107 protein-coding genes (1 of these 107 running past the window's edge) are annotated in these 111,857 nt (G+C 65.5%); 46 read left to right on the forward strand and 61 right to left on the reverse strand.

Annotated elements, in window-relative coordinates; translation table 11 throughout:
- Positions 1-56: 56 nt before the first annotated feature.
- From ACOXXX_RS02430 to ACOXXX_RS02440, 3 genes are all read left to right on the forward strand, one after another.
- Positions 57-1,183 (forward strand): IS3 family transposase gene (locus ACOXXX_RS02430; RefSeq protein ID WP_422824954.1). Its coding sequence is split into 2 segments (ribosomal slippage): positions 57-321 and positions 321-1,183, totalling 1,128 coding nucleotides; the frame shifts between segments, so codons are not numbered across the junction.
- 314 nt (positions 1,184-1,497) lie between these two features.
- On the forward strand, positions 1,498-2,724 hold the full coding sequence (locus ACOXXX_RS02435) for an esterase/lipase family protein (protein ID WP_422824955.1): 1,227 nt from the start codon (positions 1,498-1,500) through the stop codon (positions 2,722-2,724).
- Positions 2,725-2,759: 35 nt separating this feature from the next.
- Entirely contained in the window at positions 2,760-4,241 is a 1,482-nt protein-coding gene (locus tag ACOXXX_RS02440) for a hypothetical protein (protein ID WP_422824956.1), read from the forward strand.
- 145 nt (positions 4,242-4,386) lie between these two features.
- Here the strand turns inward: ACOXXX_RS02440 and ACOXXX_RS02445 are convergent, their stop codons facing one another.
- Both ACOXXX_RS02445 and ACOXXX_RS02450 read right to left on the reverse strand, forming a co-directional pair.
- Positions 4,387-5,580, reverse strand: a complete 1,194-nt coding sequence (locus ACOXXX_RS02445; RefSeq protein ID WP_422824957.1) for a DUF932 domain-containing protein — start codon at positions 5,578-5,580, stop codon at positions 4,387-4,389.
- A gap of 89 nt (positions 5,581-5,669) precedes the next feature.
- Positions 5,670-6,860 carry a site-specific integrase gene (locus tag ACOXXX_RS02450; RefSeq protein ID WP_422824958.1) on the reverse strand — a complete coding sequence of 397 codons (1,191 nt, stop codon included), beginning with the start codon at positions 6,858-6,860 and terminating at the stop codon, positions 5,670-5,672.
- 113 nt (positions 6,861-6,973) lie between these two features.
- Between ACOXXX_RS02450 and dusA the strand changes: the two genes are divergently transcribed.
- From dusA to ACOXXX_RS02470, 4 genes are all read left to right on the forward strand, one after another.
- Complete coding sequence (gene dusA / locus ACOXXX_RS02455; protein ID WP_422824959.1) at positions 6,974-7,978, forward strand: tRNA dihydrouridine(20/20a) synthase DusA; 1,005 nt, start codon at positions 6,974-6,976, stop codon at positions 7,976-7,978.
- Positions 7,979-8,050: 72 nt separating this feature from the next.
- The gene (locus tag ACOXXX_RS02460; RefSeq protein WP_422824960.1) at positions 8,051-8,875 is read left to right on the forward strand and encodes a sulfite exporter TauE/SafE family protein; all 825 of its coding nucleotides are present in this window, start codon (positions 8,051-8,053) and stop codon (positions 8,873-8,875) included.
- Entirely contained in the window at positions 8,869-9,654 is a 786-nt protein-coding gene (locus tag ACOXXX_RS02465) for a hypothetical protein (RefSeq protein ID WP_422824961.1), read from the forward strand. Before ACOXXX_RS02460 ends, ACOXXX_RS02465 begins: the two co-directional genes overlap by 7 nt.
- 165 nt (positions 9,655-9,819) lie before the next feature.
- Positions 9,820-11,409: a calcium-binding protein gene (locus ACOXXX_RS02470; protein WP_422824962.1), complete on the forward strand. Its 1,590-nt coding sequence runs from the start codon at positions 9,820-9,822 to the stop codon at positions 11,407-11,409.
- 50 nt (positions 11,410-11,459) lie between these two features.
- Here the strand turns inward: ACOXXX_RS02470 and ACOXXX_RS02475 are convergent, their stop codons facing one another.
- The 3 genes from ACOXXX_RS02475 to ccmI are packed head-to-tail and all read right to left on the reverse strand — an operon-like array spanning position 11,460 to position 13,436.
- Positions 11,460-11,705 (reverse strand): DUF1289 domain-containing protein, encoded by a 246-nt coding sequence (locus ACOXXX_RS02475; protein WP_422824963.1) that lies wholly within the window; start codon positions 11,703-11,705, stop codon positions 11,460-11,462.
- Positions 11,702-12,193: a Holliday junction resolvase RuvX gene (gene ruvX, locus ACOXXX_RS02480; protein ID WP_422824964.1), complete on the reverse strand. Its 492-nt coding sequence runs from the start codon at positions 12,191-12,193 to the stop codon at positions 11,702-11,704. The genes ACOXXX_RS02475 and ruvX overlap by 4 nt, the downstream gene beginning before the upstream one ends.
- A gap of 7 nt (positions 12,194-12,200) precedes the next feature.
- On the reverse strand, positions 12,201-13,436 hold the full coding sequence (gene ccmI / locus ACOXXX_RS02485) for a c-type cytochrome biogenesis protein CcmI (RefSeq protein WP_422824965.1): 1,236 nt from the start codon (positions 13,434-13,436) through the stop codon (positions 12,201-12,203).
- 310 nt (positions 13,437-13,746) lie between these two features.
- On the opposite strand from ccmI, the gene ACOXXX_RS02490 reads away from it, so the two are divergent.
- From ACOXXX_RS02490 to rarD, 4 genes are all read left to right on the forward strand, one after another.
- A complete protein-coding gene (locus ACOXXX_RS02490) occupies positions 13,747-14,349 on the forward strand; it encodes a superoxide dismutase (protein WP_422824966.1) in 603 nt (200 codons plus the stop codon).
- Between the two features lie 136 nt (positions 14,350-14,485).
- A complete protein-coding gene (locus ACOXXX_RS02495) occupies positions 14,486-15,421 on the forward strand; it encodes a hypothetical protein (protein ID WP_422824967.1) in 936 nt (311 codons plus the stop codon).
- Positions 15,422-15,594: 173 nt separating this feature from the next.
- Entirely contained in the window at positions 15,595-16,041 is a 447-nt protein-coding gene (locus tag ACOXXX_RS02500; RefSeq protein ID WP_422824968.1) for a nuclear transport factor 2 family protein, read from the forward strand.
- A gap of 59 nt (positions 16,042-16,100) precedes the next feature.
- The gene (gene rarD, locus ACOXXX_RS02505; protein WP_422824969.1) at positions 16,101-17,018 is read left to right on the forward strand and encodes an EamA family transporter RarD; all 918 of its coding nucleotides are present in this window, start codon (positions 16,101-16,103) and stop codon (positions 17,016-17,018) included.
- Here the strand turns inward: rarD and ACOXXX_RS02510 are convergent.
- Positions 16,961-17,512, reverse strand: a complete 552-nt coding sequence (locus tag ACOXXX_RS02510) for a TIGR00730 family Rossman fold protein (RefSeq protein WP_422824970.1) — start codon at positions 17,510-17,512, stop codon at positions 16,961-16,963. The genes rarD and ACOXXX_RS02510 overlap by 58 nt on opposite strands.
- A 123-nt stretch (positions 17,513-17,635) precedes the next feature.
- Here ACOXXX_RS02510 and ACOXXX_RS02515 point away from each other — a divergent pair, with 123 nt between their 5' ends.
- Entirely contained in the window at positions 17,636-19,327 is a 1,692-nt protein-coding gene (locus tag ACOXXX_RS02515; RefSeq protein ID WP_422824971.1) for a LysM peptidoglycan-binding domain-containing protein, read from the forward strand.
- A gap of 12 nt (positions 19,328-19,339) precedes the next feature.
- On the opposite strand, the gene ACOXXX_RS02520 is transcribed toward ACOXXX_RS02515, so the two are convergent.
- Genes ACOXXX_RS02520 through ACOXXX_RS02530 form a run of 3 tightly spaced genes read right to left on the reverse strand, consistent with a single transcriptional unit; the run spans position 19,340 to position 21,847 of the window.
- Positions 19,340-20,314, reverse strand: a complete 975-nt coding sequence (locus ACOXXX_RS02520; RefSeq protein WP_422824972.1) for a threonine ammonia-lyase — start codon at positions 20,312-20,314, stop codon at positions 19,340-19,342.
- A 31-nt stretch (positions 20,315-20,345) separates the two neighbouring features.
- On the reverse strand, positions 20,346-21,164 hold the full coding sequence (locus ACOXXX_RS02525; protein ID WP_422824973.1) for an alpha/beta fold hydrolase: 819 nt from the start codon (positions 21,162-21,164) through the stop codon (positions 20,346-20,348).
- Positions 21,164-21,847, reverse strand: a complete 684-nt coding sequence (locus ACOXXX_RS02530) for a haloacid dehalogenase type II (protein WP_422824974.1) — start codon at positions 21,845-21,847, stop codon at positions 21,164-21,166. The genes ACOXXX_RS02525 and ACOXXX_RS02530 overlap by 1 nt, the downstream gene beginning before the upstream one ends.
- A 187-nt stretch (positions 21,848-22,034) precedes the next feature.
- Here ACOXXX_RS02530 and ACOXXX_RS02535 point away from each other — a divergent pair, with 187 nt between their 5' ends.
- On the forward strand, positions 22,035-22,472 hold the full coding sequence (locus tag ACOXXX_RS02535; RefSeq protein WP_422824975.1) for an FKBP-type peptidyl-prolyl cis-trans isomerase: 438 nt from the start codon (positions 22,035-22,037) through the stop codon (positions 22,470-22,472).
- Positions 22,473-22,649: 177 nt separating this feature from the next.
- The gene (locus ACOXXX_RS02540; protein ID WP_422824976.1) at positions 22,650-23,510 is read left to right on the forward strand and encodes a hypothetical protein; all 861 of its coding nucleotides are present in this window, start codon (positions 22,650-22,652) and stop codon (positions 23,508-23,510) included.
- On the opposite strand, the gene metG is transcribed toward ACOXXX_RS02540, so the two are convergent.
- Positions 23,511-25,220, reverse strand: coding sequence for a methionine--tRNA ligase (gene metG / locus ACOXXX_RS02545; protein WP_422824977.1), 1,710 nt, complete (start codon positions 25,218-25,220; stop codon positions 23,511-23,513).
- A 73-nt stretch (positions 25,221-25,293) separates the two neighbouring features.
- Positions 25,294-26,517: an MFS transporter gene (locus ACOXXX_RS02550; protein ID WP_422824978.1), complete on the reverse strand. Its 1,224-nt coding sequence runs from the start codon at positions 26,515-26,517 to the stop codon at positions 25,294-25,296.
- 231 nt (positions 26,518-26,748) lie between these two features.
- Here ACOXXX_RS02550 and modA point away from each other — a divergent pair, with 231 nt between their 5' ends.
- The 4 genes from modA to ACOXXX_RS02570 all read left to right on the forward strand — a co-directional run bounded on the left by modA (position 26,749) and on the right by ACOXXX_RS02570 (position 30,443).
- Positions 26,749-27,516: a molybdate ABC transporter substrate-binding protein gene (gene modA / locus ACOXXX_RS02555; protein WP_422824979.1), complete on the forward strand. Its 768-nt coding sequence runs from the start codon at positions 26,749-26,751 to the stop codon at positions 27,514-27,516.
- Positions 27,517-27,531: 15 nt separating this feature from the next.
- Positions 27,532-28,227 carry a molybdate ABC transporter permease subunit gene (gene modB / locus ACOXXX_RS02560; RefSeq protein ID WP_422824980.1) on the forward strand — a complete coding sequence of 232 codons (696 nt, stop codon included), beginning with the start codon at positions 27,532-27,534 and terminating at the stop codon, positions 28,225-28,227.
- A complete protein-coding gene (gene modC / locus ACOXXX_RS02565; RefSeq protein ID WP_422824981.1) occupies positions 28,224-29,318 on the forward strand; it encodes a molybdenum ABC transporter ATP-binding protein in 1,095 nt (364 codons plus the stop codon). The genes modB and modC overlap by 4 nt, the downstream gene beginning before the upstream one ends.
- A gap of 84 nt (positions 29,319-29,402) precedes the next feature.
- A complete protein-coding gene (locus tag ACOXXX_RS02570) occupies positions 29,403-30,443 on the forward strand; it encodes an aldo/keto reductase (protein ID WP_422824982.1) in 1,041 nt (346 codons plus the stop codon).
- A 21-nt stretch (positions 30,444-30,464) separates the two neighbouring features.
- Here ACOXXX_RS02570 and ACOXXX_RS02575 read toward each other — a convergent pair whose 3' ends face one another.
- Genes ACOXXX_RS02575 through ACOXXX_RS02585 form a run of 3 tightly spaced genes read right to left on the reverse strand, consistent with a single transcriptional unit; the run spans position 30,465 to position 34,001 of the window.
- The gene (locus ACOXXX_RS02575) at positions 30,465-32,243 is read right to left on the reverse strand and encodes an SLC13 family permease (RefSeq protein ID WP_422824983.1); all 1,779 of its coding nucleotides are present in this window, start codon (positions 32,241-32,243) and stop codon (positions 30,465-30,467) included.
- A 22-nt stretch (positions 32,244-32,265) separates the two neighbouring features.
- The gene (locus ACOXXX_RS02580) at positions 32,266-33,192 is read right to left on the reverse strand and encodes a DMT family transporter (RefSeq protein WP_422824984.1); all 927 of its coding nucleotides are present in this window, start codon (positions 33,190-33,192) and stop codon (positions 32,266-32,268) included.
- The gene (locus tag ACOXXX_RS02585; RefSeq protein WP_422824985.1) at positions 33,189-34,001 is read right to left on the reverse strand and encodes a TIGR00282 family metallophosphoesterase; all 813 of its coding nucleotides are present in this window, start codon (positions 33,999-34,001) and stop codon (positions 33,189-33,191) included. The genes ACOXXX_RS02580 and ACOXXX_RS02585 overlap by 4 nt, the downstream gene beginning before the upstream one ends.
- A 166-nt stretch (positions 34,002-34,167) precedes the next feature.
- Here ACOXXX_RS02585 and ACOXXX_RS02590 point away from each other — a divergent pair, with 166 nt between their 5' ends.
- Positions 34,168-35,250, forward strand: coding sequence for a FliM/FliN family flagellar motor C-terminal domain-containing protein (locus ACOXXX_RS02590; protein WP_422824986.1), 1,083 nt, complete (start codon positions 34,168-34,170; stop codon positions 35,248-35,250).
- A gap of 15 nt (positions 35,251-35,265) precedes the next feature.
- On the opposite strand, the gene ACOXXX_RS02595 is transcribed toward ACOXXX_RS02590, so the two are convergent.
- From ACOXXX_RS02595 to ACOXXX_RS02610, 4 genes are read right to left on the reverse strand one after another with little or no spacing between them, the layout of a single operon-like run.
- On the reverse strand, positions 35,266-35,694 hold the full coding sequence (locus ACOXXX_RS02595) for a TIGR01244 family sulfur transferase (RefSeq protein ID WP_422824987.1): 429 nt from the start codon (positions 35,692-35,694) through the stop codon (positions 35,266-35,268).
- Between the two features lie 9 nt (positions 35,695-35,703).
- A complete protein-coding gene (locus tag ACOXXX_RS02600; protein WP_422824988.1) occupies positions 35,704-36,138 on the reverse strand; it encodes a DUF6691 family protein in 435 nt (144 codons plus the stop codon).
- Positions 36,138-36,563, reverse strand: coding sequence for a YeeE/YedE family protein (locus tag ACOXXX_RS02605; RefSeq protein ID WP_422824989.1), 426 nt, complete (start codon positions 36,561-36,563; stop codon positions 36,138-36,140). Before ACOXXX_RS02605 ends, ACOXXX_RS02600 begins: the two co-directional genes overlap by 1 nt.
- 22 nt (positions 36,564-36,585) lie before the next feature.
- The gene (locus ACOXXX_RS02610) at positions 36,586-37,452 is read right to left on the reverse strand and encodes an MBL fold metallo-hydrolase (RefSeq protein WP_422824990.1); all 867 of its coding nucleotides are present in this window, start codon (positions 37,450-37,452) and stop codon (positions 36,586-36,588) included.
- Between the two features lie 383 nt (positions 37,453-37,835).
- Between ACOXXX_RS02610 and ACOXXX_RS02615 the strand changes: the two genes are divergently transcribed.
- The gene (locus ACOXXX_RS02615) at positions 37,836-38,051 is read left to right on the forward strand and encodes a hypothetical protein (protein ID WP_422824991.1); all 216 of its coding nucleotides are present in this window, start codon (positions 37,836-37,838) and stop codon (positions 38,049-38,051) included.
- A 178-nt stretch (positions 38,052-38,229) separates the two neighbouring features.
- Entirely contained in the window at positions 38,230-40,212 is a 1,983-nt protein-coding gene (locus ACOXXX_RS02620) for an enoyl-CoA hydratase-related protein (RefSeq protein WP_422824992.1), read from the forward strand.
- 17 nt (positions 40,213-40,229) lie between these two features.
- Here ACOXXX_RS02620 and ACOXXX_RS02625 read toward each other — a convergent pair whose 3' ends face one another.
- A complete protein-coding gene (locus ACOXXX_RS02625; protein WP_422824993.1) occupies positions 40,230-40,445 on the reverse strand; it encodes a hypothetical protein in 216 nt (71 codons plus the stop codon).
- A 121-nt stretch (positions 40,446-40,566) separates the two neighbouring features.
- On the opposite strand from ACOXXX_RS02625, the gene ACOXXX_RS02630 reads away from it, so the two are divergent.
- Together ACOXXX_RS02630 and ACOXXX_RS02635 are read left to right on the forward strand one after the other, a co-directional pair.
- Positions 40,567-40,827, forward strand: a complete 261-nt coding sequence (locus tag ACOXXX_RS02630; protein WP_422824994.1) for a DUF2312 domain-containing protein — start codon at positions 40,567-40,569, stop codon at positions 40,825-40,827.
- Between the two features lie 168 nt (positions 40,828-40,995).
- Positions 40,996-41,628 (forward strand): hypothetical protein, encoded by a 633-nt coding sequence (locus tag ACOXXX_RS02635; RefSeq protein WP_422824995.1) that lies wholly within the window; start codon positions 40,996-40,998, stop codon positions 41,626-41,628.
- Here the strand turns inward: ACOXXX_RS02635 and ACOXXX_RS02640 are convergent.
- Positions 41,625-43,022 carry an MORN repeat-containing protein gene (locus tag ACOXXX_RS02640; RefSeq protein WP_422824996.1) on the reverse strand — a complete coding sequence of 466 codons (1,398 nt, stop codon included), beginning with the start codon at positions 43,020-43,022 and terminating at the stop codon, positions 41,625-41,627. The genes ACOXXX_RS02635 and ACOXXX_RS02640 overlap by 4 nt on opposite strands.
- Positions 43,023-43,174: 152 nt before the next feature.
- Between ACOXXX_RS02640 and ACOXXX_RS02645 the strand changes: the two genes are divergently transcribed.
- Positions 43,175-44,836 carry an NAD+ synthase gene (locus ACOXXX_RS02645; RefSeq protein WP_422824997.1) on the forward strand — a complete coding sequence of 554 codons (1,662 nt, stop codon included), beginning with the start codon at positions 43,175-43,177 and terminating at the stop codon, positions 44,834-44,836.
- 4 nt (positions 44,837-44,840) lie between these two features.
- A complete protein-coding gene (locus ACOXXX_RS02650; protein WP_422824998.1) occupies positions 44,841-45,884 on the forward strand; it encodes a glycosyltransferase family 4 protein in 1,044 nt (347 codons plus the stop codon).
- A 33-nt stretch (positions 45,885-45,917) separates the two neighbouring features.
- Here ACOXXX_RS02650 and ACOXXX_RS02655 read toward each other — a convergent pair whose 3' ends face one another.
- The 4 genes from ACOXXX_RS02655 to ACOXXX_RS02670 all read right to left on the reverse strand — a co-directional run bounded on the left by ACOXXX_RS02655 (position 45,918) and on the right by ACOXXX_RS02670 (position 52,454).
- Entirely contained in the window at positions 45,918-46,556 is a 639-nt protein-coding gene (locus tag ACOXXX_RS02655; protein WP_422824999.1) for a cell wall hydrolase, read from the reverse strand.
- A 188-nt stretch (positions 46,557-46,744) separates the two neighbouring features.
- Positions 46,745-49,312 (reverse strand): putative PEP-binding protein, encoded by a 2,568-nt coding sequence (locus tag ACOXXX_RS02660; protein WP_422825000.1) that lies wholly within the window; start codon positions 49,310-49,312, stop codon positions 46,745-46,747.
- Between the two features lie 274 nt (positions 49,313-49,586).
- Positions 49,587-51,758 (reverse strand): glycine--tRNA ligase subunit beta, encoded by a 2,172-nt coding sequence (glyS, locus tag ACOXXX_RS02665; protein WP_422825001.1) that lies wholly within the window; start codon positions 51,756-51,758, stop codon positions 49,587-49,589.
- 180 nt (positions 51,759-51,938) lie between these two features.
- Entirely contained in the window at positions 51,939-52,454 is a 516-nt protein-coding gene (locus tag ACOXXX_RS02670; protein WP_422825002.1) for a winged helix DNA-binding protein, read from the reverse strand.
- A gap of 105 nt (positions 52,455-52,559) precedes the next feature.
- Here ACOXXX_RS02670 and ACOXXX_RS02675 point away from each other — a divergent pair, with 105 nt between their 5' ends.
- The 7 genes from ACOXXX_RS02675 to ACOXXX_RS02705 are packed head-to-tail and all read left to right on the forward strand — an operon-like array spanning position 52,560 to position 59,231.
- Complete coding sequence (locus ACOXXX_RS02675; RefSeq protein WP_422825003.1) at positions 52,560-53,822, forward strand: NAD(P)/FAD-dependent oxidoreductase; 1,263 nt, start codon at positions 52,560-52,562, stop codon at positions 53,820-53,822.
- A 4-nt stretch (positions 53,823-53,826) separates the two neighbouring features.
- A complete protein-coding gene (locus ACOXXX_RS02680; RefSeq protein WP_422825004.1) occupies positions 53,827-54,798 on the forward strand; it encodes a TRAP transporter substrate-binding protein in 972 nt (323 codons plus the stop codon).
- A 55-nt stretch (positions 54,799-54,853) separates the two neighbouring features.
- The gene (locus ACOXXX_RS02685; protein ID WP_422825005.1) at positions 54,854-55,381 is read left to right on the forward strand and encodes a TRAP transporter small permease; all 528 of its coding nucleotides are present in this window, start codon (positions 54,854-54,856) and stop codon (positions 55,379-55,381) included.
- Position 55,382: 1 nt separating this feature from the next.
- A complete protein-coding gene (locus ACOXXX_RS02690) occupies positions 55,383-56,690 on the forward strand; it encodes a TRAP transporter large permease (protein WP_422825006.1) in 1,308 nt (435 codons plus the stop codon).
- Complete coding sequence (locus ACOXXX_RS02695) at positions 56,687-57,421, forward strand: 5-oxoprolinase subunit B family protein (RefSeq protein ID WP_422825007.1); 735 nt, start codon at positions 56,687-56,689, stop codon at positions 57,419-57,421. The genes ACOXXX_RS02690 and ACOXXX_RS02695 overlap by 4 nt, the downstream gene beginning before the upstream one ends.
- Positions 57,418-58,446 carry a biotin-dependent carboxyltransferase family protein gene (locus ACOXXX_RS02700; RefSeq protein ID WP_422825008.1) on the forward strand — a complete coding sequence of 343 codons (1,029 nt, stop codon included), beginning with the start codon at positions 57,418-57,420 and terminating at the stop codon, positions 58,444-58,446. Before ACOXXX_RS02695 ends, ACOXXX_RS02700 begins: the two co-directional genes overlap by 4 nt.
- A complete protein-coding gene (locus ACOXXX_RS02705; protein ID WP_422825009.1) occupies positions 58,443-59,231 on the forward strand; it encodes a LamB/YcsF family protein in 789 nt (262 codons plus the stop codon). The genes ACOXXX_RS02700 and ACOXXX_RS02705 overlap by 4 nt, the downstream gene beginning before the upstream one ends.
- Here the strand turns inward: ACOXXX_RS02705 and ACOXXX_RS02710 are convergent.
- The 9 genes from ACOXXX_RS02710 to ACOXXX_RS02750 form a co-directional block, all read right to left on the reverse strand.
- A complete protein-coding gene (locus ACOXXX_RS02710) occupies positions 59,207-60,460 on the reverse strand; it encodes a glycerate kinase type-2 family protein (RefSeq protein ID WP_422825010.1) in 1,254 nt (417 codons plus the stop codon). The two genes, ACOXXX_RS02705 and ACOXXX_RS02710, sit on opposite strands and share 25 nt — an antisense overlap.
- A 73-nt stretch (positions 60,461-60,533) precedes the next feature.
- The gene (locus tag ACOXXX_RS02715; RefSeq protein WP_422825011.1) at positions 60,534-61,466 is read right to left on the reverse strand and encodes a sugar kinase; all 933 of its coding nucleotides are present in this window, start codon (positions 61,464-61,466) and stop codon (positions 60,534-60,536) included.
- A 26-nt stretch (positions 61,467-61,492) separates the two neighbouring features.
- Positions 61,493-62,638: an iron-containing alcohol dehydrogenase gene (locus ACOXXX_RS02720; RefSeq protein ID WP_422825012.1), complete on the reverse strand. Its 1,146-nt coding sequence runs from the start codon at positions 62,636-62,638 to the stop codon at positions 61,493-61,495.
- Between the two features lie 3 nt (positions 62,639-62,641).
- The gene (locus ACOXXX_RS02725) at positions 62,642-64,012 is read right to left on the reverse strand and encodes an aldehyde dehydrogenase family protein (RefSeq protein ID WP_422825415.1); all 1,371 of its coding nucleotides are present in this window, start codon (positions 64,010-64,012) and stop codon (positions 62,642-62,644) included.
- A gap of 10 nt (positions 64,013-64,022) precedes the next feature.
- The gene (locus ACOXXX_RS02730) at positions 64,023-65,387 is read right to left on the reverse strand and encodes a glutamine synthetase family protein (protein ID WP_422825013.1); all 1,365 of its coding nucleotides are present in this window, start codon (positions 65,385-65,387) and stop codon (positions 64,023-64,025) included.
- Between the two features lie 71 nt (positions 65,388-65,458).
- On the reverse strand, positions 65,459-66,496 hold the full coding sequence (locus tag ACOXXX_RS02735; protein WP_422825014.1) for a TRAP transporter substrate-binding protein: 1,038 nt from the start codon (positions 66,494-66,496) through the stop codon (positions 65,459-65,461).
- A gap of 62 nt (positions 66,497-66,558) precedes the next feature.
- A complete protein-coding gene (locus tag ACOXXX_RS02740) occupies positions 66,559-67,884 on the reverse strand; it encodes a TRAP transporter large permease (protein WP_422825015.1) in 1,326 nt (441 codons plus the stop codon).
- Entirely contained in the window at positions 67,884-68,453 is a 570-nt protein-coding gene (locus ACOXXX_RS02745; RefSeq protein ID WP_422825016.1) for a TRAP transporter small permease subunit, read from the reverse strand. Before ACOXXX_RS02745 ends, ACOXXX_RS02740 begins: the two co-directional genes overlap by 1 nt.
- Entirely contained in the window at positions 68,441-69,196 is a 756-nt protein-coding gene (locus tag ACOXXX_RS02750) for an N-formylglutamate amidohydrolase (protein WP_422825017.1), read from the reverse strand. Before ACOXXX_RS02750 ends, ACOXXX_RS02745 begins: the two co-directional genes overlap by 13 nt.
- Positions 69,197-69,337: 141 nt before the next feature.
- On the opposite strand from ACOXXX_RS02750, the gene ACOXXX_RS02755 reads away from it, so the two are divergent.
- Positions 69,338-70,210 carry a MurR/RpiR family transcriptional regulator gene (locus ACOXXX_RS02755; protein WP_422825018.1) on the forward strand — a complete coding sequence of 291 codons (873 nt, stop codon included), beginning with the start codon at positions 69,338-69,340 and terminating at the stop codon, positions 70,208-70,210.
- 17 nt (positions 70,211-70,227) lie between these two features.
- Here ACOXXX_RS02755 and ACOXXX_RS02760 read toward each other — a convergent pair whose 3' ends face one another.
- The 9 genes from ACOXXX_RS02760 to ACOXXX_RS02800 all read right to left on the reverse strand — a co-directional run bounded on the left by ACOXXX_RS02760 (position 70,228) and on the right by ACOXXX_RS02800 (position 78,708).
- On the reverse strand, positions 70,228-71,166 hold the full coding sequence (locus tag ACOXXX_RS02760; protein ID WP_422825019.1) for a 2-hydroxyacid dehydrogenase: 939 nt from the start codon (positions 71,164-71,166) through the stop codon (positions 70,228-70,230).
- 132 nt (positions 71,167-71,298) lie between these two features.
- Positions 71,299-72,063, reverse strand: a complete 765-nt coding sequence (locus tag ACOXXX_RS02765; protein WP_422825020.1) for a hydroxypyruvate isomerase family protein — start codon at positions 72,061-72,063, stop codon at positions 71,299-71,301.
- Entirely contained in the window at positions 72,060-72,707 is a 648-nt protein-coding gene (locus tag ACOXXX_RS02770; RefSeq protein WP_422825021.1) for an aldolase, read from the reverse strand. The genes ACOXXX_RS02765 and ACOXXX_RS02770 overlap by 4 nt, the downstream gene beginning before the upstream one ends.
- The gene (otnK, locus tag ACOXXX_RS02775; RefSeq protein ID WP_422825022.1) at positions 72,704-73,954 is read right to left on the reverse strand and encodes a 3-oxo-tetronate kinase; all 1,251 of its coding nucleotides are present in this window, start codon (positions 73,952-73,954) and stop codon (positions 72,704-72,706) included. The genes ACOXXX_RS02770 and otnK overlap by 4 nt, the downstream gene beginning before the upstream one ends.
- Entirely contained in the window at positions 73,954-74,850 is an 897-nt protein-coding gene (ltnD, locus tag ACOXXX_RS02780; RefSeq protein ID WP_422825023.1) for an L-threonate dehydrogenase, read from the reverse strand. The genes otnK and ltnD overlap by 1 nt, the downstream gene beginning before the upstream one ends.
- A gap of 40 nt (positions 74,851-74,890) precedes the next feature.
- Positions 74,891-75,859, reverse strand: coding sequence for a D-erythronate dehydrogenase (gene denD / locus ACOXXX_RS02785; protein WP_422825024.1), 969 nt, complete (start codon positions 75,857-75,859; stop codon positions 74,891-74,893).
- A gap of 56 nt (positions 75,860-75,915) precedes the next feature.
- On the reverse strand, positions 75,916-77,073 hold the full coding sequence (locus ACOXXX_RS02790) for a fumarylacetoacetate hydrolase family protein (RefSeq protein WP_422825025.1): 1,158 nt from the start codon (positions 77,071-77,073) through the stop codon (positions 75,916-75,918).
- A 1-nt stretch (position 77,074) separates the two neighbouring features.
- Positions 77,075-77,677, reverse strand: a complete 603-nt coding sequence (locus ACOXXX_RS02795; RefSeq protein ID WP_422825416.1) for a LysE family translocator — start codon at positions 77,675-77,677, stop codon at positions 77,075-77,077.
- Complete coding sequence (locus tag ACOXXX_RS02800) at positions 77,671-78,708, reverse strand: L-idonate 5-dehydrogenase (RefSeq protein WP_422825026.1); 1,038 nt, start codon at positions 78,706-78,708, stop codon at positions 77,671-77,673. Before ACOXXX_RS02800 ends, ACOXXX_RS02795 begins: the two co-directional genes overlap by 7 nt.
- A gap of 119 nt (positions 78,709-78,827) precedes the next feature.
- On the opposite strand from ACOXXX_RS02800, the gene ACOXXX_RS02805 reads away from it, so the two are divergent.
- The 5 genes from ACOXXX_RS02805 (at position 78,828) to ACOXXX_RS02825 (ending at position 84,142) form a co-directional block, all read left to right on the forward strand.
- Positions 78,828-79,589: an SDR family oxidoreductase gene (locus ACOXXX_RS02805; protein WP_422825027.1), complete on the forward strand. Its 762-nt coding sequence runs from the start codon at positions 78,828-78,830 to the stop codon at positions 79,587-79,589.
- Positions 79,590-79,602: 13 nt separating this feature from the next.
- On the forward strand, positions 79,603-80,526 hold the full coding sequence (locus ACOXXX_RS02810) for an NAD(P)-dependent oxidoreductase (protein WP_422825028.1): 924 nt from the start codon (positions 79,603-79,605) through the stop codon (positions 80,524-80,526).
- Positions 80,526-81,422 carry a phytanoyl-CoA dioxygenase family protein gene (locus tag ACOXXX_RS02815; protein ID WP_422825029.1) on the forward strand — a complete coding sequence of 299 codons (897 nt, stop codon included), beginning with the start codon at positions 80,526-80,528 and terminating at the stop codon, positions 81,420-81,422. Before ACOXXX_RS02810 ends, ACOXXX_RS02815 begins: the two co-directional genes overlap by 1 nt.
- Positions 81,423-81,600: 178 nt before the next feature.
- A complete protein-coding gene (locus ACOXXX_RS02820; protein WP_422825030.1) occupies positions 81,601-83,382 on the forward strand; it encodes an IlvD/Edd family dehydratase in 1,782 nt (593 codons plus the stop codon).
- Positions 83,383-83,407: 25 nt separating this feature from the next.
- A complete protein-coding gene (locus ACOXXX_RS02825; protein WP_422825031.1) occupies positions 83,408-84,142 on the forward strand; it encodes an SDR family oxidoreductase in 735 nt (244 codons plus the stop codon).
- 225 nt (positions 84,143-84,367) lie between these two features.
- Here ACOXXX_RS02825 and ACOXXX_RS02830 read toward each other — a convergent pair whose 3' ends face one another.
- The 8 genes from ACOXXX_RS02830 to ACOXXX_RS02865 all read right to left on the reverse strand — a co-directional run bounded on the left by ACOXXX_RS02830 (position 84,368) and on the right by ACOXXX_RS02865 (position 93,118).
- A complete protein-coding gene (locus tag ACOXXX_RS02830) occupies positions 84,368-85,456 on the reverse strand; it encodes a mandelate racemase/muconate lactonizing enzyme family protein (RefSeq protein WP_422825032.1) in 1,089 nt (362 codons plus the stop codon).
- A gap of 10 nt (positions 85,457-85,466) precedes the next feature.
- On the reverse strand, positions 85,467-86,375 hold the full coding sequence (locus ACOXXX_RS02835) for a DMT family transporter (RefSeq protein WP_422825033.1): 909 nt from the start codon (positions 86,373-86,375) through the stop codon (positions 85,467-85,469).
- Between the two features lie 6 nt (positions 86,376-86,381).
- A complete protein-coding gene (locus tag ACOXXX_RS02840) occupies positions 86,382-87,104 on the reverse strand; it encodes an SDR family oxidoreductase (RefSeq protein WP_422825034.1) in 723 nt (240 codons plus the stop codon).
- The gene (locus tag ACOXXX_RS02845; protein ID WP_422825035.1) at positions 87,101-87,994 is read right to left on the reverse strand and encodes an NAD(P)-dependent oxidoreductase; all 894 of its coding nucleotides are present in this window, start codon (positions 87,992-87,994) and stop codon (positions 87,101-87,103) included. Before ACOXXX_RS02845 ends, ACOXXX_RS02840 begins: the two co-directional genes overlap by 4 nt.
- Positions 87,995-88,034: 40 nt before the next feature.
- Positions 88,035-89,525 carry a UxaA family hydrolase gene (locus ACOXXX_RS02850; protein ID WP_422825036.1) on the reverse strand — a complete coding sequence of 497 codons (1,491 nt, stop codon included), beginning with the start codon at positions 89,523-89,525 and terminating at the stop codon, positions 88,035-88,037.
- Between the two features lie 63 nt (positions 89,526-89,588).
- Positions 89,589-91,184 (reverse strand): TRAP transporter large permease, encoded by a 1,596-nt coding sequence (locus tag ACOXXX_RS02855; protein ID WP_422825037.1) that lies wholly within the window; start codon positions 91,182-91,184, stop codon positions 89,589-89,591.
- Positions 91,185-91,188: 4 nt separating this feature from the next.
- Positions 91,189-92,001 carry a TRAP transporter small permease subunit gene (locus tag ACOXXX_RS02860; protein ID WP_422825038.1) on the reverse strand — a complete coding sequence of 271 codons (813 nt, stop codon included), beginning with the start codon at positions 91,999-92,001 and terminating at the stop codon, positions 91,189-91,191.
- Positions 92,002-92,104: 103 nt separating this feature from the next.
- The gene (locus ACOXXX_RS02865; protein WP_422825039.1) at positions 92,105-93,118 is read right to left on the reverse strand and encodes a TRAP transporter substrate-binding protein; all 1,014 of its coding nucleotides are present in this window, start codon (positions 93,116-93,118) and stop codon (positions 92,105-92,107) included.
- Between the two features lie 233 nt (positions 93,119-93,351).
- Between ACOXXX_RS02865 and ACOXXX_RS02870 the strand changes: the two genes are divergently transcribed.
- From ACOXXX_RS02870 to ACOXXX_RS02880, 3 genes are read left to right on the forward strand one after another with little or no spacing between them, the layout of a single operon-like run.
- Positions 93,352-94,038, forward strand: coding sequence for a GntR family transcriptional regulator (locus ACOXXX_RS02870; RefSeq protein WP_422825040.1), 687 nt, complete (start codon positions 93,352-93,354; stop codon positions 94,036-94,038).
- 29 nt (positions 94,039-94,067) lie between these two features.
- The gene (locus tag ACOXXX_RS02875) at positions 94,068-94,913 is read left to right on the forward strand and encodes a fumarylacetoacetate hydrolase family protein (protein WP_422825041.1); all 846 of its coding nucleotides are present in this window, start codon (positions 94,068-94,070) and stop codon (positions 94,911-94,913) included.
- 14 nt (positions 94,914-94,927) lie between these two features.
- Positions 94,928-95,908: a LysR substrate-binding domain-containing protein gene (locus ACOXXX_RS02880; RefSeq protein WP_422825042.1), complete on the forward strand. Its 981-nt coding sequence runs from the start codon at positions 94,928-94,930 to the stop codon at positions 95,906-95,908.
- A 107-nt stretch (positions 95,909-96,015) separates the two neighbouring features.
- Here ACOXXX_RS02880 and ACOXXX_RS02885 read toward each other — a convergent pair whose 3' ends face one another.
- From ACOXXX_RS02885 to coxB, 10 genes are all read right to left on the reverse strand, one after another.
- Complete coding sequence (locus tag ACOXXX_RS02885; protein WP_422825043.1) at positions 96,016-96,840, reverse strand: MBL fold metallo-hydrolase; 825 nt, start codon at positions 96,838-96,840, stop codon at positions 96,016-96,018.
- Between the two features lie 99 nt (positions 96,841-96,939).
- Positions 96,940-97,524: a GNAT family N-acetyltransferase gene (locus tag ACOXXX_RS02890; RefSeq protein WP_422825044.1), complete on the reverse strand. Its 585-nt coding sequence runs from the start codon at positions 97,522-97,524 to the stop codon at positions 96,940-96,942.
- Positions 97,524-98,786 carry a M16 family metallopeptidase gene (locus ACOXXX_RS02895; RefSeq protein WP_422825045.1) on the reverse strand — a complete coding sequence of 421 codons (1,263 nt, stop codon included), beginning with the start codon at positions 98,784-98,786 and terminating at the stop codon, positions 97,524-97,526. The genes ACOXXX_RS02890 and ACOXXX_RS02895 overlap by 1 nt, the downstream gene beginning before the upstream one ends.
- Positions 98,783-100,171, reverse strand: coding sequence for a threonine synthase (gene thrC / locus ACOXXX_RS02900; RefSeq protein ID WP_422825046.1), 1,389 nt, complete (start codon positions 100,169-100,171; stop codon positions 98,783-98,785). The genes ACOXXX_RS02895 and thrC overlap by 4 nt, the downstream gene beginning before the upstream one ends.
- Positions 100,168-100,851, reverse strand: coding sequence for an SURF1 family protein (locus ACOXXX_RS02905; RefSeq protein ID WP_422825417.1), 684 nt, complete (start codon positions 100,849-100,851; stop codon positions 100,168-100,170). Before ACOXXX_RS02905 ends, thrC begins: the two co-directional genes overlap by 4 nt.
- 221 nt (positions 100,852-101,072) lie before the next feature.
- Positions 101,073-101,873, reverse strand: coding sequence for a cytochrome c oxidase subunit 3 (locus tag ACOXXX_RS02910; RefSeq protein ID WP_422825047.1), 801 nt, complete (start codon positions 101,871-101,873; stop codon positions 101,073-101,075).
- Between the two features lie 30 nt (positions 101,874-101,903).
- Entirely contained in the window at positions 101,904-102,482 is a 579-nt protein-coding gene (locus tag ACOXXX_RS02915; protein WP_422825048.1) for a cytochrome c oxidase assembly protein, read from the reverse strand.
- Complete coding sequence (locus tag ACOXXX_RS02920) at positions 102,482-102,649, reverse strand: hypothetical protein (RefSeq protein WP_422825049.1); 168 nt, start codon at positions 102,647-102,649, stop codon at positions 102,482-102,484. Before ACOXXX_RS02920 ends, ACOXXX_RS02915 begins: the two co-directional genes overlap by 1 nt.
- On the reverse strand, positions 102,646-103,602 hold the full coding sequence (cyoE, locus tag ACOXXX_RS02925) for a heme o synthase (RefSeq protein ID WP_422825050.1): 957 nt from the start codon (positions 103,600-103,602) through the stop codon (positions 102,646-102,648). Before cyoE ends, ACOXXX_RS02920 begins: the two co-directional genes overlap by 4 nt.
- A gap of 61 nt (positions 103,603-103,663) precedes the next feature.
- Positions 103,664-104,545 carry a cytochrome c oxidase subunit II gene (gene coxB, locus ACOXXX_RS02930; RefSeq protein ID WP_422825051.1) on the reverse strand — a complete coding sequence of 294 codons (882 nt, stop codon included), beginning with the start codon at positions 104,543-104,545 and terminating at the stop codon, positions 103,664-103,666.
- 185 nt (positions 104,546-104,730) lie between these two features.
- On the opposite strand from coxB, the gene tldD reads away from it, so the two are divergent.
- Together tldD and dprA are read left to right on the forward strand one after the other, a co-directional pair.
- Positions 104,731-106,155 (forward strand): metalloprotease TldD, encoded by a 1,425-nt coding sequence (gene tldD / locus ACOXXX_RS02935; RefSeq protein WP_422825052.1) that lies wholly within the window; start codon positions 104,731-104,733, stop codon positions 106,153-106,155.
- Positions 106,156-106,243: 88 nt separating this feature from the next.
- Positions 106,244-107,389, forward strand: coding sequence for a DNA-processing protein DprA (gene dprA, locus ACOXXX_RS02940; protein WP_422825053.1), 1,146 nt, complete (start codon positions 106,244-106,246; stop codon positions 107,387-107,389).
- 6 nt (positions 107,390-107,395) lie between these two features.
- Here the strand turns inward: dprA and ACOXXX_RS02945 are convergent, their stop codons facing one another.
- Complete coding sequence (locus tag ACOXXX_RS02945) at positions 107,396-107,824, reverse strand: hypothetical protein (protein ID WP_422825054.1); 429 nt, start codon at positions 107,822-107,824, stop codon at positions 107,396-107,398.
- A 151-nt stretch (positions 107,825-107,975) separates the two neighbouring features.
- Here ACOXXX_RS02945 and topA point away from each other — a divergent pair, with 151 nt between their 5' ends.
- From topA to ACOXXX_RS02960, 3 genes are all read left to right on the forward strand, one after another.
- Entirely contained in the window at positions 107,976-110,666 is a 2,691-nt protein-coding gene (topA, locus tag ACOXXX_RS02950) for a type I DNA topoisomerase (protein ID WP_422825055.1), read from the forward strand.
- A gap of 112 nt (positions 110,667-110,778) precedes the next feature.
- Complete coding sequence (locus ACOXXX_RS02955; protein WP_422825056.1) at positions 110,779-111,330, forward strand: L,D-transpeptidase; 552 nt, start codon at positions 110,779-110,781, stop codon at positions 111,328-111,330.
- A gap of 82 nt (positions 111,331-111,412) precedes the next feature.
- Positions 111,413-111,857, forward strand: the 5' portion of a protein-coding gene (locus tag ACOXXX_RS02960; protein WP_422825057.1) for a CoA transferase subunit A. It continues 260 nt past the right edge of the window; only the first 445 of its 705 coding nucleotides appear in the window; its start codon is at positions 111,413-111,415; its stop codon lies off the right edge, out of view.

Genomic DNA, 111,857 nt, shown 5'->3' on the forward strand with positions numbered 1-111,857 from the left:
TGGTCCTCCCCCACTGAAGTGGTCCTCCGCTATGTTTAGGAAAACGGAGGAAACACATGGCCAACAAGCGACCAAAGCCCGAGGAGATTGTCACGAAATTACGGCAAGTTGAGGTTCTGACGGGGCAAGGTCTGCCGCGACTGGATGCGATCCGGCAGATTGGCGTGACTGAACAGACCTACTACCGGTGGAAGAAGAAGTACGGTGGAATGGGCACAGACCAGTTGAAGGAATTGAAGCGGCTTCAGAAAGAGAACGAGCGGCTGCGCAAAGCTGTTTCCGATCTGACGTTGGACAAGCTGATCCTTGCAGAGGCCGCAAAGGGAAACTTCTAAGCCCCGCTCGTCGCCGTGCTTGCATTGATCGCGTTCGTGCCGAGCTGAATGTCTCGGAACGCCGCGCCTGCCGGGTACTGCGACAGCACCGATCCACACAGCGCAGGGTGCCAGTTGGCCGCCGGGATGAAGAACGATTGGTGGCCGACATGATCGAACTGACCCGGCAGTATGGCCGATACGGCTATCGTCGGATCGCTGCGCTGCTGAGAGACGCTGGCTGGCATGTGAACGATAAGCGGGTCGAAAGGCTGTGGCGACGAGAGGGGCTGAAAGTGCCAATGAAACAACCGAAGAAAGGGAGGCTCTGGCTCAATGACGGATCGTGTGTCCGGCTTCGGCCGGAACGGCGCGATCATGTCTGGAGCTATGACTTCGTGCATTGCCGCACCGAAGATGGAAAGGCGTTCCGCACGCTCAACATCATCGATGAATACAGCCGAGAATGTTTGGCCATCCGTGTGGATCGCAAGCTGAACTCGGGCAAGGTCATCGACACCTTGAGCGACCTGTTCATCCTGCGCGGCATCCCGTCGTTCATTCGGTCTGACAATGGCCCGGAGTTCGTTGCTCAGGCCGTGCGGGACTGGATCGAGGCTGTCGGAGCAAAGACCGCTTACATCGAACCCGGGTCGCCTTGGGAGAACGGATATTGTGAAGGCTTCAATGCCCGGTTCCGGGATGAGTTCTTGAACGGCGAAATCTTCTACAGCCTACGCGAGGCGCAAATATTGATCGAAGAATGGAGGAAGCACTACAACACGAAACGCCCACATAGTGCTCTGGGCTACCGCCCGCCAGCGCCAGAAGCCATCGTTCAGATGGACCAAAGGCCAGTCATGCACTAACAATCAGATCGGACCACTCAACTGGGGCTGATCACTGAGGGTGAGTTTCTGTTGCTTGGTCATCGGGATATCTCCGCGACAGGCCAGCCGGGAGCCTCTCTCCCGACCTCCAAACCCGTCACGGAACATCCGGCACCCCTCTCACTCTAGATAGACCTGAAAATGCCTTCAGCGCCAAAGCGAGGTAGGGATGAAATCATGACCTCGGACGCGGCGGTTCACCGGTCTAGTTCCGACCTTTATTTATTGACGTTGTGGCGATATTCTATGCTTTGATCAGGTACGATCCGTTCAGTTCTGCTCAAACGGAGATAATGATGGTGGGGCAGTGGTTGAGGCGCAGCAAAGATGGAACAGCGATAGTATTCATCCACGGAATTCTCTCGGATGGAGAATCCTGCTGGCAAAACAAAAACGGCGAATATTGGCCAAAGCTACTTGAAGCGGAAAAGCAGTTCGAAGAATCCGGAATCTACATTTTCACATATAAGACCGGATTATTCTCGGGGACATATAGGCTTGGCGATGTGATAGATAGCCTTAAAGAGTACTTTCGGCTTGACGCACTGTTGGATAATTCTCAAATCGCGTTTGTTTGCCATAGTATGGGGGGCATTGTTGCTCGAAAGTTTATAGTTGAGAGAAAAAGTGATTTCGAGAATCGAAACGTTGAGTTGGGACTGTTTTTGATTGCCTCTCCATCACTTGGCTCGAATTACGCTAATTGGCTGTCGCCGCTTGCGAGGCTTTTTGGTCACACTCAGGAAGATGCGTTGCGCTTCGCTCAAACCAATTCATGGCTATTGGACTTAGACAAGGAATTCATAAATTTCAAGGAGTCTGGTGATATAAGGATTGAGGGTAAGGAATTGATTGAAGACAATTTTATTGTCTTTAAAGGTCTTATACGTCGCCAGGTTGTAGAGCCATTTTCTGGAGCTAGATATTTTGGCGAGCCTTTCAAAGTTCCAAACTCGGACCACTCGTCAATTGCAAAGCCAGAAAGCGCAGAATCTATTCAGCATCGTCTTTTACTTAGTTTTCTGAATGGCTTCTTCAAGCGCGTCGAGGTCATCGAAAATACTATTGGAGGCGAATCGGCTGAAGTTGATGGGTCAAGCGGTAGCGGTTCGAATGCAGCGATTGAAGCTTGTATCGACGATTTTTCTGTTGAAGACTTTCCTGTTGGGCCAATTGTAAAACAATATTCTGCTTTTAATCTCGCGAGGTCTTATGCTGATTGTTTCGATCATTTTGAAGCACGGGCGCTTATTGGTAAGATAAACGAAGCTAGACGTCAGGCGAGCCGCGATAAAGTCGATGTAGGCCAAATCCGCAAGGGAAAGTTACCCGACGCGGGCATTGTCGGCCTGGAGAACTTTTGGCTGGAAGTTTTCGAACAAGCTGCGCTGCATGGACCTCGAATGATGGCATCCATCTTGCTGTCTGTCGATCACCCGCAATTGTCTGACGCAGCCAAGATGGAGCGAAGCGAACTTCTGCGTCGATTGCAACGAATCGCCTCGAATGGTAGCGTATAAGCCCTGTCCTAAGAAATTTTGGAGTGGATGATTTGATGCAAAAACAGATTTCAAAAATTGTCCGAAACGCTCTCATTTTATTGAGCTTTTGTTCCTTTGTCAGTATTGGCGGAGTAGCTGAAGCTCAAGACCGGGAAATCGCCGTAGGCGATTTTCGCGCAATCGAAGCGATGGGCGATGTACTGTTCTCGCAGGAGGATCGGACCACCACTGCGTTACGTGAAGCAGGATACCGGCCTCTTGTCGATTCGGCGATGTGGAAGGATTTCAGTCCAACTAGAAAGATTGAGACGGCTTACTTGGAAGCCGAGGAGGCCAGGCAAGGTGCCGGAGAGACATTCTTGAGAAAATTGGCGCATGTGGCTGCTGGATCTAGCGAAGGACTGCGTGTCGAGCCGGACATTGCAGCGTACTTAAAGGATCCGCCACCATCGGAGAATGTCGAATTCAAGAGGTTGCAGCACACTCCGACTGCATCTGAGATACCCAATGACATAATTCCTCGAATCTTAACCTTGGTAGATGCGATTAGCCATGGCGCTATGGGCGGACCTAGACGTGTCGCGAAATTTCATCTGGGCCTGACCGATCGCCAAATATATGAAGCGTTCAGAACTTCGAATTCGGCTCAGGAAGGATTGTGGAAAGCAATCCATATGCTCGCATGCCCACCCTGCCAGCAACGGCTCGCAGAATTAGCAAGGCAAGTTCAGATTGAATATGAGGGCGCTCGCTCCGAAAAGTCTCTCAATGATTTGGTCGGAAGGTATCTCTATTCTGGCGACACTACAGTTGGGCCTTGGAACGAGATGCGTGCTCGTCTGGAGCAAGTTGTATTGGAGGGGGATATACGCCTTGAGCCTGAAAAGGTAGCGCACATGCAAGATGCGGTTAGAGACTGGCAGAATGAGCGAGCCAAGATCGCGGAACGTTGGATCAAGTCCGGGATGACACCGAGTGCTCAGCTATGGGAGAAAGAGTTCTTCGACTATACTCAGCGTAATCCCCAGATGGCAGCCTTGTGGGGATTTGCGATCATCAGTTTTGAGACAGATTCTCTGGTTTTTGAATCGACTATGCGAGCATACATATCTGAAACCCTAACTAAGAATCGAAGTGAAACACGAGAAGGTGTTGTTGAAGCGCTCAGAAACAATGGCATGACCAGTTCACAGATCCGACGGTCTAGTGACCTTGTAGATGCTGTAGCCAACCTGAGAAGTGCAGAAAACTGGTTCGATAGCTTAATCTCCGAGGGATTCCTAACATCGGCAGATAAGCGAGCAGCTGAGTATTTCGACCCCCGTCTTGAGGGAGTCAACAACAACAGGAACTACTCTTTTCAAATCTTATTGGACCACGCGAGTGAATGGTATACCTCAAAGGTTGGGCCGAAACCCGCAGATGGATATCAACACTATTCGCGACGGATGGGCTTCTTGTCTGAATCAGATAGCTTGAAATATTTTCGATCTGACGCGGTAAATGATTGGGTTGACCGGATGTGCCCAAAGTGAACTTGCGCAAAGATGCACTGCGCTGGGGCTTTTCAATGAAAAGATGAATGCACTTGTCGATGGGAATTGATACTCGTTGTGGCGTTGCAGGGGTATAACGATGGTCTTTCCGAACTCTAGGTAGATAACGGTCCGATAGGACGGGCTAGTTCAAGACCTCCAACAACGCCTTCGCCTTCCCCTCCATCACCAACCGCGCATCCTGCTGCGACTTCGACCGGGCGACCGCCGTAATCCCCTGCACGAAGTCGAAGACGCTCTCTGGCGGGCGGCCTTCCTCGGCGAGCACCGTCTCGACGATCCGCCCCGTCTCTGCCTTCGAGAACCCGCGCTTGCGCAGGAAATCCTGTCGGTCCTCGTCCGACCGCGCGACGATCTTCTCCTGCGCTGCGCGGATGCCGTCGATGAAGGGCGCGGGCGAGGACTCGGCGAAGCGGCTGAGCGCCGGGGCGGCCTCGTGCGCGAAGCGGGAGGCGGCGTATTTCGAATGCCGGATGGTGATCTCCTGGAAATCCTCGACGCCCCAGAGGTTTCGGTTCTGGCAGACGGCGCGCAGGTAGAAGCTGGCGATGCCGAGCGTCTTGGCCCCCACCTCGGAGTTCCAGCAATAGAACCCCCGGAAATAGAGGTCGGGCGAGCCGTCGGACAGCAGCCCCGCCTCGATCGGGTTCAGGTCATCGACGAGGAACAGGAACACGTCGCGGTCCGAGGCGTAGAGCGTCGTCGTCTCCTTCGTCACGTCCACGCGTGGGTTGTAGATGCCGGTCGACCAGTCGAGCACGCCCGGCACTTTCCAGCGCGTGTCGCCCGTACCATTGCCCGCGATACGCTGCACGGCGGAGACCAGTTCGTGGTCGTAGATGCGGCCATAGTCGGGGCCGGTCACCGCGCGCAGCTCGGTCCGGCCATTCGCGACCTCCATGGTTTTGATCTGCTCAGCCCGGTGGTTGGTCAGCCCGTACTGCAGGTTAATGCCCGCCAGCGGCGCGGGAAGTTGCCGAAGATATGCCGCGGGCGCGCCGACGAGGCTGGAGATCTGGCCAAAGCTCCAATGTGTCGGCGCTATGGGTTCATCTGCGCCCGGCAGGACCAGCCCCAACTTCTCCGGGTTCTCGCGATGCGCCTCGACCCGGATTGCCGCACTCTCCACCGTGCGCGTCCGGCTCCGCTCCGCCCGGCCCTTTACCGAGGCGAAGAGATCGTCGAGCGACAGATACCGCTCATCATCCGGCCGCAAGAACCATTCGGACGACACCCGGTCCACATTCGCACCGCGCGACACATCCACCTTGTAGCCGCCGCTGATATCACGCCCGGCATCGATGATTTGGGTATTCATGGGTTTTCTCCCGCGACGGGCGGCCGGGAGCCTCTCTCTCGACCTCCAAACCCGTCACGGGCCGGGACGGCTCCCCTCTGACTCTCGGATCACTCGGCCGCGAGGTTCCCGGACGAGAATGGCGCGCGCGAGGCGGCCATCCTATGCAGTGCTTCAGGCCTGATATGCGTGTAGCGGCGCAGCATCTTCCAATCCTTGTGGCCGGTGACGAGGGCGACCTGTTCTATGGCGAAGCCTGCCTCGAAGAGGCGGCTAGTGCCTTCGTGGCGCAGATCGTGGAAATGCAGGTCCTTCACGCTGACTTCGACGCAGGCGCGCCGAAAAGCGGTTCCGACCGATCTTGAGTTGTAGGGAAAGATGCGGCCCTTTGCGTGCCCCAATTCCTTGGCCTGCGCCGTGACCAGCGCCCAAGCGTCGAAGCCAGTGGCCGCGAAGAGCGGGATGCGCTGGTCATTTCCGGTCTTGTTGCGCGGGTCTTTTCGGTCGCGGATCAGGAGCATCCGGCGGTCGACGTCGAGATCGGCCCATTCGACGCGGCAGATCTCGTCGAGCCGCATGGCGGTGGCCACCGCGAACTTCACGATCCGCGTCATCGGTGTCGTCAGACGTTCGTTGTCATCGAAGCAACGGAAGAGGCGGTTCAACTCGTCCGTGGTGGGGCGACGATCCCTCTCTGTGCCTTTGCCGATCAGGCCGTGACGCTTGAGCGCGACACGCGTCAGATCGACGGGCTCCGGAGAGATGTCGAGGCCGTGCACGGCTGCCGCATGGGTGATGATCATCTTGATCACGCCGATATCGATCCCGAGAGTGACCGGATCTGCGCCCTGATCTGCACGCATTTTCCCGTAGTCGATAAGCTTCTGCCAATCCAGGTGCCCGATCTTCTCCTTGCCCAACGGCGTTTTGGGAAATCCGGGGCCGTTCTTTGCTGCCTCTCGGCTGCGCCTCGAACGCGAAGATCGGCTCTCTTCTTTGCTTGATCCCAAAACGCCGGAGATCGCGCTTGAGCGTCGTGAGCGTGGCGGCCTTGGCTCGCGACGCGGCGGTTTCCCTACCTCGCACATATCGGTTATATGAAGGTCGATGAGGTCGCCAAAGGTCTGGAGGCGGGAAACGGACGACTTGTTCGGAGCCAGCCCCTGATCGACCCGGGTCTCCGCCTGGCGGGCCCAACGATGGGCGTCGTCGCGGCGGAGGAACGTCTCGCTCGCATAGCGGCCCTTTCGTCTGATCTGGACCCGGTAGGCACCGGAGGGGAGCTTGGTGATGGAGGCCATTTTCGTGTGCGCTGTGTGTGCAATGAGTCGTCGTAGAGGGGCAAATTCGGGGATATTGGGGCGTATTCCAGCGTAGCAGCATCCGCCGCCAACAGTTTGAAGATACACAAAAAATGAAAATAAATCAACACGCTAGATTGTCTACGGCCCCTATGATGGATTGGACCGACCGGCACTGCCGGTTCTTTCATCGGCAGATGTCGCGCGAGGTTTTGCTTTATACCGAGATGGTCACCGCGCCCGCGTTGGTGCGGGGGCAGGCTTTGCATCTGCTTGACCATCATCCCGCGGAACATCCCGTGGCGCTGCAGCTTGGCGGGTCCGATTCGGCGGAGTTGGCGGAGGCGGCGCGGATGGGGGCCGCGGCGGGCTATGACGAGATCAACCTCAACGTCGGCTGCCCGTCGGACCGGGTGCAGTCGGGCACCTTCGGCGCGGTGCTGATGCGCGACGCCGGATTGGTGGCGCGCTGCGTTCAAGCGATGCGGGCGGCGGTCGATGTTCCCGTGACCGTCAAATGCCGCATCGGTGTCGATGAGCAGGACCCCGAAACCGTGCTGCCGGAATTTCTGGCGCGGGTCGCGGCGGCGGGGTGCGAGCGCTTTACCATCCATGCGCGCAAGGCCTGGCTGCAGGGGCTTTCGCCGAAGGAGAACCGCGATATCCCGCCGCTGGATTACGACCTGGTACAGCGGATGAAAGGGCTTTTCCCGGCGCTGCACCTGTCGGTCAATGGCGGCGTCACCTCGCTGAGCCAGGCGCGGGCCTTTCTTGAGGCCGGGATGGACGGGGTAATGGTGGGCCGCGCGGCCTATCATCAGCCGTGGGACCTGCTGGCCGCTGCGGATCGCGAGATCTTCGGTGCCGCGACGCCCGTGCCAAGCCCGCAAGAGGTGGCCCGGGCAATGCTGCCCTACATCGAGGCGCATCTGGCTGCGGGCGGACGCCTTCACCAAGTCACGCGGCACATGCTGGGGCTTTTCGCCGGGCGGCCCGGGGCGCGGATCTGGCGGCGGGTGCTGTCCGAGGGTGCGTCGCGCGATGGCGCCGGGTCTGCGCTGATGCTCGAGGCGCTGGAACGCGTCGAGGCGGCACAGGACGCGGTGGCCGTCGGCTGAGCCTGTACATCTTGGTGCTTGCCTTCCGGCGCTGCGGATAGTCTACGACAGGCGCACCCCAAGGACCTGTCGATGCCCGAATTTGCCGACCTGCTGCCGCTTCTGGCGCTTCTGATGATCGCAGGGGCCTTTGCCGGGCTGCTGGCGGGCATGCTGGGGATCGGCGGCGGGATCGTGCATGTGCCTGCCTTCTTCTACAGTTTTCAGACGCTGGGTTATGGCGGCCCGCAGCTCATGCAGATCTGCCTGGCCACGTCGCTGGCGGCGATCATCGTGACCTCGGCCCGGTCTGTCATGGCGCATCACGGACGCGGCGCGGTGGACTGGACGATCCTGAAGACCTGGGCGCCCGGCATTGCGGCGGGGGCGCTTTTGGGCGTGCTGGTGGCGTCGGCGCTGCGCTCGGCCACACTGCAGATCCTGTTCGGGGCGGTGGCGCTGATCGTGGGTCTCTATCTGGCGTTCGGGCGGCCCACCTGGCGGCTGGGGAACGCGATGCCGCGCGGGCTGACGCGGGCGGTGTTGTCGCCGCTGGTGGGGTTCCTGTCGGTGCTGATGGGCATCGGCGGCGGCAGTTTCGGGGTGCCGCTGATGACGCTTTTCGGGGTGCCGATGCACCGCGCCGTCGCCACCGCGGCGGGTTTCGGCGTGCTGATCGCGGTGCCGTCGGTCGCGGCCTTCCTGCTGGTGGAGATCGACCAGCCCGCGCGCCCGCCCTTCATGCTGGGGGCGGTCAATCTTGCCGCCTTTGCGATCGCCGTGTCGATGACGCTGATTACGGCCCCTCTGGGCGCGCGCATCGCCCATGCGCTGGACGCACTATTGCTGCGCCGGGTCTTTGCGGTGTTTGTGCTGATTGTTGCGCTCAACATGCTGCGCAAGGCGGCGGGATGGTAGCGGGCACCGCAAAGACCGGGTGGCGGCGCATCGCCGCGCATCCGCAGACGCTGGCCTGGGCGCAGGCGGCGCATGCAGTGGGCTGCCGCGTGGCGCAGGATCCTGCGATGCAGGCGGAGTGGCTGCAATGCGGCGGTACCTGGTTCGTCGGCGTCGATGCCTTGCCCACGGGCCCGGACGGCGCCATCGGCGACGTGCCGCTGGCCGGTCCAGCCATCGACCTGCTGCGCCCGCTCCCGGATCTGCATCCCGCGCAGCTGTCGATCACCTATCCCGGCTATCCGCGCCCGCGGGCGGGCGAAAGCGAGGCTGCCTTCGGCTACCGCCACAAACGTGATGCGGCGCATATGGACGGGGTGACCGCCGAAGGGGCGGACCGGCGGCGTCATATCACCGAACCGCATGCCTGGATCCTTGGCCTGCCGCTGACCGCCTGCGACGGCCGCGCCAGCCCGCTTGTGGTGTGGGAGGGCAGCCACCGGATCATGCGCCACGCGCTGCGGCAGCGGCTGGCGCAGATCGATCCCGCCGACTGGGGCCGTACGGATGTAACCGACGCCTATGTCGCGGCGCGCAGAGAGGTGTTCGCCACCTGCCGCCGCGTGACCTTGCCCGCCGATCCGGGCGAGGCGCTGCTGCTGCACCGGCTGTGCCTGCACGGCGTCGCCCCGTGGGAAGAGGAGGCAGTCGCGCCGCCAGAGGGACGCATGGTCGCCTACTTCCGCCCGGTGATCGCGGGGGGCGTGGCCGCCTGGCTGGCCGAGGATGCGGATGATTGAACGCGCGGCCGGGCGCTCATCCGAAGGAAGAGTGTCGTCGCGCGACGAGCCTCAATGACGTGCCAAACCCGCAATTGTCGGCGTTAACGAAATATTAACTTTTAGTTCTACCCAAGCCGCAAGCTTCGAGGCTAAGCTTTTCCCCATAACCTGGGGGTTGTTAACATGTACGGATTATTGATTCTTTTGGGCATTGCCCTTTTTGCAGGCGTTCTGGATTTCTCGTCCGACAGCGACGATGACGACAGCACGCCAGAGCCGCAGGGCACCGACGGCGACGACGATCTGACGCTGGGGCCGGCCAACAACATGCTGATGGCGCTGGACGGCAACGACGCCGTGCGCGGCGGCGAGGGCGATGACACGCTGACGGGCGGGCCGGGCGATGACACGCTTGTCGGGCAGTTCGGCAATGACGAACTTTCGGGCCAGCGCGGCGACGATCTGCTCAAGGGCGGGTTCGGCGACGACTTCCTGTCGGGGGGCGCAGAGGATGACGACCTGCGCGGCGGCGCGGGCGACGACACGCTGGAAGGCGGGGCCGGTGATGACCGGCTGACCGACACCGACGGCAACGATGTGCTGAGCGGCGGGCCGGGCGACAATTACCTCGATGGCGGGCCGGGTGACGATGCGCTGTCGGCCAACGACGGTCAGAACACCATTCTGGGCGGGGCTGGTGACGATTTCATCGTGAATGGCTTCTTGACCGCGACGCCCGGCATCGGCGGCGGACTTTACGGCGAAGAGGGCGACGACACGATCCTTGGCGGCGGCGCGGCGGAGTTCATCAGCGGCGGGCCGGGCATCGACGAGCTTTACGGCTACCCAAACGACGACACGTTGACCGGCGGGCCCGGCGACGATTCGCTTTACGGGATGGAGGATGACGACCTTCTGTTCGGCAACGACGGCGACGACTATCTTGAAGGCGGCGACGGCGATGACACGATCAACGGCGGCGCGGGCAACGACTGGGCGTTCGGCGGCGACGGCGACGATCTGGTCGAAGGCCGCAGCGGCGATGACCGGCTGGAAGGCAATGCGGGCGACGACCATGTCGATGGCGAGCTTGGCAATGACACGCTTTTCGGCGGCGACGGCAACGACACGCTGCAGGGCGGTGACGACAACGATTCACTGCGCGGCAGCACCGGCGACGACCGTCTTGAGGGCGGCAAGGGCGACGACACCGTCGATGGCAGCGAAGGCGATGACACGCTCTTTGGCGGCGACGGGAATGACCTGCTTGACGGACGCCTGGGCACCAACCAGTCCAGCGGTGGCGAAGGCAACGATACTCTTTTGGGCACGCTCGGAACCGATGACACGCTCATGGGTGACGCGGGCGACGACGTTCTGATCGATGGCGGCACCCAGGCGGGGGGCGAAGGCGACGACAGCCTGGCCGGTGCGTCCACCCTGATGGACGGCGGCGCTGGGGCGGATGCGCTTCTGCTCAACGACGCGGCGCTGGCCATCGGCGGCGCCGGGGCCGACACTTTCACCTACGATGTCGGCGTGACCACGGGGGCGGCCAGTATCGGCGATTTCAGCACCGCCGAGGATACGCTGGTGATCCAGGTGCCCGACGACGCGGTCATTGGTGCGCTGATGCTGGATTACGATGCGGTCAGCATGACCTCCAGCGTCACGCTTGAAATCGACGGGGCCACGGTCGAAATCGCATCTGTTGTCAATTCGGGCGGCCCGATCACCGCGGATGACGTGACCATCGTGTCGGCAGCGGCCTGACAGGCACCCGGCCCCGGCCTTGGCCGGGGCGGCAAGCCATTGCTTGCGCCTCAGTCCTTTGCCGCCGCCCGGTCCAGCCGGGCGCGGCGTCCGCCCCGGCGTTTGGCCAGCAGCGGCGCGCGGGTCGGCAGCTCGGCCATGATCCGGCGGCGGTCTTCGGGACTCAGCCGCGACCATTGCGCGATTTCGTCGATGGAGCGCAGGCAGCCGGTGCAAATCCGCGCCTCGGGATGCACCACGCAGATCTTCACGCAGGGGCTTTCGACCTCGTCCCGGGTCCAGACGTCTTTGGTCATCGGGCCTGTCCTTCGTTCGTGTGGTCAAGGTGCCTGATCCGGTCCAGCACGCCTTGCAGGATATAGGATGCGGCGACGTGGTCTATCACTTCCGCACGGCGCCTGCGCGAAGTGTCGGCCTCCAGCAACGCGCGTTCGGCGGCCACGGTCGAAAGCCGTTCGTCCCAGAACCCGATCGGCCCGTCCCAGAGCCGCGACAGATTGCGGGCAAAGGCGCGGGTCGACTGGCAGCGCGGCCCTTCGGAGCCGTCCATGTTGCGCGGCAGCCCCAGGATCAGCCCGCCGACGCTGCGCGCCGCGATCAGCTCTTGCAGCCGTGCGGCATCAAGCGTGAATTTGCGCCGCTTGATGGTTTCGATCGGAGTGGCGACCGACCACATCAGGTCCGACACCGCGACGCCGATGGTCTTGTCGCCGAGGTCCAGCCCCATCAGCGCCTGCCGCCGGGGCAGAGCGGCGGCGAACTCCTCTATGGCCTCGACGATCATCGCGCCGTCACTGGGTGATGCCCGCGTTGCGAGCCCCTTCGCGCACGATGTCGAGCGCATCGTCATTCCCGGCAAAGACCTCTTGCGCGTCCTGCCAGATCGCGATGGCCTGGCCCTGGTTGCCCAGGACACCATAGGCGCCGATCAGGCGGGCCCATTCCTCGGGCGTGCCGCCTTCAGTGGCCAGCCGGTCCGACAGGCGCGCGACCATGCCGCGGATCATCTCGGCCCGCTCGTCGGCGCTCATCTGCCCCGCGGCCTGCATGTCGCCCTCGGTCGGGCCGGGCAGGGCATCTGTGCCCATCTCGGGCAGCTGGAAGTTGAACGCCCCGGCGCGGAAGGCCATTTCCTCGATCTGCGCGCGCAGGGGCGGCAGCCAGGGATCGTCGGGGCGGCTTTCGCTCAGAAGCTCGGCCCACAGCCGGAAGGCGGCGTCGGGACGCCCGGTCTGCGCCCACATCAGCCCGCCATAGTACCGCGCCACGCCATTGCTCGGATCGCGCGCCAGCGCCGCCTCGAGCGCACGCTCGGCTTCGGGCGAGACATAGCCCCCGGCGGCGAGAATCATCATGTCCGCAAGATTGGCATAATCCGCGCCCGTCGCGGCATCGCCGCGAATTCGCAGGATTTCCTGTTGCGCCTTGTAGGCCGCGACGTAATTACCAAGCGCCGCCTCGCTGCGGGCCAGCAGGGTATAGCCCTGCAAATCGTCGGGGCGTTCGGCGACGGCGGCGCGCAGCTTGGTCACCAGATCAAGGTATTCCTGCGACACCTCGGCATTGGTTTCGGCCGGAACCTGGGATTCCGCCACACTTTGCGCGGGGCGCCCGGCGCGGGCTTCTGCCGCGGCATCCTTGCGCGCCTGGAGCGCCAGATCGCCATAGCCCGGCGCGCCCAATTGCACATAGAGGCCGTAGCCGCCCCCCACCAGAACCGCGACCATCACCGCCGCCACGATCCAGCCCAGAAGGCGCGGCTGGCGGGAGACATCGCTGGTCTGCGCGGCCTTGCTGTCGGCGGCAAGGATGCGGCGCGACACCTCGGTGCGCAGCCGTTCGGCATCCTCTTCGCTGATCACGCCGCGGGCAAGATCGCGTTCGACCTCTTTCAGCTGGTCGCGGTAGACCTGCAGATCGAACGCCCCGGCATCGGCATTGTCGCGCCGCCCGCGCAGCAGAGCCAGCACCAGCAGCACACATACCGCCAAAGCCAGGGCGGCCGTGATCCCCCAGAATGCAGTCATCGCTGATCATCCATTATATCCATGAGGGTCATGTAACCTCGGGCAGGCTTGGGAAAAAGGGCAAAACCGGCGGCTGCCGCGCCATGTCGCAACAGCGCCGCCGTCGCGCGGTCGAATCCTGCGCCCCCGGGGGATGGCCATGGCGGCCAAAATTTCTGCGCCCCGACCGGATTTTTGCGGAACGCATCCCGGGGCGCCGCGTTTAATCCATGACAATCGCCCGTGAAGGTGGTTGGCCTGCCCTTGACGGGGGCCAGCCAACCCATCAGACAACGGGTAAGACATTTCTTACCACGAAAGGGGTCTAAACATGGCTTTTACACTTCCCGATCTTCCGTACGCCCATGACGCGCTCGCCTCCAAGGGCATGAGCCAGGAAACGCTTGAGTATCACCACGACATTCACCACAAGGCCTACGTCGACAACGGGTCCAAGCTGATTGCCGGAACCGAGTGGGAAGGCAAGTCGGTCGAAGAGATCGTCAAAGGCACCTACAACGCCAATGCCGTCGCTCAGTCGGGTATCTTCAACAACGCCAGCCAGCACTGGAACCACACCCAGTTCTGGGAGATGATGGGGCCTGACGGCAACAAGATGCCTGGCGAGCTTGAAAAGGCGCTGACCGACAGCTTCGGCTCGGTCGACAAGTTCAAGGAAGACTTCGCCGCCGCCGGTGGTGGTCAGTTCGGGTCTGGCTGGGCCTGGCTGGTCAAGGACAGCGATGGCAGCCTGAAGGTGACCAAGACCGAAAACGGTGTGAACCCGCTCTGCTTCGGCCAGACCGCGCTTCTGGGCTGCGACGTGTGGGAGCATTCCTACTACATCGACTTCCGCAACAAGCGCCCCGCGTACCTCACCAACTTCCTCGACAACTTGGTGAACTGGGAAAACGTCGCATCGCGCATGAGCTGACGATGATTTTCGCGGGCCCTGAGGGGTCTGCGCAGCAATCATAAAGCCTCGGGGTTCGCCCCCGGGGCTTTTTCGTCTGCGGTTGACAGCGCCGGACCGCTGCGTTTTTCTTGAAGAAATTTATCAAGAGGAACGTATGTTTAGGGTTATTCTTGCCTCTGCCGCCATGCTCGTCGCCGCGTGCGATTTGGTACGGGACGATCTGAACTCTTCGGGGGGGGTCGTGGGGCGAGGATATTCCCAGCATCTGTTTCCCGCCGTCACACATGCACAGCGCTTTGACCGGTATCTGCTGTCGCTGATGGTACTGGCGCCCGTGGTGCTGGAAACCTCTGCCGATGCGCCACAGGCGGCTGCGGCGATCAACCGGGTCAACGCCGCCTACCGGTCTTTGGCCGAACTGCGACAGGCCGCGGCCAGTTGCACTGTCGGCGCGCCGGCCGGTGGCTGCGCGCTCACGCCGGTGGACGAGGGGACGCCGACGGCCTACGCCTTTGAATCGCTGGCCTACGACGTGCAATCCGACCTTTATTTCCTGTCCAAGGAGTTGATCGTCAATCTTGACCTCGACGCCAGCGCCGAGGATCTGGCGGCGCTCAACCTGACCGGGCTGGTGGGGCTGGTCAGTCGTTTCCGCGAACTTTTCCCCATTGCCCGGCGTGGCGCCGCCACCTATCGCGACGGTGTCGTGCTGCTGGCCGACACGGTGCGGCGGTCCTGCGTGGCGACGCAGGCGGCAGGCACCGACGGCAGCATGACCGAGGCCGGCAAACGCGCCTGCGGTCGGCTGCAAGAGCAGATCACGGCGCGGTATGGCAGGGGGCAGGACATCGGCGGGCCGAACGACATCCAGACGCTGCTTTACTTGGCTCGGGCCGCGGCGGACGGGCACGCCTGGGCGATGACCCAGGCACAGCGGCGCGCGGCGATCTATCATATCGACGCCGCCTGCGCGCGGGCTTTCGATATTCAAAAGATCGACAACGAGGAAAACCTGCTCAATTGCGGCACCGTCGCGCAGAATGACAATACCCCGTCCAGGGCCCGCGTGGCGCTTTGGGCGCGGCTCTGAAAAGGAAGCGGCCAGGGGTGCCTGTCATCGCGCCACGGCAGGCGGGATGCTCCGGCAGAACTCCGCCCCGATGGATTGTCATTCCCCGGACGATCCAATAGGGCGGTGCCTTAAACGACTCCACAACTCTGACGGGACATGGCGTTCCGTTGGATCGCGCATGGCAGGGGCATATGGCCGAGCTGACATCCTTTATCGATGCCTTCCTGACCCGCGTCTGGGTGGGCAACGATGTCTCGGATCTGGACCGCGAGTATCAGGCTAATGCCGCGCTGACCGGGCTTGAGGATATGCCGCTTGACGGCATTGACGACTTCCTGCGGTTTCACCGGATGGTACAGGCGCAGTTCCGGCTGCTGAGCTACCGGACCCTGGCGTCGGTCGAGAATGGCGACTGGGTGTCGACCTTTGGCGAATTCATCGCCGCCGACCGGCAGACCGGTCAGCGCGGCACGGCCCGGGTGCACATGATCCTTCAGGTGAGCCGGGGCCAGATCGTCGGCGGGCACGTTCTTCTGGATTACCTTGGCTTTTTCGAACAGGTCGGGCGGCTTCCGGCCCGCACGCTGGACCGGTGCCTGCTTGATTCGAGCGGGCAGTGGCACACCCGTCGGCACTGACCCGTCTTGCCGCCCCGCGCCGCGCGGTCTAGGACGGGCCCGACAGGGGGGCAGCCAGTTTGAAAGAGATACGCGCCGGGGTGATGGCGATGATCGGGGCCTGCACGATCTGGGGCCTGTCGCCACTCTACTACAAGCTTCTGACCCACGTTCCGCCGTTCGAGGTGCTGGCCCATCGGACGCTCTGGTCGCTGGTGTTCTTTGCCGTGGTGCTGGCGGTGCAGCGCCGTTTGGGGGCGTTGCGCCTTGCCCTGTCGACCGGGCGGTCCGTCGCGCTTCTTGCGCTGGCGGGGCTGCTGATTTCGGCCAACTGGTTTCTGTTCATCCTCTCGGTGCAGATCAACCGCACAACCGAAACCTCTCTGGGCTATTACATGTTTCCGCTGGTCGCGGTGCTGTTCGGCGTGGTCTTTTTCGGCGAACGGCTGGGCCGCGCGCAGCGTTGGGCGGTGGCGCTGGCGGTTCTGGCGGTGCTGGTGCTGTCGGTGGGTCTGGGCGTGCCGCCGTGGATATCGCTGACCCTGGCCAGCACCTTCGGGCTTTACGGGGTGATCAAGAAACGGCTCGCCACAGGGGCGGTCGTTTCGGTCACGGCCGAGGTGCTGATCCTGTCGCCGCTGGCCGTCGGCTGGCTGTGGTATCAGCACGGGCAGGGGACGGCATCGGCCTTCGGCCATGATCTCTGGACCAGCGGGCTGCTGATGCTGTCGGGGCCGCTGACGGCGATCCCGCTGATCCTGTTTTCCTTTGCGTCGCAGCGGGTGGCGCTGACGACCGTGGGACTGCTGCAGTACATCAACCCGACGCTGCAGTTCTTCTGCGCCGTCGTGGTCTTCGGCGAACCCTTCGGACCGGTCAACGCCATTGCCTTCGCGCTCATCTGGGCGGCGCTTGCGATCTATTCGCTGGCGTCGATCCGTCAGGAAAGGGCGCGGCGCAGGGCCTCCATCGCCGCCGCCGCACCGCCGCAGGTCTGAACGTAGTCGAGCAGCGACGCTTCGGCGAAACCCTGGGCGACGATATGTTCCATGAGCGCGCTCAGCGGATCCCAATAGCCAGCGACATTCATCAGCAGGATGGGTTTCTGGTGCAGCCGCAGCTGCCGCCATGTCAGCACTTCGAAGAATTCGTCCAGCGATCCGGCGCCGCCCGGCATGACCACCACCGCATCGGCGTTCATCAGCATGACCTTCTTGCGTTCGTGCATCGTCTCGGTGACGACATATCGGGTGAGGTCGGTCTTGCCGACCTCCCAGTCGACAAGGTGCTGGGGGATCACGCCGAAGGTGTCCGCGCCGTCCGCCTGAGCTGCGCGCGCGACGCTGCCCATAAGGCCCACGTCCCCCGCGCCATAGACCAGCCGCCAGCCTTCCTGCGCGATCAGGCGGCCCAGGGCTTCGGCCTCCTGGGTGTAGGCGGGATCGACCCCGGCGCGCGATCCGCAATAGACACAGATGGATTTCATCGACATGGGGCGGGGTCCTGACGGGATTGGAATTTTGACCCCTGATAGCGCCCTTGCTATACACGCTCAACAGGGCTGATGCGCATCGGGGGATGTCTCAGGCTGCGGCCCGGTGATCGAAGGTATGGGATGAGCAAATTCGCATGGGCTGGTGGTCCGGTCGGTATGGCCCTGGGGGGCGCCGCCGCGGTGGCGGTGATCGTCGTCGGGCTTTACGCGACGAACCGCCTGACGGGAACACCCGAGGCGGAGGCGCCGCCCACAGTTGCCGTGGATGCACCTGCGTCTGATCCGGTCACTCAAGGCGATTCCGCGCCGGACACCACCGCTTCAACCGCTCCCGCCGTTTCCGAGCCTTCCGCGCAAACCGCCGCTGCGCCGGTTGTGCCTTCTCAGCCAGAGCAAGACACCGAGGGTCCCGACAGCGACAGGACCGCGGCCGCGCCTGTCGCCGCCCCGCCGACCGGCGATGATCCCGGCGCGCAGGCAGACGCAGACATCGCTGCCGCGCCGGTCACGCCCCCGCAGGCAGAGAGCGGCAGCACCTCGCGGGACGACACAGAAACCACCGACGCGCCAGAAACGGGCACGGGATCGGTCGTGGCCACGCAAGAAAACGAGACCCCCGCCGTTTCGGCCACCTCTGCCGACAACGCGCCGCCTGCCGAAGAAGAGGTTGCGGCCCTTTCAGTCGCAGAGCGCGCACCGCCCGCGACGGAAGCGAATGAGGCACCGGACCCCGAGGCCGATCTGGACGCGCCTAAATTCGATCTTGTGCGGGTCGAACAGGACGGCACGACGCTGGTCGCCGGGGCGGCTGCCGCTGCCAGCGCGGTGGAAATCCTGCTGGACGGGGAGCCGCAGGACAGCGTCGTGTCCGACGACGACGGCCGTTTCGTGAGCTTTCTGAGCCTGCCGCAAAGCGCTGCCGCCCGAGTTCTGACCCTGCGCATGACCGCGAAGGCGGGGGTCGTTACCTCGGCTGATCAGGTGATCATCGCGCCGATACTCGCCGCACAGCCGCCGATGCCGCAGTCGGGCGCCCTGGCCACGGCCACACCCGATCAGCGGCTGTCGCAGGCCCCGTCGCCCGCACGCGAAGGCCCCCGCGAACCCGACGCGCCCGATCCGGCGTCAGAGCCTGCGCAAACCACGCTTGCGAGTGACGCCCCGTCTGCGGACAGCGCCGCACCCGCCGCCCCGGATACCGTCGCAGCAGGCACGGCCCCCGGGCCTGTGACCGCGCCCTCTGACCCGGCCCCGCAGGCCAGTGCCCCGGCGGTGCTGCTGTCGCGCGCCTCTGGCGTCGAGGTGCTGCAATCGCCCGACGGCGACACCCCCAGGCCCGAGGCCACAAGCCGCGTCGCGCTGGATGCCATCACCTATGAGGATGACGGCGACGTGGTCCTGACCGGGCGGGGCGCGGGGCAGGACAGCGTGCGCATCTACCTGGACAACAAACCGATCACCACCTCGCGCATCCGCGCCGACGGGCGCTGGCGCGTGGCGCTGCCGAATGTGGAGACCGGCACCTATACGCTGCGGGTGGATGAACTCGCCCCCGACGGCAGCGTCACCTCGCGCGTCGAAAGCCCGTTCCTGCGCGAAGCCCGGTCGGTGCTGGCCGCCGCGGCGGCGCTGACCCCCGATGCGCCTGTGCAGGCGGTCACGGTCCAGCCGGGCAACACGCTGTGGGCCATCGCGCGGGATCGCTACGGCGAAGGCATCGCCTATGTCCGGGTGTTCGAGGCCAACCGCGACAGCATCCGCGACCCGGACCTGATCTATCCCGGGCAGGTCTTCAGCATCCCCGAGGACTGATCGCGCTCCGCGTCAGACCGGGAACCGCTGCAAGGCGGTGGCAAAGATATCCGCATCGACATTCCCGCCCGAGATTGTCACGATGACCGCATCGCCGGTGATCTCGTCGCCGTGAAACAGCGCCGCCGCCAGCGCCACCGCGCCGCCCGGTTCGGCCACGACGCGCAGGTGGCGGAAGGCCAGCGCCATGGCGTGCTGCGCCTCATCCTCTGTCACCACCAGCCCCGGACCGCAGAGCCGCGCCATGATCGGAAAGGTCAGATCACCGGGGTGCGGCGTCAGGATGGCATCGCAGAGCCCGGACGGTGGGGCCGTGTTCGACAGGATTTCCCCCGCGGCGAGCGAGCGAGCGACGTCGTCAAAGCCCTTGGGTTCCGCCGGCCGCACCCGCAGCCCCGGTGCGCGCGCTTCGAGCGCCAGCGCGATGCCCGAGGTCAGCCCGCCGCCGCCGCAGCAGACGATTACATCGGCTGTGCTCACCCCCACCTCCGCCGCCTGCGCCGCGATCTCGAGCCCCGTGGTCCCTTGGCCGGCGATGACCTGCGGCTCATCGAATGGCTTGATCAGTGTCAGCTGCCGCTTTGCCGAGAGCTGTGCGCCGATGGCGTCGCGATCCTCGGTCGCGCGGTCGTAAAGCACCACCTCGGCCCCCAGCGCGCGTGTGCCGTCGATCTTGGCGCGCGGCGCATCCTTGGGCATGATGATGACCGCGGGCACGCCGTGGCTGCGCGCCGCCAGCGCCACGCCTTGCGCATGATTGCCCGATGAAAAGGCGATGACCCCGCGGGCGCGCACCTGCGGGTCCAGCGCCGATACCGCCGACCAGCCGCCGCGAAACTTGAAGCTGCCGGTGTGCTGCAGGCATTCGGGTTTGACCAGCACCCGGCGCCCGGCGATGTCGTCCAGAAACGGCGAAGACAGCAGCGGCGTGCGCCGGACATGCCCCTGCAGGCGTTGGGCGGCGGCGTCGATCATGTCGATGTTCATGGGCGGGGTCCTGTTCCTTGCGTCCGCCTGGTCAGCGCATGCTGTCCAGCCAGGCGTTCAGCGCGGCGAGCGCCTCCGGTTCGTCCAGAAACGGGATGTGGCCGCGATCCGGGATCTCGGCGGCGATCATGTCGGGCCGCCGACGCTGCATTTCGGCGAAGGTCGCCGCGCTCAGCAGATCGGAATTGGCCCCGCGCAGGGCGCAAAGCGGCAGGCCCTCCATGGCATCGAAAAGCGGCCAGAGATCGGGCGCGGGCTGCGCGCCGGATTCCAGAACCGCGTCGCGCAGCTTCGGATCATAGGTGATCTGCAGGCCATTTTCGGTTTCCCGGAACAGCCTGCGCGACACCGCCTGCCAGCGCGCTGCCGGAACACCCGGAAAGGCCGGTTGCAGGGCAAAGGCGGCGGCGGCCTCGTCATGGGTTTTCCAGATCGGGTTGTTGCCGATGTAGTTCTTGATGACCTCAAGCCCGGCTTCGGCAATTTCTGGCCCGATGTCGTTGAGCGCGACACCGCGCAGCCGGTTCTTGGCGGTGGCGGCCAGCAGCATCGCGATCAGCCCGCCGCGCGAGGTGCCCAGAACCGCGGCCTTGTCGATCCCCAGATGGTCCAGCAGTTCCAGTGCATCGCGGCCTTCGACGGGGATGGTGTAGGTCTGGTACGGGGCGGTGTCGGACTGGCCGCGCCCGCGGTAATCCAGCCGGATGAGCCGCACATCGGTCAGATGGGGCGCGACATCGTCGAAATCGTGCCCGTCGCGGGTGAGGCCCGCGAGGCAGAGCACCGGCAAGCCGGCGCCGTCGTCGGTATAGTGCAGCGATAGGCCGTCGGACGTGGTGAAATGCGGCATCAGGCGGCAAGCTCCGGTATGGTGGACAGATCTGTCAGGACGTGTTGCGGGTGGTGGGGCAGGCGGTCCACCGGATCGCCTGCGCGGTTGACCCAGGCGGTGGCAAAGCCGTAGCCCGCAGCCCCGGCCGCGTCCCAGCCGTTGGAACTGACGAAGAGCACCTCTGACCGGTCGCAGCCAAAGCGCGCGCCGACCATGTCATAGACCCGCGCGTCCGGTTTGAAGATGCCCACATCCTCGACCGACAGCACCGCGTCGAGGTAGGTGCTGATGCCCGCGCTTTCGACCGCACCGTCAAGCATGTCGGGGCTGCCGTTGGACAGGATCGCGCAGACCTTGCCTTGCGCCTTGAGCGTGGCCAGCATTTTGGGCACCTCGGGATAGGCCGCCAGTTCCCAGTAAAGCGCCAAAAGCCGCTCGCGCAGCTCTGCGTCGCCACTCAGCCCGTGACGCTCCATCGCCCAGTCAAGTCCGTCCATGGTTACGTTCCAGAACGGCGTATGCTCGTGCGTGATGGCGCGCAGCCAGGTGTATTGCAACTGCTTGAGCCGCCAATCCTCGGCCAGCCTGGTCCAGACCGCCTTCAGCGCGTCGCGCCCGGGCTCGCCCGCGGCCACCCGCGCGGCGGCGGCGACGTCGAACAGCGTGCCGTAGGCGTCGAAGATACAGGTGGTGATCGGCATGACGTCCCCCTTGCGACTGGCCGCAGGGTGGCATGCGAAACGCCCGGGCGAAAGGGCAAAGACCACAGCCACGGCGCCCCGGTTTGCATTTTGGGTCTGCCATGCTTAGACTCTGTCCAGAGCGAGAGAACCCGCGCGCCGCGCGGCCTCTGAAAGCAACCCATTCCCAACAGAACTGGATATCCACATGACCGAAGTCAAAACGGGTGACACCGTACGCATTCACTATACCGGAACACTGTCCGACGGCAGCACCTTCGATTCCAGCGCGGGCCGCGACCCGCTTGAGTTCGAAGTGGGCTCGGGCCAGATCATCCCCGGCCTCGACAAGGCGATCCCCGGCATGACCGTGGGCGACAAGAAAACCGTCGAGATCGTCGCGGACGACGCTTACGGCCAGCCCAACCCCGAGGCACGCCAGGCGGTGCCGCGCGCCGAGATTCCCGCCGACATTCCGCTTGATCCCGGCACGCAGCTGCAGGTGCAGACTCCGACCGGGCAGGTGATGCCGGTGACCGTGGTCGAGGTGACCGATGCCGAGGTGACGCTGGATGCCAACCATCCGCTGGCGGGCAAGGACCTGACCTTTGACATCGAACTGGTCGAGATCGCCGGAGCTGCGTGATCCGATTGTGTGGCCACGGGCCACGCTGGTTTGATCCGAAAAACGCCGGGCCCTGCGGGGTCCGGCGTTTTTGCGCGGTGCGGGCGGCGTCGCCGGGGCCCTGAGGCGCGGGTTGACATGGCCTGCCCGCCTTCGGACAAGTGGGCGCTGATGCCCTTGGCGAAGGAACCCGCGCTCATGCCCCCCCAACCCCGCGCCCGTACCGGTGACGGCCTCATCCCCGCGGTTCGTGGCGAGGGGATGCTGTTCGACGACCCGCGCCCCCTGGTGTTCGCAGATTTGCCGGTGGTTGTTTCCTGGTCGCCCAAATCGGCCTGCACCCATGTGCTGACCTGGTTTCTGGCGCAGGAGGGGCTGGTCGACGCGGCGGCCTATTTCGACCCCTGGCCGCACGAATTCCGTGGCAAGGTCTATTACCGCAGCCGCAGCTACCGCGTGGCGGCGACGCGGCTTCTGGACAGTGGCGGGGCGGGGCACACGATGATCCGCATCACCCGCGCGCCGCAAAAGCGGCTGGTGTCGATCTTTCGCCATGCCCTGCGCACAGGGTTTCTGCGCGCGGACCTGGATGCGGCGCTGGGCCGCGACACCGCCGCGACGGGCGTGTCGCTGCGCGAATTCGGAGCCCATCTGCGCGGCCAGGCGCTGGTCACCCCGAGCGCGGCGAACGTGCATCTGCGCGCGCAGTACCACCCGGTCTGGGATCTGGCATTCGACCGCGTGATCACGCTCAACATGGATGAAAGTGACCTCGATGCCGGGCTGGCGGCGATCGAGGGCGATCTGGGCCTGCCGCACCGGCGGCCCGCGGATTTCGCGTATTTCAGGGCCGTGAAAGACCGCCATTACAGCCGGGACATGCCCTGGACGGCAAGCGGCCCGGTCGAGGAGGCGCGGCTGGGGGCCGAGTCGGGGGCGGATTTTCCCAAGTCGGCGCTGGAGCGGACCGCGCTGGCCATAGAACTGGCGCAGGAACTGCACGCCGTCGACATGGGCCGCGTTGCGACCGGCGACAGCGCCGGGCGGCTATTCCGGTGATCAGCGGGTGCCCGAGAACCGGGCCTGCCAGTCTTCGCGCTCCGCGTCGGTGATCTTGCGGAAGGTGACCTCGGGCACGTCGAAGGCATGGCCTTCGGGCAGGGCGGTCAAAGCGGACTCCACATCGTCGGGCCAGCCTGCGTTCTCCGCCTTCATCGCCGCCAGCAGTTCGGCCGAGGCGTCGGGGATGAAGGGCGCAGAGATGATCGCGTAGAACCGGATGAGGTTCAGCGCCAGCCGGATCTGCATCGCGGCGGCCTCGGGGTCGGTCTTGATCGTGGTCCAGGGCGCGACCTCTTGCAGGTACTGGTTGCCGTCGGCCCACATTTCCCGCAGCGCCGCCGCGGATTTGCGCACCTCGATACCGTCCATCAATGTCTGATAGGCGTCGAACCCGTTCTGAATGTCGTTGATCAGCTGGCGTTCATGCGGCCCCCATGCGCCGCCCTCGGGCACCGCCTCGCCGAACTTGGAGCGGCAGAACTTGGTCACGCGGCTGGCGAAGTTGCCCAACACATCGGCGAGATCCTTGTTCACCGACGACTGGAAATTCTCCCAGGTGAATTCGGCGTCCGAGGATTCGGGCGCATGGCTCAGCAGCCACCAGCGCCAGTAGTCCGCAGGCAGGATGTCCAGGGCCTGATCCATGAACACGCCGCGCCCGCGCGAGGTGCTGAACTGGCCGCCTTCGTAATTGAGGTAATTGAAGCTCTTGATGTAATCGACCAGCTTCCATGGCTCGCCTGATCCCAGGATCGTCACCGGGAATGACAGCGTGTGAAACGGCACGTTGTCCTTGCCCATGAACTGCGTGTAGCACACGTCGTCGGCCCCCTTGTCGGTGCGCCACCAGCGGGCCCAGTCGGTGCCCTTGCCCGCATCGACCCATTCCTGCGCGCAGGCGATGTATTCGATGGGAGCATCGAACCAGACGTAGAAGACCTTGCCTTCCATCCCCGGCCAATCCTGATCGCCGCGCTTGACCGGCACGCCCCAGTCCAGATCCCGGGTGATGCCGCGATCCTGCAGCCCGTCGCCGTCGTTGAGCCATTTCTTTGCGATCGAGGTGGTGAGCACCGGCCAGTCGGTCTTGGTGTCGATCCAGGCCTGCAATTCATCGCGCATCTGCGACTGGCGCAGGTAAAGGTGCTTGGTGTCGCGCATTTCCAGGTCGGTGGCGCCCGAAACGGTGGAATGCGGGTTGATCAGATCGACGGGGTCGAGCTGCTTGGTGCAGTTGTCGCATTGATCGCCGCGGGCGCTCTCGAACCCGCAGTTGGGGCAGGTGCCTTCGATATACCGGTCGGGCAGATAACGCCCGTCAGTGGGCGAATACATTTGTGTCTCGCTCACCTCGCGGATCAGGCCGCGATCGGCCAGCACCCCGGCGAAATGCTGGGTCAGCGCGTGGTTCTGCGGACTGGAGGACCGCCCGAAGTGATCGAAGCTGAGGCGGAAGCCCTTGGCGATTTCCGCCTGAACGGCGTGCATTTCGCGGCAGTATTCGGCCACCGGCTGGCCTGCCTTTGCGGCGGCCAGTTCTGCGGGGGTGCCGTGTTCGTCGGTGGCGCATAGAAACAGCACCTCGTGCCCGCGCGCGCGCAGGTAGCGGGCGAACAGATCGGCGGGCAACTGAGAGCCCACGAGGTTACCAAGGTGCTTGATCCCGTTGATATAGGGAATGGCAGAGGTGATGAGGTGGCGTGCCATATGGGTCGTCCCGCGTGCGTGCGTTTCGAGTGCTTTAGCGGATGTGGCGGGCGCTGGCCAGTGGGCGCGGCCGTCAGTCCCTGTCGCGGGCGCGGCCCATCAGGCGCCCGATCAGGAAAGAGGTGCGCGGGGCATAGACGTAGGGCGTGCGATCCGCTGCCGCGGGGCGCGCGCGCATCCGGACAAGGCCAAAGACCACCAGCACCGCATGGCCCGCGGCGATCAGCACAAAGAGCGCGGGCGGGCCGAAAGCCGTCATCAGCACCGAGGCCACGTAGGGTGCCGCGATGGCCCCTACCGCGTACCAGAACATCAGTGCCGCCGAGAGCTCCACCCGCTCGGAATCGGCGGCAAAGTCATGCGCATGGGCGGCGGCCACCGAATAGATCGGAAAGGTCGTCAGGCCGAAGAGCCCGGCCATCAGCAGGATCCCCAGCGTATCCAGCCCGGTCATCATCGCGGTGGCGGTACAGCTGAGGATCGCCGCCCCCGACAGCCAGATGAGCACCCAGCGGCGGTCGAATTTGTCGGCCAGCCAGCCGACGGGATATTGCGAGAGCGCACCGCCCGCCACGAAGGCGGCCAGGAAGATGGCGATCTGATCGACGTCGAGGCCGACGCCCTGACCGTAGACCGGGCCGACCATGCGGAAACTTGCCGAACTCAGCGCCGCGACGATCACCCCGGCGGCGGCGAGGGGTGAGCGGTCAACGGCCAGACGCGGGCGCAGGCGCGGGGCGGTGGGCGTTTCGGGCTGCGGCGATGTGGTCAGCGCCAGCGGCAGGATCGCCGCACAGCACAGCAGCGCCAGGATGTTGTAGCTGACGTAATGCGCAGGCTCCAGCACCCCGATCAGAAGTTGCGCCACCAGCGACGCGCCCATATCCGCCACCCGGTAGCTGCCCATCGCGCGGCCGCGAGTCTCGTTCGTAACCTTGGCCTGCATCCACGCCTCGATCACCGTGTAGCACCCCGCGACGCAAAGGCCCGAGGCCACGCGCATCAAGGCCCAGGCATAGGCGTCGAGGATCAGCATATGCGCCAGCAATCCGATGGCCCCGGTTGCGGTGAAGGCGGCGAAGGCGCGGGCGTGGCCCACCGACCCCATCAGCCGCGGCGCGAACCAGCAGCCCACGAAGAAGCCGACGAAATGCGCCGACCCCAGCAGCCCGATTTCGGCGCTGGTAAAGCCAAGTGCAAAGCCTGAAATCGCGTCAAGCGGACCCACGCCGCCCGAACTGAGCTGCAGCAGGATGACCGACAGGAACAGGGCCGCAAAGGACAGGGGCAGGCGCATGCCCGCTTTAGGGCATGAAGGGCGCGGCGTGGCAAGGCGGGATGCGACCTTTGATCCGTCGTTTTGAGCACCTTGGCGGGGTGGGCCGTTTTCCTCGAGGAAAACGGATCGGAAATCTTGAGATTTCCGCCGCACCCGGATGGACCGTTGCGGCAACGGGGCAGACCAAAGACCTGTTGCGCCTTTCGCCCCGCTTTGCCACCAAGGCGCAGGCGGAAGGAAAGGGCGGGGATGATCGCAAGGCTGATGGCGTTGATCGTGGTGCTGGCACTGGCGGGCACCGCGCAGGCGGAACGGCTGACCGTGTTTGCCGCCGCGAGCCTTGGCGACGCGCTGCGCGAGGCGGCCGATCTCTGGCAGGACGAGACCGGCGATGTGGTCACGCTGGTGCCTGCGGGCAGTTCCGCGCTGGCGCGGCAGATCGCGGCGGGCGCTCCGGCGGACCTTTATATCTCGGCCCATCCCGGCTGGATGGACTGGCTGCAGGAACGTGAGTTGATCCGCGCCGACACCCGGCGCGACCTGATCGGCAACAGCCTTGTGCTTGTCGGCCATGGCGGGGCGCGGATAGCCCCGCGCGCGATCACGGCCAAGACCGACATCGCGGCACTGCTGCCACATGAGGCACGACTGGCCATGGCGCTGGTCGATGCGGTGCCCGCGGGCCTCTACGGCAAGGCAGCGCTGGTCTGGCTGGGCCAGTGGGAGAGTCTCGCCCCGCATGTAGCGCAGGCTGACAACGTGCGCGCCGCCCTGGCGCTCGTGGCGCTGGGCGAGACGCCGCTTGGCATCGTCTATGCCACCGACGCCGCCGCCGAGCCGCGCGTGCATGTGCTCGGCACCTTTCCGCCCCAAAGCCACCCGCCGATCCGCTATCCCGCGGCCGTGACGGCAGAGACCCCGGTGCCCGATGCGGCGGCGGCCTTTCTGGACTGGCTGGCAGGACCCGAGGCCGGGCGGATCTGGGCCGATCATGGCTTTGTCGCGCCGCCCGGGTAGGTTAGAGCATCAGGCATGGAATTTCTGGGCCCAGAGGAATGGCAGGCGGTGGCGCTGTCGCTGAAGGTCGCGTTCTGGGCAACGTTGGCGTCGTTGCCCGTGGGCCTGGGTGTGGCGATGTTGCTGGCGCGAGGCCGCTTTCCCGGGCGGCAGGTGCTCAACGGGCTGGTGCATCTGCCGCTGATCCTGCCGCCGGTGGTGACCGGTTACCTGCTGCTCTTGACCTTCGGGCGGCGCGGCCCGGTGGGCAGTCTGCTGGCTGACTGGTTCGGCATCGTGCTGGCGTTTCGCTGGACCGGTGCGGCGCTGGCCGCCGCGATCATGGCCTTTCCGCTGATGGTCCGCGCCATGCGGCTGGCGATCGAGGCGGTCGATCCCAAGCTTGAGGATGCGGCCGCCACGCTGGGCGCATCGCGGCTGCGCGTCTTCACCACCGTGACCCTGCCGCTGATCGCGCCGGGCGTGATTGCGGGGGCGGTGCTGGCCTTTGCCAAGGCAATGGGCGAGTTTGGTGCGACCATCACCTTCGTATCGAATATCCCCGGCCAGACCCAAACCGTCCCGTCGGCGATCTATGCCTTTCTGCAAGTTCCGGGCGGCGAAGACTCGGCGCTGCGGCTGGTGCTGGTGTCGGTGGGCATCGCCATGGCGGCGCTGGCGCTGTCGGAATGGCTGGCCCGCCGCGTGGCGCGCCGGATCGCGGGCAAATGAGCCTGAGCGTCGATATCCGCCACCGGCTGGGCAGCTTTGCCCTCGATGTGCAGTTCGATGCCCCGGACGGCGTCACGGTGCTGTTTGGCCGCTCGGGTTCGGGCAAGACGTCTGTCATCAATGCGGTGGCCGGGCTGCTGCGCCCCAAGGCCGGGCGGATCACGCTGGGCGAGCGTGTGCTTTTCGATGCGGCATCGCGGACGCATGTCCCGGTGCACCGGCGGAAGCTGGGCTATGTGTTTCAGGAGGCGCGGCTCTTCCCGCATCTGACGGTCCGCAATAACCTGCTGTATGCCCGCCGGGTGCAGGGCAGGGCGTCGGACGACGGGCTGGACCGGATCGTCGACCTTCTGGGGCTGGACGCGCTGCTGGACCGCCGGCCCGGCGCGCTTTCGGGGGGCGAGGCGCAGCGCGTCGCCATCGGGCGGGCGCTGCTGGCCGATCCGGCGATGCTGTTGATGGACGAACCGCTGGCCGCGCTGGATGGCGGGCGCAAGGCCGATATCCTGCCCTACCTCGAACGCCTGCGCACAGAGGCCGGCGTGCCGATCCTTTACGTCAGCCACAACATGGCCGAGGTGGCGCGGCTGGCGACCCACGTGGTGGCGCTCGACGATGGCAAGGTCATGCAGGCCGGGCCTGCGGGCGATATCCTTGCCGATCCGGGGCTGGTCCGGGTCATGGGCCTGCGCGACGCAGGCGCGGTGCTGCAGGCGCGGGTGCTGCGCCATGCCGATGACGGCGTGACCGAATTGCAGGTGTCCGGCGGCGTGCTGTGCCTGCCGCAGGTCGAGGCGCAGGTCGGCAGCGACCTGCGGGTGCGCATTCTGGCGCAGGACGTGATGCTGGCGACCGAAGCGCCGCGCGGGATCTCGGCGCTGAACATCCTGCCGGTGACCGTCCTGACCCTGCGCCGGGGCGATGGGCCGGGGGTGATCGTTCAGTTGCAGGCCGGTGACGACCGGCTTCTGGCGCGGATCACCCGGCGCAGCGCCGATGCCCTGGGGCTGAGGCCCGGCACCGCCTGCCACGCGGTGCTGAAATCGGTGGCGGTTGCGCCCACCGATATCGGGCAGGGCGTGCAGGTCTGAGCCCTGACCTTCGATTTCCGGCGCAGGGCTTGCAAGGCCGCGCGGCGCGGTTAGGTTGCCGCCAAGCAACAAGGAAGATCGCAGATGAAAATGAACCCGCTGGGCCGCACCGGGGTGCAGGTTTCCGAACTTTGCCTGGGCACCATGACCTTCGGCACCCAGACCAAGGCCGACGAGGCGCATGCCCAGATGACGCTGGCGCTGGACGCGGGCATCAACTTCATCGACGCGGCCGAGATGTACCCGGTGAACCCCATCCGCAAGGAAACCGTCGGCCTGACCGAGGAAATCCTGGGCGACTGGTTCGCCAGGACCGGGCGGCGCGACGACTGGGTGCTGGCGACCAAGCATTCCGGCGAGGGCAGCATCGCCCGCGACGGCGAGCCGATCAGCGCAGAGTCGATCCCGCGCTGCATCGAGGCGTCATTGAAGCGGCTCAAGACCGATGTGATCGACCTTTACCAGTTCCACTGGCCCAATCGCGGGTCCTACATGTTCCGCAAGAACTGGCGCTTTGATCCGTCAGGGCAGGACCGCGCCGTCACGGTGCAGCACATGCACGACGCGCTGGGGGCGCTGGCGCGCGAGGTCGAGCGGGGCACGATCCGGCACTTTGGCCTGTCCAACGAAAGCACCTGGGGCACGGCGATGTGGCTGCGCATCGCCGAAGAAACCGGCGGCCCGCGCGTCGCGTCGATCCAGAACGAGTATTCGCTGATGTGCCGGATGGCCGACACCGATCTGGCCGAGCTGATGGTCAACGAGGATGTCGGCCTCTTGCCGTTCTCGCCGCTGGCGGCGGGGCTTCTGACCGGGAAATACCAGAACGGTGCGGTGCCCGACGGCTCGCGCATGTCGATCAACGGCGATCTGGGCGGCCGCAAGTCGGCCCGCGCCTTTCCGGCGGTCGAGGCCTATCTGAAAGTCGCCGCCGATTTCGGCATCGACCCGATCCATATGGCACTGGCGTGGTCGGCGCGGCGGCCCTTCGTGGCCTCTTCGATCTTTGGCGCGACAACGATGGACCAGCTGCGCCACATGCTCGGCGCCGCCGATGTCACCCTGTCCAACGACTTGCTCGAGGCGCTGGACACCACTCACATGGCGCATCCGATGCCGTACTGAGGGGCGCGCCCCGCGGGGTCGTCAGAGCGGCCAGAGGATCGGGATCATCACCGACGCGAGCACGCCGATGGTCAGGTTCATCGGGATCCCGATCCGCAGGAAATCGCTGAAGCGGTAGCCGCCCGGGCCGTAGACCATGGTGTTGGTCTGATAGCCGATCGGGGTGGCAAAGCTGCACGAGGCCGCGACCATCACCGCCACCACCAGCGGGCGCGGATCGACGCCGATGGCCTGCGCCAGCGCGATGGCGATTGGGGTCACTACCACCGCGACGGCGTTGTTGCTGACCAGCTCTGTCAGGGTCGAGGTCAGCACGAAGACCGCCGCCACCACCAGCACATGCGGCAGGCTTTCCAAAGCCGGTGCGATGGCACCCACGATGAGTTCCACCGCGCCCGAGGATTCGAGCGCCGCCCCGATGGCCAGCATCGCGAAGATCAGCGCCAGAAGCTGCCCCTCGACATAGGAAAACGCCTCGTCCGCGTCGATGCAGCGGGTCAGCAGCACCACCGCGACGGCGATCACCGCCAGCGCCAGGATCGGCGCCACACCGATGGTCGACAGGATCACGATGCCCGCCAGCGCCCCCAGCGCAATCGGCGCATGGCCGCGCCGGTAGGCCCGGGCCGAGGGTTGCGAGACGTCGACAAGGGCCATTTCCTCGGCCAGGCGGCGGATATCTGCGGGCGCGCCTTCCAGCAGCAGCGTATCGCCGACGCGGACCACCAGTTCGTCCAGCTGCCGCCCGATGTTCTGGTTGCGCCGGTGCACGGCCAGCGGATAGACGCCGAACCGGCGCCGCAGACGCAGCGCGCCCAGGCTGCGTCCGACCATGCGGCAGCCGGGGGTGATCAGCACCTCGACCGTCGTGGTTTCGACCGCGCTGACCTGATCCACGCGCTTGAGCTGCTTGTTGCTTTGAAGGCTCAGAAGTTCGGTCATCTGGGTGCGCAGCACGACCCGGTCGCCGACCTGCAGGGTCACGCCCGAAAGGTTGCGCCGCAGGGATTCGTCGCCGCGGATCACGTCGATCAGCCGTACGCCTTCGCGCTTGAAAAGCTGCACGCTCAACACCTCGCGGCCGATCAGGTTGCTTTCAGGCGGGATCACGGCCTCGGTGAAGAATTTCATCCGGCTGCGGTCCGACAGCATCCCCGCCATGCTGGTGCGGTCGGGCAGCAGATAGCGCCCGGCAATGGCCAGATAGATCATCCCGCCGATGACAAGGATGATCGCCAGCGGCGTGACTTCGAAGATGGTGAAAGGCTCCAGCCCCTTTGTGCGCGCCACACCATCGACCAGCAGGTTGGTCGAAGTACCGATCAGCGTCGTCGTGCCGCCCAGGATCGCCGCGTAACTGAGCGGAATCAAAAGCTTGGACGGCGCAACGCCCAGCGATTTGGCCAGTTGCACGAAGATCGGCAGCATCACCACCACGACGGGCGTGTTGTTCATGAAGGCCGAGGCGATGACCACGACCAGCATGATTCCCGCCATTGCCGTCACCGGGCGCTTTTGCACCTGGCTTTGCGCGACGGTGGTAAAGGCATCCAGCGCCCCCGTGCGCACCAGCGCGCCCATGACGATGAACATTGCCGCGATGGTCCAGGGCGCGGGATTGGACAGCACCTCGAGCGCGGCGCCATAGGGCAGCACCCCCAGCGCCAGCAGCACCGCCGCGCCACCGATGGCCACCACCTCGGTCGGGTAGGTCTCGCGCACGAAAAGCGCGAACATCCCCCCGACGACCGCAATGGTGATCAGAGCCTGCGCGGTCTGGCTCAATTCGATGAACTGCATCTGATCCGGCTGCCCTTTATGCTCAACAAGCGGTATTCTGACCGACCGGCCCGGCATCCACAAGCGGCGCGCGGGGCTTGGGCTGAACCAGCGCCAGCCCGGCCAGCATCAGCGCCAGCGCTGCCCAGATCAGCGGCGCATAGGCCTCGTTCAGGAACAGCATGGCCCAGGTCACGCCGAAAAGCGTCACGAAATAGCTGACCTGCACCGCAAAGACCGACCCCGCGAGCCCGACCAGCCAGACATAGCCGGAATAGGCCCCCGCATGCAGCAGCGACGAGGCGACAAGCGCCCAGTCGGGCGCCGACCACGGCCCACGCGGGTCGATGAACTGGCCCGAGACCAGCGCCATGGGCAGGACCAGGACGGTGCCGACCACCGACGCGCCAAAGAGGGTCTGGATCGGGCCCAGCCCCTCGGTGCCGTAGCGCGCGACATAGTTCCCCTCGAACGCGTAGAAGGCCGACGAGATCAGCGCCACCGGAATCCAGATCGTCTTGGTCGGGTCGGGCAGGACGCTGTCTGGCAAAACCAGCAGGGCCACGCCAAAAAGGCCAAGGCAAAGCCCGGCCAGACGCCGCCAGCGGAAATGATCGTTGCCCATGGCAAGTGCGACGGGAAAGGCGAGCATCGGCACGGAACTAAGGAGGATCGACAGGATGCCTGACGGCAGGTGCACCGCGGCGGAATAGGAGGCGATGCCCGGCAGAACGGTGCCGACGAGCGCGATGACAGCGTAAAGCCGCAGGTGTCGCGGGGCGTGGGGCAGGGATTTGCCACGGGCAAAGGTGATCGCCCCCAACACGACCGACCCGATCAGAAGCTGCCAGAACAGCAGTCCGAAATGCCGGTAGCCTTCGCTCACCGCGATCTTGGCCAGTGGCTGCGTCGCGCCCCAGGCCGCGCCGATCACGATCAGAGCGCCCACGGGCAGCAGCAGCGCCTTCATGGGGCAGCAGGCTCAAGCCGACCGCCGTGGCGGATCATGCGGATGCTCTGCGCCTTGCCGGTGCGGTCATCGGTTTCAACCAGCACGCCCGACAGCGTCGCCTCGCCCAAGGCGGGCTGAAACCGGCCCTTGCCCATGCCGGTGACAAAGCGGCGCATCGGCTCGGCCTTGTCCATGCCGATGACCGAATTGTAGTCGCCACACATGCCCGCATCGCTTTGAAACGCCGTGCCGCCGGGCAGGATCTGCGCGTCGGCGGTGGGCACATGGGTGTGCGTGCCCACCACAAGGCTGGCGCGCCCGTCGCAGAAATGGCCCATGCCCATCTTTTCGCTGGTCGCCTCGCAATGCATATCGACCAGGATCATCTGCGCCTGTCCGCCCAGGGGGTGCGCCCGCAGCACCGCGTCGACGGCCGAAAACGGATCGTCGAAGGCGCGTTTCATGAACACCTGGCCCAAAACCTGGCAGACCAGAACCTTGCGCCCGCGCGCATCGGTAAAGAGCCGGTGCCCGCGACCGGGCGCCTGTTTGGCAAAGTTCAGCGGCCGCAGGATGCGCGGTTCGCTGTCGATGAACCCCATCATGTCCTTCTGGTCAAAGGCATGATCGCCCAGCGTCAGGCAATCGGCACCCGCCGCCAGCAGCGTGCGGGCGTGATCGGCGCTGAGCCCCGCGCCGTTCGACGCGTTTTCGCCGTTCACCACGACGAAATCGAGCTTCCAGTCGGTCCGCAGCCGGGGCAGGTGGTCGGTGATCGCAGCCCGCCCCGCGCGGCCCATCACATCGCCAAGAAAAAGTGTTCTCATGCCGCGAGGGGTAGAGCCATTGCCGCCGAAAGCAAAGCGCGAAATAGGCCGCGCCGTGCGGCTTTGCCGCCGATCGGGCGCAACAATCCTCGGCGGGTTAAAGCGGTTGGTAACCAATCTTGCCCATAACCCTGAAGGATGAGGGGCAAGGACATGCAAGACCACGATGGGTAACACCGCACGACACGATGTTCTGGGCCAGAAGGCCAGCGCATCCCGCCGCGCGTTCGAGGCGCGCACCATGTCCACCGCCAAGGCGCTGCGCCGGGCGGTGTCGCGCACGGCGGACGTGCTGTGGGATCTGGCGCTGGTGGTGCAGACGGTACGGCAGGAGATGCTGGATCAGGACGGTTGCCTGACCGCCCTGGGTGCCGATGACCTGATCATCGTGCTGGACGGGCCAGACGGGGCGGTTGGCCTGGTGTCGGTCGACCGCAGCCTGATGACCGGGCTGATCGAGGTGCAGACCATTTCGCAGGTGACGACCATGCCGGTCGACGACCGCCCGCTGACCGCCACCGATGCCGCGATGATGGCGCCGCTCATCGACGGCACGCTGCAGCGATTCGAGGAGAACCTGAAAGGCAATCCGCTGCTGTCTCAGCTCAGCGGTTTTCGCTTCGGCGCACTGGTCGAGGATGCGCGCACCGCCGGTCTGATGCTCGAAGCGGCGGAATACCGGGCCTTTCGCGTCAGCGCCGATCTGGCCAATGGCCGCCGCCACGGCGTGCTGCAGATCATCCTGCCGGAACGTGCCGCCACGCCAACGGTGGCGGAGGAGGACGCGACGGACACCCCCGGCAAGCATGCCGACCGGCTGATGCTGGTGCCCGCGCAGGTCGAGGCGGTGCTTTGCCGACTACGGCTGCCCCTGAACCAGATCAGCGGGCTGAAGCCCGGCGATCTGGTGCCGCTGCCGGGCGATGCGCTGGACAAGGCCGAACTGATCGCGGGCGGCGGTCACCGGGTGGCGCGCGGACGGCTGGGGCAGATGAACGGATTGCGCGCCTTGCGCCTGACGTTGCCGCAAATTCCCCGCCCCGCGCCATCGCCCGAGACCGAGGATGACACCCCGCCCAGGGCCGCGCTGCCCGAACCGGCCGTGCCAGACCCCGCGCCCGCGCCGCCGCCCCCAGAGCCGGAGGATGAAGACGTGCCCGATCTGCCGCCGCTTGATTTTGATGGGGCAGACGATGATTTTGGCTTGGGCGATTTCGATGCGGGTGTCCTGGAGGACAGCAGCGGGTGAGTGTCCGCCGGGGCGTCAGCCCTTGCTGGCCAGCGCGTCCAGAGTCGGGCGCAACCCTTCAAGATCATAGCCTGCCCGGGCGACCGTGCTCAGAATCTCGTCGGTGGTCTGCTGGCCGACCTGACCCAGCGACCAGATCACCGAACAGCGGGTGCCCGAGGCGCAGTAGGCCAGCACCGGCCCGCCTGCGGCCTCGACCATCTCCAACTGCCTGGCCACGTTTTCCGGCGTCATGGTGGTGTGGGTCAGCGGCAGCTGCTCGAACTCCAGCCCCGCATCCCGCACCGCCTGACCGATGGCGTCGGCCTGATGCGATGACGGCACTTCGCCATCCGGGCGGTTGCAGATCACCCGGGTGATGCCCGCCTCGCGCAAGGCGGGCACATCCTCGACCGAGATTTGCGGCGAGACGTGATAGCGGGGGGTGATCTGGCGAATGTCCATGTGGTGGAATTACTCTGCCTGCAGGGCCCTGTCCAGCCGCAGCCGCAGCCGGGGCATCGCCGCCATGCCGGTCAGCATCGCCGCCAGGAAGACCAGCAACCCCGGCCCGCCGTAGCTGAGCGATGCGATCGCCGGACCGGGGCACAGCCCCGCGAGCCCCCAGCCCATGCCGAAGAGCACCGACCCCAGCACCAGGTTGCGCCCCAGCCGCGGCTCTGGCGGGGTGGGGAAGGTGCCGCCGTTCAGCGGCGCCGCGCGCCGCCGGGACACGGCCCAGGCCAGCGCCATGGGCAGGATCGCCCCGCCCATCACGAAGGCCAGCGTCGGATCCCAGTCGCCGAAAACGTCAAGCCAGCCCTGGACCTTGGCGGTGTCGGTCATGCCGGAAATCATCAGCCCGGCCCCAAAGAGGCCCCCGGCCACGAATGCAAACAGGTTGCGCATCAGATCACCCCCAGGATGTGGCGGAAGAGCACGACCGTCAGGCCGCCCGCGCCGATATAGAAGGCCGTGGCGACGATGCCCCGCAGGCTCAGCCGCGAGATGCCGCAAACCCCGTGCCCCGAGGTGCAGCCATTGGCCAGCCGCGTCCCGACGCCGACCAGCAGGCCCGCTGCAGCCAGCACGATCAGGTTCGGGGTGATATGCGTGTCCATCGGCCCCCAGGCCGGCAAGAGCAGCACCGGCAGCAGCACAACGCCCGCCAGAAAGCTCAGTCGTTCCCATTTCGTCGACAGGCCGCTGCCGTCCACCAGCCCTCCGATGATGCCGCTGGCCCCCATCACGCGGCCGTTGGCCAGCAGGTAGACAGCTCCGGCGCAGCCGATGAGAAGCCCGCCCAGCAGGCCGTAGATCCAGTCCATTGGCATCTGTGTGTTCCCTTCTTTTCGCTCAAAGCTTGTTGATCGGCACCTTGAGATAGACACCGCCCTGCGCATCGGCGGGCGGCATGTGGCCGCCGCGCATGTTGACCTGCAGCGACGGGATGATCAGCTTCGGCATGGCCAGCTGCGCGTCGCGGGCATCGCGCATCTGCACGAAGTCGTCCTTTGACCGGCCTGCGCCCACATGCACATTCATCGCCTTCTGCGCGCCGACCGTGGTTTCCCAGGCATATTCCTCGCGCCCCGGTGCCTTGTAATCGTGGCCGACGAAGATCCGCGTCTCGTCCGGCAGAGCGAGGATTTTCTGCACCGACGCAAAAAGCGTCTCGGACGATCCGCCGGGAAAATCGCAGCGCGCGGTGCCGAAGTCGGGCATGAAAAGCGTATCGCCCACAAAGGCCGCATCGCCGATCACGTAGGTCAGGCAGGCCGGCGTGTGGCCGGGCGTGTGCATCACATCGGCGCGCATCTGCCCGATGTGCAGGCTGTCGCCGTCCTTGAAAAGCGCGTTGAACTGCGATCCGTCGCGCTGGAATTCCGTGCCTTCGTTGAAGACCTTGCCAAATGTCTCCTGCACCACGGTGATCCGGTCGCCGATGCCGATCTTGCCGCCCATACGTTCCTGGATATAGGGCGCGGCGGACAGGTGGTCGGCATGCACATGAGTTTCCAGCAGCCATTGCGGCTCCAGCCCTTCGGCGGTCAGATAGGCGATGATCGCATCCGCCGAACGCGTGTCCGTCCGCCCCGAGGCATAATCGAAATCCAGCACGGAATCGATCACCGCGCAGGCGCTGCCCGACGGGTCGCGGACGACATAGGAAATGGTGTTGGTGGCCTCGTCGAAAAAGCCGGTCACATCTGGCGAACGCATGGCGGGTCCCCTTCGCTGTCGAAAACATATAGTGAATAAGGAATATGTTGCAAGCAGAACCGCGCCTTGACCTGCATCAAGGCGCGGTTCTGGGAAATTGCCGATACTCGCGGCGACGTTTACCGGTCTTTAAGGAACCGTCGCATTTATCGGGTAGCGACGTGTTGTTCAAACCGGCCGGAAACTGCCTGCTTTCAGGGCAATCTCGTGCCGGGGCCGGGGGCAGGGTCCGGAAAAGCTTGATGCGCCAAAGGACCTGGGGCACACGTAGAAGGCGAGTGGCCCGTCGCGGACCACGAGTCACAAAAAAGGCGGTCGCATACACGGCACCGCAATCGCATGGCACAGGTCCCCGCAGGGACCGATTTGGGAGGATCACGACCATGACGGAACAGGAACTCAGCCACCGGCTGTCGACGCTGCAAAGCGAAATCGCCAGAAGCGATGCCCAGACCCGCAGCGCGCTGGTCGACCAGCTGGCGCACGCGGTCCGCGCCCTTGAATCGTTCGGCGGCACCGTCCCCCGCGCGGCCCGCCGGGTGATCGAAAACCAGCGCGATGCCGAGATCGAGGCGATGTTCGACAACCTGCCGGTCTGAACCTTCGCCATTCCCTTGGCCGCACCGCGGCGCATGGCCCGGCAGCCGTCAAATCGGCGGCTGCCCTTGGCCGGTCTTGCCTAAAGCTGTGCTTTCGCCTCTAATACCCTGCAAAGGCGCATAAAAGCGCAGGTAGGTGAGTTTCCGCGCGGGAAACTCCGGGGGAAAGGGCAGGCAGATGTCCGAGGCTATTCTCTATTCCGTCCAGGACGGCGTGGCCCGTCTTGCCGTGGCGCACCCCCCGTCCAACGTGCTGACCCGCCCGGTGCGGGCGGGCCTCATGGCCGGGATCGCCCGGGCCGAGGCCGATCCGGCGGTGCAGGAAATCATGCTGATCGGGGGCGGGCGCAGCTTTCCCACCGGTGACGATGTGACCGATGCGGGCCGCGCCCCCGAAACCCCGACACTGGCAGAGCTGTGCGACCGGGTCGAGCGCTGCGGCAAACCGGTGGTGGCGGCGGTGCATGGCACGGCGCTGGGGGGCGGTCTGGCGCTGGCGCTGTCGGCGCATTACCGCGTCGCCCACAGGGGGGCGAGCGTCGCGGTGCCCGAGATCCTCCTCGGCCTGATGCCCGCCGCGGGCACGACGCAACGTCTGCCCCGGCTGATCGGCGCAGGGCCGACACTTGATATCCTGCTCAGCGGGCGTGGCTTCGACGTGACCAATGCGCCTGCAGAGGGGCTTTTCGACAGCGTCACCGACGGCGACCTGGCAGAGGTCACGCAGCGGTTCTGCCTGTCCTTGCGCAGCGGCGGCCATGGCCCGCGACCGACGCGCGATATCCGCGCGGGCTTCGGCGATCCGGCGGCCTACCAGGCGCAGCTGGCCGAAGCGCGCGGCGCTGCCCCCGCCCGGCCAGAGGCCAGCCGGGACGCAGTGATCGCGGCGGTCGAGGCGGCGATGCTGCTGCCCTTCGAGGCCGGGCTGGCGCTCGACGCGGAAAGCGCCGCCGATCTGGCCGCGTCGGACCAGTCCGCGGCGTTGCGGCACGGCTATCTGGCGGAACGCGCGGCGGGCCGGTTCGACCTGCCCGAGGACGTCATGCTGCCTCCGATCCGCACAATCTGCGTGCTGGGGGGAGGGCCGCTGGCCATGCAGATCGCCGCCTCGGCCCTGCAGGCGCAGTTGCAGGTGCGCTGGGGCACGCGCGATCCCGAACCACTGGCGCAGGGCGTGGCGCAGGTCAGGGCGCTGTTCGCTAAAAGCGTCGCGCGCGGCGCGGTTTCACAAGCCAGGGCCGACGCCTTGCTGGCCAACCTGACCCACGGCGACAGCGCCGCGATGACGCCGGGCAGCGACATCATCCTGCATGCGGCGCGCGGGCAGGGCAACGTGCCCGCCCCCCAGGGCGCGATCCGCGCGGTGGCGATGTCGGAACGGGTCGATGAACTGGGGGTGCGTTTTTCGGTGCCGGTCTTTGCCTCGCGCCTCGTCGAAGTGATCGAAGGGCCGGGCGCCGTCCCGGCGCAGCTCGCGGCGGGGCTGGCGCTGGCGCGCGCGATGAAAAAGGTGCCGGTGCGCGTCGCGTCGATGGGCGACAGCGTGGCGGGGCGGATGATGGCGGCGCTGCAACGCGCCGCAGACGCTCTGGTCGATGCGGGCCAAAGCCCCTATGCGATCGACGCGGCGCTGCGCGGCTGGGGCTGGAGCCGCCCGCCGTTCGAGACGCGCGATCTGCTGGGTCTGGCGGAATTGGCGGGCCAGCCACGGGCCGACGGCGCGCGCAACTGGTCCGCGCTGCTGGCCGCGCAGGGCCGGACGGGGCGGGCAGGTGGGCAAGGCTTTTATACCTATCCCGCAGGCGGAGGCGCGCCCGAGGCCGACCCGGCGGTGGCGCGTATCCTGGACGGCGCCCGGCCCATCGGCGCGCCGATGAAGGCCAGCCATATCGTGACCCTGATCATCGGCGCGCTGGCCAATGAAGGCGCGCGCCTGCTGGAAGAGCGGTGGGTAAGCCGCGCCTCGGACATCGACGTGGTGATGCTGCTGGCGCATGATTTCCCGCGTCGGCGCGGCGGGCCGATGAAGGCCGCCGATCTGCTGGGACTGTTCGCGGTCAGCCAGGCGATGCGGCGCTTCGATCATGTGGACAAGGCGTTCTGGCAGCCCCGACCGCTTTGGCCCGAGCTGATCAAGAACGGCAACCGGTTCTGCGGCTGAAGGTCCGGCGCCGGGTCTCAGCCCAGAAAGATGCCCACGATCACGATCATCAGGCCCAGCACCGACAGCATCAGCGCGCCCATGTTCAGCGGAATGGTCTTGTGCACCACCGCGCGCAATTCGTCATCCTTGAGCCCCGCGCGCTTGGCCTTTGCCACGCGCAGGATGCACCAGACCAGCCCCACGAGCCCCAGGGCAGACAGGATGGCACCAAGCCAGATCAGAAGGTCCATGCGCGGCCTTTCGTTCGGTTTGTCGATGCGTGGCGGTAATTCATCGCGCGCCCTGCCGCAACCCCTTGATGGCCGCGTGGCACGGCGCTAGGGAAGGGCAACCCCCGCGCAGGAGAGCCAGATGGACGAGCAGCAGACCCCCGACACCTATCGCGTGACCGCCGACGAATTGCGCCAGTTTATCGAGCGTATCGAACGGCTTGACCAGGAAAAGAAGGACATCGCCGACCAGCAGAAAGAGGTCATGGCCGAAGCCAAGGCACGCGGCTATGACACCAAGGTGATGCGCAAGGTCATCGCCCTGCGCAAGCGCGAACCCGACGACATCGCCGAGGAAGAGGCGGTGCTCGAGATGTACAAGGAAGCACTGGGAATGGGCTGAGCCCGCCCCGGACAGGGATATGTTGCGCGGTCGAGCGCATCGGGCCCGGGCGGATGTGTCCGGGCTTTTTCGTTTTTGGCGCCCCGGCCTGCCCGAGATTGCGATTTCGCCGGTCTGCGCTAATCTGCGGGCATGATCTTGGTGCAAAGTTTGGTCCCGGCAATCGCCGTGTTTTTTCTCATCGGTCTGGCCGTTCCGGTCCGGGCCGAAATCTGTCCGCCCTCCTACCGCTTTGTGGATTTCGGCAGCGAAGGCCCCGACGGGATCATCCGGCGCGGCGGCGTCATCTTTCGCGCCTTCGACGCCGCCGGCACGCGCTTGCTGGTCGAGGAACGCTCGGCCTGCCGCAGCGTGCCGGAGGTGTCCAGAGATGGCCGCGCGCTGCCGATCCCTGTGGTCTTCAGCGTCGAGGTGGATCTGGCGGTCGCGGCGCTTGACCTGACGGCGCTGCGGCTGATGGCGAGCCTCGCCCCGCTGGAGGAGGCCGACGCCAGTGCCCGCCGCCATCGCGACCGGCTGGCACGGGCGGACACGACCACGCTGAGGGGTGAGACCTACGTTTGCGTCAGCGACGCAGCGGCCCAAGAGGTAAGCTGCCAGATCGTGCCTGTCGACGGCGGCAATGCCGCGCTTGTCATCTATTGCGATGTGAAAGCGTGCCAGATGCCGTCGATGGTCTTTGACGACAGGATTCTGGTCAGCGCGGCATGGCCGCGCATCGCCCTCGCGCCAGAGGAACTGGTGCCCGAGATTTCAGAGCGGGTGCAGGAGATCCACGCCTTTCTGGAACAGCAGATCTAGCCGTCGCTCTTGATCGCGCCGTTGATCCAGTCGCCGGTCTTTTCCTCGCCGGTGGCATAGCGCATGGTGCCGGGCCCTTCGCGTTTGCCGTTCTTGAAGGTGCCTTCGTAGACGTCGCCGTTGGTGTAGGTGGCCACGCCTTCGCCGTCGATCTGGCCCGCGTTCCAGTCGCCCGTGTAGGTGAAGCCGTCGGCCATGACGATTTCGCCGGTCCCATGGCGCTGGCCGTCGACGAACTGACCCTTGTAGACCGTGCCATCGGGGTAGGTGGCCACACCTTGCCCTTCGCGCTGGCCGTCCTTCCATTCGCCTTCGTAGCGATAGCCGTCGGCATAGGTCATCACGCCGTAACCGTCGTTGCGGGCGTTGGAAAAGTTGCCTTCGTAGGTGATGCCGTTGGCATAGACCGCGCGGCCTTCGCCTTCGATCACCCCGTCGACCCAAGCGCCTTCGTAGGTCGACCCGTCTGGATAGGTGATCTTGCCGGTGCCGTTCGCCAGATCGCCGCGGAACTGGCCCACATAGACCGAGCCGTCGGGGTATTCGACCTGGCCCTCGCCCTCGATCTGGCCCGCGACCCAGGACCCGGAATAGCGGTAACCGTCCTGGCCGACAAACGTGCCCTGGCCCTGGCGCTGGTCGGCGACGAAATCGCCTTCGTAGATGTCGCCGTTGGCATAGGTCACCTTGCCTTCGCCTTCGCGGCGGCCGGCCACCAGTTCGCCTTCGTAGATGTCGCCGTTGGGCTGGGTCAGCTTGCCGACACCGTCGATCTGTCCGCCCTGCCACATGCCTTCGTAGATCAGCCCGTCGGGCATCGTCAGCTTGCCCTGGCCCGACCGCGCGCCATCGGCCACGCGGCCCTCATAGACCGACCCGTCGGGATAGGTGATGGTGCCGTTGCCTTCCTTGACGCCGTTCACCCAGTTGCCTTCGTAGGTATAGCCACCGGGCGAGGTCATGGTGCCGCGACCGTGGTGCAGGGCGTTGCGGAACGACCCTTCGTAGCGCACGCCGTTGGCATAGATCGCTACGCCTTGGCCGGTGATCTTGCCGTCAAGCCAGGTGCCCTCGTAGGTGCCGCCATCGGCAAAGACGATCTTGCCCACGCCCTCGGGCTTGCCCTTGGCGAACTGGCCTTCATAGACCGATCCGTTGGGAAAGCGCGCGACGCCTTCGCCGCGGATCTCTCCGTTCACCCACTGGCCGGTGTATTCATAGCCATTGGGCAGCCGGTATGTGCCAGTGCCGTCCTGCAACCCGTTGCGGAACGTGCCCTCGTAAACGCCGCCGTCATCGTATTGCTTGGTGATCACCTCGCCGTCCTGGGCCAGGGCTGCGCCTGCCAGAATGCCGAATGTCGCCGCGAGAAGTATCCTGCCGCCTGTGGTCATGCCGTTTGCCCCCGGTCACATCAAAGTGCCTGCTCTGGTGGCAAAAACTAGTGGACCGGGGCGGCAGGGGCAATGCTAATCCGGCGCGGCGGGTTTCCCTCGGGCGTGGTTCTGCTATGTGATCCTGCGAATGTGAAGAAAGGTGCGGCGGCATGGCAGACCGGTTTCGGCTGACGCTTGGGCAGCTCAACCCCACCGTGGGGGATCTTGCGGGCAATGCGGATCTGGCGCGCGATGCCTGGGAACAGGGGCGCGACGCGGGGGCGGATCTTGTCGCCCTGCCGGAAATGTTCATCACCGGCTACAATGCGCAGGATCTGGTGCGAAAGCCCGCGTTCTATACCGAGGCGATCAAGACGGTGAAGGCGCTGGCGGCCGACTGTGCCGACGGCCCGGCGCTGGCCATCGGCGGACCATGGGTCGAGGGGACAGAGCTTTTCAACGCCTATTTCATCTGCAAGGGCGGGCAGATCGCGTCGACCGTGCTCAAGCATCATCTGCCCAACGAAACGGTGTTCGACGAGGTGCGGATTTTCGATTCCGGCCCCATCGGCGGGCCCTATTCGGTGGGCAACACCCGGATCGGCAGTCCCATCTGCGAGGATGCCTGGCACGAGGACGTGGCCGAAACCCTGGCCGAAACCGGGGCCGAGTTCCTGCTGGTGCCCAACGGATCGCCCTACTACCGCGACAAGTTCGACACCCGGCTCAACAAGATGGTGGCGCGGGTGATCGAGACTGGGTTGCCGCTGATCTACCTCAACATGGTGGGCGGGCAGGACGATCAGGTGTTCGACGGCGGGTCTTTCGTGCTCAACCCCGGCGGCAAGCTGGCGGTGAAACTGCCGGTCTTCGACGCGGTGGTGGCGCACGTGGATCTGGAGCGGGGCCCTGACGGCTGGCGCGCGCTCGAGGGGCCGTTTACCGCCCATCCCGACATGATGGAACAGGATTACCGCGTCATGGTCACCGCCTTGCGCGACTACATGCGCAAGACCGGGTTCAAGAAGGTGCTGCTGGGCCTGTCTGGCGGCATCGACAGCGCCATCGTCGCCGCCATCGCCGCCGACGCGCTGGGACCCGACAACGTGCGCTGCGTCATGCTGCCGTCGGAATACACCTCGCAGCATTCGCTGGAAGACGCCAAGGCCGTGGCCAAGGCGCTTGGCTGCCGCTACGACTTTGTCCCCATCGCAGAAGCCCGCGCCGCGATCACCACGACGCTGGCGCCGCTGTTCGAGGGAACAGAGCCGGACCTGACCGAAGAGAACATCCAGAGCCGGTTGCGCGGGCTGCTGCTGATGGCGCTCAGCAACAAGTTCGGCGAGATGCTGCTGACCACCGGCAACAAGTCCGAGGTGGCCGTGGGCTATGCCACGATCTATGGCGACATGGCGGGCGGCTACAACCCGATCAAGGATCTCTACAAGACCCGCGTCTTCGAAATCTGCCGCTGGCGCAATGCCAACCACCGCGACTGGATGATGGGCCCCGAGGGCGAGGTGATCCCCGAGCGGGTGATTTCCAAGCCGCCCTCGGCCGAACTGCGCGAAGACCAGAAGGACAGCGATTCGCTGCCCGACTACCCGGTGCTGGACGGGATCCTGAAGATCCTCGTCGATGACGACGGCAGCATCGAGGATTGCGTCGCCGCAGGCTATGACCGCGCCGATGCCAAGAAGGTCGAGCATCTGCTTTATATCAGTGAATACAAGCGCTTTCAGTCCGCCCCCGGGGCGCGGCTGTCAAAGCGCGCGTTCTGGCTCGACCGGCGGTATCCGATCGTGAACCGCTGGCGCGATCCGTCGGGCTAGGGCCATGGCGCGCATCGCCTTTGTGGTTCCGCGGTTCCATACCAACCTCTATCACGCCACCGCGGCGCTGATCGCGGCGGGGCACGAGGTCAGCATTCTGGTCAATCTCACAGGGACGGGCGAGGATCATCGCCACGTGACCCCCGTGGTTCTGGGCCGCCAGCCCGAACCGGGCGCGGTCGAGGCCGCGCTGAAGGCCGCGCGCCCGGATATCGTGTTCATCCGCACCGCGCACGAACTGTCGCGTCAGGCGGCGCTGGCCGCGCGCAAGCTGCGGCTGCGGGCGATGCGCTATGATCTGCTGCCGCTGGGGGACATGCCGACCCTGAAACAGCGCCTGCTGCATCGGTGGCGCGGGCTGCCGCCGGGCCGGATCACGCCGGTGCGCAGCGCGGGGGACCGGACAGAACGGCAGGGCAAGGCGCGCTACATGCCCTGGCCCGTCGCCCCGGCGGGCGGTGTCGAAGTGACCGATGCCGTCTTGCGCGCCTCACCAGTGCCAGTGCTCTGCGTCGCCAAGTTCGGCAATCCGCGCAAGAACCATCTGGCGCTGATCGACGCGCTGGCAGCTCTGGGGGGCGGTGAGGCCGCGCGCCTGACGCTGGTCGGCAGCGCGCCGCGCGACAATCAGGACGGCGGCGCGGCCTATTTCCAAGAGGTTCAGACCCGTGCGGACACCTGCGACTGGATCGACATCCGCGTGCACGTGCCTTACGCCGAGATGCCGCAGCTTTATGCCAGCCACGCGATCTGCGTGTTGCCGTCCTTTGACGAACCTTTGGGGATCTCCCCGGTTGAAGGCATGGCCTTCGGCACGATCCCGGTGATTTCGGCGCAATCGGGCAGCGCCGGCTATCTGACCGACGGTGTCGACGGGCTTTGCGTCGATGTGGCCAAGGAAGGCGCGCTGCAATCGGCGCTGGCCCCGCTGCTGCGTGATCCGAAGTTGCGCCAGCGCCTGTCGGCGGCGACGCGGCAGACCTGGGCCAAAGACCTGTCTCCCAAGCGGTTCGTCACCCGGATGGAAGCCTTGATCGCAGAGGGGTGAAGAGGGGCGCCGAAAGCCCCCCGGACCCGCCGCTCAGTTCTGCGACAGCTGCGTCGGCTGGCGATAGAACAGGTGCACGCCGATGCGCGCGGTCAGCGGGAATTTCCGCGCCCAGCGGGGGCTGACGGCGGTGGTATGGTAGTGGGTGGCCCCGTCGGTGAGCTTGCGCGGCGCGCCCGACAGCATCGCCTTGGCGACCTTGCCCACCTGATCGAAGGCGCGCGGCTCGGAGATGTGTTCGGGATGACCGTCGCAGGTATAGGTGAACTGGCAGGCGTATTTCTGGCCGGTGCCCTGGTTGATGACACCGCAGACCGACCCGGGATAGTGCGGGCTGTCCACCCGGTTCAGGATGACCTCGGCCACCGCAAACTGTCCCCTCACGGTTTCACCGCGGGCTTCGAAATACAGCGCCTCGGCGAGGCACTGCCACTGTGCGCCGCCGGTGGGCTTGGGCTGCGACCGGACCCAGCTGGAATCGTAACGGATGTTGTCGGTATCGACGTCGGTGGACGCCGTGGTCAGTTCGTTCAGGCGCGAGAAAGAGGCCGATTTCAGACCGTGTTTTTCCAGTTGCAGCAGAGACTCGGCGGCGTTGGCTTCGCGCTCGGCGGCGGCGGGCAGGCTGATCAGGGTGGTCAGGATGACCATGGCAAGCGTACGGAACTTCATTTTCTCTCTACCTTTCGGAACGGAACGGACGGTTTCGCGTTTTTCCGGCGAGCAGCGCGGACGTTCACAAAACGCCTGCGTCTTAGACAAATTGTGTCTTTGGGTAAAGTTCAGGCGGTATGCTTATTGGTCATAGCCGCTTCTACACCAGCGCCGAGGGCAGATGGTGTGGACAACGGCCAAGCGGCCTACCCGATCTTGTCGCGTATCGCGAGCTGTGCGGCAGCAAGTCGCGCCACGGGAACGCGGAACGGAGAGCAGCTGACGTAGTCAAATCCCACCGAGCGGCAGAAGGCAATCGATTCGGGGTTGCCGCCATGCTCCCCGCAGATCGACATGGTCAGGCCCTCGTGGCGGGCACGTCCGCGCTCCACGCCGATCCGCAGAAGCTCTCCGACGCCGTCGATATCAAGCACGTGGAACGGATCCTCGGGAAACACCTCGAGCCGCACGTAGTCCGACATGAACCGCCCCGCATCGTCGCGCGACAGGCCATAGGTCATCTGCGTGAGGTCGTTGGTCCCGAAGCTCAGGAAATGTGCGTGCTGCGCGATTTCGTCGGCGCGCAGGCAGGCGCGCGGGGTCTCGACCATCACCCCCAGCCGGTAGGTGAAATCGCGCCCGCGTTCGTGGCGCACGGCGGCGGCCACCGCGTCGATGCGCGCGCGCACCAGTTCGACCTCGCGCTTGGCCGACACCAGCGGGATCATCACCTCGGGCACCACCGGGTCGCCGTCGCGGCTGGCGTCGATCGTCGCCTCGAAGATGGCGCGCGCCTGCATGTCATAGATTTCGGGCACCGTGACGCCCAGCCGGACCCCGCGCATGCCCAGCATGGGGTTGTATTCGCCCATCGCCTCGACCCGCCGGGTGACATCGCTGATGGGCAGATCCAGCGCCTCGGCCAGATCGCGCATGCCGGCCCGGTCGGTGGGCAGGAATTCGTGCAGCGGCGGATCGAACAGCCGGATACAGACCGGCAGGCCCTGCATGATGCTGAAAAGCTCGGTGAAATCGGCGCGCTGCATCGGCAGCAACAGATCCAGCGCGGCGCGCCGGTCCTGCGCCGCATCGGCAAAGATCATCTCGCGCATGACGGTCAGGCGGTCGGCCTCGAAGAACATGTGCTCGGTGCGGCAGAGGCCGATCCCCTGGGCGGCAAAGTTGCGCGCGGTCTGAGCGTCGGCGGGGGTGTCGGCATTGGCGCGGATGCCGATGTCGCGTTCGGCATCGGCCCAGGCCAGCAGGGTCTGGAAACTGTCGTCGAGCATCGCCTCGACCATGTCGGGGCTGCCCGACAGGACCTGACCGTTGGTGCCGTCCACGGTGATCGTGTCGCCTTCGCGGAAGGCGCGCCCGTCCGACGACATCAGCGTCTTGCGCTGCAACTGAAAGCGCATGTTGGCCGCACCCACCACGCACGGCAGGCCGAGACCGCGCCCAATGACGGCGGCATGACTGGTCATGCCGCCGCGTTCGGTCAGCACCGCGTTCGCCGCGTGCATGCCGCGCACATCCTCGGGCGTGGTTTCCCGGCGCACGAGGATGCAGGGTTCGTTGCGCGCCGCGCTGGCCTGCGCATCGGCGGCGGAAAAGACGATGCGCCCGGTAGCCGCACCGGGACTGGCGGCGACGCCATGGCCGATGATGTCGCGCGCGGCGCCTTCGGCCACCTGCCGGTGCAGCAGTTCCGACAGCGCCCGCGGTTCAACCCGCATCACCGCCTCTTGCGGGGTGATGATGCCATCCTCGGCCAGGCTCACGGCGATGCGCACGGCGGCGCGTGGGGTGCGGCGCACGCGCACGCCATCAAGGATATGCACGGCGCCGTTTTCGATGGTGAATTCGATCTGCATCTCGGTGCGCAGCTTGCGCCGCATCAGCGCCGCATGCGCCTTGAGTTCGGCAAAGGCCTCGGGCGCCAGTTCCTCGAGCGAAGGGCCGCGCGGGTCCCGCTCCAGAAACAGCGAGGCCGCGCCGCGTTCCAGCGCCTCGCGGCCCTGGCTTTGGCTCAGGTAGCGCCCGGTGATCTGCGGCAGCCCGGTTTCGGAGCTCACGAGTTGCAGCACGCCCGATCCGCATTCGCCGGCCCCGAGGCCCAGCACCATCGCCTGCACCACAAGGCCCAGGCCCGCATCGACCGGAGCCCCCTTGGCCTGGCGCAGCAGCCGGGCGGTGGTGCCTTCCCAGGCGCGGGCCATGGACCGCAGCACCTCGGACAATTGCCGTTCGGGATCCTGCGGAAACGCCTCTTCGGCCTCCTGCTCGTAGGTGGCCAGCGCATCGGCCAGAACCGATGGCGCGGCTTCGTCCAGGTCGTCGAACATGTCCGGATCTAGCCGCGCCACGTGCACGGCATAGGCCTGGATGAACCGCAGGTAGGCCGAGGTCGCGGCCTCTTCTCCCAGGTCCTGGCACAGTTCCAGGTGCCGCGCGTCGTTCATCCCGATGTTGAGGATGGCACTGGGCCCGCCCCAGTCCGGATCTTCGGAGGACGGGCGCACGCACAGCAGTGTGTCGGGGGCGAAGTTGCGGATGATCTTGGCGATGTCGGGCAGCGCGCCGCTGGCGAGCTTATGTACGGTGTCGAAAGACAGCGCGACGGTGCGCGGCACCGGCAGGTTGAGCCGGACAAGCCGCTGCAGACACTTGGCCCGCCCGCCGTGGGTCGGTGTCGAAATCGGCGCGGTGTTGCTGATCAGCGTGACGCGCTGGTCAGGGATTTGCGTGCTCAGAAGGGTGGAACCGCGTGACATGCCCGCACAATACTGCGGTGCGGCGCCGTGGCAAGCTGGCGTTTCGGCGCAGGTGGGCAGTGGCGACGGGCCAGTCCGAACCGCGCCGCTGGTGCCGACACGGGATCAAGGCCGCTTGCGGCCGCCGTGTCAGCGCCGTCCCGCCCCCCGGGGCGGCGCTTTGGCAGGGCTTGGTGCAAAGCGGTGGCTGCGTCCGGATGTGGCCGGGATAAACCGCCAAAGCGGACCGATCAGAAGCGCCACCCCGCGGGACGGCGCGGACACGGCGATGGCCCTAACCGTCCAGACGCGTCAAATCGGCCACCTGCAGACAGGTGGTGCGGATACGGCTGAGCAGGTTGAGCCGGTTGCGCCGCAGCACGGCGCTTTCGGCGTTGACCTGCACCGCCTCGAAAAACGCATCGACCGCGGGGCGCAGACCGGCCATGGCGGCCATGGCGGTGGCGAAATCCTCGGCCTGCATCGCCGGGGCGATCTTGGCCTCTGCCGTATCCAGTGCTGCGAAGAGCGCGATTTCCGCCGGGTCCTCGGCGAACTTCAGATCGGCGCCGAAGCTGTATTCCACCCCGTCCTTTTCCTCGGCCTGCGTTAGGATGTTGTTCGCCCGCTTGAAGCCTTGCACGAGGTTCGTGCCGTCCTCGGTCTCCAGCACCGCCTGCAGCGCCCGGGCGCGCGATACGAGCAGCGTCAGGTCGTCGGAGTTCGGCATGGCGAGGCAGGCGTCGATCACGTCATGCCGGATGCCTTCGTCGCGCAGATGGACCTTGAGGCGGTCGTGGAAGAAGGACAGGAGGTCGTCAATTTTGGACTCTACTCTTTTCCCATCCGGAGAGTTTTGCGTCACTCGTGGGCTGCCCAGCAAGATGCCGCCTTTTTTGCCCGCTTCTTCGTTCTTCAAGCGGTCAAGACTTTCATTGTTTTGGTCTATTGCGTTGAGAGCTGCTTCCCAAAGACTGAGTTTGAGTTCATTCGCCAGAACCAACCGGATCACCCCCAGCGCCGCGCGGCGCAGGGCGAAGGGATCCTTGGAGCCCGTCGGCTTTTCATCAATCGCCCAGAACCCGGTCAGGGTGTCCAGCTTGTCGGCCAGCGCTACGGCGACCGACACCGGGGCCGTCGGCACGGCGTCGGAGGGGCCGAGGGGCGAGTAATGCTCCTGACAGGCGGCGGCAACTTCGGAGGGAAGGCCCGCCGCGTCGGCGTAGTAGCGGCCCATCAGCCCTTGCAGTTCGGGGAATTCATAGACCATTTCCGACGACAAGTCGGCCTTGGCCACCCGCGCGGCCTGTTCGGCCAGGTCCGCATCCGCGCCGACCACCGAGGCAAGCTCTCGGGCCAGCGCGGCGATGCGCTCGATCCGGTCCTTTTGGCTGCCCAGCTTGTTGTGAAAGGTCACGTCGTCCAGCTGGTCGGTCCAGGCGGTCATGCCGTCGGTCTGCACCACGCGCAGATCGTTTTCCCAGAAAAATTTGGCATCTGACAGCCGCGCCGACAGCACCTTTTGGTTGCCCGCAAGGATCGTCGCGCCATCGTCGGGCGTGGCGATGTTGGCGACAGTGACAAAACGTTCGATCCGGCCCGTTTTGGGGTTCTTCACCGAAAAGAACTTCTGATGCTCCTTCATCGAGGTTTGCAGCACCTCGGGCGGCAGGTCGAGGAAATCCGCCCCGATCTCGCCCATCAGCACCACGGGGTATTCGACCAGTCCCGCGACCTCGGCCAGAAGGCCGCGGTCCTCGACCACCTCAAGCCCCAAGGCAAAGGCGGCCTGTGTCGCGTCGTTCCATATGATGTCGGCGCGTTCCTCGGCGGAGAGGATCACGCGCGCCCGCTTGAGCTTGGCGGCGTAATCCTCGAACCCGGTCACGGCAAAGGCATCGGGCGCCATGAAGCGGTGGCCGCGCGTGGTGTCGGACGCGGTGATCCCGTCGACCTCGAGCGGCACGACCTCGGCCCCGGCCTCGGTCGTCAGGATGCACAGGATCGCATGCAGCGGCCGCACCCAGCGCAGGCTGCCCGCGCCCCAGCGCATAGACTTGGGCCAGGGGAAGGTGCGGATCACCTGTTCCAGCACCTCGGCGATGATCGCTGCCGCCGGGCGGCCCGGTTTGTCGATCAGGGCGTAAAAGACGGTGCCCTTCTTTTCCTCGCGCTCGACCAGTTGGTCGCGGGTGACACCTGCGCCGCGCAGAAAGCCCTCGATCGCCTTTTCGGGGGCGTCCACGCGCGGCCCCTTGCGTTCCTCGCGCAGGTCGGGGCTGCGCTCCAGCAGCCCCTCGATCGCCAGGGTCAGGCGGCGCGGCGTGGAAAAGGCGGCGGCGTGGGCATAGGTCAGCCCGGCCTCGACCAGGCCGTCGGTGACGCGCTGGCGCAAATCCTCTGCGGCGCGGGTCTGCATGCGGGCGGGGATCTCTTCCGAGAAGAGTTCGATCAGAAGGTCGGGCATGGTGTCACCAGGGCTTTGGTCCCGCGCGGGCGCGGGGTTGCGCGTTGGGGGCAGGGGATAGCGGGCAAGGCGGCTGGCGTCCAGCGGTTAGCGTGCCTTCGCGCAAGGGGAATGCCTGCGGCATACGAGAGACGCTGTCTCTCGTGCTCTCTGGAGGTATTTTGCCAAGAAGAAGGGGGGTCAGTAGGTGGTGGCGGCGCGGGCGGCCTGGTCGTACTGCCCGGCCATCAGCCGCAGGAGCGTGGCGAGGCGGCGCATCTGGTCGGGCTCCACGCCCAGTTCGCCCACCGTGTTGAGCAGCAGCGTGGCGCGGATATCCCGGTAGGTGTCGCAGGCCCTGGCGCCCAGTTCGGTGGCGGCGACGGTCTTTTCCTTGCCTTGTCGGCCTTCGCTGACCAGCCCGGCGCGGGCGAGTTTCTTGATCGCGTAGTTGACCGTATGGGTGTCTTCGACATTCAGCACGAGGCAGAGATCGGCCAACCGCTTGGGTTTGTTGCGGTGATAGACCGAATGCAGCACCAGCACCTCGAGCGCGGTGAGGCCGGGATGGCCCGCCGTCGCCATGCAGCGCACCATCCAGCGTTCAAAGGCATGATGGGCAAGGATCATGCCGAATTCAAATTCCGAGACCTCGGGAAAGGCGCCGTCTGCGAGATGGGCAGAGGACACGACCGGGCCCAATTCGTCCTGTGTCATGGGATCAGATTTCGCGCTTTTCGATAATTTGTCAACAAATTGTTGACGTGTTGTGTAGATCGGTAAGAATGCATGTGGGGAATCAGCCCCGGGGGGCTTTGTTGCATGGCGTCTGCGGATCATGTGGTGGTGATCGGTGCCGGGATCGTCGGCGTGTCGACCGCGATCTGGCTGCGCCGCTTCGGCGCAGATGTGACGCTGGTCGACCGCGGCGCGCCGGGGCAGGGCACGTCGCATGGCAATGCCGGCATCCTTGCGGCCTGCGCGATGGTGCCGGTCACCGGGCCGGGGCTGGTGCCGAAGGCGCCCGGCATGCTGCTGGACCGCGATGCGCCGCTGTTCCTGCGCTGGTCTTACCTGCCAAAGCTGCTGCCCTGGCTGCTGAAATACCTCGCCCATGCCAATGACCGCGACACCCGCCGCATCGCCGCCGCGCTGACGCCCATCGTGGGGGACAGCGTCGATCAGCACATGGCGCTGACCGATGGCCTGTCCGCGCACCGGTTCATCGTGCCGGGGGATTACGTCTATGCGTTCGAGCGCCGCGCGGATTTCGAGGCGGGCGCCTATGGCTGGGCGCTGCGGCGCGAGGCGGGGTTTGTGCCCGAGATCCTCGAAGGCGGGGCGGTGCGCGACTACGAGCCAGCGCTGGGGGAGCGGATCACCTGCCTTGCGGTGCTCAAGGATCATGGCCACGTGCTTGACCCCGGTGGCTATGTCGCGGCGCTGGCGCAGGATTTCGAAGCGATGGGCGGGGTCATCCGCCGCGCCGACGTGCGCGACATCGAGGTGACGGAGGGCCGCGTGACGGCCGTGCTGACCGATGCGGGCCCGATATCCTGCGACAGTGCGGTGATCGCGGCGGGGGCGTGGTCGCTGCCGCTCTTGGCCAGGCTGGGGCTGCGCGTCCCGCTGGAGACGGAGCGCGGATATCACATCGTCTTTGAAGAGGCCGAGAACGGCCCCCGTCGGCCGGTGATGATCGACGCGGGCAAGTTCGTCGCCACGCCGATGACCGCCGGGGTGCGCTGCGCTGGCGTGGTGGAGTTCGGCGGGCTGGAGGCCGGCCCGTCGCGCGCGCCCTTCGAGATGCTGCGCCGGCACGTGCGCCGCAGCCTGCCCGGGCTGACCTCTGCGCGCGAGGTGGAATGGATGGGCCATCGGCCCGCCACCTCGGACAGCCTGCCGCTGATCGGCGAGGTCGGGCAAACGGGCGTCTATACCGCGCTGGGGCACCAGCACATCGGCCTGACCGGCGGGCCCAAGACCGGGCGCCTGCTGGCCGGGATCATGACCGGCAGGCCCAGCAATACCGATATGACCCCGTACCAACCGGGGCGTTTCCAGAAATCCAACCAAGGGAGATAACGATATGACAATCTTTACGAAAACACTTACCGGGCTGGCCTGCGCCACGGCGCTGACCGCGCCCGCGATGGCCGAAACCTGGGATATGCCGATGGCCTATTCCGCCACCAACTTTCATTCCGCAACCGGCGCGGAATTTGCCAAATGCGTGACCACCGGAACCATGGGCGAGGTCGAGATCGTGACCCATCCGGGCGGATCGCTGTTTGCGGGCGCCGACATCAAGCGCGCGATCCAGACCGGCCAGGTGCCGATCGGCGAACGCCTGCTGTCGGGCCATGCCAACGAAAATGCCGTCTTCGGCTTTGACTCCGTGCCGTTCCTGTCGCCCAGCTTCGACGATCACGCAAAGCTGTGGGAGGCTGCGAAGCCCGAGATCGAGAAGGTGTTGGAGGAACAGAATCTGCACCTGCTATATTCCGTGCCGTGGCCGCCGCAGGGGCTTTATTTCGACCGGGAGATCGCGTCGGTGGACGATATGGCGGGGATCAAGTTCCGCTCCTACAACAACGCCACCGCGCGGCTGGCGGAACTGACCGGCATGGCACCGGTGACCATCGAGGCGGCAGAGTTGAGCCAGGCGTTCGCCACCGGCGTGGCGGAGTCGATGATTTCGTCCGGTGCGACGGGCTATGATCAGAAGGTCTGGGAATCGCTGTCGCATTTCTATCAGGTCGATGCCTGGCTGCCGCGCAACTACATCATGGTGAACGCCGACACCTGGGCCGACACCTCGGATGCCAGCAAGGCGGTGATCGAAGGCTGTGCGGCGCTGGCGGAATACGCCGGGCTTTACCGGTCGAAGGAATACACCAACTTCACCTACGAGGGCCTGCGCGAGGGCGGCATGACCGTCGCCCCGCCGTCCGACGCGCTGATGTCGGGCCTGCGCGAGGTGGGCGAGACCATGACCCAGGAATGGCTGGAGCAATCGGGCGAGGCCGGTCAGGCCATCATCGACGCCTATCAGCAATAACCATTCGCGGGGTGCCCCTGACCGGGCGCCCCGATCCCTTTACCAAAGGTCTGCCATGCGACACCTCATCCGGCGCACGCTCGATACGATTTACCTGGCCGCCGGTGTGGGCGCCGCGGTCTGCCTTGTGGCGATCCTGTTGTTGATCGTGGCGCAGATGGTGGCGCGCTGGACGGGGGCTGTGTTTCCCGGCGGGTCGGCCTATGCGGGCTATGCCATGGCGGCGGCGTCGTTCCTGGCCTTTGCCAATGCGCTGAACCGGGGCGCGCATATCCGGGTGTCGATCCTGCTCAACGTCGTGCCGCCGCGCCTGCGCTGGGCGCTCGAGGTCTGGTGCTTCGGGCTGGCGGCGGCGATTGCGTGGTATTTTACCTATTACGCCTACTGGTTCACTTACTGGTCTTGGAAATTCAACGAGGTGTCGCAGTCGCAGGACGCCACGCCGCTCTGGATACCGCAATCGGTCATGGTCATCGGCGGCGGGGTTCTGGCGCTGGCACTGACCGATCATCTTTTGCACGTGCTGATCCGGGGCGACCACCGGATCAAGAGCGACACGGTCGAGCAAGGCTTTGGTGAATGACATGACCGAAATCTATGCCATCACGCTCTTCCTCTTTGTGCTGTTCCTGCTGCTGGGCACCGGCGTCTGGGTTGGTCTTGCGCTCATGGGTGTGGCTTGGGTCGGGATGGAGCTTTTCACCTCGCGCCCCGTGGGCGACGCCATGGTCACGACGATCTGGGCGACCTCGTCGAGCTGGACGCTGACCGCCCTGCCGCTTTTCATCTGGATGGGAGAGATCCTTTACCGCACGCGCCTGTCCGAAGACATGTTCAAGGGCCTGTCGCCCTGGCTGGCGCGTCTGCCGGGCGGGCTGGTGCACACCAACATCGTCGGCTGCACGGTCTTTGCCGCCGTATCCGGATCGTCGGCGGCGACGCTGTCGACGGTGGGCAAGATGTCCATTCCCGAGCTTCGGGCGCGGAAATATCCCGAAAAGCTTGTCATCGGCACGCTGGCGGGGGCGGCGACGCTGGGCCTGATGATCCCGCCAAGCCTCGCGCTCATCGTTTATGGCGTCACGGTCAACGAATCGATCACCGCACTCTTCTTTGCGGGCGTGGTGCCGGGGTTGGTGCTGGCGGTGATGTTCATGGGCTACGTGGCGATTTATGCCGGGGTGTCGCGCGACTGGTCGCCGGTGGTCGAAACCGGCATGAGCCTGGCCGAGAAGATCCGCAATTCGCGCTTTCTGCTGCCGGTCATCTGCCTCATCGTGGTGGTCATCGGGTCGATGTACCTGGGCTTTGCCACCGCGACCGAGGCGGCGGCCTTCGGCGTGATCGGCGGTCTGGTCCTGGCGGCGGGGCAGGGGTCGTTGAACTGGCAAACCTTCACCGCCTCGCTGATGGGGGCGACGCGCACCAGCGCGATGATCGCGCTGATCCTGGTCGGGGCGGCGTTCCTGAAGCTGTCCATGGGCTTTACCGGCCTGCCGCGGGCGCTGGCCGATCTGATCGCAGCGATGGAGCTGACGCGGTTCCAGCTTCTGATGGCGCTTTTGGTCTTCTACATCGTGCTGGGCATGTTTCTTGACGGCATTTCGTCGGTGGTGCTGACCATGGCGGTGGTCGAACCGATGGTGCGCGAGGCCGGGATCGACCTCATATGGTTCGGTATCTTCGTCGTCGTGGTGGTCGAGATGGCGCAGATCACCCCGCCCATCGGGTTCAACCTTTTCGTCCTGCAGGGCATGACCCATCACGAGATGGGCTATATCACCCGTGCCGCCCTGCCGATGTTCCTGATCATGGTGGCCATGGTCTTTGTGCTGATCTGGGTGCCGGACCTGGCGCTGTGGCTGCCCGAAACCATAAGGCAGGTGCGATGACCGACATGAGCTTTCCCGAGTTGCGCACCGTCGGGCTGGACGGCATGCTGATCAGCTTTGGCGACACGCTGTCGGAGCCCGCCAACCGCGCCGCACTGGCCTTTCGCGCCGCTGTGGAACGCGAAGGCTGGGACGGGGTCGAGGAAACCTCGACCTCGCTGGTGTCGGCCTTCGTGCGCTTCGATCCGCTGCATCTGACGCATGAAACCTTGCGCGCGCGCCTCAAGGAACTGCTGCAAAGCGCCGATTGGATGGCCGCCGACCTGCCCGAGGGGCGGCGGTTCTTTCGCATTCCTACCGTTTTCGGCACCGACCGCGCCCCGCAACTGGCCGAGGCGGCAGAGGCCGCGGGCCTGTCCGAGCAGGAGGCGATCCGGTCCCTGTCAGAGGCGCGGGTGCGCGCGCTCACCATCGGTTTTGCGCCCGGCCAGCCCTACCTGGGCGAACTGCCCGACGATTGGGACATCCCCCGCCAGCAGGCGCTGACCCGGTCGGTGCCCAAGGGCGCGGTGGTGGTGGCGATCCGGCAACTCGTGCTCTTTTCCGTGTCGACCCCGACCGGCTGGCGGCATGTGGGGCAGACGGCGTTCCGCCTGTTCCGCCCCGACAGCGACACCCCCTTCGTGCTGCGGCCCGGCGACGAGGTTCAGTTCGTCGCGACCGAGCCGGACAAGCTGGCCAACATGGAGACCGATCCCGATGGCGGCGCAGAGTGGGAGGTGATCGCATGACCGCAGACCTCATCGTGCATCGCACCGGCCCCGGCGTCACAGTGCAGGACCAGGGCCGCGCCGGCTACCTGTCTTTCGGTCTGTCGCGCGGTGGCGCGGCGGACCCGGTGGCGCTGGCCGAAGGGGCGGCGCTGCTTGGCCAGTCGCCCGATTGCGCAGCGCTGGAAATGGCCGGCATGGGCGGCAGGTTCGAAGCGTCCAATGATATCCGCATTGCCCTGACCGGCGCGCCGATGCGCGCCGCGATCGAAGGCGAGGCGCTGCGCTGGAACGCCAGCCACACCCTGCCAAAGGGCGCAAAGCTCGACATCGGGCCGGTCACTTCGGGCAGCTACGGCTATCTGCATCTGGGCGGCGGCATCGACACCGCGCCTGCGCTGGGTGCCCGCGCTGCGCATCTGACCGCCGGTCTGGGCAAGGCGATCGAGGCGGGCGACACCCTGCCGCTGGGGGCCGACAAGGGCAGTGACACGGGCCTGTGCCTGCCCGCCGACGACCGCTTTGACGGCGGCGCCGTGCGTGTTCTGCCCAGCCTCCAAACGCAGTTGTTCCCGCAGCAGCAGCGCGACCGGTTTGCCGACACGCAGTTCACCCGCGATGCCCGCGCCAACCGAATGGGCGTGCAGGTCACTTGCGACGGCCCCGGCTTCGAGGTCGAGGGCGGGCTGTCGGTGGTGTCGGAAATCATCGTGCCGGGCGATATCCAGATCACCGGTGACGGCACCCCCTTCGTGCTGATGGCCGAATGCCAGACCACCGGCGGCTATCCTCGTATCGGCACGGTCATTCCCGCCGATCTGCCGCGCGTCGCACAGGCCCCGGCGGGCGCGAAACTGCGTTTCCGCTTCATCACGCTCGACGAAGGCGTGGCGCTGCACCGCACGCATCTGCAGCGGCTGGCCGACCTGCCCAAGGCGCTGACGCCGCTGATCCGCGATCCGGCGCGGATGCGCGATCTGCTGTCCTACCAGCTGATCAGCGGCGCGACGGCGGGGCGCGAACTGGACAGAAAGGACACGGAATGACCATCACTGTCGATCTGAACGCCGATATGGGCGAAAGCTTTGGCCCCTGGGTCATGGGGCAGGACGCCGAATTGCTGAAGGTCATCACATCGGCCAACATCGCCTGTGGGTTTCATGCAGGCGATCCGGATGTGATGGCGCAGACCATGCGGCTGGCGGTGGACAACGGCACCGGCATCGGCGCGCATCCCGGCTTTCCCGATCTGCAGGGCTTTGGCCGCAGGCGGATGCACCTGTCGCACACCTCTTTGCGCAACCTCGTGCGCTATCAGTTGGGGGCGGCGCAGGCGATGGCGCAGGCGGCGGGCGGCGCGGTGCGGCATCTCAAACTACACGGCGCGCTGGCCAACATGGCGTCCGAGGATGCGGCGATGGCGCGCGCCTGCTACGAAGGCGCGCTGGATGTCGATCCCGAGATCATCGTGATGGTGCTGGCGGCCACCGCGCAGCAAGAAGCCGCCCAGGATCTGGGCTGCCGCTGGGCCGGAGAAATCTTTGCCGACCGCGCTTATAACGACGATGCGACGTTGGTCGACCGGTCAAAGGACGGTGCAGTCATTCACGATCCGCAGGTCGCGGGCGACCGCATGGTGGCGATGGTCAAGGCGGGGGCGATCATCACCGACTCGGGCAAGCACATCCCGGCGGCGGTCGACACGATCTGCCTGCACGGCGACGGCAAGACCGCGCTCGACATCGCGCGCAGCGTGCGCGCCGCGCTCGAGGGCGCTGGTGTCACGTTGCGGCAGTTCGCGGGCCGTCAGGGCCGGATCAGCAGCACCTGAACATCCGCCACGTTGGTGCCCGTGGCCTGTGTCATCAACAGGTCCCCGGCGGCGCGCAGCGCCGCATAGCTGTCGTTGTTGTTCAAGAGCGTCTGCGCATCCTGTCCGGCAGCGCCGATGCGCGCGGCGGTGCCCGCATCCACCAGCCCCCCCGCCGCATCGGTCGGTCCGTCGCGCCCGTCAGTGCCGCCCGACAGGAATACCCAGTCCTGCGCCAGGGGGGCGGCCGAGAGGGCGACGCGCAGCGCGAGTTCCTGATTGCGCCCGCCGCGCCCGTCACCGCGCAGGGTCACGGTGGTTTCACCGCCATAAAGCAGCGCCGTGGGGGTGGTGACCGCGCCGATGTCGCGGACGATGGCCCGGGCCGCGTCACCCACGTCGCCCACCAGATGATCGTTGGCGATATGGGCCTGCCAGCCTTCGGCCTGGGCCGCCGCATGCATCGCGGCCAGCGACTGCCGGTTCGAACCGATCAGGATATTGCGCGCCTCGGGCAGGGGGCCGTCGGGCGTGGCCGTTTCGAGATGCTGGCGGACGGACGGCGGCTGCCGGTCCCAGAGCCCTTCGCCCTGCAAGAGCGTGCAGGCCTCGCGCAGCGACCCGATGGGCCCGACCGTGGGCCCCGAGGCGATGGCCCGCAGATCGTCGCCGATCACGTCCGACAGGATATAGGCGGTGACCGGTGCCGGGGTGGCAAGGCGCAGAAATCCGCCCCCCTTGAGCCGCGACAGCTGTTGGCGCACAAGGTTCATCCGGGTGATGTCCAGCCCGCCCGCCAGCAGCAGGCGGTTGACCTCGGCCTTGTCTTCAAGGCTCACACCTTCGACCGGCGCGGGTACGAGCGCGGAGCCGCCCCCCGAAATCAGCGCCACGACGCGGTCTTCGGCACCGGCCTTGCGCAGCCGGGCGATCACCTCTTGTGCGGCGGCAGCTCCGGCGGCATCGGGCACCGGGTGGCCCGCGCGCAGGATCGTGGCTCCCGGCACCTCCATCGTGTTTTCGTGATGCGTCACGGCAAGGGCATCCACCGGGCCGCTGACATGGTTCAGCGCCTCTTGCAGCATGGCGGGGGCGGCCTTGCCGATGGCGATCAGGTAGGTCGTCCCCGGCCCCTGGGGGAACGGGGTGTCGGCCAGCTTGCGGCGCAGCGCCAGCGCCGGGTCCGCGGCGCGCACCGCGGCGTCGAACAGCTTGCGCGCCAGGTCTTTGAGGTCTTGTGTCCCGCTCATGCCGCCCTCCGAACTGGTCCGCAGGGGAGCGTGGCGCCGACCCGAAGTCAAGGGCGGCTTTGGTCTGTCCGGGCTAGGACGCGCCCCGGTCCACCGGCACCAGCGCGCCGCGCTGGCCGATGACCTGGCCCGCGACCCGCGCGCCGTTCAGGATCGCCTCGGCCATGGGCCGCCCCTGTGCCAGGGCCGCGATCAGGCCGGCGTTGAAGCTGTCGCCGGCCGCCGTGGTGTCGACCACCTGATCGACCTTCGGCGGCGACACCTCGTCCACAACGTCGCCATCGCGGACCAGGACCGTGCCGGGGCCGTTCTTGACCACCACCGTGCGCGCCCCCGCACCGGTGTAGCGGTCAAGCGTCGCCTGCGGGTCGGCATCGCCGAAATGCACCGCCTCGTCGTCGAACGACGGCAGCACCAGATCACTGACCGCCGCCGCGTCCATGACCGCTGTGGTCATCTGCTCGGCATCGCGCCACAGCCGGGGCCGCAGGTTGGGATCGAAGGCCACGATCCGCCCCGCCGCCCGTGCGCGCGACAGCGCCGCCAGCAGGGTCGCGCGGCCCGCGTCTTCGAGGATCGCGAGCGTGATGCCCGAAACATAAATCAGCGTCGCGTCGGCCATGGCATGGTCGAGCCGTGCCGGATCGTTCGCCAACTGCCGCGCCGCCGAGGTGTCGCGCCAGTAGGAAAAGCTGCGTTCGCCGTTATTCAGCGATATGAGGTAAAGACCGACAGAGCGGTCGGCGGCGCGGCTGACGTGCTGTGTGTCGATGCCCGCCGCCGTCATCATCGCCAGCATCCGGTCCGACAGGTCGTCCTGCCCCACCGCGCTGAAATAGCCCACATGCGCCTCGGGGCAGAGTTTGCGCAGATACCAGGCGGTGTTGAACGTGTCGCCGGCAAAACCCAGCCGGAACCGGTCCGCCGCGTCGGCGGGGGCAAGTTCCGCCATGCATTCGCCGATCGCCAGGCAGCGCAGGGGGCGGTCGGACAGGGACAGGGCCATCGGGATCACTCCGTATAGGTCGGCGCTCAGACGATCTCCAGCAGCAGCGCGCGGGTATTCTCTGCCGTCATCTCGACCGGATTGCCACCGGTGCTTGGGTCGGCCAGCGCACCTTTGACGATGCGGTCGATGTCCGGATCCTCGATCCCCAGCGCGGTCAGCGATTTCGGCACGCCGAGCGAGGCGTTGAGGTCATCCACATAGGCGCAAAACCCGTCATAGCCGCCCTCGATCCCCAGATAGGCGGCGGCCAGCCCCAGCCGATCCTCGATCGCGGGGCGGTTGAAGCGCAGGACGGCGGGCATGCAGACCGCGTTCGTGGTGCCGTGATGGGTGTGGTAGAGCGCGCCGATGGGGTGCGACAGAGCATGGATCGCGCCCAGGCCTTTCTGAAACGCCGTGGCACCCATGGCCGCCGCCGACATCATCTGCGCGCGCGCCTCGATATCCTTGCCATGAGCATAAGCGCGCGGCAGGTAGTCCTTGACCAGCCGCATGCCCTCCAAGGCGATGCCCTGGCTCATCGGGTGGTAATGCGGAGAGCAGAATGCCTCGACACAATGGGCAAAAGCATCCAGTCCGGTGCCTGCGGTGATGAACCCCGGCATGCCGACGGTCAGTTCGGGGTCGCAGATCACGACCGAGGGCAGGAACTTGGGGTGAAAGATGATCTTTTTCTCAGCGGTTTCGGAATTGGTGATGACGCTGGCGCGGCCCACTTCCGATCCGGTGCCGGCCGTCGTGGGCACGGCGACGATGGGGGCGATGGCATCGGCATCCGCGCGGGTCCACCAGTCGCCGATATCCTCGAAATCCCACAGCGGGCGGGTCTGGCCCGCAAGGAACGCCACCAGCTTGCCCAGATCGAGGCCTGATCCGCCGCCGAACGCCACGACGCCGTCATGCCCGCCGTCCTTGAACGCCTGCACCCCGGCTTCGGCGTTCTTTTCGTTGGGGTTGGGGTCCACATCCGAAAACATCGCCCGGCCCAGCCCTGCGGCCTCCAGCAGATCAAGCGTGCGCTGCGTGATCTCCATCTGCGCAAGGCCGCGGTCGGTGATCAGCAGAGGACGTTTGATCCCGGCGGCGGCGCAGGCCTCGGCAATCTCGGAAATGCGGCCCGCCCCGAAACGGATGGCGGTGGGGTAGGACCAGTTGGCGGAAAGGCTCATGGGTCAGGCTTTCTTGAGATGGTAGGATTTCGGGCGGGTCAGGTTGTGATAGCCGATCACCGACAGCCCGCCGCCGCGCCCGGTGTCCTTGCAGCCGGTCCAGCACAGCGCCGGGTCCAGATAGTCGGCGCGGTTCATGAAGACGGTGCCGGTTTCGATCCGGTCGCCAAGCGCCTCGGCCCGGGCGGTGTCGGCGGTCCAGACCGACGCGGTCAGGCCAAAATCGCTGTCGTTCATCAGGCGCAGCGCTTCTTCGTCGTCCTTGACGGACATGATGCCCACGACCGGGCCAAAGCTTTCGTCGCGCATCACCCGCATGTCGTGGGTCACATTCGTCAGGATCTGCGGCATCAGGTACGCGCCGCCATCCTGCGGGAAACGCGCCGGGTCGATATGGGCGGTGGCCCCGGCAGCGATCGCCTCGGCGGTCTGGGCGCGGACCTCCTCGGCAAAGCGGACGTGGGCCATGGGGCCCAAGGTCGTTTCGGGGTCGAGCGGGTTGCCCAGCACATAGTTGTTGACGATGGACACGGCCTTTTCGACGAAGGCGTCAAAGAGCGTTTCATGGACATAGATGCGTTCGATGCCGCAGCAGCACTGGCCCGAGTTGAACATCGCGCCGTCGATCAGCGTATCGACTGCGGCGTCCAGGTCCGCATCCTCCATCACGTAGCCCGGGTCCTTGCCGCCCAGTTCCAGCCCCAGACCGGTGAAGGTGCCCGCCGCGGCCGTTTCGATGGCGCGGCCGCCGCCGACGGAGCCGGTGAAATTCACGAAACCAAAGTTGCGTTCGCCGATCAGCTGCGACGTGGTGGCATGATCCAGAAAGACGTTCTGGAACACGTCTTCGGGCACGCCCGCGCCGTGAAAGGCCGCCGCCATGCGTTCGCCAACCAGCGGCGTCTGGCTGGCGTGTTTCAGCATCACCGCATTGCCCGCGATCAGCGCCGGGGCGACGGTGTTGATCGCCGTCATGTAAGGGTAGTTCCAGGGCGCCACGACCAGCACAACGCCATGCGGCACGCGTTTGATCAGTCGGCGGAAATCGGCGCTGTCCTCGACCTCGATATCCGCAAGGGCGTCGGCGGCTATCTGCGCCATGTGGGTGGCGCGTTCGTTGAAGCCGCCGAATTCGCCGCCATAACGCACCGGCCGGCCCATCTGCCAGGCCAGTCCCGGCACGATCTCGTCGTTCATCGCCCCGACGGCGGCGACCCCGGCCTGCACCAGCGCAATGCGTTCGGTCAGGGGACGCGCGGCCCAGTCCGCCTGCGCGGCACGGGCGCGTGCGACGGCGTCGCGGGCGGCCTTGGCTGACAGCGCGGGGCGTTCCGCATAGACCGATCCGTCGATCGGCGAGGTGCAGGTAATCATGCTCATCCCATCAGGCCCTTTCAAATCCGCGCGCGATTTCCCAGTCGGTGACGGCGCGGTCAAACTCTTCCTGCTCCCATTCGGCGGCGCGGGTGTAGTGGTCAACCACCTCGTCCCCGAAGGCGCCGCGCAAGAAGTCCGAAGTGCGCAGGGTTTCGGTGGCGGCGCGCAGGGTCTGCGGGATGTCGCCTGCCTTCTGCGCCTCGTAGACATCGCCGGTGGTGGGCGGGGCCAGTTCCATCTTGTCCTCGATCCCCTTCATGCCCGCGGCGAGCATCGCCGCCTGCGCAAGGTAGGGGTTCATGTCCGACCCCCCGATGCGGCATTCCACCCGCACCCCCTTGGTGCCCGCGCCGCAGAGGCGGAAGCCCGCCGTGCGGTTGTCCACCGACCACACGGTCTTGGTCGGCGCGAAGGTGCCCTTGAGGAAGCGCTTGTAGCTGTTGACGTAGGGTGCCAGGAAATATGTGTAATCGGGCGCATAGGCGATCAGTCCGGCCATATAGTGGCGCATCAGCTGCGACATGCCCAGTTTGTCGTCGGCATCGTGGAACGCCGGAGTATCGTCCTGCCACAGCGACTGGTGCACATGGCTGGACGATCCGACGCGGTCGGGGTGCCATTTCGGCAGGAAGGACGCGGCGTGCCCGTTCTGCCAGGCGATTTCCTTGACCGCGTGCTTGGCCAGCGTGTGATGATCGGCGCAATCAAGCGCGGGCGCGTAGCGGATGTTGAGCTCTTCCTGACCGCTTTCGGCCTCGCCCTTGGAATTTTCGACCGGGACGCCCGCGGCATAAAGCCCGTTGCGGATCGGGCGCATCACGCCCTCTTCCTTGGTGGTCTGCAGGATGTGGTAGTCCTCGTTATAGCCGCTGATCGGGGTCAGGTCGCGGTAGCCGCCCTTGCGGATCTCGTCAAAGCTCTTCTCGAAAAGAAAGAACTCCAGCTCAGTGGCCATCATTGCGGTGAACCCGAGTGCCTCGAGCTTGGCGATCTGCGCCTTGAGCAGCGCGCGCGGAGACATCGGCACCGGTTCGTGGGTGTGGTGGTCCAGCACGTCGCACAGCACCATCGCCGTCGCCTCAAGCCAGGGCACCGGGCGCAGCGTCGTCAGGTCAGGTTGCAGCACATAGTCGCCATAGCCCTTTTCCCAGCTGGTCGAGGCATAGCCATCGGGCGTCGCCATGGCGAGGTCGGTAGCCAGCAGGTAATTGCAGCAATGGGTTTCGGCATGCGAATGGTCGATGAAGTTCGCGGCGTGGAACCGTTTGCCCATCAGGCGGCCCTGCATGTCGACCATGCAGACAAGGACCGTGTCGATCTCGCCTGCGGCCACGGCCTGCTTGAGGGCATCGAAACTGAGGTTTGCGGGCATGGGTCTGGTCCTTTCTGGTCAGCAGACGCCCCCGCGGAACGGGGGCGCCCGGATGAGGTCCTGTACGGGCCTTATTCGAAGGTGTAGGGCGCGCCGGCCTGGTTGATGACGCTGTTGTATTCCTTGAAGATGCCGACGATCTTCTGCTGGATTTCGCCCTCCTGCGCCACCTCTTCCCAGAATTCCTTGGCGGCATTCTCGACCTCGGCCCATTCCGCCGGCGGTACGGAGCGCAGCGCCAGCTTGTCGCCGTTGGCGCGCAGCGCGGCCTCGCCGCCCCAATACCACTGGTTGCGGTAGGTGTGCCCGGCCTCGACCGCGGCCATGACGACGGATTTCAGGTGATCGGGCAGGTCGGCCCAGCGTTGCTGGTTGACGAACCAGGATCCGATCCAGGCGCCCGAGATGTTGTTGGTCAGGAAATAGTCGGTCACGTCGGCCCAGCCCACGGTGTAATCCTCGGTGATGCCCGACCAGGCCATGCCGTCAAGCTCGCCGGTCTGCACCGCGACCTCGGCATCCTCGTAAGGAATGTTCACCGGCACGACGCCGAACTTGGACAGGAAGCGGCCGGCGGTGGGGAAGGTGTAAAGCTTGAGCCCGTCCAGATCGGCGACCGAGGTGATTTCCTTCTTGGTGTTGAAGTTGCACGGATCCTGCCCTGCGGCCGACAGCCATTTGACCCCGACCTTGGCGTATTCCTCGTCCCAGATCTCGGCCAGCCCGTACTGGTTGAACAGCACCGGCACGTCGAGGATGTGCTTGGTGGCAAACGGGAAATAGCCGCCGAACTGGCGCAGCGGCGTGGGCGAAGCCATGGAATCGTCATCCGAATGCACGCCGTCGATGGTGCCGCGCTGCAGCGCCTGAAACAGCTCGCCGGTGGGCACGATCTGGTCGGCGTAGAACAGTTCGACCTGAAGCTCGCCATTAGCGTTGGCGTTGATGTAGTCGATGACCGGCTTGGTGACATGTTCGCCCAGGGCGCCGCCCGCGTAGGTCTGGAACCGCCAGGTGATCGCCTCTTGCGCCTTGACGATGGCGGGGCTGGCCAGTGTGGCCGCAGCGCCGAGCCCGGCGGATGACAGGAACTTGCGTCTCGTGGTCATGGGTCTTTCCTCTCTGTTTTGCGTGTTTTGATGTCGTCCCGCTTCCGGGATCTTCTTCTTGGTTAATTTCCGTAGACATAGCCCGGCAGCCAAAGTGCTATCTCGGGAAAGGCCATGATGACGGCCAGGGCCGCGACCATCACCAGCACGAAGGGCAGGATGGACGAATAGATGTCGCGCAGCGTGATTTCCGGCGGGGCCATCGCGCGCATCAGGAACAGGTTGTAGCCGAAGGGCGGCGTCATATAGGCGATCTGCGTGGTGATCGTGTAAAGCACGCCATACCAGATCAGGTCGAACCCCAGCGCGCCCACCAGCGGTACGTAAAGCGGGGCGACGATGACCAGCATCGCGGTGTCATCCAGAAACGTGCCCATCACGATAAAGCTGAGCTGCATGAGGATGAGGATCATCCAGGGCGAAAGACCCAGTTGACCGGTAAAGAGGTTCTCGATCGCCTTGACCGCGCCAAGCCCGTCAAAGACCGCGCCGAAGGCGAGCGCGGCGAGGATGATCCACATGAACATGCAGGTGATGCCCAGCGTATTGCGGACCGAGTTTTCAAAGACCTCTCGTGTCATCCTGCCCTTGACCACAGCCGCCATGAAGGCTGCCATCGCCCCGATGGCGGAACTTTCCACAAGGCTGGTCCAGCCGTTGACAAAGGGCACCATCATCACCGCAAAGATGACCAGCGGCAGCAGGCCCGCGCGCAGCAGGCGCAGCTTTTCGGCCATCGGAATGTCGCGGTCCTCTTTCGCCAGCACCGGCCCCAGCGTCGGGGTCATGCGGCAGCGGATGATGATGTAGGCCACGAACATCGTGGCCATCATCAGCCCCGGGATCACCCCCGCCAGCCAAAGCTGACCCACCGGCTGGCGCGCGATCATCGCGTAAAGCACCAGCACGACCGAGGGCGGCACGAGTATGCCAAGGCTCGACCCCGCCTGGATCACCCCGGTGACCATCCTCTTGTCGTAGCCGCGTTTAAGCAGTTCGGGCAGCGCGATGGTCGACCCGATGGCCATGCCGGCAACGCTGAGGCCGTTCATCGCCGAGATCAGCACCATGAGGCCGATGGTGCCGATGGCCAGCCCCCCGCGCAGCCCGCCCATCCAGACGTGGAACATGCGATAAAGATCGTCGGCGATCTTCGATTCCGACAGCACGTAGCCCATGAAGATGAACATCGGCAGGGTCAGCAGAGGGTACCATTTCATCAGCTTCATCGCCGCGGCAAAGCCCAGGTCGTACCCGCCCCGGTCGCCCCACAGCAGCATCGCCGCCACCACCGCGACAAAGCCGATGGCCCCGAACACGCGCTGACCTGTCAGCAGCATCAGCATCATGCTGGAAAACATCAGCGTGGCGATCATCTCGTAGGACATCAGATCTCCTCGCCGCGCAGGCGCAAAACGTCCTTGGCGAATTCCGACAGGCATTGCAGCAGCATCAGGAACAGCCCCACGATCATGATCACCTTGACCGGCCACAGATACGGTCGCCAGGCCGAGGACGAGCGTTCGAGATAGCCCATCTCCTCGCTTCCGGTCAGAAGGCCCGCGAAAAAGGTGATCGGCTCACCGCCGAAATGGCCCAGCGAATAGGCCGTCGATCCGATGGCGCCATAGAGCATCACGCCAAGATAGAAGATCAGGAACAGGATGGTGACGGCGTCGAACCAGGCCTTGCGGCGCGGCGACCAGCTTCCGTACAGCAGGTCCATCCGCACGTTCGATCCCAGCTGAATCGAATAGGGCCCGCCCAGGATGTAATAGGCCACCATGACGAATTGCGCCATTTCCAGCGTCCAGAGTGTCGGGCTGAAGAAGGTCTTGTTGATGGACGACACCAGCAGGATCGCCATGAGCACGAAGATGCCGTACATCGCGATGCGCCCGACGCGGTGATTGAACCCGTCGACCACGCGGATATAGCCGTGCATCAGGCGTGACATTGCACCGCCTCCCCGATCCCGAGGCTGGCACAGGCGGCGACCAGCCAGTCCGCGATGTCCCGCGCCATGGCGTCCTGCGCGGACGGGGTGGCGATCAGGTCGTTGCGGATTTCCAGCATGACGTTCGGATGCCCCTGGGGCAGGGCATGTTCGCGCAAGGTGTGGGTCACGCCATCCTCCGGCCCGTAGGGATCGTTTGCCGCAACCCTGCGAGGCATGTGCCGGTCGGCGGTCGACAGCATCGCGCGGGCCAGCCGATCGTCGGTGTCAAACAGCACGCCGATCTCGGTTTCGCGCGGTTTTCCGAAATAGACCGGCGTGAAGCTGTGGACCGTAACAAGGATCGGCTCGCGGGTGCGGCTGATCCGGTCGGCCAGGGCGGCGCGGAACGGCGCATAGTAGCGCTGCACCCGCAGGGCACGGTCGGCCTGCGTGAGTGCTGCGTTGCCCGGCACCTCGGTCAGTTCGCTGCGGGCGGGCATGGCGTCCGGTGCCTCGGGCGGGCGGTTGCAGTCATAGACCAGCCGCGACACCGTCGCCGCCACCAGGACCGCATCCAGCCGCGCCGACAGCCCGCGCGCCACGCCCATGGCACCGGGGTCCCAGGCGACATGGCTTTGCAGCGCCGCATCGTCCAGCCCCAGCCCGGCAAAGCCTGCGGGCACAGTGTTGGCCGCGTGTTCGCACACCAGCACCACGGCGGACGAGCCATCGGGATTCACGATCTGAACGGGTTCGGACAAGACGTCTCCGGCACGGTTGAGGGGAGTCGGGCAGCTGACCCCAGCGTGCTTGGCCAGGGCTGACTCTGTCAATACAATTCTGAAAGAAATATACCGGACAACTTTGAGCTGTTATATAATTTATCAGAATGGAGGCGCCGGATGTCCGATTCGACCCATACGATTTCCGATCTGATCCAGCAGCGGCTGGACGATTTGACCCGGGCGGAACGGCAGCTGGCGCATTCGATCCTTGAAAACTATCCGGCTTCAGGCCTCGGCCCGCTTACCGCGCTTGCCGAAGATGCGCAGGTATCGGTGCCCACCGTCGCGCGGATGGTGCAGAAACTGGGCTTCAAGGGGTATCCCGAATTTCAGGCCGAACTGCGCGAAGAGCTCAAGGCCCGGGTCAAGAACCCCATTGCCAAGCACGACACCTGGGCCGAGGGCGCGCCGTCCCAACACCTGCTCAACCGGTTCACCAACGCGGTGATGGACAACATCCGCCACACACTTGGCCAGATCCGGCCCGAGGTGTTCGATGCCGCCTGCGCGATGGTCGGCGACACCCGGCATCACCTTTACATCGTCGGCGGGCGGATCACCCACACGCTGGCGGAATACCTGTTTCTGCACATGCAGGTCATCCGCCCCCGGATCACGCATATCCAGTCGACGTCGAACACTTGGCCGCATCACCTGCTGGATGTGCAAAAGGGCGACGTCTTCGTGATCTTCGACATGCGGCGGTACGAAAACAACACGCTCAAGCTGGCGGAGCTGGCCCATGCCAAGGGCGCGCGGCTCATTCTGTTCACCGACCAGTGGCGATCCCCGGTCGACCGGCTCGCCGACATCAGCTTCAGCAGCCGCATCGTCGTGCCCTCGGCCTGGGATTCAGGCGCGGCGCCGCTCTTGCTGATCGAAACGATGATCTCCACAGTTCAGAACCTGAACTGGGAGGATACCCGCGACCGGATGGAAGAGCTTGAGGACATGTTCGACCAGACCAAGCTCTTCCGCAAGTTCACCTGACACGCGCGCAGACGCGATCAGTTGACCGGCGTCAGCAGCGCCTCGCCCGAGTGATGGGCCGCGATGTTATCGCGCTGCAGCTTGGCCATGGCGGCGCGGGTTTCCTTTGTGCCCGACCCCTGGTGCGGCTGCACCACGACACTGGGCAGATCGTAGAACCGCGGGTCGATATTGGGCTCGTTCAGGAACACGTCAAGCGCGGCACCGCCCAGCGTGCCGTTCTCCAGCGCATCCAGAAGCGCGGCCTCGTCCACCGTCGATCCGCGCGAGATATTGACCAGAACGCCCTCGGGTCCCAGCGCCTCGATCACCTCGGCGGAGGCGAAATTCTCTGTCTCCGGCCCGCCGACAAGCGCTACCACCAGGTAGTCGCTGGCCTGCGCCAGTGACACCGGATCGGCGTGATAGGTCCAGCCCGGCGTGTCCTTTTCCGAGCGGGCGAAATAATGGATGTCCATCTTGAACGCCGCCAGCCGGTCGGCGATGTCGCGTCCGATCCGGCCCAGCCCGAGGATGCCGACGGTGCGCCCGCTCACTTTGCGGTTCAGCGGATATTCCCCCTTGGCCTTCCACTGGCCCGACCGCGCCCAGTCCGATGCCTGGATCATCTGGCGCTGCTGCATCAGCAGCATCCCGACGGCGATGTCGGCCACATCGTCGTTGAGCACATCGGGGGTGTTGGTGACCTTGATGCCCCTCTCATTGGCCGCCGCCACGTCGATGGCATCATAGCCCACGCCAAAGTTCGCGATCAGCCCCAGGTTCGGCAGCAGGTCCATCTGCGCCGCCCCCAGCCCGTGGTGCCCCTTGTAGGCCAGCGCCGTCACCGCCTCGCGCTCCGCCGCCGACAGCCCGTCCAGCGCGGCCGGGTTGGCCAGCATCTGCGGGTCGAAGGTATCCTTCAAAGCGGCGGTTTCGGCATCGTTGAACGGGCCGATGGCAAGCGTTGCGGGCATGGGGGTCTCCTCGCTGGGGCGCCGGTCGGGGCGCGAAATGGTATACCAAACGATGAGCGGATCGCGCCCCGGTGTCAACCGGTGCCGCCGACACGAAGCGTACAGTCTCAGCCGCCCAAGTTCAGACGCCCCCTATCGCAGGACCTCCAACCAGCCCAGCGTCGCGTCGGTGTCGCCTCCGGGTTTGTATTCCGCCCCGAGCGGCGCGGTATAACCCATGTCGGCGATGACCCCGAAGACATAAGCGTAGTTCACCTCGCCCCGGTCCGGCGCGGCGCGGTCGGGGACCGAGGCGAACTGGATATGCCCGATGAGCGGCGCCAGATCGCGCAGCCGGTGGGTCAGGTCGCCTTCGGTCAGTTGCACGTGGTAGCAGTCGAACATCAGCGCGAGCGTGTCGGAGGCAACCTCCTCGATGATGGCGCGGGCCTGTCCCGTCGTGCTCAGGAAATACCCCGGTGCGTCGTAGCGGTTGAGCGGTTCGATCAGGATGCCGATGTCATGGGGCCGGGCCGCGTCGCAGGCATAGCGCAGGTTGGCGACAAAGGTGGCATGCGCCTCTGCGCCGCTTGCAAAACCGGCCATCACATGCACCTTGCCCGCGCCCACGCCCCGCGCATAGGCCAGCGCCTCGTCAATCGCGGCGCGCGCCTCGGCCTCGCGCCCGGGCAGGGCGGACAGGCCGTTTTCGCCGACGTCAGTGTCGCCGCGCCGGGTGTTGAGGCCCAGCATCCGCAGGCCGGTGTCATCCAGCGCGGCCTTCACCTTTGCCGCGGGCACGGCGTAGGGCCAGTGGCATTCCACCGCGTCAAAGCCCGCCGCATGGGCGGCGCGGATGGCATCGGGCAGGGGGCGGTCGGCCCAGAGAAAGCCCAGGTTGGCGGAAAAGCGTGTCATGTGTCCCACTCCACATCGAAATGCGTGACGATGTCGGCCACCTCATCGTCGCTCAGCATCCGGGTGGGGACACCGCGCAGCAGCATGGCGAGGCGCGCGGTATCCTCAAGCTCTTCGATGGCGTTGCACGCGGCCTCAACATCCTTGCCCGCGACGACGGGGCCGTGGTTGGCCAGCATCACGGCACTGCGCTTGCCCGCAAGGCCGCGCACCGCGTCGCCCATGGCCGGATCGCCGGGGCGGAAGAACGGCAACAGCTTGACCCGCCCCAGTTTCATGATCGCGTAAGGGGTGAGCGGCGGCAGGAAATTGTCGGGGTCCACATCGGGCATCATCGACCAGGCGACGGAATGGCACGAATGCAGATGCACCACCGCGCCCGCCGTGCTGCGGGTGTCGTAAAAGGCCGAATGCAGCGGCATTTCCTTGGTCGGGGGATCGCCGCCGATCAGCCGCCCCGAGGCGTCGAAATGCGACAGGCGCGCGGGGTCCAGCCGGCCAAAGCTGGTGCCGGTGGGCGACACCAGCAGCCCGCCATCCACGGTCCGGGCCGAGATATTGCCGGTCGACCCACCCGTCAGCCCCCGGTCGAACATCGACTTGGCCAGCAGGCAGATCTGTTCGCGCAGCGCGGTGTCGCTCATGCGTCCCGCTCCAGCACCGCGGCCGCCTTGGCGAAGAAATCCGGCGCACCGAAGTTCCCGGATTTGAGCGCGATCACCAAATCGTCACCCGCGCGCAGGGCAGGCACGCCGGGGTCGATCTCGGGCCCGATCTCGAGCCGTTCGAGCCCCAGCCCCTCGACCACCGCGCCCGAGGTTTCGCCGCCCGCGGTGAGGATTTTCGGAACGCCCGCCGCGACCAGCTTGCGCGCGACCTCGGCGAAAAGCCCTTCCAGCGCCTCTGCCGAAGCTTCGCGCCCGAACCGCTTTTGCACCTCGGCAACGACCGCCGGATCGGCAGAGCTGTAGGCTAGCGGGATGCCGTCCGACTGCATGAGCCAGTCCGCCACGGTTTCGGCGGTCACCGCGCCCCCGATCACGGCAGCGGCGTCGATCTCGAACGCCGGGTGGGTTTCGGCGTGCCGCGCCACCTGTGCCCGCGTGGCGTTGGAGCACGAGCCAGAAAGCGCCACGCATTTGCCCTGTTGCCCGCGCCAGCCGGTGCCGGTGCCCGCGATCAGCCCCTTGGCGGCAAAGTTCGCCGGCAGCCCCAGCGCCACGCCCGACCCGCCGGTGATCAGCGGCAGGTCCGCCGCCGCCGTGCCAATCTCGCGCAGGTCGGCGTCCCGCAGGGCATCGACGACGATCAGGCGTTTGCCGCCTTCATGCTGGGCGTCCAGCGCCTTGCCGATGGCCTCGGCCCCTTGCAACACGGCGGACGCGCCGACATGGCCCACGGCCAGGGATGTTTGCGGCTCCAGCCAGCGGCGAATGTCTGCATCGGTCATCGGGGTCAGCGGATGGTTCTGCATGCCGCTTTCGTTCAGCAGCACATCGTTGACGAACAGATGCCCCTGATAGATCGACCGCCCCGTGCCCGGAAAGGCCGGGCAGACGATAATCCGGTGCGCGTCGAGTGCCTCTGCCAACGCCTCGGCCACCGGGCCGATGTTGCCGTCGGGCGTGGAATCGAAGGTCGAGCAGTATTTGAAGAAAATCTGCGTGCAGTCCTGCGCGCGCAGCCAGTCGAGCGCGGCCAGCGACTGTTTCACCGCCTTGTCCGGAGCGATCGAGCGGGATTTGAGCGCGATCACACCGGCCTCGACCTCAGCGTCGGCGGGGCGGTCGGGCACGCCAGTGTACTGCACCACGCGCATGCCTTCCTTGGCCAGCGTGTTGGCCAGGTCGGAGGATCCGGTGAAATCGTCTCCGATACAGCCCAGCAGCATCAGCCGTCCCCCGGCAGGGTCAGCCCAGCGTTGCGGGCATAGACCTTGGCCAGCGCCGCGTCATCCTCTTGCCCCAAGCCCGAGCCGGAGGCGGCCAGGAACTGTTGAAGCGCAGCGGCGGTGATCGGCGCGCTGAACTTCGCGGATTTTGCGATATCCAGCACGATGCCCAGATCCTTGAGCCAGATGTCGATCATCGAATGCGGCGTGTAATCGCCCGCCACGATATGCGGCATCCGGTTTTCCAGCATCCAAGAGGTGCCCGCGCATTTGCTGATCACCTCAAGAAACTTGTCGGGTGTCACGCCTTGCGTCATGCCAAAGGTCACCGCTTCGGCCATCGACGCGATGTGCACGCCTGCCAGAAGCTGGTTCACCGCCTTCATCGCTGATCCGGCCCCGGCGGCATCGCCCAGTTCGAACACCGTCTCTGATGTGGCGTCAAGCACCGGTTTCGCCTTGGCAAAGGCCTCTGCGGTGCCCGAGGCCATGACGCTGAGCGTACCCGCCGCTGCCTTGACCGACCCGCCCGAGATCGGCGCGTCAAGATAGTGCAGGCCTGCTTTCTCTGACCGTGCCGCCATGTCGCGCGCGGCTTCGGGCGGGACGGTGGCGCAGGCCACGACGACGGTGCCCGGCGCAAGCAGTGGCGCAACCCCGTCAGGTCCAAAGAGCACCGTTTCGGTCTGTGCCGCGTTCAGCACGACGATCACCACCGCATCCAGCGTTTCGGCGCAGTCGGCCAGCGACCCGGGCGCGCCGCCTTCAGCCTGAAACCGCGCCACGGCATCGGGGTTGATGTCAAAGCCATGCGTGACATGTCCGGCCTTGACGAGGTTGCGTGCCATGCCGAAGCCCATGGAGCCAAGGCCGAAAACTGCGATGTTGGAGGGCATTCGTGACCTGCCTTTCGGTGAAAGCCGTGGGGCGCGGCGGTCAGGCCGCGGGTTTGTCGTCCTCGAGGTAGTAGCGGATGTTGTCCTCGAAACTGTCGTCCGCCTGAAGACCCAGCTTCAGCGCCTTTTCCGGGCGCAGGTCATAGCGCCAGCCCTTGACGATGGCCTGGATGTCGGGCTGCGCCTGCCATTGGATCAGCCTGGCCGGTTCCGGCCCCGCCACTGCCGTCATCGCTTCGATCACCTGACGGATGGTCCACATCCGCCCCGGCATCATCATGCAGCGGTTCTGCCCCAGATCGGCGGCGTCGAGTTCCGCGCCCTTCACAAGGTTTTCCACGCATTTGCGCGGGCTGAGGTAGTAGTGCGGAAAATCCTCGTCCACCGGGCAGACCGCTTCCTGCCCGTTCAGCGGTTCGCGCAGGATCGAGGACATGAAGCTTGACGCCGCGCGGTTGGGCTTGCCGGGCCGGACCGAGATCGTCGGCAGCCGGAAGCCGCGCCCGTCGACATGGCCCTTGCGGCTGTAGTCGTTGAGCAGCAGCTCGCCGATGGCCTTTTGCGCGCCATAGGATGTCTGCGGGTTGAGGAAGGTGTGATCGAGGATCGGATCGGGCACCTCGCCGCCGTAGACCGCGACCGAGGAGGTGAAGACCACGACCGGTTTGGTGCCCAGGGCGCGGCACCGCTCCAGCACGTTGAGCGTGCCCATCATGTTGATCTGGTAGCCCGCCTCGAAATCCTCTTCGGCATGGGCCGACACGATCGCGGCCAGCAGATAGATCACGTCGACATCTTGCGTGACGCAGTCCGCGACCGATCCGGCGTTCGAAATGTCGCAGGTCACCGCCTGCACCGGAAATCCCGTGCCGGTGACGATCTGCGGCTCGGCGATATCCGCCAGCGTCAGGCGCGAAATCTCCTGGCCCCGCAGGCTGCCGCGCCTGGCCAGCGCACCGGCGAGTTTCTGGCCGACAACGCCGCCGCCGCCGATAATCAGGATGTGCATGTCCTCTCCCCCTTATTGTTGCCGGTGCCGTGCGGCCCGGATGTTAGTCTGTGGCGTCACAAAAGCCCGCGTGCCGCAAGGTTGCGCATCAGCGCGCCGGTGCCGAAGGTCCATTCCGGGCAATCCGTCGACAGCCGCACGGTGTTGCGCAGCGCGCCCAGCGACGGTTCGGAAATGGTGACCGTATCCTCGGCGTGGTGGGTAAATCCCTGGCCGGGTCCGTCACGGTCCTGCACCGGCGCGAACATCGTGCCCAGGAACAGAAAGACGCCGTCGGGATACTGGTGATGCGGCCCGATGGTCTGTGCCACAAGGTCGGCGGGATCGCGGCTAATCATGGTCATCGAGGACGCGCCATCCATCACAAAGCCGTCCGCACCCGCGACCTGCATCGTCAGATCGGCGCGGCGCACGTGGTCAAGCGTGTAGTCCTCATCGAAAAGCCGCAGGAACGGCCCGACGGTGCAGGAGGCGTTGTTGTCCTTGGCCTTGCCCAGCAACAGCGCGGAGCGTCCTTCGACATCGCGCAGGTTGACGTCATTGCCAAGCGTCGCGCCGACGATCCGTCCCGTGGACGACACCGCCAGCACAATCTCGGGTTCGGGGTTGTTCCATTTGGAAATCGGGTGCAGGCCCACCGCGGCACCCCAGCCCACGGCGGCCATGGGCGGACATTTTGTAAAGACCTCGGCGTCCGGGCCGATCCCGACCTCGAGGTATTGCGACCAGAGCCCTTCGGCCAGCAGCACCTCCTTGATCCGCATCGCCTCTGCCGATCCGGGGGTGATGCCCGACAGGCTGTCGCCGATCACCGCACCCACCTTGGTGCGGATCGCTTCGGCGCGGCCGGGATCGCCGGCGGCCTGTTCCTCGATCACCCGTTCGACCATGGAGGCGGCGAAGGTCACGCCGCTGGCCTTGATCGCCTGCAGGTCGGGCGGCGCCAGCAGCCGCAGATCATCGGCGCCTGCGTCGGGGTCCGATGCCGCCGCCAGCTCCTCCAGCGTCGCGATCACTGGCCCGTCGAGCGTCCGCGCGGTGGCGGCGGGATCGTCGGTTTCCAGCAGTGCCTGCATCGTCGGCACATCGCGGCAGGTGATGTCGCGCAGCGCGTCCTCGTCCAGCCGGACCAGAGCCGGACCGATGCCGGGCCGCCAGACGCGGCCCACAAGGCAGGCGCCGGGCAGGGGGGCGGGAAGGGGTGTGCGGGTCATGTCAGCGTTGCTCCTGCAGGGTTGACCAAAGCGCCAGCGCCGCGACGCCCAGCATCGACAGCGCCATCAGCACATTGATGATCCGCTGCGTGCCGGGGGCGAGGTCGAGCCGGTGCAGCGCGACCCCGGCCCAGAGCCAGCCCAGATGCAGCGGGATCCAGATCGTGTTGATGATCAGCGCCTTGGTGATCAGTTCGAACAAAAGGTTGTCGGGCGCGTAGTTGAACCCGGTGATGAGCGAGGTGTTGACCGCATAGGCCTTGGGGTTGATCGCCTGAAGCATGATCCCGCCCAGCACGCCGGGCGCGGTGGTCGCGGCGATGAACGACACTTTGGATCCGGCAAAGGCGATGCGTCCGGCGAGATAGATCAGATACCCGACCGACGCGATCATCAGCAACGTGCGCAGCCACGGCACCGACAGCAGCACCGCCGCGAGGCCAGTCATCACCGCCAGCATCACCAGGTTGGTGCCCAGAAACAGCCCCAGCACGTATTTCAGCGACGGGCGAAAGCCATAGGCCGCACCAAAGCCCGCCGTGGTCAGAACCCCAGGACCGGGCGTGATGATCAGGAACAGAACGGCCAGCGCAAAGGTCAGGATGGCGGAAACTCCAACTGTACCTTCATCGCCTGGCTGCGATCCCCGGCCATGGCAAAGGCCTGTGCGTAATCCTCCAGCGCAAAGCTGTGGGTGATGAGCGGCGTGACGTCGATCAGCCCCTGCTGCATCATGCCGACGGCGATGGCGAATTCTTCGTGAAACCGGAACGATCCGGTCAGGGTCAGTTCGCGCGCGGTCAGCATCATCATCGGCAGGCTCATGTCGCCCGACAGGCCCAGTTGCACGATCCGACCCCGGGGCCGCAGGGTGGCGATGCCCGCGACCAGCGCGGGCTGCGCACCGGAACATTCGAACAGCACGTCAAGCGTGCCCTTGCCGGCGGTGTAGGGGGCCAGCGCGTCGGGGTGCGTCGCGGTGTTGAAAACCTGATCGGCCCCCGCCGCGCGCGCAAACTCCAGCACAGTGTCGGCAATATCCGTCGCGATGATTTCCGCCGCCCCGGCACGGCGCGCGGCCAGGATCACCAGCACCCCGATCGGCCCGCAGCCGGTGACCAGCACCCGGCGGCCCAGCATCTCGCCCGCCTGTCGCACCCCGTGCAGCGCCACCGACAGCGGTTCGGCCATCGCCGCCTCTGCCGCGCTCAGCCCATCGGCGCGCACGCATTGCGCCGCCTGTGCGACAAGGCTGTCGCGGAACGCGCCTTGGATGTGCGGGAACGGCATGGCAGAGCCATAGAACCGCATGTCGAGGCATTGGTTCGGCAACCCGCGCAGGCATTCGGTGCAGGTCCCGCAGGGCCGCGAAGGGGACACCGCCACCAGATCGCCCACCGCCAGATCCTCCACCCCGTCACCCAGCGCGGTGATCCGACCTGCAACCTCGTGGCCCAGAATCATCGGCTCGCGCAGACGCACCGCGCCAAATCCGCCGTGGTTGTAGTAATGCAGGTCCGATCCGCAGATGCCGCCCCGCTCCATCCGCACCACGACCTCTCCGGGTCCCGGCGGGGCGGTCTCGCACGGGGCCAGCCGCAGGTCGTGCGCCGCATGGGCATAGAGGGCTTTCATCGGTCGAACCTCACCGGCTGGGGTTTCCCTTGCAATGACTTGCGAATGGTATACCATTTTCATCAAGGCGGCTTTGACGGCAATTGTCAACCGCCGCCAGGGGCAGCACAGGGGGAGATATGCCGGCATTCGATCTGACGGGGCGCACCGCGCTGGTGACCGGGTCCTCCAAGGGCATCGGCTTTGCACTGGCGCGCGGATTGGCCAAGGCAGGCGCGCGTCTGGTGCTGAACGCCCGCAACGGCGACGACCTCGAAGCCGCGGCAGAGCGTCTGCGCGGCGATGGGCACAGCGTCGACACGATGGTCTTCGACGTGACCGATGCGGCCGCCGTGGCCACCGCCATCGACGGATACGAGGACGCCACCGGCCCGATCCACATCCTGATCAACAACGCCGGGATGCAGCACCGCGCGCCGCTGGCCGAATTCCCCGTCGATGCCTTCGACAGGCTCATGCGGACCAATGTCAATTCCGCCTTCTACGTGGGCCAGGCCGCCGCGCGGCACATGATCGCCCGCGGGGCCGGAAAGATCGTCAACATCGCCTCGGTCCAGACCGCGCTGGCCCGACCGGGCATCGCGCCCTACACCGCCTCCAAAGGCGCCGTCGCCAACCTGACCAAGGGCATGGCTACCGACTGGGCGCGCTTCGGGCTCAATTGCAACGCCATCGCGCCGGGGTATTTCGATACGCCCCTGAACGCCGCCCTCGTCGCCGATCCGGAGTTTTCCGCCTGGCTGGAAAAGCGCACCCCCGCAGGCCGCTGGGGCCGCGTCGAAGAGTTGGTGGGCGCCTGCGTCTTCCTGTCCTCGGACGCCGCGAGCTTTGTCAACGGCCACACGCTGTTCGTCGACGGCGGCATTTCCGCAAGTCTTTGAAAGGATCCAGACCATGACCGACAAACCCACCATCGGCTTTATCGGCGTGGGCCTCATGGGCCACGGCATGGCCAGGAACATCTTGCAGGCGGGCTATCCGCTGCACATCAAGGGCAACCGTAACCGCACGCCGGTGGACGACCTGGTGGGGCAGGGCGCGGTCGAGGCGGAAAGCCCCAAGGCGATGGCCAAGGCCTGCGACATCATCCACATCTGCCTGTCGAATTCGCCCCAGGTCGAGGAGGTGATGCGTGGTCCCGACGGCATTCTTGCCGGTATGAAGGACGGGCTGATCGTCGTCGATGCCACCACCGCCGACCCGACTTCGACGCTCGCGCTGGCGGCGGAGCTGGCCGAAAAAGGTGGCCACATGGTCGACGCGCCACTGGGCCGCACCCCGAAAGAGGCCGAGGACGGCACGCTTGACGCCATGGTCGGCGCCGAAGATGCGATCTTTGAAAAGGTCAAACCGCTGCTGGACTGCTGGGCCGGCAACATCAACCACGTCGGCCCCACCGGCAACGGCCACAAGATGAAGCTGCTGATGAACTTCATCTCCATGGGCTACGCCTCGCTTTATACCGAGGCGGTGGTGCTGGGGGCCAAGGTCGGCATCACCCCGCAGCAGGTCAATCAGGTCATCGGGTCGAGCCGTTTGAGCAACGGGTTCTTCGAGACCTTCATGCGCTATGCCGTCGGGCGCGACCGCGACGCGCACAAATTCTCGATCGCCAATGCCAGCAAGGATCTGCGCTATGTCAACGCCATGGCCGCCGATGCGGGCGTGGTCAACGTCATGGCCGCCGCCGCGCGCCACTACTTTGCCCATGTCGACGCCATCGGGCAGGGCGGCGACTATGTCCCGATGCTGTCGGACCATGTGGCGCGGCTCAACGGCATCGACATGGCCGAGGAGGTCGAGAAAGGCAAAACCTGATGCTCAGCGACGCGCAAAAGGCTTTCTACGCCGAAAACGGCTACCTCATGGTCGAGGATGTGGTGACGCCCGCGCGGCTCAAGCGGCTGCAGGACATCACCTATGCGCTTATCGACGCATCGCGCGATGTCGGGCAAAGCAACGAGGTTTATGACCTGGACGTGGGCCACAGCGCCGATGCGCCGCGCCTGACCCGGATCAAGATCCCGCACAAGCGCGATCCCTATTTCTGGGAGATCCTGACAAACTCCGCCGTGACGGAGGTGCTGACCGACCTGCTGGGGCCCGACACGACGCTGCTCACCTCGAAGCTCAACACCAAGGCGCCAGGCGGCGGGGCGGCGGTCGAATGGCACCAGGACTGGGCCTTCTACCCGCATACCAACGACGACCTGCTGGCCTTTGGTCTGATGCTCGAAGATGTCGGTCTGGACAACGGCCCGCTGCTGGTGGTGCCGGGCACCCACCGCGAGCCGATGCTGAGCCACCATGTCAACGGCGTCTTCGCCGGGGCCATCAGCCCCGACGATCCGGCCTTTCACCCAGACCGGGCGGTGGCCCTCACCGGGCGCGCTGGCAGCATGACCGTGCATCACGTGCGCACGCTGCACGGCTCGGCCCCCAATGTCAGCGACCGTGCCCGGCTGATCCTGTTCTTCGAGGCGGCCCGCGCCGATGCCTGGCCGCTGCTGGGCGCCAGTTCGTACTTTCACGCGCTGGGGCAGGAACGGTTCTGGGTGGATCTGCAAGACCGCATGATCACCGGCAAACCCTGCCTGACGCCGCGCATGGCCGACGTGCCCGTGCATATGCCGCTGCCCCCCGCGCCCGACAACAGCTCCATCTTCAAGACCCAGGCCAGCGCCGGTGTGAAAAGCGCCTTCACCAAACCCTGACCCGCCCCCTTCTTCGGTTTCAAATAACCTCAGAGAGCGCGAGAGACTGGTCTCTCGCATCGCGCAGCGATCCCGGGGCGGGTTTCTTCTTGCAAATGGTATACCAAATTGAAATGGTGGTCCAAAGACCGGACGCGCATCAAGTCGCGCCGCAGATCCAACGAGGGGGAGCCGGATCATGTCAGACACCCGCGCCAACAAGCGTTTCCGCAGCCAGGAATGGTTCGACAATCCCAACAACCCGGGCATGACGGCGCTTTACCTGGAACGCTACCAGAACCAGGAATATTCGCGCGAGGAACTGCAATCCGAACGCCCCGTCATCGGCATCGCCCAGACCGGCAGCGACATCGCGCCCTGCAACAAGATCCACGTGTTCCTGATGGACCGGATCAAGGCCGGCATCCGCGAGGCGGGCGGCATCCCGATGGAATTCCCGGTGCATCCGATTCAGGAAACCGGCAAACGCCCCACCGCCGCCCTTGACCGCAACCTGGCCTACCTGAGCCTTGTCGAGGTGCTCTATGGCTATCCCATCGATGGCGTCGTGCTGACCACCGGCTGTGACAAGACCACACCCGCCATGCTGATGGGCGCGGCCACGGTCGACATCCCGGCCATCGCGCTCAACGGCGGGCCGATGCTGGACGGCTGGTGGAAGGGCAAGCGCGCCGGCTCGGGCTCCATCGTCTGGGAAAGCCGTCGGCTTCTGTCGGAAGGCAAGATCGACTACGAGGAATTCATGAGCCGGGTGTGCTCTTCGGCACCGAGCTTGGGGCATTGCAACACCATGGGCACCGCGTCCACGATGAATGCGATGGCAGAGGCGCTGGGCATGAGCCTGACCGGCAATTCCGCCATCCCGGCCCCCTTCCGCGAACGCATGACCATGGCGTTCGAGACGGGCAAGCGGATCGTGCAGATGGTCCTGGATGACCTCAAACCGTCGGACATCCTGACCCGCGAGGCGTTCGAGAATGCCATCGTCGTCAATTCCGCCATCGGCGGGTCGACCAACGCGCCGCCGCACCTGCAGGCGGTGGCCCGGCACGTCGGGGTAGAGCTTAACGTCAAGGACTGGCAGACCGTGGGCTTCGACGTGCCGCTGATGGTCAACATGCAGCCCGCGGGCGAATACCTGGGCGAAAGCTTTTTCCGTGCGGGCGGTGTGCCTGCGGTGATGGCCGAACTGCGCAAGGCGGGCCGCCTTCACGAGGGTGCGATGACCGCCACGGGCCGGACCATGGGCGAAAACCTGGACGGCAAGGAAAGCGTCGATCACGACGTGATCAAGACCTACGACGCGCCGATGCGCCAGAATGCGGGCTTCAAGGTGCTGTCGGGCAACCTGTTCGACAGCGCGCTGATGAAGACCAGCGTGATTTCCGACGATTTCCGCAAACGCTTCCTGTCCGAGCCGGGCAATGAAGGCGTCTACGAGGCGCGCGCCGTGGTCTTCGAAGGCCCCGAGGATTATCACGACCGGATCAACGATCCGGACCTTGGCATCGACGAACGCACCATTCTGTTCATTCGCGGCGTCGGCTGTGTCGGCTATCCCGGATCGGCCGAGGTGGTGAACATGCAGCCGCCAGACGCGGTGATCCGCGCAGGCGTGCGGCACCTGCCCACGGTCGGCGATGGCCGCCAGTCGGGCACCTCGGAAAGCCCCTCGATCCTCAACGCCTCGCCCGAGGCGGTGGTGGGCGGGGGTCTGGCCTATCTGCAGACCGGCGACACCGTGCGGCTGGACCTCAACGCGTCGCAGATGAACGCCCTGGTGCCCGAGGACGAATGGCAGGCCCGCAAGGAGGCCTGGACCGCGCCCGAGATCGTCAGCCACACGCCCTGGCAGGAAATCTATCGCCGCCATGTCGGGCAGTTGGCCGATGGCGGCTGTCTCGAGCTGGCCACGGCCTACCAGAAGGTCGCGCGCCATCTGCCGCGCGACAACCACTGATCCAATCGCCCCGGGGAGGGACCACATGAGCACCATCATCATCACCGGCGCCGGCAGCGGCGTGGGGCAGGCGACCGCCAGAGCCTTTCTTGAAGCCGGGTGGCAGGTCGGTCTGGTGGGCCGCCGCGAAAGCGCGCTGGAAGAGACGGCTGAGGGCAACGAGAACGCCCTGATTCTGCCCTGCGACGTCACCGACGCGGCGCAGGTCGATGCGGCCTTTGACAAGGCGGTATCGGCCTGGGGCCGGGTGGACGCGCTTTTTAACAATGCGGGCGTGTCGCTCAAGGGGGCGCCGGTTGACGAAGTCTCGGTCGAGGACTGGCGCACTCTCATCGACATCAACGTGACCGGCAGCTTCATCTGCGCGCGCGCTGCGTTCCGGGTGATGCGTCATCAGGACCCGCAGGGTGGCCGGATCATCAACAACGGATCGGTGTCGGCCTATGTGCCACGCTGGGGATCGGTGGCCTATACCGTGTCGAAACACGCGATCACCGGGCTGACGCGCAGCACGTCGCTGGACGGGCGGCCGTTCAACATCGCCTGCGGGCAGATCGACATCGGCAACGCGCTGACCGACATGGCGGCCAAGATGACCTCGGGCGTGCCGCAGGCCGACGGGTCCATCGCGGTGGAGCCGGTGATGAGCGTGGACAATGTCGCCTCATCGGTGCTGCACATGGCGTCGCTGCCGCTCGAGGCGAATGTGCAGTTCATGACGGTGATGGCCAGCCACATGCCCTATATCGGGCGGGGGTAATTTTCGAGCTTTGCCAACTTCAGATTGACGAATAATTGCCAGACCGCGGGGTGGCGATCCAAACGCTATGCGGCGCACTTTATGCCAGCCACATCCGAAAGATCGGTCCGCGGAGCGCGTTCGTCAACCAATCGCCAGCCCGGGGGGCGGTCTGGCGATCGCGCGGCGGCCTTTGGCCGCTGTTCGCGCGAGGTCGGCGCACCAACCCCGTTTCGCTGGCGCAGCTCAAAGCCGTTCCGCTTCCAACCTTTCCCAATCGAATTCCACGCCCGTCCCGGGGGTGTCGGGGGCCACGGCCAGGTGATCTTCGACCACAAGCGGGCGGGTCGTAAAGCTGTCGATGGGAAAGCTGTGCACCTCGATCAGGCCGGGGTTGGGCCGGGCCGAAACGAGGCTCACGTGCAGTTCCTGCATGCCGTGGCTGCAGACCGGCACGCCGTGCTCCTTTGCAAGCTCCGCCACCCGCAGCCAGCCGGTGATCCCGCCGCAATTCGACGCATCCGGCTGGATGAACGACAGCTCTGCATCTCGAAAGGCAAAGCCGAATTCGTGCAGGGTGTGCAGGTTTTCCCCCATCGCCAGCGGGCAGCCGGTGTCGCGGGCGATTTCGCCGTAGCCGCGGTAGTTGTCGGGTTCGATCGGCTCCTCGAACCACAGGATATCATACTCCTGAAAGGCCCGGGCGGCGATCTTGGCGCGGTCGACATCCAGCGCGTAATTGGCATCGACCATGAAAGCGACGTCCGGTCCGATCAGGTCACGCACCGCCGCAGCACGCTCCAAATCGACCGACAGATCGCCATGCCCGACCTTGATCTTCACCCCGTTGAACCCGGCTTCGAGGTAGCCTTCGACGGACCGCAGCAGCTTGGGCAGCGGGTCGTGCAGGTCGATGCCGCCGCGATAAGCGCCGCAGCGCTGCGCCGTGCCACCGGCCATACGCCACAGCGGCTGGCCACTTTCGCGCCCGCGAATGTCCCAAAGCGCGATATCGAGCGCCGAAATGGCAAAGGACGCGATGCCGCCACGTCCGACGTAATGGACGTGCCAGCCCATCGCGTCATGAAGCCCTTCCACATCGGCGGCGTCCTTGCCGGTCAGGAAAGGGACAAGATCGTGTTGAATCATCGCGCCGATCGCCTGACCGCCCTTGCCGCCGGTGTAGGTGTAGCCGGTGCCGGTGACGCCAGCCTCGGTCGTGACGCGCACGGTCACGAGTTCGAAATGGGTGTGATCGCCGTGCATCGCGTCGGTCAGCACCTCGGCGAGCGGCAGGGCGTAGCAATCGACCTCGATGGATATGATCCGTGCCATGGGGGACCTTTCAGGGGTGCGGGGGCCGGGGCACCGCCCCCTTGCCGCGTTCGCGGTGCCAGATGTAGATGCCCGACGCGATGATGATCGACCCGCCGCCCAGCGTATAGATCGTCGGATACGTGTCGAAGATCAGGATGCCGACAAAGGCCGCCATGAAAATCTGCGAATAGATCAAGGGCGCCAGGATCGACGCATCGGCCCAGCGGTGCGCGATGGTCACGCAGATATGCCCCAGCGCGCCAAAGGCCCCGATGATCAGCAGCACCGTCAGCTGGCCCGCGGTTTCCGGCCAGCTCCAGACATACCAGGCAAAGGGCGTCAGGATCGCGGTGGCAAGCGCGCTTGACCAGAGCTGTTGCGTGGCGATGCTGTCGACCCCGGCCAGCATCCGCGTCATCACGAAATACATCGACGCAAAGAAGAGCGCGGCAAGGCTGAACAGCATTGCGGGGTGAAATTCGGCGCCCCAGGGCTGAACCACCACCAGAACGCCCAGAAAGCCGGTGCAGACCGCCAAAAGGCGGCGGATGCCGACCTTTTCCCCCAGGATCGGGATCGCCAGAAGCGTCACGACGATGGGACCGGCAAAGGCGATGGTCGTGGTCACGGTGATGGGCAGATACTTGAGCGCCTGAAAGTTCAGCACCGTGCTGGCCAGCAGGAAGAGCGAGCGCAGGAACTGCTTTGGCGCGTGGTTCGAGCGGAAGGCGTTCAGCCCCTCCTGCGGCAGGTAAAGCGCGCTGGCATAGACCAGATGCCCGGCATAGCGGGCAAAGACGATCTGCATCACCGGAAAACCGGCGAGGTTCAGCCACTTGGCCGAGGTGTCGATGCAGGTAAAGAAGACCACCGCCAGCGCCATCATCGCGACGCCCGCGGCGGTGCGTTCCTCGCGCGGGGGGACGGGGCCCGACATGGCGCGCTAAAGCGACATGCCGCCGTCGATGGTCAGGCACTGGCCGCTCATGTAGCGGCTTTCGTCGCTGGCCAGGTACACCACCAGATCGGCGATTTCGGGGCTGCTGCCGATGCGGCCCATGGGCTGACGCGCGACGAAATCGGCCATCGCCTGGTCATAGTCCCCGGTGGCGCGCAGACGGTCGTGCAGCGACGGGCTGTCCACCGTGCCGGGGGCGATGCAGTTGCAGCGGATGCCGGTGGCGATGAAATCCATCGCGACCGATTTGGTGAGCCCGATCACCGCCGCCTTGGACGTGGAATAGGCAAAGCGGTTCCTGACCCCCATCAGGGTCGACGCGACCGATGCGATGTTCACGATGCTGCCCGCGCCGCGCGCCAGCATGGCAGGCAGCGCCGCCTGGATCGCCACGAATTGCGAGCGGACATTGAGGTTCATCGCCAGCGCAAAGTCATCATCCGTCGCCTGCTGGATCGTGCCCGCGTGCACGATGCCCGCACAGTTGACGAGGATCTCGGGATCGGCCTCGCGTATCGCGGCCTCAAGCGCGGCGCGGTCCAGCACGTCGACCCGGCCGGTCGTCGCCCCCTCCAGATCGGCCAGCAGGTCGGCGTTGATGTCCGTCGCCGTCACGATGGCCCCTTCGCGGATCATCGCTTCGGCCGTGGCGCGCCCGATGCCCTGTGCCGCGGCGGTGATGAAGGCCCGCTTGCCCTGCAGCCTCATGACTTGGGCTTGCCCAGGTTGGCGACCATCCAGTCGGTGATCTGTGGCACCATGAGGTCGCCCGACCCGCCGTCGCGCACTTCGGTCAGGGTGCCAAGGGCGGCGACGGACATGCGGCTTTGCTTGCCCAGATCCTCGGCCATCGCGGCGTAATATCCCACGTCCTTGCAGCCGTTGGCGGCGGAAAACGCGAGATCAATCTGACCGCCGATGGCGTAGTTCTTGATGAAATCCATCATGCCGGAATGGTTGGGACCGGCCGCGATCACGTCGTAGAGCGCCTGTCGCTCGATATCGGCGGCATCGGCCATGGCAAACGCCTCGGCCATGGCGCAGGCGGTGGTCATGGCATAGAAATTGTTGATCAGCTTGATCGTGTGGCCGTTGCCCAGCTTGCCCAGGTGAAAGACGTTTTCGCCCAGTACATCCAGCACCGGCTTGACACTGTCAAAGGCCGCCCGGTCGCCCGCGCACATGATGTTGAGCAGTCCGTCCTTGGCATGGGCCGGTGTGCGGCCCAGCGGCGCGTCCAGATAGGCCGCGCCCTTTTCCGCCAGATCCGCCCCGATCTGCAGCGTGGACGAGGGCAGGGAGGTGCCGAAGTCGATCACCACCAAACCGTCGCGCGCGCCCGCCAGCACGCCATCGTCGCCATAGATGCGGCTTTCGACCTGATCGGAGGTGCCGACGCAGAGCATCACGATATCGCTGCCCTCGGCCAAGGCGCGGCCATTCTCGGCCTCAGCCCCGCCACGCTCCAACACCTTGTCGATGCCGGTACGGTCGCGGTTGGCAAGGCCGGTCACGGCATAGCCCGCGCCCTGCAGGCAACCCGCCATCGCCTCGCCCATCAGGCCCAAGCCGATAAATCCGATCTTCGCTGTGCTCATGTTACGTTCCCTTTCTGGTCCTTGATGTCACGCGGCGGCGCTACATCACCGCCCCGATCTGCCAGGGCACGAATTCATAATCGCCAAGGCCCTGCACCTCGGATTTGGTCTGCTCCCCCGAGGCGATGCGCAGCCAGGCGTCGTAGATTTCGCGGCCGACCTCTTCGACCGGGACGCCGTCCGACAGGATGCGCCCGGCGTTGATGTCCATGTCATCGCTCAGCCGGCGATACATCTCTGTATTGGTGGCGATCTTCATCGAGGGGCTGGGTTTCGCGCCAAAGGCGGATCCGCGCCCGGTGGTAAAGGCCACCAGGTTGCAGCCTGACGCGATCTGCCCGGTCACGCTGGCCGGATCGTAGCCGGGGCTGTCCATGAAGACAAAGCCGCGCGCGGTCACCGGTTCGGCGTAGTTGTAGACCCCCATCAGCGGCGTGGTGCCGCCCTTGGCCGCTGCGCCCAGAGATTTTTCGAGGATCGTGGTCAGACCGCCCTTTTTGTTCCCGGGGGAGGGGTTGTTGTCCATGCTGCCACGGTTGCGGGCGGTGTAATCCTCCCACCAGCGGATCAGGCCGATCAGCTTTTCACCGATCTCGGGCGCGGCGGCCCGGGCGGTGAGCAGGTGTTCGGCGCCGTAGATTTCCGGCGTCTCGGCCAGCACCCCGGTGCCGCCCTGGGCCACCAGCAGGTCGCAGGCGTGCCCCAGCGCCGGGTTCGCGGTGATGCCCGACCAGGCGTCAGACCCGCCGCATTGCAGCGCGACCATCAGCTCGGATGCGGGGCAGGGTTCGCGGCTGACATCGTTGACCAGCGGCAGCATCGCCTCGATCTTGGCGATCCCCATCTCGACCGTCTTGCGCAGCCCGCCCACGTCCTGAATGTTCATCGTCTGAAAAAGCGGCCCCGGCGTCAGCCCGTAGGCCTCGATCAGCCAGTCGATCTGCATCATCTCGCAGCCCAGCCCGGCCATCAGCACGCCGCCGACGTTGGGGTTGCGGGCATAGCCCCAAAGCGTGCGTTGCAGCGCCTCGAACCCGGTGCCATCGCCGCCCATGGCGCAGCCGGTGCCGTGCACAAAGGCCACGACGCCGTCGACGTTGGTATAAGGGGCCAGGCGTTCGGGCGTGAAATTCTGTGCGATCAGCCGCGCGGCGGTGGCTGAACAGTTCACGGATGTCAGCACCGCCAGATAGTTGCGCGTGCCGACCCGACCGCCGGCACGGCGGTAGCCCATGAAGGTATCGGCGCTGGCGGCGGGGGCGACGGGGCGCAGGTTGGTGCCGAATTCATAGGCCGTATCGACGGCGCGGAAGTCGAGGTTGTGCGTATGCACATGCGCGCCAGTGGCGATATCCTCGGCCGCATAGCCGATGACTTGCGCGTATTTGCGCACCGCTGCCCCCTTGGCGATGTTCTGCGTGGCCATCTTGTGGCCGCGCGGGATCAGTTGGGTCGCTCCCTCTTGCCCGACCTCAAGGGCGGTGACGGCGGTGACCACGTTGTCATCATCGGACAGTCTGACGGTTGTCATGGGCGACCTTCGGTTTGCCGCGCGGCGTCACGCCGGGGAGTCCCCCGGCCCGCGGCGACGCGATCAGAGAAACAGGGTGACGATGGGCGGCCAGATCAGCAGCACCGACAGCGCCAGAAGCTGCAGGGCGATGAACGGCAGGAAGCCCCGGAAGATGTCGGTGAGCGAGATATGCGGCGGCGCCACGGATTTGAGGTAGAAGGCCGCAGGCCCGAAGGGCGGCGACAGAAAGCTCACCTGCATGTTCATGCAGAAGACCACGCCGAACCAGATCGGGACATAGCGCGGATCGACCTGGCCCAGCCATCCGATCTCTTCCGCGGGCAGCCGCACGACGATGGGCAGGAACACCGGCATGATCAGCAGCACGATGCCGATCCAGTCCATGAACATGCCCATGATCAGGAAAATGACCATCATCGCCAGGATCACACCCATCGTCGGCAGATCCGCCCCGACGATCATGTTGGCCACATAGGTCGGGCCGCCGGCCAGCGTGTAGGCGGCGGCCAGTGCCGCGGCGCCGATGGTCACCCAGATGATCGTCCCGGTCGAGCGCAGCGTGCGCATCAGGCTGTCCCAGACAATGTCGAAGGTCATTTCGCGCCGCAAAAGCCCGATCACAAAGACCGCCACCACGCCCATGCCCGCCGCTTCGGTGATGCCGGTGATGCCGCCGTAGATCGACCCCAGCACCACGCCGATGACGACGGTGGGCGCAACAAGCCCCTTGCCCATTTCCCAGCCCGTCGCCGTGCGCTCGCGTCCGACGACGACAAAGACAATCAACGCGAAGATCACGAAGGCACCGATCAGCCAGGGAATGTCCGACACCATGCCCAGCGGGATCGGATCGACCCCTTCGGTCACGACGTTCTGGCCCAGCACCGTGAAGAACAGCGCCCGCAGCAGCAGCACGCCGGTGACCCACATACCCAGGCGGCTCAGGAAGCCCAGGAACATCAGCCCCTTTTCGCGGCCCGCCGGATCGTTCGGGTCGGGCTCGGGCAGGGGCGCGAGGCTCGGGTTCATCCGTGTGCGGATGACGATGTAGAGGATGAAGAACGTGGCCAGCATGAACCCCGGCAGGAACGACGCGGTGAACAGCGCCTTGATCGAGGTTTCGGTCACCAGCCCGTAGAAGATCAGCACGATCGACGGCGGGATCATCGTGCCGAGCGAGCCAGAGGCGCAGATCGTCCCGATGGCAAGGTTCTGGTCATAGCCCAGCCGCAGCATCTGCGGCAGCGCGATCAGGCCCAGAAGCACAACCTCGCCGCCGATGATGCCCGACATCGCGGCCATGATGACCGCCATGATCGAGGTGACGATGGCGATGCCGCCGCGGGTGCGCGACAGCCAGACATTGAGCGACGAATACATGTCGCGCGCGATGCCGCATCGTTCCAGCAACGCGGCCATGAAGATGAACAGCGGCACCGAGATCAGCACATAGTTGGTCATCTGGCGATAGACCGCCTGGCCCAGCACCGACATCGGTCCCTGGCCGAAGGTGCGGAACAGGATGTCCACGTCGAACTTCAGCACCAGCGTGACGAAGGCCAGAAAGGCCGAGGCAAAGCCCAGCGGCATACCGATCGCCAGAAGCGCGAACATCGCCAGCAGCACGATCAGGCTGAGGGTGCCGATATCGACCATCGTGTTAGTCCTTCTTTTCCAGCGTGGCGCGGATCTTTTCGATCTCGTCCTCGTCGATCTCGTCGGCGGGGCTGTGGTGTTCGGGGGCCTTGTTCCAGTCGGCGATTAGGTTCGAAATCGCCTGGATCGTCACCAGCAGGATGATGAACAGGATGGCGGGTTTCACGGTACCCGGAATGGGCGGATCCCAGGCGGTGCCAAAGGTCTCCATCCGCAGCATCCGGCGCAGGGCGTCGTTGTAGCCACCATAGACCAGCGCAAAGAAAAAGGTGCAGATCAGCCCGACCGAGATCACGTCGGCGGTTTTCTGCATCCAGCGTGGCATGATGTCGTAGATGACGTAGATGCGGATATGGCTGCGCTGCTGCATGGCGTATTGCCCGGCGAAGAGGAACACGAAGGCCGCGATCCAGAGCGACAGTTCATTTGCCCAGAGGGTTGGCGCCGAAAAGACGTAGCGCGAGACCACCTCGTAGAACATCACCAGCACGATCATGCCCGTGGCGATCATCGCCAGCCGCGAACAGACCAGCGACACCACGTCGAAAAAGCCGTCCGCCGCAGGTTCGATGGCGCCCTTGAAATCCGAAAGGTAGATCGACGTGAAAAGCAGCAGGCCGCAGATCGCGACCAGCATCACCTGCACCAGCGGCTTGCCCGCCGGGCGGATCATGTCGAACATGGTGTAGGGGTCGGCAGAGAAAACGTTGCTCAGCACCATCCAGGCAAAGATCACTCCCACCAGGGCGGCAAAGCCCAATGCGGCCATCTTCACCGGTCCGCGCATCCGTCCCAACCAAAGGCTGTCGTCAGTCATGCCTGCTCCCCTCCCCAAAGGCGCCGCGGTCAAAAAAGGCAGGCCCCCGGTCAAAGGGGCCCGCCCAAAGCAAGGTCAGAGCCTCGGCATCAGGCGCAGCGGCCTAGTTCACCAGGCCAAGCTGCTTGAGATAGGCCTTGTGGCTTTCGACCAGAGCACGGGTTTCCTCGTTCTTGTCGGCCCAGACTTCCCACGCTTCCTGCGCGGTCTTGCGGAAGGTGGCGCGATCCTCGGGCGACCAGTCGTAAAGCGTCACACCCTGTTCCTGAAGGGCGGCGGCCGCTTCGGTGTTGGCCTTTTCGTTGTAAAGCGCGATCTGGAAGGACAGCTTTTGCCAGGCGGTGTCGATGATCCGGCGGTGCTTTTCGCTCAGCCCGTTCCAGATATCGAGGTTGCAGGCCAGATGGTCCGACGGCATCGAGTGGAAGCCGGGATAGGTGGCGTGCTTGACGATGTCGTAGATGCCCAGGCCCACGTTGTTGGCCAGACCCGACGCGTCGGCGCCGTCGATGATGCCGGTTTCCAGCGCGGTGAAGATCTCGGTGAAGTCCATCACGATCGGCGAGGCGCCCATGCCTTCGAAGATTTCGGTCTCAAGACCCGGGGGCGAGCGGAATTTCCAGCCCTTAAGGTCTTCGAAACCGGCGATGGGCTTGGACGAGGACAGCGATTCCTGGCCGTAGATCGACCAGCCGATCAGCTGCATGTTCTGCGCGTTGTAAAGGTTCTGCGCCGCTTCGTAACCGCCACCGTGATAGAGCCAGCTGTACTGCTGCCATGCGGTGTCATAGCCGCCCATGATGTCGCCGACGAACTGAAACGCCGGGTTCTTGCCGGTCTGGTAGGCACCGCCGGTCGCATCGCAGTCCAGAATGCCGTTGATGGCGGCGTCAAAGGTTTCGGTCGTGGCCACGACCGACGAGCTGTAGAACATTTCGATGGCGATTTCGCCGCCCGACATGACCTGCACGTCGTCGATGAACTCGGCCAGACGCTGCCCGGTGGGATGCTCGGTCGCATAGTGGGTCTGGATCCGCAGCGTCACTTCCTGCGCCATCGCGGTACCCGACACCAGCGCCGCCACGACGGCGGTGGTGAACATTGATTTCATCTTCATTTCGTCCTCCCTAGTCGGCTTTGTGCCGGCTTTTGTCTCGCGCGCCATGCCGCGCCGATGGTATACCATCTGCCCGGACGCTAACAAACGCTGGCTCGACAATCAATCCACTTTGGTATACCAAATCATTGAATTTTTGACGCCACGCCGGGCGGTGCTAGTCTTACACGGTTTGTCGCGGTCAGGTCGCCGGGGCGGCCAAGACAGCGCAGCACGGCGTGAAAAGGCAGGCGATGGCGGAACAGAACCTACCCGAACAGGTCGCACAGCAGCTTCGGCGCGATATCCTGCGCGGCGTGCTGAAACCCGGCGCATCGATCAAGGAACGCGACAGCGCCGCCGAATTGGGTGTCAGCCGCACCCCCATGCGCGAGGCGATTCGTATCCTCGCCAAAGAGGGGCTGGTGCAGCTGCGCCCGGCCCGAAGCCCCATCGTCGTGCAGATGAGCCTGTCGGAGGTCGCCGATTCCATCGAGGTGCTGAGCGCGCTGGAACTGCTCTCGGGCAAGCTTGCCTGCCTCAATGCAAGCGACGAGGATATCGCCGCCGTGCGTCAGGCCGAACGCTACGTGGCCGAGAACTTCGACCGGCTGGACGATATCGACCGGTTCGAGGCGGATATGGAATTTCACCTTTCCATCGCGCGCGCCTCGCGCAATGCCGCGCTGATCGGCACGCACAGTTCCTACCTCGCGCGGCTCTGGCGGGCGCGCTTTCTGTCCGCCGCGCGCAAGCGGTCGCGCGACCGGGTGCTGTCCCAGCACGAGGCCATCGTGCGCAGCATCGAGGCGCGTGATATCGAGGGCACGCAAAAGGCGCTGGGGGAACACCTCGAACATCTGCTGATCAACGTCGAGGAATTCTACGAATCCGAGGACAAGACCCGCGATCAGGGCAGGGGCGACGCCGCAAGCGCCTGAAGACACGACAGAAACAAAGGAATACCCAGATGAAGCTACTACGGTTCGGACCCGCAGGACAGGAAAAGCCCGGCCTTTTGGATACCGATGGCCAGGTGCGCGACCTGTCGGGCAAGGTTGCGGATTTCGCGGGCGCGGGCGTGTCGCTCGAGTCGCTCGACAAGATCCGCGCGCTGGACGTGGACAGCCTGCCGGTGGTGTCCGATCCGGGCCGCATCGGCGCGTGCCTTGCCTGGGTGCCGAACTTTTTCTGCATCGGCCTCAACTACGCCAAGCACGCCGCCGAAACCGGTGCAGAGCCGCCGAAAGAGCCGATCCTGTTTTCCAAGGCGACCTCGGCCCTGTCCGGCCCCTTCGATCCGGTGATGATCCCGCGCGGATCGGAAAAGACCGATTGGGAGGTCGAACTGGGCGTGATCATCGGGCGCGAAGCCTCCTACGTCTCCGAAGACGATGCGCTGGACTACGTCGCGGGCTATTGCGTCATCAACGACGTGTCGGAACGCGCCTTTCAGGCCGAACGCGGCGGCCAGTGGATCAAGGGCAAATCCGCCCCCACCTTCGGCCCGTGCGGGCCCTGGCTGGTGACGGCGGACGAGGTTGGCGATCCACAGACCCTGGCGGTGTCGCTCGACCTCAATGGCGAGACGGTGCAGGACAGCTCGACCGATGACATGATCTTTACGGTGCGCGAAATCGTCAGCTACATGAGCCAGTTCATGAAGCTGGTGCCCGGCGACATCATCGCCACCGGCACCCCGTCGGGCGTCGGTCTGGGAATGAAGCCGCAGCGCTTTCTGAAACCCGGTGAGGTGATGACCGTGCGGGTCGAAAAGCTGGGCGAGCAGCGGCAAGAGGCTGTCAGCGCAGATTGATCCGGGGCGGGGCCGTGTCCCAGCCGCTCAACCTCAACGCGCTGGCGTATTTCGAAGCGGTGGCGCGGCGCGGGTCCCTGACCCGCGCGGCAGAGGAACTGTCGGTTTCGGCCTCGGCTGTCAGCCAGCAGATCAAGTTGCTGGAACAGCAGATGGGCGTGCGGCTTTTCCGCAGGCAGGGCAGGCAGATCAGTCTGACGCTTGAAGGCGAGCAACTCTTTCAGGCCAGCGCCACGGCGATCCGCATGCTGCGCGACGCCCGGCGCAACCTGGGCAAAACGCACGAGACGCGCCGCCTAAACCTGCGGGTGACGCCCAGCTTTGGCGTGCGCTGGCTTGGTCCCCGGCTGGGCGATTTCATCGCCCGCCATCCCGATTGGGATCTGCGCGTCGATGCCGCCCCCGATCCGACCGATTTCGACCGAGAGATCATGGATCTGGATATCCGCTATGGCACGGGCCACTGGACCGGGCTGCATGCGCAACCGGTCGTGTCGGACGATGTGCTGCCGCTGTGCAGCCCCGCCTATCTGGCGGGCCTGTCTGCCGACCCCGATCCTGCGGCGCGGCTGGCGGCGGCGCGGCTGATCGACAGCGCCCGGGCGCTGTGTCAGTGGGATGTCTGGCTTTACCGCAACGGGATCGAGACCCCCGCCAACCGCAAGAGCATCCTGATGGACCGGTCGAGCATGGCGCTGCAACTGGCGCTGGACGGGGCCGGCGTGGTGCTCGAATCGCTGGCCGTGGCGGCGACCGAGGTTGCGGCGGGGCGGCTGGTTCCGGTGACGCCGACGCTGCCGATCCTGTCGTTTCCGGCCTATTGGGCGATCTGCCCGCACCGGTTCCTGCACCGCCGCGCCGTACGGCTGTTTCTGACCTGGCTCGACGGGCAGGTGCAAGAGCATGAGGCGGCGGTCAGGGACATCGCGGCGCAGCATGGCATGACGATCGAAGCGGACGATCCGTCGACGGATGGGCTTCGCGACGGGGCGTAGGTGTGATTTTGAAGTCTCTTTCAGCGACTGCTGTCAGACCCGCCAAGCCAGAGCGGCGGACCCGCCGTCCGCGCGCCAGTTTGCTGATGCGCAGCCGGTGGGAGGACTTACTCGGTGTCGCGCAGCCAGCTGGGTTGCAGCACCACCACCGTGGGGCGGCTGGGCAGATCGCGCAGCGACACCTCGATGCTGCTGTCGGTCCGGCGGTCGATGGCGAAATCCTTGCTGATCCCGTCGAGGAAGAATTCGAGCGACCGCCCCGAAAACCAGTGCATCGGAATCACCACGCTGGATTTCAGCCGCTGCACGACGCGGATCATCGACGGTAGCTCCATCGTATAGCCGCCATCGACCGGCACCATCACCACGTCGAGCCGCCCGAGGGCGGCGTATTGCTGGTCGTTGGGTTCGTGGTGCAGATGGCCCAGATGGCCGATGCACAGGCCTTCGACCTCGAAGACGAAAATGGAGTTGCCGTTGTCTTCGCGCCCGCCGAACTGCGACCGGATGTCGGTCGACACGTTGCGCACCAGCATCTCGCCCAGATCCAGGTGGTGGTCGATGCCGACGCCGAAGGGGCCCCAGCCGGGCAGAGCGTGCGGGATCGCCGGGTCGGGATTGGGCGTCCAATGCGTGTCATGCGCGTGGTTCATGGTCACGACATCGGGGATCAGGGTGGTGTTGCCGATAAAGCCGGTGAAATCGGTGACCGCGTTCAGCCCGCCCGGCGTCTGGATCAGAAAGGACGCATGCGCGATATAGCTGATCCGCACGTTGTACTCGGCGACCGGCTCGCGAAAGCTGGCCTTGTGCAGGTACTCAAGACCGGGCGCGGCATCCGCCACGGCGATGCAATGGCTGGGGCGGCGGGTGTCCTGGGCGCTGGCGGCACCGGCGGTCAGAAGGACAAGGGCGGCGGCAAGTCGGATCATCGTCGGCTCCTTCACATCTGGACAAAGCCTAACGCAAGATCGCCAAAGGTCAGCCCACAAATGCGTGGGTCAGATTGCGGGCAGATACCCGCGCAAGGCCTAGCCCACCTGCGTGCGCCCGCGCCGGTCCAGCCGCAGCGAGGCATAAAGCACATGCGTCCGCCAGCGGCCGTTGATCTGCAGATAGCTTTGCGCCACGCCCTCGTACTTGAAGCCCGAGCGTTCCAGCAGCCCGCGCGAGGCGACGTTTTCCGGCAGGCAGGCGGCCTCGATACGGCTCAGATCCATGCGTTCAAAGGCGTGATGCACAACCGCCTTGATCGCCTCGGCCATGTAGCCTTGGCGCGCGAAGGGCGCCCCGGTCCAGTAGCCCAGCGTGCCGGACTGCGCCGGGCCGCGGCGGATATTGTCCAGCGTGATCGCGCCCAGCAATGTATCATCGACGCGGCGGACCAGGAAAAGCGGCATCGCAGAGCCGCTGTTGACCGACCGGTTGGCCCAGTAGACGCGGTTGGTAAAGGCCTTGCGGCTCAGGTGGTCGTCGGCCCAGGTCGGCTCCCACGGGGTGAGGAAATCCTCGGACTGGCGGCGCAGCGCGGTCCAGCTGTTGTAATCCGCATGCTGCGGCGGACGCAGGGTCAGACGCTCGGTCTCGATCCGCAGCTTGCGCCGCATCAGCATCATCAGGCCACCCTGCGGGCCTGCAGATCGGCCAGCACGGGCGCGCCCGACACCGGCCCGTAAAGCGCCATCGCGGCAGGCGCGGCCCCGGCAATATGTTCGGCAAAGACCCGGACATCGCCGGTGGTCACATTGTCGATCCGGGCCACCGTCTGTTCGATGGGCGGCACCTCGCCCCAGATCTGCACCATGCGGGCCAGCCGTTCGGCGCGGCTCGATGGGCTTTCCAGGCCCATGAGCAGCCCGGCCTTCATCTGGGCGCGGGCACGGGCGACCTCTTCGGGGCTCATGTCGGTGGCGGCGCGCTTCATCTCGTCCACCGTCAGATGCGCCAGATCGCGCAGCTCGTCACCGCTGGTGCCCGCGTAGATCGTGGTCATGCCGGTGTCGGCATAGGCGCCGGTCTGGGCGAAGATCGTGTAGCACAGCCCGCGTTTCTCGCGCACCTCCTGGAACAGACGGCTCGACATGCCGCCGCCCAGGGCGATGGAATAGACCTGCGCGGTATAGAACCCGTCGTCGCGGTATCCCGGGGATTCGAAGGCCAGCGCGAAATGCGCCTGTTCCAGCTGCTTTTCATGGCGGCTTTCCCCCCCGGAAAACGTGGCCGGATCGGCCGCATCGGCATCGCGCGGCGCCATATCGGCGAAAAGCAGCTCGGCCTGCCGGACAAGGCTGCCGTGATCGACGGCACCGGCGGCGGACAGGATCATCTGGTCGGGGCCGTAATGTTCGGTCACAAAGCCCGCCAGGTCATCGGCATTGAAGCGATTCACGTTCGCCGCCTCGCCCAGAATGGTGCGCCCGATGGGCTGATCGGGATAGGCCATTTCCTGCAGCCAGTCGAAAATCACGTCGTCGGGCGTGTCCAGCGCCTGACCGATCTCTTGCAGGATCACGCCGCGCTCCGTCTCGATCTCGCGCGGATCGAAGACCGGGTTGCGCAGGATGTCGGCGATCACGTCCAGCCCCAGGCCCACGTCGGCCTTGAGGACCCGCGCGTAATAGGCCGTGCATTCGCGACTGGTGTAGGCATTGATGTAGCCGCCCACATCCTCGATCGCCTCGGCGATCTGCAGCGCGCTGCGCGTCTTAGTGCCCTTGAACGCCATGTGTTCCAGAAAATGCGCGATGCCGTTCTGCTCGGGCCGTTCGTGCCGCCCGCCCGCGGTCACCCAGATCCCGATCGAGGCCGATTGCAGGCCGGGCATGTGTTCGGTGACGATGCGAAAGCCGTTGGGCAGGGTGGTGATGTTGACGCTCACGAGGGGATGCGCTCCTTGATCAGGGTTTTGAGGTCGGCAAGATCGTTGCGCGCGCGGGTGACGCGTTCGGGCCGGTTGTAAAGGTCGGCCATCCGCTCGGGCAGGGGCGGGCGAATGCCGCTGGCCTGTTCCACCGCGTCGGGGAATTTCGCCGGATGCGCGGTGGCGAGCGTGATCATCGGCACCTGCGGATCACGCTGCGCCTCGGCCACGGCGACGCCGACGGCGGAATGCGGACACAAAAGCTCACCCATGGTCGCATGGGCCGCGGTGATCGTGGCGAGGGTTTCGTCCTCGCTGACGCGACCGCTGTCGAAATGGTCGCGCAGGGTTTCCAGCGCGCCCTGGCTTACCTTGAAGCCGCCGGTCTTCAGCTCGTCCATCAACTGGCTCACGGCATTGCCGTCGCGACCGTAGGCGTCGAACAGCGCGCGTTCGAAGTTGGAGCTGACCTGGATGTCCATCGACGGCGAAATCGACGGTGTCACCTGATCGGTGCGGTACTCGCCCGAGGTCAGGCAGCGGTGCAGGATGTCGTTCTGGTTCGTGGCCACCACAAGCCGGCCGATGGGCAGGCCCATCTTCTTGGCGATATAGCCCGCGAAGATATCGCCGAAATTGCCGGTGGGCACGGTAAAGCTGACCTTGCGGTCCGGCGCGCCAAGCGAAACGGCGGAAGAGAAGTAGTAGACAACCTGCGCCAGCACCCGCGCCCAGTTGATGCTGTTCACCCCCGCTAGCCGCACGCCGTCGCGGAACTCGAAATCGTTGAACATGTCCTTGAGCCGCGCCTGGCAGTCGTCGAAATGTCCGTCCATCGCGACCGCGTGCACGTTGTCCTCGACCGGCGTGGTCATCTGCCGCCGCTGCACCTCGCTGACGCGGCCATGCGGGTAGAGGATGAAGACATCGACCGCATCCAGCCCCCGGAACGCCTCGATCGCGGCGCTGCCGGTGTCGCCCGAGGTGGCACCGACGATGGTCACGCGCTCCCCGCGCCGGGTCAGCGCCTCTTCGAACAGCTGGCCGATCAGCTGCATGGCGAAATCCTTGAACGCCAGTGTCGGCCCGTGAAACAGTTCCAGCAGGAAATGCCCCGGGGCAAGCTGCACCAAAGGCGCGCGCGCGCCGTGGCCGAATCCCGCATAGCTCCTGGCGATGAGATCGGCAAAGACCTCGTCGGTGAAACCCTCGCCGACAAACGGCCGCATCACCCGGAACGCGACCTCCTCATAGCTCAGCCCGTGCAGCGCCCGGATGTCATCGGCGGACATCTGCGGAACCGGCTCGGGCACATAAAGCCCGCCATCGCGCGCCAGCCCCGACAGCATCGCCTCTTCAAAGCTGAGGGAAGGGGCTTTTCCCCGGGTCGAGATGTATTTCATGCCTTGGGGCCTTTGTCTTTGTTGCGCTGGCGCAGAATCAGGGCGCCGGTCATCACCGCCCAGACCGCCGCCAGCGAAAACCATGTGATCGCGTACTGCAAGTGATCGTTCGGAATTCCGGTCGTGTCCACCGGCAAGGGCCGCAGCCCCGGATCGGTGGGGTCGACCTCGCGGGCGATCACCAGCAGCGGTTCGGTCTGCAGCACCTCGGCCATTGCGCCGATGTCGCGGGCGAACCAGATGTTACCCTCGACGTCATTCTCGGGCGTCGACGCATTGCGGTCGTCGGGCCAGTGCAGGTTGCCGGTGACCTGCGCCGCCCCGCCGCTGCGTGGCGCGTCGCCATCCGCCACCGGGACAAAGCCGCGGTCCAGCAGAACCCGGCGGTCGCCGGTGTCGAAGGGCGAAATGATCCGGTAGCCCGCGCCGACCTGTTTGACCGACACCAGAACCCGCAGCTCCTCGTCGCCGATCATCCCGTCCAGCACCACCGGCTGATATCTCTGTTCGGTGGGCGAAACCATGACCGGCAGCGGCTCTGGCGCGCCCGCGATGCGCGTTTCGATCTGATCCAGAATGCCGCGCTTCCAGTCCAGCCGCTGCAGCTGCCAGATGCCAAGGCTCAGCAGGATGCCGACCCCCAGAAGGCCGAACAGCAATGGCGCCAGAATGCGTTTCACCTGCAACGGGTCACGTCCTTGTCTTGCGCGCCAGCCCGGGCGCGACATGATGCGCACCTGCCTTAGCGCGGTGGCGCGGCGGTCTCAACTCGAATGCAGATGTTTCATCTGCCCGGAAATACTTCGGGGGAGTCGCGGCCTGCCGCGACGGGGGCAGCGCCCCCGAAATGCAAAACGCCCGCCGAAAAGCGGGCGCTTGCGTTTTTCAAAGCAGACCGGTCTCAGCCGCCCCAGACGTAGACCGCGGCAAAGAGGAACAGCCACACGACGTCGACGAAGTGCCAGTACCAGGCCGCGGCCTCGAAACCGACGTGTTTGGTCGGGGTGAAATGTCCCTTCATCAGCCGCAGCAGGCAGACAAACAGGAAGATCGTGCCGATGATCACATGCGCGCCGTGAAAGCCCGTCGCCATGAAGAAGTTGGCACCGTAGATGTTGCCCGAGAAGCCAAAGGCGGCGTGGCTGTATTCATAGACCTGAAAGGCGGTGAAGAGCACACCCAGCGCGATCGCCAGGATCAGGCCGTTCTTCATGTCGGTGCGGTTGTTCTCATGCACCAGCGCGTGGTGCGCCCAGGTGGCCGCAGCGCCCGAGCACAGCAGGATCAGCGTGTTGATCAGCGGCAGGTGCCAGGGGTCGAAGGTTTCGATGCCCACTGGCGGCCAGACGCCATCGACCGCCGGGCTGTCGGGGCCCATCGGGTACATCGCGTGTTTGAAAAAGCTCCAGAACCACGCGAAAAAGAACATCACCTCGGACATGATGAACAGGATGAACCCGTATTTCAGACCGATCTGGACGACGGGCGTGTGATCGCCCACCTGGCTTTCGGTCACCACTTCGGCCCACCAGCCGAACATCACGTAGAGCGTGCCCACAAGGCCGATCAGCAGCATCCACGGACCGCTGCCGTGGAAGAAAAGCACGGCCCCGAAAAGCATCACGAATCCAGCCACGGCTCCGAGCAGCGGCCAGATTGAGGGGTTCAGAATGTGGTAGTCGTGGTTCTTAGCATGCGCCATCGTGGGTCCCTCGTTGGTCAGGCATATCGGTTAGTTGACGGACGTATCCGCATCGGTGTCCAGCGCGGCCTGCGTGTCTTCGGGCAGGTCGATCTGGTAAAAGGTATAGGACAGCGTGATTTCGTTGATGTACTTCGCATCGCGGTCGGTGGCGATCTCGGGATCGACGAAAAAGTTCACCGGCATCTCGACGCGCTCTCCGGGCATCAGCACCTGTTCGGTGAAGCAGAAACATTCGATCTTGTTGAAGAATCCGCCTGCCTCGAACGGCGTGACGTTGTAAGACGCCTGTCCGGCGATTGGCTTGTCGGTGGGATTGTAGGCTTCGTAGAACGCCAGCCCGTCTTCACCGATCTTCATTTTCATGGTGCGTTCCATGGGCTTGAATTCCCAGGCCATGCCTTTCTCGACATTGCCGTCGAAGCGCACCGTGATTTCGCGGTCCAGCACCGTGTCGCTGCCCGCATCGGCCACCTGCGTCACCCCGCCGAAGCCGGTGACGCGGCAGAACCAGTCGTAGAACGGCACCGACGCCCAAGCCAGCGCGCCCATGGTCAGCACGACGCTCAGCAGCTGCACCACCGTTTTCGATTTCGGATCCATCGCCATCAGTTCGCCTCCACCGCCGGGGCGCGCACGGGTTCATAGTCACCGCGCGAGACCTTGACGACCGTCAGGCCAAAGATCACCGCGATGAACGACGCCAGCACCAGGCCGACGCCCAGGTTGCGCCCGAACCGGCGGGTGTGAATTTCGTGGGTTTTGTTCAGGCTCATGACCAGACCCCCAGGTCCAGCCCGGCAAAGCCCAGACGGGTCAGCGCCGCTTCGATCAGGATCGCGCCGAAATGCGCGAAAAGATAGAGGAGCGACAGCTTGAAGAAGCTCTTCTCGGCCTTGAAGTTGTCGGCCTCCGATGCCGCTTCGTCGCGGCGCCAGATGTCGATGGCGCCCTTGACGAAGAGCGTGTTGAGCACCAGCGCCGTCACCAGATAGATCGGCCCGCCGGCCGAGGTAAAGGCCATGGCCAGCGCCAATGCGGCCAGCAGCAGCGTGTAGACCAGGATGTGGTTGCGGGTACTGCGGCGTCCGTGGGTCACGGTCAGCATCGGCACGCCGGCATGGTCGTAATCCTTGCGGATGAAAAGCGCCAAAGCCCAGAAATGCGGCGGCGTCCACATGAACGTCAGGCAGAACATCAGCACCGATTCGGGTGCGATTCCACCCGTGGCCGCGGCCCAGCCGATCATCGGAGGAAACGCACCGGCGGCGCCGCCGATGACGATGTTCTGCGGCGTCCAGCGCTTGAGCCACATGGTGTAGATCACCACGTAGAAAAAGATCGTAAAGGCCAGAAGCCCACCCGCGACCCAGTTGGTCGCAAGGCCTAGGAACACGACGGACAGGACCGACAGGAACAGACCGATGGCCAGCGCCTCGTCTCCGGTGACCTTGCCCGCCGGAATGGGGCGGCGCGCCGTGCGCTTCATCACCGCGTCGATATCCGCATCCCACCACATGTTGAGCGCGCCCGACGCGCCGCCGCCCACGGCGATGAACAGGATCGCGCAGAAGGCCACGAAGGGGTGCAGCGGCACCGGCGCGGCCAAGAGGCCCACCAGCGCCGTGAACACGACAAGCGTCATCACGCGCGGTTTCAGCAGGGCGAAATAATCGCCGAACTGCGCCTCGCCCTCAAGGCCGCCCTCGTTGATGCTTGCATCGGTCATGTCGTGCCTTCAGTTTCCGAACTTCGCCCGGAGCACCTCGGATGGGCGCCCCGACGCAGGTTTACTTGGATGCCACCTGGTAGCTTTGCGGCGTGCCTGCGTATTCCTCGATCGCGCCTTCGAGCCAGGCGTCATACTCTTCTTGGCTTACCACCTTGACGGTGATCGGCATGTAGGCATGCGCCTGACCGCAAAGTTCCGAACACTGGCCGAAGTAGATGCCTTCCTGCTCGGCCTTGAACCAAAGCTGCGCAAGGCGACCCGGAATGCCATCCTGCTTTACGCCGAAGGCGGGAATGGTCCAGCTGTGGATCACGTCGCCGCCGGTGACCTGAATGACCACGGTCTTGTCCACGGGCACCACGACGGCGGTATCGGTCGCCAGAAGCCATTCGTCCTCGGAATATCCGGCCTCTTCCAGCTGCGCGACGACCTCGTCGGTCTTGCGGTTCTCGCCGCCGGTGGCGGGCGAGCCGATCATGTAGCTGTCGAAGGCGAAATCGTGATCGACGTATTCATAGCCCCAGTACCACTGGTAGCCGGTCGCCTTGATGGTCACGTCGGCGGCCGGGATTTCCTGCTGCTTGAACAGCACCGGCAGGGAGAAGGCACCGATGAAGACCAGAATCACGATCGGGATGATCGTCCATGCAATCTCGATCGGGGAGTTGTGGGTGAAGGTCGCGGGCGTCTTGTTGGCGCGGCCGTTGAACCGCACGATGCACCAGCCCAGCAGGACCACAACAAAAGCGGTGATGGCGAAGATGATCACGTTGACCATGCCATCGAGCCAGTGAATGTCGCGCGCCAGTTCCGTCACGGCGGGCTGAAAGCCCATCGCGCCGTCGACCGGGCGTCCGATGATCTCAAGTCCCTCTTGGGCCAGTGCCGGTGTGGCCGCGAGGGCACCCATAAGGCCCGTCAGCATTGTTTTAAGTCGCATGTCTCACCCTGATCGGTTGCTGTTCGTCATTCTGCGCCGCGGGGGTGGTCCGGTGCAAGCCTGCATCGGCCGCGCATGCACCCCCATTGTGCTCTGGACGCTTAAAACCATATTCTTGGATGTAGATAAAGAATGATGCTTGCGGCAAACGGACGCTTGCACCCAAAGTATGAGAGCGAAATCCAATGTCAGACCAGCCTTTCCGCCCGTTCGAGACGGCGCTCGACCTTGACCGCAGCCTTGCCACGCTGCGCGAAACGCTGGTCGGGGCCGATGACGGCGAGCTTTTCCTCGAACGCCGCCGGTCCGAGGGGCTGTTGCTGGACGACGGGCGGGTCAAATCCGCGAACTTCGAGGCGTCCGAGGGATTCGGCCTGCGCGCCGTGCGCGGAGAGGTGGCGGGATACGCCCATTCCACCGATCTGAGCGAGTCCGCCCTGACGCGCGCGTCGGAAACCGCGCGTCTGGCCGTGGGCGCGGGGGGTGGGCTGCTGGCCGATGCGCCGCCGCGCACCAACCGCACGCTTTATACAGATGCCGACCCCATCGCCGGGCAGGCCTTTCCGGTCAAGATCGGCACCCTGCGCGACATCGACGCCTTCGCCCGCGATCTCGACCCCCGGGTGGTGCAGGTCACCGCGTCTATCGCGGCCTCGTGTCAGGAGGTGGCCATCCTGCGCGCCGACGGCACGCTGGTGACGGATGTGCGCCCGATGACCCGCGTGAACGTCAGCGTGATCGTCGAAGAGAACGGCCGCCGCGAGGCGGGCAGCGCCGGTGGCGGCGGGCGCGTCACGCTGGACGGTCTGCTGGAGCCGCAGGACTGGCAGTCCAAGGCGCGCGAGGCGCTGCGCGTGGCGCTGGTGAACCTGTCGGCCGAACCTGCGCCCGCAGGCGTCATGGACATCGTGCTGGGCCCGGGCTGGCCCGGCATCCTGCTGCACGAAGCCGTGGGCCACGGGCTCGAGGGGGATTTCAACCGCAAGGGCAGTTCGGCCTTTGCCGGGCTCATGGGCCAGCGCGTCGCGGCCCCCGGCGTGACCGTGCTGGACGACGGCACCATCCCCGACCGGCGCGGGTCGATCACCATCGACGACGAAGGCACGCCGTCGGGCAAGAACGTGCTGATCGAGGACGGCATTCTGGTGGGCTACATGCAGGACCGGCAGAACGCGCGCCTGATGGGCGTGGCGCCCACTGGCAACGGGCGGCGCCAATCCTACGCCCATGCGCCGATGCCACGGATGACCAACACCTACATGCTGGGCGGCGACGCCACGCCGGCCGATCTGGTCGCGGACCTCAAGGACGGGATCTATGCCGTGGGATTCGGCGGCGGCCAGGTGGACATCACCAACGGCAAGTTCGTGTTTTCCTGCACCGAGGCCTACCGCGTGAAGAACGGCAAGGTCGGCCATGCGGTCAAGGGCGCCACCCTGATCGGTGACGGCGCCACGGCGTTGCAGCAGATCCGGGCGCTTGGCAACGACATGGCGCTTGATCCCGGCATGGGCAACTGCGGAAAACAGGGCCAATGGGTGCCGGTCGGCGTGGGCCAGCCCACGGTGATGATCGGCGGGCTGACCGTGGGCGGCGCGCAGGCGGGGTAGGGGCCGCCCCCCCCCAACAATCCGCGATCTGTTCATGTCCGGTTAACCAACCGTACGCTATCACATCCTGGCAAGCGACGGAGTCAGGATGACAGGGCAAGCAAATTCTTCCACTCACCCCCTACTCCCACCCACCTCGGAAGACGACCGGTTGGACTGGCTTCGTCTCTTGCGCTCGCGCCGTGTCGGCGTGTCGACCTTCTACCGGCTGATGGCCGATCACGGCACCGCCCGGGCGGCGCTTGCCGCCCTGCCCGAGGTGGCCGCCGCCGCCGGGGTCGAAGGCTACAAGATCTGCCCCGAAGGCGTCGTTCTGGCCGAATGGAAATCGGCGCGCATGGCCCGCGCCCGGCTGATCTGCCGGGGCGAGGCAGGCTATCCTACCGCCCTTGCCGATCTTGCCGATGCCCCGCCGATGCTCTGGGCGGTGGGCGATCCGGCGTTGCTGATGCGGCCGATGGTGGCGCTGGTGGGGGCGCGCAACGCCTCGTCGCTGGGGACCCGCATGGCCCGCGCGCTGGCCCAGGGGCTGGGCGAGGCGGGGTTCGTCATCGTGTCGGGCCTTGCCCGTGGCATCGACACGGCGGCGCATATGGCCAGCCTGGGCACCGGCACCATCGCGGTGCTGGGCGGCGGGGTCGACGTGCTTTACCCATCGGAAAACGCCAAGCTGGCCGAGGATATGGTGCATGCAGGCGGCCTGCGCCTGAGCGAACAGCCGATGGGCCTGCAACCGCAGGCCCGCCACTTTCCTGCCCGCAACCGCATCATCTCGGGCCTGGCACAAGCCACCGTTGTGGTCGAGGCGGCGGCGAAATCCGGCTCTCTCATCACCGCGCGGTGCGCGCTCGATCAGGGGCGCGAGGTGCTGGCCGTGCCGGGCCATCCCTTCGATGCGCGCGCGGGCGGCTGCAACATGCTGATCCGCGACGGCGCACGGCTGGTGCGCAGCGCCGAGGATGTGATCGAGGCCCTGCCGCCTGTCGACGCGCCCGCGCCGCAGCCCGTGCTGGACCTGCCGGAACCGGCGGCGCGCCCGGCAAAACCGCTGCCCGACACCGCGCGCCTGCACCGTGCGATTCTCGAACGGCTGGGACCGTCGCCTATGGCCGAGGATCAGTTGATTCGCGACATGGATGCCCCGGCGCATCACCTGGGCCCCGCGCTCACCGACCTGGAACTGGCAGGCCAGATCACCCGCCAGCCTGGCGGGCTGCTGGCGCGGACGGTCTGATCGTCCTCAGCCGCACACCTCGGGGATCACCGATTGCCAGAGCGGGCAGAATTCGGGGTTGTACCACCAGGCGTCCGTCGCCCCAAGCGCCCAGTGCACCGCGACCCAGGTGTCGCCCGACCGCCGGAACAGCGCCTGGTATCGCGGTCCGTCCATATACTCCGGATCGATCAGCCCGCGCCGGTAATCCGGGGTCCGGTAAAGGTCGATCTCGCCCCCTCCGGCGCGGGTCGCGCGCAGGTTTCCGAACGCCACGTCCCCCTGCACCCGCAGGTCCGACACCACAAAGACCACCGGCGCGCCCAACTGCCATTCCGCATGCGGGCGCAGCGCATCCATCAGCGCGGCGCGCGTCGCTGTGCCGCGGTCCGGCGTGCTCCAACCCAGGGCCGAGACGGGCAGACAAAACAGCAAAATCCCCAACAAATACCGCATTCCGATCCTCCCCTGCGCCTGCTTCCCGTCATGCCACAAACCGCGCCCGGCCCCAAGCGTCAGAGCGGCGCGGATTGACAAATATCCCTTGCACCCCACATGCCAGAACGCCATACGCGAGCCATCTGTTGCCCCGAAAGGTCCATTTTTCATGCCCGTCGTTGTCGTAGAATCCCCGGCCAAGGCCAAGACGATCAACAAATATCTCGGGTCCGACTACACCGTTCTGGCCTCTTACGGCCATGTGCGCGACCTGCCGCCCAAGGACGGGTCGGTCGACACCGAAAACGGCTTTGACATGACCTGGGAGGTGGCCAACGACAGCCGCAAACACGTGTCGGCCATCGCCGAGGCGCTGAAATCCGACAATGCGCTCATTCTCGCCACCGACCCCGACCGCGAGGGAGAGGCGATCAGCTGGCACCTCAAGGAGGCGTTGACCAAACGCCGGTCGATCAAGAAGGACACGGCCGTCAGCCGCGTGACCTTCAACGCGATCACCAAACAGGCGGTGACCGAGGCGATGGCCAATCCGCGCGACATCGACGCGCCGCTGGTCGAGGCCTATCTGGCGCGCCGCGCGCTTGACTACCTCGTCGGTTTCAACCTGTCGCCGGTGCTCTGGCGCAAGCTGCCGGGGGCCCGGTCGGCGGGCCGGGTGCAGTCGGTATGCCTGCGCCTCATCGTCGAGCGCGAGATGGAGATCGAGGCGTTCAATCCGCGCGAATACTGGCAGGTCAAGGCGCAGCTGGCGACGCCGCGCGGCCAGGAATACGAGGCGCGGCTGACGAAGCTCGCGGGCAAGAAGCTTGACCGTTACGACCTTGAAAACCGCACCCAGGCCGAACTGGCCGTGCAGGCGGTGATCAGCCGCGAGCTGAGCGTGACTTCGGTCGAGGCCAAGCCCGCCAACCGCAACCCTTCGGCCCCGTTCATGACCTCGACCCTGCAGCAGGAGGCGAGCCGCAAGTTCGGAATGGGCGCCAAGATCTGCATGTCCACCGCGCAGCGGCTTTATGAGGCCGGGCACATCACCTACATGCGGACCGACGGCATCGACATGGCCCCCGAGGCGGTGCAAGAAGCGCGCAGCGCGATCAAGGATCGTTACGGCGACAAATACGTGCCCAGCAGCCCGCGCATCTACAAGAACAAGGCCAAGAACGCGCAGGAAGCGCATGAATGCATCCGGCCCACCGACATGGCCAAGGATGCCGAGGCGCTGAAACTGCGCGATGCCGACCAGCGCAAGCTTTACGATCTGATCTGGAAGCGCACGCTGGCCTGCCAGATGGAAGCCGCGCGGATGGAACGCACCACCGTCGACATCGGCAGCCGCGACGGCCAGGTCGAACTGCGCGCCACCGGTCAGGTGGTGCTGTTCGACGGCTTCCTCAAGGTCTATGAGGAAGGCCGCGACGAACCGGTCGAGGATGACGACAAGCGCCTGCCGCAGATCAGCGAGGGCGAGCCCGCAAAATTCGGCAAATCCGGCCTCAAGGCCGATTACACCAAGGCCACCACCCGGGCCGAGGACGGCGGCGCCGCCGACAAGGGCGCTGTTGCGGTGCTGTCGGACAATGCCGCCGTGCTGGCCACGCAATCGCACACCCAGCCACCGCCGCGCTATACCGAGGCGACGCTGGTCAAGAAGATGGAAGAGTTGGGGATCGGCCGCCCGTCGACCTATGCCAGCGTGATCACCACGATCCAGGACCGCGAATACGTCCGCAAGGACAAGAACCGCCTTTTCCCCGAGGACAAGGGCCGGATCGTCACAATCTTTCTGCTGAATTTCTTCAAGCGCTACATCGAGTACGATTTCACCGCCGCGCTTGAGGACGAGCTTGACGACGTCAGCGCGGGCCAGAAGGACTACAAGGATCTGCTGGGCCGGTTCTGGCGCGACTTTTCCGCCGCGATTTCCGAAACTTCCGATCTGCGCATTGCCGAGGTGCTGGATGTGCTGGACGACGCGCTTGCGCCGCAGCTTTATCCGCCGCGCGAGGATGGCAGCGATCCGCGCACCTGTCCGCTCTGTGGCGAAGGCAAGCTGCACCTCAAGACCTCGCGCACCGGCGGCTTTGTCGGCTGCGGGCGCTATCCGGAATGCCGCTATACCCGCCCCATCGGCGGCGACGCGGCCGAGACCGAAGACAGGGTCCTGGGCGAGGATCAGGGGGACGAGATCTCCCTTCGCACCGGTCGGTTCGGGCCTTACGTGCAGCGCGGCGAGGTGACCGAGGAGAACAAGCGCCCGAAACGCGCCAGCTTGCCCAAGGGCTGGCAGGCCGAGGATATGACGCTGGAAAAGGCGCTGACGCTGCTCAGCCTGCCCCGCTCCATCGGCATGCACCCCGATGGCGGCGAGATGAAGAGCAATTTTGGCCGGTTCGGCCCCTACATCATGCACCAGCTGCCGGACGAGGCAAAGCCCGTCTACGCCAGCCTCAAGGACCCGCAGGACGTGTTCGAAGTGGGCATGAACCGCGCGGTCGAGCTTTTGGCCGAAAAGCGCGCCAACCCCGGCGGGCGCGGCAGAACGGCGGCCAAGCCGTTGAAAGAACTGGGTGAACATCCCGAAGGCGGCGGCGCCGTCAGTGTCATGGAAGGCCGCTATGGCCCCTATGTGAAGTGGGAAAAGGTAAATGCGACCCTGCCCAAAGGGACCGAACCCGATGACGTGACCATGGCCATGGCGGTAGACCTCATCGCTGAAAAGGCCGCCAAGTCGGGCAAGAAGGCGCCCAAGAAAAAGTCCGCCGCCAAGAAACCCGCCGCGAAAAAGGCCGCGGCCAAGAAACCTGCGGCCAAAAAGGCCGCATCCAAAGGCAATGACTGACCGGATGGGCCGAAAGCCGCCGGTCTCACGCCGCTTCAAGCGCATGTGATTGGTCAATCCCGGGGCCGGTCGGCAGGTTGCCGGAAAACAGGCAATTCCGAAAGGTCCCGTCATGGCACACCATCTCAACCGTCGCGCGCTGCTTTTGGGCGCCGCCGCAACCGCCCTGCCGCTGCAGGTACTGGCCGCGCCGTCGATCAACCGCGCCAACATCTCGAGCTTCGTGAGCCAGGACTGGCGCGATCACTTCGAAACGCTGGGGCAGGGGGCCATCGTCTGCGACACCGCCAGCCGGGCTCTGCATTTCTGGAACGCCGACGGCACCGATTACCGTATCTACCCGACCTCGGTGCCCCGGACCGACGAGCTGACCAAGCGCGGCTATACCAGCATCGTGCGCAAGAAGGTCGGGCCCAGCTGGACCCCGACAGCCAGCCAGATGGAACGCTTTCCCGACTGGGAGCCGGTGGCAGGCGGCGCGCCCGACAATCCGCTGGGCACCCATGCCATGTACCTGGACTGGCCCGCCTATCTGATCCACGGCACCCACGACACCCGCAAGATCGGGCGGCCGTCGTCGGATGGATGCATCGGGCTTTATAACGAAAAGATCGCCGAACTCTTTGCGATCACGCCCATCGGCACGCAGGTGCGGCTGATCTGAGGTCGCGCCGCACTGCGGCATCCGCGTTGACTTATCCCCTTGCGCGCGCCACAACTCGGGCCAATCAGCAAGGAGCGTTGTCATGAAGAAAGTGTACGGCTCGGCGGCAGAGGCCCTTGATGGGCTTTTGCACGACGGCATGTTCATCGCTGCGGGGGGCTTTGGCCTCTGCGGCATTCCCGAACTGCTGCTGCAGGCGATCAAGGACGCCGGCACCAAGGACCTGACCTTTGCGTCCAACAACGCGGGCGTCGACGATTTCGGCATCGGCATCCTGCTGCAGACACGGCAGGTGAAGAAGATGATCAGCTCTTACGTCGGTGAAAACGCCGAATTCATGCGGCAGTACCTGTCGGGCGAGCTTGAGCTTGAATTTAACCCGCAAGGCACGCTGGCCGAGCGCATGCGCGCGGGCGGCTGCGGCATCCCGGGCTTCTACACCAAGACCGGCGTCGGCACGCGGATCGCGGAAGGCAAGGAACACAAGGATTTCGACGGCGAAACCTACATCATGGAGCGGGGCATCG

Origin of the sequence: Thalassococcus sp. BH17M4-6, assembly GCF_049323015.1 — a bacterium.
In the GTDB taxonomy this organism is placed as follows: Bacteria; Pseudomonadota; Alphaproteobacteria; order Rhodobacterales; family Rhodobacteraceae; genus Puniceibacterium.

Coding starts and splice junctions, on each gene's coding strand:
- ACOXXX_RS02435 (WP_422824955.1), top strand. CDS start 1,498: ATGATGGTGGGGCAGTGGTTGAGGCGCAGCAAAGATGGAACAGCGATA.
- ACOXXX_RS02440 (WP_422824956.1), top strand. CDS start 2,760: ATGCAAAAACAGATTTCAAAAATTGTCCGAAACGCTCTCATTTTATTG.
- ACOXXX_RS02445 (WP_422824957.1), bottom strand. CDS start 5,580: ATGAATACCCAAATCATCGATGCCGGGCGTGATATCAGCGGCGGCTAC.
- ACOXXX_RS02450 (WP_422824958.1), bottom strand. CDS start 6,860: ATGGCCTCCATCACCAAGCTCCCCTCCGGTGCCTACCGGGTCCAGATC.
- dusA (WP_422824959.1), top strand. CDS start 6,974: ATGAAAATAAATCAACACGCTAGATTGTCTACGGCCCCTATGATGGAT.
- ACOXXX_RS02460 (WP_422824960.1), top strand. CDS start 8,051: ATGCCCGAATTTGCCGACCTGCTGCCGCTTCTGGCGCTTCTGATGATC.
- ACOXXX_RS02465 (WP_422824961.1), top strand. CDS start 8,869: ATGGTAGCGGGCACCGCAAAGACCGGGTGGCGGCGCATCGCCGCGCAT.
- ACOXXX_RS02470 (WP_422824962.1), top strand. CDS start 9,820: ATGTACGGATTATTGATTCTTTTGGGCATTGCCCTTTTTGCAGGCGTT.
- ACOXXX_RS02475 (WP_422824963.1), bottom strand. CDS start 11,705: ATGACCAAAGACGTCTGGACCCGGGACGAGGTCGAAAGCCCCTGCGTG.
- ruvX (WP_422824964.1), bottom strand. CDS start 12,193: ATGATCGTCGAGGCCATAGAGGAGTTCGCCGCCGCTCTGCCCCGGCGG.
- ccmI (WP_422824965.1), bottom strand. CDS start 13,436: ATGACTGCATTCTGGGGGATCACGGCCGCCCTGGCTTTGGCGGTATGT.
- ACOXXX_RS02490 (WP_422824966.1), top strand. CDS start 13,747: ATGGCTTTTACACTTCCCGATCTTCCGTACGCCCATGACGCGCTCGCC.
- ACOXXX_RS02495 (WP_422824967.1), top strand. CDS start 14,486: ATGTTTAGGGTTATTCTTGCCTCTGCCGCCATGCTCGTCGCCGCGTGC.
- ACOXXX_RS02500 (WP_422824968.1), top strand. CDS start 15,595: ATGGCCGAGCTGACATCCTTTATCGATGCCTTCCTGACCCGCGTCTGG.
- ACOXXX_RS02510 (WP_422824970.1), bottom strand. CDS start 17,512: ATGTCGATGAAATCCATCTGTGTCTATTGCGGATCGCGCGCCGGGGTC.
- ACOXXX_RS02515 (WP_422824971.1), top strand. CDS start 17,636: ATGAGCAAATTCGCATGGGCTGGTGGTCCGGTCGGTATGGCCCTGGGG.
- ACOXXX_RS02520 (WP_422824972.1), bottom strand. CDS start 20,314: ATGAACATCGACATGATCGACGCCGCCGCCCAACGCCTGCAGGGGCAT.
- ACOXXX_RS02525 (WP_422824973.1), bottom strand. CDS start 21,164: ATGCCGCATTTCACCACGTCCGACGGCCTATCGCTGCACTATACCGAC.
- ACOXXX_RS02530 (WP_422824974.1), bottom strand. CDS start 21,847: ATGCCGATCACCACCTGTATCTTCGACGCCTACGGCACGCTGTTCGAC.
- ACOXXX_RS02535 (WP_422824975.1), top strand. CDS start 22,035: ATGACCGAAGTCAAAACGGGTGACACCGTACGCATTCACTATACCGGA.
- ACOXXX_RS02540 (WP_422824976.1), top strand. CDS start 22,650: ATGCCCCCCCAACCCCGCGCCCGTACCGGTGACGGCCTCATCCCCGCG.
- metG (WP_422824977.1), bottom strand. CDS start 25,220: ATGGCACGCCACCTCATCACCTCTGCCATTCCCTATATCAACGGGATC.
- ACOXXX_RS02550 (WP_422824978.1), bottom strand. CDS start 26,517: ATGCGCCTGCCCCTGTCCTTTGCGGCCCTGTTCCTGTCGGTCATCCTG.
- modA (WP_422824979.1), top strand. CDS start 26,749: ATGATCGCAAGGCTGATGGCGTTGATCGTGGTGCTGGCACTGGCGGGC.
- modB (WP_422824980.1), top strand. CDS start 27,532: ATGGAATTTCTGGGCCCAGAGGAATGGCAGGCGGTGGCGCTGTCGCTG.
- modC (WP_422824981.1), top strand. CDS start 28,224: ATGAGCCTGAGCGTCGATATCCGCCACCGGCTGGGCAGCTTTGCCCTC.
- ACOXXX_RS02570 (WP_422824982.1), top strand. CDS start 29,403: ATGAAAATGAACCCGCTGGGCCGCACCGGGGTGCAGGTTTCCGAACTT.
- ACOXXX_RS02575 (WP_422824983.1), bottom strand. CDS start 32,243: ATGCAGTTCATCGAATTGAGCCAGACCGCGCAGGCTCTGATCACCATT.
- ACOXXX_RS02580 (WP_422824984.1), bottom strand. CDS start 33,192: ATGAAGGCGCTGCTGCTGCCCGTGGGCGCTCTGATCGTGATCGGCGCG.
- ACOXXX_RS02585 (WP_422824985.1), bottom strand. CDS start 34,001: ATGAGAACACTTTTTCTTGGCGATGTGATGGGCCGCGCGGGGCGGGCT.
- ACOXXX_RS02590 (WP_422824986.1), top strand. CDS start 34,168: ATGGGTAACACCGCACGACACGATGTTCTGGGCCAGAAGGCCAGCGCA.
- ACOXXX_RS02595 (WP_422824987.1), bottom strand. CDS start 35,694: ATGGACATTCGCCAGATCACCCCCCGCTATCACGTCTCGCCGCAAATC.
- ACOXXX_RS02600 (WP_422824988.1), bottom strand. CDS start 36,138: ATGCGCAACCTGTTTGCATTCGTGGCCGGGGGCCTCTTTGGGGCCGGG.
- ACOXXX_RS02605 (WP_422824989.1), bottom strand. CDS start 36,563: ATGCCAATGGACTGGATCTACGGCCTGCTGGGCGGGCTTCTCATCGGC.
- ACOXXX_RS02610 (WP_422824990.1), bottom strand. CDS start 37,452: ATGCGTTCGCCAGATGTGACCGGCTTTTTCGACGAGGCCACCAACACC.
- ACOXXX_RS02615 (WP_422824991.1), top strand. CDS start 37,836: ATGACGGAACAGGAACTCAGCCACCGGCTGTCGACGCTGCAAAGCGAA.
- ACOXXX_RS02620 (WP_422824992.1), top strand. CDS start 38,230: ATGTCCGAGGCTATTCTCTATTCCGTCCAGGACGGCGTGGCCCGTCTT.
- ACOXXX_RS02625 (WP_422824993.1), bottom strand. CDS start 40,445: ATGGACCTTCTGATCTGGCTTGGTGCCATCCTGTCTGCCCTGGGGCTC.
- ACOXXX_RS02630 (WP_422824994.1), top strand. CDS start 40,567: ATGGACGAGCAGCAGACCCCCGACACCTATCGCGTGACCGCCGACGAA.
- ACOXXX_RS02640 (WP_422824996.1), bottom strand. CDS start 43,022: ATGACCACAGGCGGCAGGATACTTCTCGCGGCGACATTCGGCATTCTG.
- ACOXXX_RS02645 (WP_422824997.1), top strand. CDS start 43,175: ATGGCAGACCGGTTTCGGCTGACGCTTGGGCAGCTCAACCCCACCGTG.
- ACOXXX_RS02650 (WP_422824998.1), top strand. CDS start 44,841: ATGGCGCGCATCGCCTTTGTGGTTCCGCGGTTCCATACCAACCTCTAT.
- ACOXXX_RS02655 (WP_422824999.1), bottom strand. CDS start 46,556: ATGAAGTTCCGTACGCTTGCCATGGTCATCCTGACCACCCTGATCAGC.
- ACOXXX_RS02660 (WP_422825000.1), bottom strand. CDS start 49,312: ATGTCACGCGGTTCCACCCTTCTGAGCACGCAAATCCCTGACCAGCGC.
- glyS (WP_422825001.1), bottom strand. CDS start 51,758: ATGCCCGACCTTCTGATCGAACTCTTCTCGGAAGAGATCCCCGCCCGC.
- ACOXXX_RS02670 (WP_422825002.1), bottom strand. CDS start 52,454: ATGACACAGGACGAATTGGGCCCGGTCGTGTCCTCTGCCCATCTCGCA.
- ACOXXX_RS02675 (WP_422825003.1), top strand. CDS start 52,560: ATGGCGTCTGCGGATCATGTGGTGGTGATCGGTGCCGGGATCGTCGGC.
- ACOXXX_RS02680 (WP_422825004.1), top strand. CDS start 53,827: ATGACAATCTTTACGAAAACACTTACCGGGCTGGCCTGCGCCACGGCG.
- ACOXXX_RS02685 (WP_422825005.1), top strand. CDS start 54,854: ATGCGACACCTCATCCGGCGCACGCTCGATACGATTTACCTGGCCGCC.
- ACOXXX_RS02690 (WP_422825006.1), top strand. CDS start 55,383: ATGACCGAAATCTATGCCATCACGCTCTTCCTCTTTGTGCTGTTCCTG.
- ACOXXX_RS02695 (WP_422825007.1), top strand. CDS start 56,687: ATGACCGACATGAGCTTTCCCGAGTTGCGCACCGTCGGGCTGGACGGC.
- ACOXXX_RS02700 (WP_422825008.1), top strand. CDS start 57,418: ATGACCGCAGACCTCATCGTGCATCGCACCGGCCCCGGCGTCACAGTG.
- ACOXXX_RS02705 (WP_422825009.1), top strand. CDS start 58,443: ATGACCATCACTGTCGATCTGAACGCCGATATGGGCGAAAGCTTTGGC.
- ACOXXX_RS02710 (WP_422825010.1), bottom strand. CDS start 60,460: ATGAGCGGGACACAAGACCTCAAAGACCTGGCGCGCAAGCTGTTCGAC.
- ACOXXX_RS02715 (WP_422825011.1), bottom strand. CDS start 61,466: ATGGCCCTGTCCCTGTCCGACCGCCCCCTGCGCTGCCTGGCGATCGGC.
- ACOXXX_RS02720 (WP_422825012.1), bottom strand. CDS start 62,638: ATGAGCCTTTCCGCCAACTGGTCCTACCCCACCGCCATCCGTTTCGGG.
- ACOXXX_RS02725 (WP_422825415.1), bottom strand. CDS start 64,012: ATGATTACCTGCACCTCGCCGATCGACGGATCGGTCTATGCGGAACGC.
- ACOXXX_RS02730 (WP_422825013.1), bottom strand. CDS start 65,387: ATGCCCGCAAACCTCAGTTTCGATGCCCTCAAGCAGGCCGTGGCCGCA.
- ACOXXX_RS02735 (WP_422825014.1), bottom strand. CDS start 66,496: ATGACCACGAGACGCAAGTTCCTGTCATCCGCCGGGCTCGGCGCTGCG.
- ACOXXX_RS02740 (WP_422825015.1), bottom strand. CDS start 67,884: ATGTCCTACGAGATGATCGCCACGCTGATGTTTTCCAGCATGATGCTG.
- ACOXXX_RS02745 (WP_422825016.1), bottom strand. CDS start 68,453: ATGTCACGCCTGATGCACGGCTATATCCGCGTGGTCGACGGGTTCAAT.
- ACOXXX_RS02755 (WP_422825018.1), top strand. CDS start 69,338: ATGTCCGATTCGACCCATACGATTTCCGATCTGATCCAGCAGCGGCTG.
- ACOXXX_RS02760 (WP_422825019.1), bottom strand. CDS start 71,166: ATGCCCGCAACGCTTGCCATCGGCCCGTTCAACGATGCCGAAACCGCC.
- ACOXXX_RS02765 (WP_422825020.1), bottom strand. CDS start 72,063: ATGACACGCTTTTCCGCCAACCTGGGCTTTCTCTGGGCCGACCGCCCC.
- ACOXXX_RS02770 (WP_422825021.1), bottom strand. CDS start 72,707: ATGAGCGACACCGCGCTGCGCGAACAGATCTGCCTGCTGGCCAAGTCG.
- otnK (WP_422825022.1), bottom strand. CDS start 73,954: ATGCTGCTGGGCTGTATCGGAGACGATTTCACCGGATCCTCCGACCTG.
- ltnD (WP_422825023.1), bottom strand. CDS start 74,850: ATGCCCTCCAACATCGCAGTTTTCGGCCTTGGCTCCATGGGCTTCGGC.
- denD (WP_422825024.1), bottom strand. CDS start 75,859: ATGCACATCCTGATTATCGGCGGCGGCGGCGTTGTCGGCCAGAAACTC.
- ACOXXX_RS02790 (WP_422825025.1), bottom strand. CDS start 77,073: ATGACCCGCACACCCCTTCCCGCCCCCCTGCCCGGCGCCTGCCTTGTG.
- ACOXXX_RS02800 (WP_422825026.1), bottom strand. CDS start 78,708: ATGAAAGCCCTCTATGCCCATGCGGCGCACGACCTGCGGCTGGCCCCG.
- ACOXXX_RS02805 (WP_422825027.1), top strand. CDS start 78,828: ATGCCGGCATTCGATCTGACGGGGCGCACCGCGCTGGTGACCGGGTCC.
- ACOXXX_RS02810 (WP_422825028.1), top strand. CDS start 79,603: ATGACCGACAAACCCACCATCGGCTTTATCGGCGTGGGCCTCATGGGC.
- ACOXXX_RS02815 (WP_422825029.1), top strand. CDS start 80,526: ATGCTCAGCGACGCGCAAAAGGCTTTCTACGCCGAAAACGGCTACCTC.
- ACOXXX_RS02820 (WP_422825030.1), top strand. CDS start 81,601: ATGTCAGACACCCGCGCCAACAAGCGTTTCCGCAGCCAGGAATGGTTC.
- ACOXXX_RS02825 (WP_422825031.1), top strand. CDS start 83,408: ATGAGCACCATCATCATCACCGGCGCCGGCAGCGGCGTGGGGCAGGCG.
- ACOXXX_RS02830 (WP_422825032.1), bottom strand. CDS start 85,456: ATGGCACGGATCATATCCATCGAGGTCGATTGCTACGCCCTGCCGCTC.
- ACOXXX_RS02835 (WP_422825033.1), bottom strand. CDS start 86,375: ATGTCGGGCCCCGTCCCCCCGCGCGAGGAACGCACCGCCGCGGGCGTC.
- ACOXXX_RS02840 (WP_422825034.1), bottom strand. CDS start 87,104: ATGAGGCTGCAGGGCAAGCGGGCCTTCATCACCGCCGCGGCACAGGGC.
- ACOXXX_RS02845 (WP_422825035.1), bottom strand. CDS start 87,994: ATGAGCACAGCGAAGATCGGATTTATCGGCTTGGGCCTGATGGGCGAG.
- ACOXXX_RS02850 (WP_422825036.1), bottom strand. CDS start 89,525: ATGACAACCGTCAGACTGTCCGATGATGACAACGTGGTCACCGCCGTC.
- ACOXXX_RS02855 (WP_422825037.1), bottom strand. CDS start 91,184: ATGGTCGATATCGGCACCCTCAGCCTGATCGTGCTGCTGGCGATGTTC.
- ACOXXX_RS02860 (WP_422825038.1), bottom strand. CDS start 92,001: ATGACTGACGACAGCCTTTGGTTGGGACGGATGCGCGGACCGGTGAAG.
- ACOXXX_RS02865 (WP_422825039.1), bottom strand. CDS start 93,118: ATGAAGATGAAATCAATGTTCACCACCGCCGTCGTGGCGGCGCTGGTG.
- ACOXXX_RS02870 (WP_422825040.1), top strand. CDS start 93,352: ATGGCGGAACAGAACCTACCCGAACAGGTCGCACAGCAGCTTCGGCGC.
- ACOXXX_RS02875 (WP_422825041.1), top strand. CDS start 94,068: ATGAAGCTACTACGGTTCGGACCCGCAGGACAGGAAAAGCCCGGCCTT.
- ACOXXX_RS02885 (WP_422825043.1), bottom strand. CDS start 96,840: ATGATCCGACTTGCCGCCGCCCTTGTCCTTCTGACCGCCGGTGCCGCC.
- ACOXXX_RS02890 (WP_422825044.1), bottom strand. CDS start 97,524: ATGATGCTGATGCGGCGCAAGCTGCGGATCGAGACCGAGCGTCTGACC.
- thrC (WP_422825046.1), bottom strand. CDS start 100,171: ATGAAATACATCTCGACCCGGGGAAAAGCCCCTTCCCTCAGCTTTGAA.
- ACOXXX_RS02910 (WP_422825047.1), bottom strand. CDS start 101,873: ATGGCGCATGCTAAGAACCACGACTACCACATTCTGAACCCCTCAATC.
- ACOXXX_RS02915 (WP_422825048.1), bottom strand. CDS start 102,482: ATGGCGATGGATCCGAAATCGAAAACGGTGGTGCAGCTGCTGAGCGTC.
- ACOXXX_RS02920 (WP_422825049.1), bottom strand. CDS start 102,649: ATGAGCCTGAACAAAACCCACGAAATTCACACCCGCCGGTTCGGGCGC.
- cyoE (WP_422825050.1), bottom strand. CDS start 103,602: ATGACCGATGCAAGCATCAACGAGGGCGGCCTTGAGGGCGAGGCGCAG.
- coxB (WP_422825051.1), bottom strand. CDS start 104,545: ATGCGACTTAAAACAATGCTGACGGGCCTTATGGGTGCCCTCGCGGCC.
- tldD (WP_422825052.1), top strand. CDS start 104,731: ATGTCAGACCAGCCTTTCCGCCCGTTCGAGACGGCGCTCGACCTTGAC.
- dprA (WP_422825053.1), top strand. CDS start 106,244: ATGACAGGGCAAGCAAATTCTTCCACTCACCCCCTACTCCCACCCACC.
- ACOXXX_RS02945 (WP_422825054.1), bottom strand. CDS start 107,824: ATGCGGTATTTGTTGGGGATTTTGCTGTTTTGTCTGCCCGTCTCGGCC.
- topA (WP_422825055.1), top strand. CDS start 107,976: ATGCCCGTCGTTGTCGTAGAATCCCCGGCCAAGGCCAAGACGATCAAC.
- ACOXXX_RS02955 (WP_422825056.1), top strand. CDS start 110,779: ATGGCACACCATCTCAACCGTCGCGCGCTGCTTTTGGGCGCCGCCGCA.